Source organism: Methylosinus sp. R-45379 (assembly GCF_001644125.1).
GTDB lineage: Bacteria > Pseudomonadota > Alphaproteobacteria > Rhizobiales > Beijerinckiaceae > Methylosinus.
The window spans coordinates 1-82635 of the sequence record NZ_LUUM01000261.1 but is presented as its reverse complement, the minus strand read 5'-3'; the positions used below and the strand labels follow the sequence as shown (position 1 = coordinate 82635).

The following is an 82635-nucleotide window of genomic DNA, read 5'->3' as shown; positions in this document are numbered from 1 at the left end:
CCGTGAGCCTACAGGCTCGCATTACGATCGGAGAGCCGCGGCCGGCGCCCGGAGACTTGCTCCAGGCGCCGATTGCGTCAGAGGCCGAGAGCGGCCTTCAGCTCCTGGAGCTGACCGAGCTTTTCCGAGGCGAGGCGACGCGCCTCGTCGGATTTGGCGTCGGCCACATCCTCGCTGGCGTCCTTGATGTCGGCGTCGATCTTAGCGGCGTCGAGGTCAGCCACCGGAATGGCATATTCGGCCAGAATGGTGAAGCCGCCGAGCCCGACGTCGGCGAAGCCGCCGCGCACGAACAGCTTCTCTTTCTTGCCGGCCCCGTCGATCTCGACGACGCCGGGCTTCAGCACCGTCATCACCGGCGCATGGTCTTTGAGAACCGTGAACACGCCCTCGGCGCCGGGGGCGACGACGGCGTCCACCTCTCCCGAGAACAGAAGCTTCTCGGGAGAGACGAGTTCGAAGTGGAACGTGGCCATGAAGGGCTCCGTCGTCTATGCCGGATTTCGGGAAAGCGGGAACCGGCTTTCCAAGAAAATCCTGCAAAACCAAAAAGCTCTGGGCGGACAGGCGTCGGCGGGCCCGACGCGCGTCCGCTCAGCGATTAACGGATCAAGCCGCTTCCTTGGCGAGCTTGGCGGCCTTCTCGACCGCTTCCTCGATCGTGCCGACCATGTAGAAGGCGGCCTCCGGGAGGTGATCGTATTGGCCTTCGACGAGGCCCTTGAAGCCCTTGATCGTGTCGGCGAGCGCGACGAGCTTGCCCGGCGCGCCGGTGAACGCTTCGGCGACATGGAAAGGCTGCGACAGGAAGCGCTCGATCTTGCGGGCGCGCGCCACGGTCAGCTTGTCCTCTTCCGAGAGCTCGTCCATGCCCAGAATGGCGATGATGTCCTGCAGCGACTTATAGCGCTGCAGCGTCGACTGCACCTTGCGGGCGACTTCGTAATGCTCCTCGCCGACGATGGCCGCGGAGAGCATGCGCGAGGTCGAGTCGAGCGGGTCGACGGCCGGATAAATGCCCTTTTCCGCGATCGAGCGGTTGAGCACGGTCGTCGCGTCGAGATGGGCGAAGGAGGTGGCCGGCGCCGGGTCGGTCAGATCGTCGGCCGGCACGTAAATGGCCTGCACCGAGGTGATCGAGCCCTTGGTCGTCGTGGTGATGCGCTCCTGCAGCGCGCCCATGTCGGTGGCGAGCGTCGGCTGATAGCCCACCGCCGAGGGAATGCGGCCGAGCAGAGCCGACACTTCCGAGCCCGCCTGGGTGAAGCGGAAGATGTTGTCGACGAAGAAGAGCACGTCCTGGCCCTTGTCGCGGAAGTCCTCGGCGACGGTGAGGCCGGTCAGAGCGACGCGGGCGCGGGCTCCCGGAGGCTCGTTCATCTGGCCATAGACCAGCGCGGCCTTGGAGCCGACGGCGGAGCCGTTCTCGGGCTTCTTGTTGACGCCGCCCTCGATCATCTCGTGATAGAGGTCGTTGCCCTCGCGGGTGCGCTCGCCGACGCCGGCGAAGACGGAATAGCCGCCGTGCGCCTTGGCGATATTGTTGATGAGCTCCATGATGATGACGGTCTTGCCGACGCCCGCGCCGCCGAACAGTCCGACCTTGCCGCCCTTGGCGTAGGGCGCGAGCAGGTCGACGACCTTGATGCCCGTCTCGAGGATCTGCGCCTCGGTCGCCTGCTCGGCGTAGGACGGAGCCGGCTGGTGGATGGCGCGCTTGGTCGCCGTCACGATCGGGCCGGCCTCGTCGACCGGCTCGCCGATGACATTGATGATGCGGCCGAGCATCTCGTCGCCGACCGGCACGGAGATCGGGGCGCCCGTGTCGCTCACCGGCGTGCCGCGCACGAGGCCTTCCGTCGAGTCCATGGCGATGGTGCGCACGGAGTTCTCGCCGAGATGCTGCGCCACTTCGAGGACGAGGCGCGCGCCCTGATTGGTGGTCTCCAGCGCGTTCAGGATTTCCGGCAGGTGATCGTCGAACTTCACGTCGACGACAGCGCCGATCACCTGCGTGATGTGACCCGTGGTCGTGGGGGTAGCCATTGTCTCGTCCTCTCGACTGTTGTTCCGATCAGAGCGCCTCGGCGCCCGAGATGATCTCGATGAGTTCCTTGGTGATGATCGCCTGGCGGGAACGATTGTAGAGCGTCGTCTGCTTCTTGATCATGTCGCCGGCGTTGCGCGTGGCGTTATCCATCGCGCTCATGCGCGCGCCCTGCTCGGAAGCGGCGTTCTCGAGCAATGCGCGGAAAATCTGCACCGATATGTTGCGGGGCAGCAGCGTCGCCAGAATCTCGTCCTGGCCGGGCTCATATTCATAATTGGCCTGAGGGCCGGCCACGGCCGCCTCGTTCTCATTGGCGGAAATCTGCGCCGGAATGAGCTGCAGCGCTGTCGGAAACTGCTGAATCACAGATTTGAAGCGCGAGAAGAACAGCGTCGCCACATCGAACTCGCCGCTCTCGAACAGATCGATGACCTTGCGGCCGATCGCGTCGCCCTGCTCGAAGCCGAGCTGGCGCACGCCGCGCAGCTCGATGAGCTCGATGATGTTCTTCTCATAATTGCGGCGGAGCTGGTCGTAGCCCTTCTTGCCGACGCAGAGAATCTTGACCGTCTTGCCCTGGCCCTGCAGGCGCTGGATGTGCTCGCGGGCGAGGCGGACAATCGAGGAGTTGAATGCGCCGCAGAGGCCGCGCTCGGCGGTCGCCACGACGAGAAGATGCGTCTCGTCGCGGCCATTGCCGGCGAGCAGCACCGGCGCGCCGGAGGAGACGCCCCCGGCGAGATTGGCGAGCACTTTCTCGATGCGCTCGGCATAGGGCCGCGCCGCCTCGGCCGCCGCCTGGGCGCGGCGCAGCTTGGCCGCCGCGACCATTTGCATGGCCTTGGTGATCTTCTGCGTCGCCTTGACGGAAGATATGCGGTTTCGAAGATCCTTCAACGAAGGCATGAGGGAACCCGTCTCATTCTGACCAGGACCACGCCGCCGTCATCGCGAGGAGCGAAGCGACGAAGCGAGCCAGAGCCGCGATGCGGCCCCTGGATTGCTTCGCTTCGCTCGCAATGACGGAGGCATTGTCTCTAGTCCTCGAGGTTGCGCGCGTCAGGCGAAGGATTTCGAGAAGGCGCCGAGGACGCTCTTCAGCTCGGCGGCCGTCGCATCCGGCAGATCCTTGGTCGTGCGGATCGTCTCGAGGATGTTCGGATGCTGCGTGCGCAGCAGCGCCAGCAGTCCGTCCTCGAAAGCGCGCACGCGGCCGACCGGCAGCGGATCGAGATAGCCGTTGACGCCGGCGTAGATCACCACCGTCTGCTCTTCCATCTGCAGCGGCGAGAACTGCGGCTGCTTCAGCAGCTCGGTCAGGCGCGCGCCGCGATTGAGCAGACGCTGCGTCACCGCGTCCAGATCGGAGCCGAACTGAGCGAAGGCCGCCATCTCGCGATACTGAGCGAGCTCGCCCTTGATCTTGCCGGCGACCTTCTTCGTCGCTTTCGTCTGCGCCGAGGAGCCGACGCGCGACACCGAGAGGCCGACGTTCACCGCCGGGCGGACGCCCTGGTAGAAGAGGTCCGTCTCCAGGAAGATCTGACCGTCGGTGATGGAGATGACGTTCGTCGGAATATAGGCCGACACGTCATTGGCCTGCGTCTCGATGATCGGCAGAGCGGTCAGCGAGCCGGAGCCGCGCTCGTCATTGAGCTTGGCGGCGCGCTCGAGCAGACGGGAGTGGAGATAGAACACGTCGCCCGGATAGGCCTCGCGTCCCGGAGGACGGCGCAGCAGCAGCGACATCTGGCGATAGGCGACGGCCTGCTTGGAAAGGTCGTCATAAACGATCACGGCGTGCAGGCCGTTGTCGCGGAAATACTCGCCCATGGCGCAGCCGGCGAAGGGAGCCAGGAACTGCATCGGCGCCGGATCGGAGGCGGTGGCCGCCACGACGATCGAATAGTCGAGCGCGCCGCGCTCCTCCAGCACCTTCACGAATTGCGCGACGGTGGACCGCTTCTGACCCACCGCGACATAGACGCAGTAGAGCTTGGCCTTCTCGTCGTCGCCGTCGTTCAGCGACTTCTGGTTCAGGATGGTGTCGAGCGCCACGGCGGTCTTGCCGGTCTGGCGGTCGCCGATGATCAGCTCGCGCTGGCCGCGGCCGATCGGGATCAGCGCGTCGATGGCCTTGAGGCCGGTCGCCATCGGCTCATGCACCGACTTGCGCGGAATGATGCCGGGAGCCTTCACGTCGACGCGCGAGCGGCTCTCGTAGAAGATCGGGCCTTTGCCGTCGATCGGATTGCCGAGGGCGTCGACGACGCGGCCGAGCAGGCCCTTGCCGACCGGAACGTCGACGATGGTGCCGGTGCGCTTGACGGTCTGGCCTTCCTTGATGTCGCGGTCGGAGCCGAAGATCACGACGCCGACATTGTCGCTCTCGAGATTGAGCGCCATGCCGGTGATGCCGTTCTCGAACAGCACCGTCTCGCCGGCCTGGACATTGTCCAGACCATAAACGCGGGCGATGCCGTCGCCGACGGACAGAACCTGACCGACCTCTGCGACTTCGGCCTCATTGCCGAAATTGGCGATCTCATTCTTGAGGATCGCGGAAATCTCTGCGGCGCGGATAGCCATCAGCCGACCTCTTTCATGCGTGTTCGAATGGAATTGAGCTTGGTCTTCAGCGACGCATCGAGCATGCGCGAGCCGATTTTGACGACGAGACCCCCGATGATCGCCGGATCGACCTTCACCTCGAGGTCGATCGTCTTGCCGCTGGTGACGCCAGCGAGCGCATCGCGCAGCGCGCTCTCGTGATGAGAGGCGAGCGGCGCGGCCACCGTGACGTCGGCGCGCACAATGCCCTTGGCGGCGTCATGCAGCTTGCCATAGGCCTCGATGATGGCGGGGAGAACGAAGAGGCGACGTTTTGTCGCGACGAGCTTCACGAAATTGGCCGCGACGCCCGTGACGCCAGCGGCGTCGAGAATGGGAGAGAGAGCCTTGATCTGCGTTTCGGCAGAATAGATCGGGCTCTCGATCAGGCGCTCGAGATCCGCGCTCTCTTGGATCAGCGCGGCAAAGCCGCGCAGCGCCGTCGCGATCTCGTCCGTGGAGCCTTTCTCCACCGCGAGATCATAAAGGGCCGAGGCGTATCGCCCCGCTACTCCGGATAGATCGTCTCCGCCTGAAGCCACTTGCGTATCGCTCTCGGATCGCCGTTACTCGAGGCGCCTCGCGCGCAACGCAGGTCTGCGTGCGACGAAATCCGCAATGGCCTCGAACAACGTATTGTCGGGGGAAGGAGCCAAGGGCGACGCCCCAGCTCCAAGGCGATCGTCCCCTAACACAGCATATTTTGCGGCGCAACCCTGCGACGGCTGCGGAGAGGGCAGTTTCGACGATCGCACAAAAAAGCGCCACCCTCGCTTCGTCACGCGCGAACCCTCGGCTTGGCCTTTGATGGCGTTGAATTTTTTAGCGCTTCGCGAATTTTCGGCGCAGGCCGCCGCGCTGTCGCCGCTTGCGCCGCACGCAAGGCCATGGCACTGCGAAATCCTATCCACAGTCGGAGACGAAAGATGACGCGAGCGGTGGTGGGCATCATCGGAGGATCGGGCGTCTATCATCTGCCCGGCCTGCAGGATCTGCGCGAGGAGCGCGTGACGACGCCTTGGGGCGATCCGTCCGACGCGCTGCATTTCGGCCGCATCGGCGAGACGCAGGTCGTTTTCCTGCCGCGGCATGGTCGCGGTCATGTGTTCTCGCCCTCGGGCATAAATTATCGCGCCAATATTTTTGCGCTGAAGCAGGCGGGCGTCACCGATCTCGTGTCCGTCTCAGCCTGCGGCTCGTTCAAATCGGAGTTCTATCCAGGGCTCTTCGTGCTGCCGGATCAATTCGTCGATCGCACTTTCGGCCGGCAATCCTCCTTCTTCGGCAATGGTTGCGTCGCGCATGTGTCCATGGCGCATCCGGTGGCGCCCTTGCTGGCGAAGCGCATCGCCGCCGCGGCGAAAGCGGAAGGCATAGAGCACTCCGTCGGCGGAACCTATGTCTGCATGGAAGGTCCGCAATTTTCCTGTTACGCGGAATCGCTGACCTATAAGGCCGCGGGCTATGACGTCATCGGCATGACCGCAATGCCGGAGGCCAAGCTGGCGCGCGAGGCGGAGCTGTCTTACGCGACCATCGCAATGGTCACGGATTTCGATTGCTGGCATCCAGAGCACGACAATGTCGATGTCGCTGCGGTTATCGCAGTGGTGCGCGACAACGCCGACAAGGCGAGCCGTCTGCTCGCGCGACTGCTCACGGATTTCCCGCAAGAGCACGAGCCCTGCCCCATCGGCTCCGACCGCGCGCTCGACACCGCCATTCTGACAGCGCCCGAGGCGCGCGATCCGGCGCTGATGGAGAAGCTCGGCGTCATCGTCGCGCGGGCGAGCGGCGCGGTGGGGTGAAGACGACGTGCGCGGCCGCACAGACGCGAAGCGATCGATGATCCAAGCTTTGATTCGCGCCTTTTTTTGAAAGGCGGAGTCCCGCCATCCGCGCGGTGGCGCGACGCCGAACCAGGAGCGAGCTTTCGTGTCCATATCGTCGAACAAGATCGCCTTTTCCCTCGTCGCCTGCCTGCTGACGACCCCCGCTCTCGGCAAGGATGCAGCGGGCGGCAAGGATCATCCATTGGTCGGCCGCTACACGGGCGCGGAGATCACGAGATATGTCTCGGCGGAGTTCGACGAGCAGCGCTTCGTGCGGGCGCCGCTCGACATCAAGACCGACGGCGAAGCCTTCACCGAAGCGAATAGTTTCGCCGTCAGAGGCAAAGTCGCGCGCATCTGGTACGACGCGCCCAAGGAGCGCTCGTCGCTCGAGATCATCGCCAATTACGAAGAATCCCTGAAATCCAAAGGGTTCGAGATCGTCTACAGCTGCGCCGACGCCAGCTGCTTCAAAGGCCAGACGAGCGCCTACCGCTTCAATTTCGTCGGCGGCGACAGCGCCATCAACTACCGCTATGGCGACGGCGTGCGCTATCTGCTCGCCAAGGCGACGCGTCCCACCGGCGACGTCTATGCGGCGATCATCATCGGCGACAGCAAGAGCGGACCGCTGGTGCGCGTGATCGCCGTCGATATGAAGCCGATGCAGAGCGGCCAGATCGCCTTCATCGACGCCGACGCCATGGCGCGCGCGATAGCGAGCAATGGACGCGTCGCGCTCTACGGAATTCAATTCGATTTCGACGATGCGCAGATCAAGCCGGAATCACGCGCGACGCTCGACGAGATCGCCAAATTTCTGAAAGCGAATCCGTCCATTTCCGTCGTCGTGGCCGGCCACACCGACGGCAAGGGCCAGTTCGACTACAATGTGGATTTGTCGAAGCGGCGCGCCGCTGCGGTGGTCGCCGATCTCGCGCAGCGCTATGGCGTCGCGGCGCAGCGCCTCACGCCCTTCGGCGCCGGCATGGCGTCGCCGATCGCCGCCAATGACGACGAAGCCGGCCGCGCCAAAAATCGCCGCGTCGAGCTGGTCAAGCGCTGATCGAGGCGGCTCAATCCGCGCAGCTCTCCAGCCACACATCGGCGAAGCCGCGCCGCGCGCAGAGGCCGGCGAGATATTTCTCGATGCGGCGCACACGCTCGGCGTTGGCGGGCGTGCCCGGCGCGTAATCCTTCGGCTCATTGCCGGCGGCGACGAGGGCGAGAAACTCATCGTCGTCCAATTCCGCGAGCGGCTTGCCGAACCATTGCCGCGATGCGGAATCGAATCCGCTCACATCGATGAAGGCGGCGATCTGCGCGCTCTTGGAGGTCAGCGGGCCGACGGCGAATTGCGCGATCAGCGTCTGCCGAATCTTGCCGAAGCCCGGCTTGAAATCGGCGAAATAGAGCTTCTTCGTCACCGATTGCGCGAGCGTGTTGGCGTGCGGCGCGCTCCAATCGACGCCGCCATGCGTCCAGAAGCCGGGGTCCTGCACCGCGAGCAGTGTCTCTATGCGCTCGCGCGAGAAGCCGGGCGGCAATTTCGCGCCGTGATTCGTCTCCGCCTCATAGCGCGCGAACAGCGCCGGCGTGGCGACACGGGCGAGCGCGACGGAAACGGCCTCATAGCCGACGACGGCCGCGAAAGCCGCCCCGGCGAAGGCGGCCAGCGCCGAGCCGGCCGTCGCCGCCGCGAATGAGCGCGCCCGTAATTTCGCTTCCCGCATCAGAACAAACTCCCGCCGCAACTCCCCGCCGCGCCTCTCCTGACGAGGAGCTTTGCGAGGAAAAAGGGCGGCGGCGCGACATGGCCGTGGCCATCTCGCGGCCGCCGCCGACGCGAATGCGGCGGGACGAGCGGAGGATCACCCCCCGCAGCTCTCCAGCCACACATCGGAAAAGCCGCGCCGCTCGCAGAGGCCGGCGAGATATTTCTCGATGCGGCGCACACGCTCGGCGTTGGCTTGCGTGCCGGGCGCATAATCCTTCGGATTATTGTTGGTGGCGACGAGCGAGAGAAACTCGTCGTCGTCCAATTCCGCCAGCTTCTTGCCGAACCATTTTTGTGCGGCGGGCTCCAATCCGTTCACATCGATGAAAGCGGCGAGCTGCGCATTCTTGGAGGTCAGCGGCCCGACCGCGAATTGCGCGATCAGCGTCTGGCGGATTTTCGAGAAGCCCTTTTGGAAGTTCTCGAAATAGAGCCGCTTGACGACGGATTGCGTTACCGTCGTCGCGGTGAGCGGCGCGCTCCAATCGACGCCGCCATGGGTCCAGAAGCTCGGATCCTGCACGGCGAGCAGCGTCTCCACCCGCTCGCTCGAGAGCCCGGCGGGCAATGTGGCGCCATTGTCGGTCGCCGCCTCATAGCGTGCGAAAATCTCCGGCGTCGCGACGCGGGCGAGCGCGACAGAGACCGCCTCATAGCCGGCGAGGCCGAGAAGCGCCGCGACGGCGACCGCCACGACGACGAAGAAAGTTCTGCGTTTCCAATTCGCCATGTGAAGAAATCCTCTCGAAAACTTGAACCTGGCGATCGTTGCAGCGAAAAGGGGTATCGTCTCGGCGATCCCGCGGCCACAATGAGGCGGGGCGGCCGAGAGGCGCCTCGCGCCGAGCGAGATGCGTTTCGGCCGAGAATGAGCTAAGAACCGAAGAGCCGAACCCATTTCCGACGAGATCTCGCACATGACCCTCGCCTCCTCGATTCGCACGATTCCCGATTATCCCAAGCCCGGCATCATGTTCCGCGACATCACCACTCTGCTCGGCGACGCCAGAGCGTTTCGCCGCGCGGTGGACGAATTGGTGCAGCCCTGGGCCGGCACGAAGATCGACAAGGTGGCGGGCATGGAGGCGCGCGGCTTCATTCTGGGCGGCGCGGTGGCGCATCAATTGTCGGCCGGCTTCGTGCCCGTGCGTAAGAAGGGCAAGCTGCCGCACACCACCGTCTCCATCGCCTATTCGCTGGAATATGGCGTGGACGAGATGGAGGTGCATGAGGATGCGGTGGTGAAGGGCGAGCGCGTCATTCTCGTCGACGATCTCATCGCCACCGGCGGCACGGCGGAAGGCGCGGTGAAGCTGCTGCAGAAGATCGGCGCCGAGGTCATCGCCGCCTGCTTCGTCATCGATCTGCCCGAGCTCGGCGGCGCCAAGAAGATCGAATCGCTCGGCGTGCCGGTGCGTCGGCTCGTCACCTTCGAAGGGCATTGATTTACATGGCCGGGCGCGCTTTTGGCCGCGCCTCGGCCGTTCCTTCGCCAATATCGCGTTTCGTAATGTGTTTTTCACCGATTCCGTAACGACCCCATGCCGTCGAAACCGTCGCGTCCCTTTCTCCTCGCCACGGCGCTGGCTCTGAGCCTCGTCGAAATCGGCGTTTTCGTCGCCTTCGCCTCGCGTGGCCCGGCGCGGCCAGCAGAGACGCGCGACGCCGTCGCCGAAAGACGCGCCAATCCCTTCGGCGCGCTGGTGCAAAATCTGCGCGGCGCCATCATCGAGACCGCGCGGCTGGAAGAGCCGGCGCCGATCAAGGAGCCGCCGCCGGCGATCGCCGCGGCGCCGGATGCGCGGCCGCCCTCCTTCCTTGCGGCGCTGCCTCCTTTGCGGCCGTCGGAGCCGGAGCCGGTCCTCGCCCTGCCGCCCGTCGATGCGCCGCTTCCGCCGGCGCGGCCGCGCAATCTCGCCGCCGTCGAGCCCGTGACCGCAGCCGAGACGCACGCGGGGACGATCCCGCTGCCGCCGGTCGCCGTCTCGCCGCCGACACAGGCGCTCGCCCTCGCCGCCGCGCCGCCGGCCAATGAGCCGCCGCCGCTGATGAGCCGCGACGACGGCAACTTCCGCATGGGCTCTGCGGTCTATGTCCGCATCTTCAAAAAGGAAGGCGAGCTCGAGCTCTGGCGCCGGCAGAGCGGCCATTTCACGCTCTACCGGACCTATCCGATCTGCAAATGGTCCGGCCATCTCGGACCCAAGCTGAAATCCGGCGATTATCAATCGCCCGAGGGCTTCTACAGCGTCTCGGCGCGCCAGCTCAATCCGAACTCCCATTACCACCGCGCCTTCGACGTCGGCTTTCCCAACGCCTATGACAAGCAGAACGGCCGCACCGGCGGCGCGCTGATGGTCCATGGCGCCTGCAAATCGGTCGGCTGCTTCGCCATGACCGACAGAGTGATCGAGGAGATCTACGGCCTGGTGGAAGCCGCGCTGCGCGGCGGGCAGCACGAGGTGCCGGTCCACATCTTCCCATTCCGCATGACCGATGTGGCCCTGGCCAAGGAGACGCAGGGCGACTGGACCAATCTCTGGTCGGCGCCGCCGGAGCACCAGCAATGGAGCGGCTTCTGGCAGAATTTGAAAGAGGGGTACGACCTCTTCGAGCAGACCGGCGAGCCGCCGACCGCCTATGCCTGCGGATCGCGCTACGCCTTCGGCGCCGCCGGCGGCTCCTGCCGCCGCATCGCCGGTTGGTAATCAATCGAAAAAATCGAATGATTCGACAAGTTTAATGCGTTTGACCGAACGGTCTGCGGCTGCGATCTGAACCGAGCCCTGACAAAAAGGAGTTCGGTCCGATGGAAGCCATTTCGTCTCCGGCGCCCACTTTCCCGAAAGCGCCCCCCTTCCTCCGCGCCCCGGCGTTTCTCGCCATCCTCCCCGGCGTCGCCCTCACCGCGGCCATAGCGGCGGCGGCCTATGCGCTGCGACTGCTCCCCGCGGTCGGCGCGCTCAGCCCGATGATCCTCGCCATTCTGCTCGGCGTCGGCCTGCGCAATCTCTTCGGCGCGCCGGCCTTCGCCGCGCCGGGCGTCGTCTTCTCGCTGCGCAAGATCCTGCGCTTCGCCATAGCGCTGCTCGGCCTGCAATTATCGGCGGCGCAGATCATCGATGTCGGCTTCACGGGCCTCGCGATCATCGCCGCGACGCTCGTCGCCACTTTCTGCTTCACCACACGCCTCGGCCGCTGGCTGGGCGTCGAGCCCGAACTCGCCCGATTGATCGCCGCCGGCACGTCGATCTGCGGCGCCTCGGCTGTGGTGGCGGCCAACGCCATCACCCGCGCCCGCGACGAGGATGTCGCCTACGCCATCGCCTGCGTCACCGTCTTCGGCACGCTCGCAATGGTCTCCTATCCGGCGCTCGCCGATCTCGCGCGGCTCGGCCCACGCGCCTATGGCCTATGGGCCGGCGCCTCGATCCATGAGGTCGCGCAAGTGATCGCCGCGAGCTTTCAGCACGGCCGCGAAGCCGGCGATTTCGGCGCCGTCGCCAAATTGTCGCGCGTGATGCTGCTGGCGCCGACGCTGCTGACGCTGGCTTTCATGGCTGGGCGCGGCGCGCGCGGCGCGGAAAAGTTTTCGCCGCCCTTCCCCTGGTTCGTGATAGGCTTTCTCGCCCTCGTCGGCGTCTCCAGCATCGTCGCCATTCCGCCGGACGCCAAGGCCGCCATCGCGACGGCGACCACCGTGCTGCTGTCGATGGCGCTGGCCGCCATGGGGCTCGAGACCGATATCGCCGCGCTGCGCGCCAAGGGGCTCCGGCCTCTGGCGCTGGGCCTGGCGGCCTCGGTCTTCGTCTCCGGCTTCAGCCTCGCGCTCATCGAGGCGTTCTTTCGCTGAGGCGTCATGACGCTCGAGCAATTGCGCATTTTCGTCGCCGTCGCCGAGCGCGAGCATGTGACGCGAGGGGCGCGCGAGCTCAATCTCACCCAATCGGCGACGAGCGCGGCCATCGCCGCGCTCGAGGCGCGCTACGCGACGAAACTGTTCGATCGCGTCGGCCGTCGCATCGCGCTCACCGAGGCGGGGCGCCTGTTTCTCGTCGAGGCCAAGGCCGTGCTGGCGCGCGCCGCGGCGGCGGAGGCGGTTCTCTTCGATCTCGCCGGGCTCGAATGCGGGGCGCTGAGCCTCGCCGCGAGCCAGACGGTCGGCAATTATTGGCTGCCGCCGATCCTGCATCGCTATCGCGCGCTCTATCCGAAGATCGCGATAGAGCTGAAAATCTGCAACACGCTGACCGCCGCCGATATGGCGCGCGAGGGCATTGTGGATTTCGCCATCGTCGAAGGCGAAATCGACGACAAATCCCTCGCAGTGGAGCCGGTCGCCTGGGACGAGCTGAAGCTCGTCGCCTTCCCCGGCCATCCCTGGACCGCTGCGGCGCCGAAGCGCGTCGAAGATTATCGATCCGCGAGCTGGGTGCTGCGCGAAAAAGGCTCCGGCACGCGCGCCATTTTCGAGGCGGTTCTAAGCGAGAAGGGCGTCGACCCCGGCGAGCTGCGCATCGCGCTGGAACTGCCGACGCATGAGGCGGTCGCCGCGGCCGTGGCGGCGGGCGCCGGCGTCGCCATGCTGCCGAGCCTCGTCGCCGGGGCCTCGGCCGGGGCGCTGGCGGCGATCGACATCGCTCTGCCGAAGCGGCGCTTTCTCGCCCTGCGCCGTGAGGGCCGCCACATCACCCATGCGGCGCAGGCGTTTTTGGCGCTGCTGCGCTGAGAGGCGCGTCGGCGCGCCGATCGCCCGCCGACGCGCGGCCGCCGGACTCTTCCCGGCGCCCGGCGGTCAACGGAACAATTGCGACAATTGGTGCATCACAATGAGGAAGAAGGCGAGCACCCCGCCAATTCCCATCAAAGCTTTCACGACGCCCGCGCTGCTCGTCTGCATGGCTCCCGCTCCTTGTTCGGTTGCGACAAAAGCGAGGCTAGCGGAGCGAAAACGGCGTTAAACCGCCAAGATTCGCGCGCCGACGGGTCCAAAGATGCAAGGCGGCCCCGCGGCTTGACAGAGCGCGCGCGCTCGGAGGAAGCTGCCGGCGACCCTGAGAAAAGAGCAATAATGCCGAGTGGAGGGGTCCAATGTCGCGACCCTTCGCCTATAGCCTGTCGCGCGAGATCGATCCGCGCCGCGGCGCGCCCCTCTATCTGCAGATCGTCCATGCGCTCATTCACGATGTGAGGAGCGGACGGCTCGCGCCGGGGGCGGCGCTGCCCAGCAGCCGCGAGCTCGCCGAATCGCTCGGCGTCAATCGCAAGACCATCGTGCTCGCCTATGACGAGCTGGTCGCCCAGGGCTGGTTCGCCACCCATGGCACGCGCGGCACTTTCGTCTCCGCCGAGCTGCCCGAGACGCTGCCGGCGCCGCGCAAAGCCTCCGCCGATCCGCGCACGCCCGGCTTTCCCTTCCGCGCGACGCCCGACCCCGCTTTTGTGCCGGCCGGCGAGGGACTGGCCATAGACGACGGGCTTCCCGATGCGCGGCTCTTCTCGATCGACACTCTGCTCGGCGCCTATCGCGACGCCGGACGGCGCGCCGCGCGCTGCGGCGGGCTCGGCTATGGCGACCCGCGCGGAACAGGCGAGCTGCGCCGCGCCATAGCGGCGATGCTGGCCTCGCATCGCGGACTCATCGTGGACGCCGAGGATGTGTGCGTCACGCGCGGCAGCCAGATGGGCATTTTCCTCGCCGCGCGCATTCTCGTCGCGCCGGGCGACGTCGTGCTGGTGGAAGGCCTCGGCTATTCGGCGGCGCGCGCTGCCTTCGCCGCCGCCGGCGCCGAGGTGATCGGCGTCCGCCTGGACGAGGACGGCGTCGATGTGGAGGATGTCGAGCGCCTGTGCCGCGGGCGGCCGGTGCGCGCGATCTATGTGACGCCGCACCATCAGTTTCCGACCACTGTTCCGCTGACCCCGGAGCGGCGGCTGCGCCTGCTGGACCTTTCCGCCAAATATGAGTTCGCGATCATCGAGGACGATTACGATCACGAATATCATTTCGAGCGCCAGCCCCTGCTGCCCATGGCGAGCTATGCGCCCGGACGGGTGATCTATGTCGGCTCCATGTCCAAGCTGCTGCTGCCGGGATTGCGCATCGGCTATGTCGTCGCGCCGCCGCCGGTGGTGAAATCCATGGCCAACGCCGCCGCCGGCGTGGATCGCCAAGGCAATGCGCTGACCGAGCTCGCCGTGGCCGCTCTCGTCGATTCCGGCGAGCTGCGCCGCCATGTGCGCAAGGCGCGCCAGATCTATGCGCAGAGGCGCGACGCTTTCGGCGCATCCCTCGCCCGCGCCTTCGGCGACGCCATCCGCTTCCGCATCCCGGCCGGCGGCCTCGCCTTCTGGACGACGTTCCGCGACGAGGCGACGCTCGACGCGCTGGAGCGCGACGCCCCCGCCAATGGTCTGCGCTTCCTTCCCTCCAGCTGCTTCGCGGCGCCGCCGCAGCGCGGGCGCGGGCTGCGGCTTGGCTTCGGCAGCCTCGACGCCGGCGAGGCGGAGCGCGTCATCGGGCGGCTGCGCCGCGCCGCCGGCGCGCAAAGCTCGCTACCCTGCTGATCGTTCGGCCGATCTGGACGAAGCCGGCCGCTCGAGCCACATTGAGGATCTTCGAATGAGGAGACGCCCGATGGGAGCGACGCAGGAAAATAGCCGCGCGATCATCGCCGACGCCACGGGTCGCGACGCGCTGTGGGAGCATATCCTCCGCGAGGCCGAGGACATGCTGGCGCGCGAGCCGGCGATGGCGAGCCTGGCGCTGACCTTCGTTCTCAATCGCCGCTCCTTCGAGGATGCGGTCACGCGACGCTGCGCGGCGCGTCTCGGCGGCGCGGTGACGGAAGATCTGCTCTTCGACGCCTTCGCCCGCGCGCTGGACGCCGATCCTGCGATCGGCGAAGCCTTTCGCGCCGACATAAAGGCCGTCGTCGAGCGCGACGCCGCCTGCGGAAGGCTGATCGAGCCGCTGCTCTTCTTCAAAGGCTTTCACGCGATACAGACGCATCGGCTGGCGCATTGGCTGTGGACCAATGGCCAGACCGATCTCGCGCTCTATCTGCAGAGCCGCTCGTCGGACGCGTTCCAGACCGACATTCACCCCGCGGCGCGTTTCGGCCGCGGCATATTCCTCGATCACGCGACGGGACTCGTCGTCGGCGCGACGGCGGTGGTGGAGGACGATGTCTCCATTCTGCAGAGCGTGACGCTGGGCGGCACCGGCAAGGAGAGCGGCGACCGCCATCCCAAGGTGCGGCGCGGCGTGATGATCGCCGCCGGCGCGAAGATTCTCGGCAATATAGAAATCGGCGCCTGCTCGCGCGTCGCGGCCGGCTCTGTCGTTCTGCATCCCGTGCCGCGCAACGCCACTGTGGCGGGCGTTCCGGCCAAAGTGGTGGGAACGGCCGGCTGCGCCGAGCCGGCGCGCGACATGGATCAGTTCCTGAACGGCCTGTCGTACGATTCGTTCAGCTATTCCATTTGACGCCTCACTGCGGCGGCGTCTCTCGTCAAGGCGTCTCTTGTCACGGCGTCTCCTGGCCGACGCGCCCGGCGAGCTGCGCGAAGGAGAAGCTTTCTCCAGCGGCCGATTCGCGCAGAGCGAGACGCAGCAGCCGCGCGGGAAAGCAGATCGCCTCCACATTGGAGTCGCGCATGTCGCGCGGCCGCAGCGGATCATTGGCGAGCGAAAGCTCGACATCGACGAGCAGAGCGTCGATCTCCTCCTGTCCGAGCGCGCCCTTGTCGCGCAATGCGCCGAACAGCGCCGCCAGTATGGCGTAGACGCCCTCGAGCTGAAGATTGGCCGTGTTCATATGTCGCCTCCGGCGCCCCTTCAGCGTAACCGCCGGCGGGGGGATTCGATCCATCGGCGGAGAAATTCTTTGGGATGAGGGCGAGCACGCATGCCGCTTCCCTCGTCCTTCGAGACGCCCGCGCCGAAGTCGGGCTTGCCCGACTTCGGCTCTTTGAATTGTCGATCTCGGGCCAGCCCGAGATCGATGCGGGCTCCTCAGGATGAGGGAAGCTTCGGATGGCGCGATGAATTACGAGGCGCTCCAGCGCAGCACGGGCTTGCGCGCGGCGGCGGTTTCGTCGAGGCGGCGGCGCGGGGCGTAGCGCGGCGCCTCGGTAAAGCGACGCGTCTCGCCGCGTTTCGCGCTAGCGATGAGATCCCGCATCGTCACGACGAAGAGATCGAGAGAGCGTTTCGATTCCGATTCCGTCGGCTCGATCAGCATGGCGCCATGCACCACGAGCGGGAAATAAATCGTCATCGGATGATAGCCCTCGTCGATCATCGCCTTGGCGAAATCGAGCGTCGAGACGCCCGTCCCCTCGAGGAAGCTATCGTCGAATAAGACCTCATGCATGCAGAGGCGATCGCCGAAAGGCTGCGTCATCACATCGCGCAACGCTGTGCGCAGATAATTGGCCGAGAGCACGGCGTCGCGCGACGCCTGCGCGAGCCCATCCGCGCCATGCGACAAAATATAGGCGAGCGCGCGCACGAAAGTTCCGAACTGACCATGAAAAGCAGTGAGCCGGCCGAAGCTCTGCGCCCCATCGCCATGCTCGACGAGACGCAATGTCTCGCCTTCGCGCAGCAGGAACGGAACCGGCGCGAAAGGCGCGAGACGTTCGGAAAAGACGACCGGACCAGAGCCCGGCCCACCGCCGCCATGCGGCGTCGAGAAGGTCTTGTGCAGATTGAGATGCATGGCGTCGACGCCCATATCGCCGGGCCGCGCGACGCCGGCGATAGCGTTGAAATTGGCGCCGTCACAATAGAAATAACCGCCCGCCTCATGCACGCGCCGCGCAATGGCGACGATATTGCGCTCGAACAATCCGCACGTATTCGGATTGGTGAGCATGATGGCCGCGACATCGGGGCCGAGCGCTTTGGCGACCGCTTCCTCGCTCACCACGCCATCGGCGCCGGCATCGATCACGCGCGGCTGAAAGCCGAGCAGTGCGGCGCTCGCCGGATTTGTGCCATGCGCCGATTGCGGGATGAGAACCACCTTGCGCGTCTGCGCCTCGCCCCGCGCCGCGAGCGCCGACTCTATGGCCATGAGGCCGCAGAGCTCGCCATGCGCGCCGGCTTTCGGCGAGAGCGCTATGGCGCTCATGCCGGTGAGCGTCAGCAGCCAGCGCGACAGCTCCTCCATCAGCGCCAGCGCGCCCTGCGCCGTCGATTGCGGCTGCAGCGGATGCAGATCGGCGAAGCCCGCGAGCCGCGCGATCTTCTCATTGAGACGCGGATTATGCTTCATCGTGCAGGAGCCGAGCGGATAGAGGCCCGCGTCGATCGAATAATTCTTGCGCGACAGACGCACATAATGGCGCATCGCCTCCGGCTCCGAGAGGCCGGGCAGGCCGATCGGCCCTTTGCGCTCGAGCGCGCCGAGACGCGGCTCCAAATGCGCCGGCTCTTCTATATCGACGCCGCTCGTATCGGTGCGGCCGATCTCGAAGATCGGCGGCTCCTCCTGATCGAGCCCGCGATTTCCCGAGAAGGTCTCGAACGAAAAATCCTTCGGATGATCGAGCATCAGAGCGCTCCTCTCATTGCGGCGACGAAAGCCTCACGATCTTCCACCGTATCGACCTCTGTGCTGGCGACGATGAGGAGATCATCGAGCCCCGCATCTGGAAGCAGGCGCGAGACCGGAACGCCCGCAAGCACGCCCTGTTCCGCCATGGCTTCGACGAGACGCGCGGCGTCGCCCGGAACGCGCAGCGTGAATTCGTTGAAGAAGCTCTCATTGAGCGTCTCGACTCCGGCAACGCTCGCGAGCCGGTCGACGAGATCGACGGCGCTCGCATGATTTGCGCGCGCCAGACGACGCAGGCCCGCTTCGCCGAGCAGGCTCAAATGAATGCTGAAGGCGAGCGCGCAGAGATTGGAGTTGGTGCAGATGTTGGACGTCGCCTTGTCGCGACGAATGTGCTGCTCGCGCGCCGAGAGCGTCACGACATAGCCGCGGCGTCCGTCGGCGTCGACGGTCTCGCCGATGAGACGGCCGGGCGTCTGCCGCAGATGGGACTGCCGCGTCGCGAACAGGCCGAGATAAGGGCCGCCGAAGGAGAGCGGATTGCCGAGCGACTGGCCTTCGCCGACGGTGATATCGGCGCCCATCTCGCCGGGCGACTTCAGCAGGCCGAGCGAGACCGCCTCGGTGAAGACGGCGACGAGCAGCGCGCCATGCCGATGGCAGGCCTCGGCGATGGGCGCGAGATCGCGCAGATTGCCGAATACATCCGGCGTCTGCAGGATGACGCAGGAGACGCTGTCGTCGATCGCCGATGCAATGTCTTCCCGCGCCCGCACATCCGGCGCCAGCGCGACAATCTCATCGCCGGCGAAATGCGAGATCGTGCGCAGCACATCCGCATAATGCGGATGCAATCCGCCGGAGAGAATCGCCTTGCGCCGCTTGGTGATTCGATGCGCCATCAGCGCCGCCTCGGCGCAGGCGGTGGAGCCGTCATACATCGACGCATTGGCGATCTCCATGCCGGTGAGCATGGCGACCTGCGTCTGAAACTCGAAGAGATATTGCAACGTCCCTTGCGATATCTCCGGCTGATAGGGCGTGTAGCTGGTCAGAAATTCCGAGCGCTGGATCAGATGATCGACGCTCGCGGGAATATGATGGCGATAAGCGCCGGCGCCGATGAAGAAAGGCGCGCTCGCGGCCGAGAGATTGCGCTTCGCCATGGCGGAGAGCAGACGCTCCACCTCTATCTCCGATTTTGCGCGCGGGAGATCGAGCGGCGCTTCGAGCAGCAGCTCAGACGGCACATCGGCATAGAGCGCCGCGAAATCGGCGACGCCGATCGCCTCGCGCATTTGCGTGCGATCGACATCCGTCAAGGGCAGATAGCGCATGGCTCATCCCTCGCTTTCCAGAAAGGCGCGATAGGCGTCCTCGTCCATCAGATCTTCGAGCTCGGAGGCGTCGTCGACGCGCAAGGTCAGCAGCCAGCCTTCGCCGAGCGGCTCCTTATTGACGAGATCGGGCGACGATTCGAGGCGGTCATTGATCGCGACCACCTCGCCGGAAATCGGCGCATAGATTTCGCTCGCCGCCTTGACGCTTTCGATCGTCGCCAGCTGCTCGCCCTTGGCGACGCGCCGGCCCGGCGACGGCAGCTCGACAAAAACGATATCGCCGAGCTGCGACTGCGCGAAATCGGTGATTCCGACGATCGCGACATCATCCTCGACGCGCACGAAATCATGATCCTTGGTGTAACGCTCGCCGCTCATGATCTGTCCTTTCCGGCTGGGCCGCGGAAAAAGCGATGGGGAACGAAAGGCAGGGATGTGACCTCGACCGCGACAGGCTTGTCGCGAAGGCGGCTCTCCAGCGTGACGCCGGGCGTGGCGAAGCCGGATTCGACATAGCCCATGGCGATGGGACGCGAGAGCGTCGGCGAATAGCCGCCGGACGTGATTCGGCCGATGATTCGGCCATCCGGCGCCGCCAGCGCCGCGCCCTCGCGCAATGGCGCGCGGCCTGCCGGCAGCAGGCCGACGCGCAGACGCGCAGGGCCATGCTCCAGAGCGGCGCGGATGCGCTCATAGCCGGGGAAGCCGCCCTGCTCGCGGCGGCGCTTGCCGATCGACCAGGCGAGACCCGCCTCGACCGGATCGGTCGTCGCGTCGAGATCGTGGCCATAGAGGCAAAGGCCGGCCTCGAGCCGCAGCGAATCGCGGGCGGCGAGGCCGGCGGGCGCGACATCCGGATGCGCCAGCAGAGCCTCCGCCAGCGGCTCGGCGAGATGATTGGGAACAGAAATCTCGAAGCCGTCCTCGCCCGTGTAGCCGGAACGCGACACGAAAAGCCCGGCGCCGCGAAACTCGGCGGCGCGCCAGCCCATGAAGGGCATGCTCTCGAGGTCGAGCTCTTGCAGGACCGTCGCGAGCGCGGCGGCGGCGCGCGGTCCCTGCAGCGCGATCAGCGCGCGACCGGAGAGAACCGACAGGCCGAGCTGCGGCAACTGTTGGCGCAAAAGCGCGAAATCTTGCTGCTTGGCCGCGGCGTTGACGATGAGCAGCAACCGCTCGTCGCGCCCCGGCAGGCGGGTGATCATCAGATCGTCGAGAACCCCGCCATCCTCCGCGAGCAGCTGGCTATAGCGCGTGCGCTCGGTGTGAAGGTCCGCGATGGCGGCGGGGACCAGAGATTCGATCCGCTCCGCCGCTCCGCGGCCGCCGAGGATCGACTGGCCCATATGGGAGACATCGAAGAGGCTCGCCTTCTCGCGCGTGTGGGAATGCTCGGCGACGACGCCGGCCGGATAATGCAGCGGCAGCTCATAGCCGGCAAAAGGCGTCATTCGCGCGCCGAGAGCGCGATGCAGCGCATCGAGCGGCGTCTTCTCCGGCATCGTGGACGTGGGTGGGGCGTGGCTTTCGCTCAAAGGGCGCTCCGACAGTCGGCGTACGGCATTGGGCGGATTGCTCCGCCCGGCTCGCGCCCCCTCTGTCTGGAGACCTGAGAGATTTCCCTGCAGCGCAGGTTACGCCCTTCGGTGGGCGCGGATGGGCCGCGCCGCTTTCCAGAGTGTCTCTTTCCTCGCGGTCCTTTTGCCTGAGCGTTTCCGGGGCGGTTGCGCCTTCGGCTCCGGCGCGAACGCCGGCCTCTCCCGCGAAGATCGTCGAGACACTTCAAAAGATGAGATCGAAACGCGCGCTCGTCAAGCCTCGTCGGCGACGAGATCCTGCGTCGGACGGTCGCGCCCCGAGCGGGGCGGCCTTATTCTTCGCAGTCGGTGGACAGGACGACCTCGTCGGGCAATCCCACCATCACGCTTTTTTCCAAATTCACCCCGACGAGACGCGCCAAGGCGCCGTCTCCCTCGAGGATCACCACGGCTTCGCTCGGCATGTCCTTCAGCACTTCGATCAATTGCGCGACCGTCATCGAACATCCTCGCGTCTAGAGTCTTTCCACGTCTCAGCGGAACGGGAACAAGACTCTAGGCTCATGCTTCGAGGCGCATCGAACGCCGAACCGGCGTCTGCCTCGTCTGGAAATGCACACTTCGCCGACGCGCCGACGCGCGGCGCGTCGGTCGCGCTCAGCCGAATTTGAACAGCACGCCATAGCCGCCGCGCGGATAGTTCCACACGATATCGCCCTGCGGCTCGCAGAGAACACGACAAGTGCCGCATTCCAGACAACCGTCCGGCGTGATCTCGACCTGGCCCGAGGCGTTCTGCTCATAGCAGCCAGCCGGGCAGATCTTGGTCATCGCCACGAGATTCTTGGACGGCGTCGTGTGCGGTTGCACGACTATATGGGGTTTTCCTTGATCGACGAGATAGCGGTTCTGGAACAGCTTCTCCTCGACTCGCGCAGCTTGCGTCGACATCGCGATTCCTCCTCTCAGCGCCAGGCGCGCGCCAGACGCCATGCATCTCCGAACAGTCCCGTCAGCGAGCGCTTCTCACGGAAAGCACGGACTGACGCCTTTTCCTTCTCGATCTTCGGCGTGCCGTCGACGCGTAGGAAATTCTCCATCGCCTTCGACACGAGTGTCGGATAGGTGAGGAAGAAATTCTGCGCCTGCGTATGCAGCAACGCCGGCATGTCCTTGTATTTCTTCAGATCCTTCATGACGAAGCTGTCATCGAGGAATTTTTTGTAGAGCGCCAGATTCTGCTTCGTCATTGGATCGCGGCGGGACTTCACCTGGAAAATCGCCTCGCCCGCGAGCCTGCCGGACGTCATAGCAAGATTCGAGCCTTCTCTATGGATCGCATTGTTGAGCTGCGCGGCGTCGCCGACGACAACCCAACCATCGCCGAACAGCTCCGGAATCGTGTTGAAGCCGCCCTCGGGAATGAGATGCGCGGCATATTCCTTCACTTCCGAGCCCTCGAGCAGCGGCGCGATCGACGGATGCTTTTTGAAATTCTCCAGCATGCCGTAGGGCGTCTCCTGGTTTTCGGCGAAATCCGACACCAGGCAGCCAAACCCGACAGAAATGCTCTCTTTGTTCGTATAGACGAAGCCCATGCCGGTCATCCCCTTGGAGATGGTGCCGGCCGCCTCGATCACGACGCCTTCGTCGCCATGCAGATTGAAGCGGGCTTCGAGCGTCTCGCGCGGGAGAAAATGCATTTCTTTCACGGCGAGCGCGACATGCTCGGGCCGCGGCGTCGGCCGCAGACCAGCGCGCGCGCCGAGCAGGCCGTTGACGCCTTCCGCCAGCACGACGACATCGGCGAAGACCGTGCCGCCGGCGCGATCCGTGCGCACGCCGATCACCTTGCCATAAGCGTCGCTGACCAGCTCGGTGACGGTCGTCTCGCTGATGACGATCGCGCCCGCGCCCTGCACCTGCTTGTTGAACCAGCGATCGAACTGGGAGCGGATGATCGTGTAGCGGTTCGGCTTCTCTTCGTTGAAGTCATCCGAACGATATTGCATGCCCGTATGCGAGCGGTCGGTCATCATCCAGAACCGCTGCTCGATGAGATGCCGCTCAAGCGGCGCCTCCTCGCGGAAATCCGGAATGATCTTCTCCAGCATGTCGGCATAGAGAATGCCGCCCTGCACATTTTTGGAGCCGGCGTATTCGCCGCGCTCCAGCTGCAGGACGTTCAGACCGCGCGAGGCCATCGTATAGGCCGCAGCGTTGCCGGCCATGCCGGCCCCGATGACGATCGCGTCGAATTTCTCTTCGATCATGATGATCTCCTCGGGTTAGCCGGCGAGCCGGTCTGCGTTCTCGGGCGAGAGACGTTTGCGGAATGCTTCGGTCAGCGCCGGCAGCAGGCGAATGGCGTCGGTCACTATGCCGATATGCGCGAAGTCGAAGATGGGCGCATTCTTGTCGGTGTTGATCGCGACGATGCAATCGGCGCCTTCGACGCCGACGCGATGCTGGATCGCGCCGGAGATGCCGGCGGCGATATAGAGCTTGGGACGGATCGACTTGCCGGTCTGGCCGATCTGGCGATCGGAGCTGATCCAGCCCTTCTGCACCAGAGGACGCGAGCCGCCGAACTCGGCGCCGAGCACGGTCGCGAGATTGCGCACGAGCTGATAATTCTCCGCGCTCTGCAGGCCGAGCCCGCCGGCGACGACGACATCGGCAAAAGCGAGATTGCTCTTCGCCGACTCGCGGTCCGGAATGAACTTCAGCAGCTTGGTGATGATCGTGTCTTCGTCGAGATCGGCTTTGAACTCGATCACACGACCTGTGCGCGTCTCGTCGCGCACAGGAGTCGGCAGCTGACGCGGACGCACGGTCGCCATCTGCGGCCGATAGTTCAACGTATAGATCGTGCAGAGCAGCGAGCCGCCGAAGGTCGGCCGCGTCGCCGCCAGCGAACCATCGGCGTCGACCGCGAGCTCGGTGCAATCGGCGGTGAGGCCGGTGAGCAAGGTCGTCGCCACCGAGCCGGCGAGATCGCGGCCGAGCGTCGTCGCGCCCAGCAGCAGGATCTCGGGCTTATGCGTGTTGACGAGCTGCGTGACGGCCTTCGAGTAAGGCTCGTTGCGATAATCGCCGAGGATCGAATCCTCGACGAGATAGGCGAGATCGGCCCCGTAGAAGAAGGACTCGTTGACGGCCTTGCGCGTGGCGTCTCCCGGCGAGCCGAGCACGACGGCGGCGAGATCGACGTTCAGCTGATCCGCGAGCTTGCGGCCGGCGCCGAGCAGCTCCCAGGACACCGGATGCACCTCGCCGCGCTCCAGCTCGACGAACACCCAGACGTGCTTGTAGCCGCGGAAATGCTCCGGGAGCTCCTTTTTCGCGCTGGCGCGGCTCTGCTGCGGCGCGGCGGGGGCGGGCTTGTCGGACATTTTCGCTTCTCCTTTAGAACCCACTGGCCAGTTTCGTCATGTCGTCCTCGAGCGCAGGATGGCGCTTGAAGATCGCCTCGATCAGCACGTCGGCGGAATCGCCCGCGTTCTTTCCCGGCTCCACGAAGGCCGCGCGATCGGTCCGCACCGGCGGAGCGAAGACTTTCTTCACGATCGTCGGCGAGCCTTTCAGCCCGCATTTCGTGAGGTCTTCGATCTCCGCGTCTTTCGCGCTCCAGGTGATGATATCGGCGCGCGCCGCGCGCAGCGAATCCGAAATGGAGCCGCGACGCACCTCGTTCGTCCCCTCGAGCATGGCGATGAGGCAAGGCATTTTCGTCTTCAGAACCTGCGTGCCGCCTTCCGCGCGACGCTCGATCACGACCTCGCGCTTCTCCTCATCGGCTTCGACGATCTTGGAGACATAAGTCAACTGCAGAAGGCCGAGACGCTTCGCCACACCCGGACCGACCTGCGCCGTGTCGCCGTCGATCGTCTGCTTGCCGGTGAAGACGAGATCGAGAGCGCCCCAGGTCTTCTGAATCTTGTTGATCGCCTGAGCGAGCGCATAGGTCGTCGCCAGAGTGTCCGCGCCGGCGAAGAAACGATCGGTGAGCAGAATCGCGCGATCGGCGCCGATCGCCATCGTCTTGCGCAACGCATCGGCGGCCATGGGCGGACCCATGGTCAAGGTCGTGACCTCGCCGCCGAATTTGTCGCGCAGCTTCAGCGCTTCCTCTAGCGAGAAGAGGTCATAGGGATTGATGATCGTCGGCACGCCCTGCCGCATGATCGTGTTGGTGACGGGATGCACGCGGATCTGGGCGCTGTCGGGAACTTGCTTGATGCAGACAAGTATCTTCATGTGTCTCTTCCTCTCGCCATCCCGACTTGTGTTTCGATCTTCATCCGTTCGACGTCGTGACCGTTGTGAGCGGCACGAAGGGCTTCTTCGGCTCCTCTTTCGGCTTTACAGCGTCCTTGTGCACTTTGAAAAGCCGTTCTTCGATCGGAGACGATTTCGTGAAGTCCTGATACGCTTTCGCGAGAAATTCACGGCAGGCTTCGCGCACCTCGTCGTCGGACGCGCCCTCGGGCGCCGCCTTGTGAAGATACTCGCCCATGCGTCGCAGAATATGCAGACGCGAGTGCCGCACGATGTTGGGGTCGTATTCGACGCCGAGAAGGTCGAAGAATTCCTCGGCCGCCGACAATTTGCGCAGATCGTCCAATATGCTCATGGCTTGTTGTCTCCGACTTGCCGATGGGAGCCTTCGCTGACGCGCACTTGTAGATGTGCGAGCCGCGCTTCGAGAAAATCGATGCGGTCGATGAGCACGGAGATCGCGTCGCCGACCGGATCGGGAATGAGGTGATGCTCGAGATCGATGCGGCCATCGACCCCCGAGCGGCGCCGCTGCTCGCGCACCACGCGGCCGGGAATTCCGACCACAGTCATCTCTGGCGGAACATCCTCGATGACGACAGAATTGGCGCCGATGCGCGCGCGCGGGCCGACGCTGATCGGCCCTAATATCTTGGCGCCGGCGCCGATCAGCACGCCATCGCCGACTGTTGGATGGCGACGCCCCACGGACCAGGAGGTGCCGCCCAGAGTGACGCCGTGATACATGGTCACATCGTCGCCGATGGTCGCCGTCTCGCCGATGACGACGCCGGCGCCATGATCGATGAAGAAGCGTACGCCGATCGTCGCGCCGGGATGAATGTCGATATTGGTGACGAGACGGCCGAACCACGACAGCGCCCGCGCCGAGAACTTATGGCCGCCGCGCCACAGGCGATTGGCGATGCGATGCCATATCAGCGCATGCACGCCCGGATAGAGCAGAACCACCTCGAGCGTGCTACGCGCCGCCGGATCGCGCTGCGCGACGCAGCCGACATCCTCACGGATCAGCGCGAACAGGCCTTTGCTGGGCGCGACGCGCGGCGTGTCGACAATCGAAATGGGACTCATGACACGCCTCCGACATCATGCCGCGCCGCTATGGCCGCCTCCGCCTGCGCCCGATCGACGAGACGAATGAACTCTCCGCGATTGACTGGACCCTTCTGGTCCAGAGCGCGACGCTTGACATGATCGAGCAGGCGCGCGGCCGTCTCACGGTCGAGATCGACACCGATCTCGGCGCATTTCTTCTGAATCGCGCTCAAGCCCGAATGCTTGGCGATGATGATGCGGTGCCGCCGTCCGAGCCGCGCGGGATCGAGGCCCTGATAGGTGCGCACATCCTTCATCAGCGCCGCGACATGAATGCCGGATTCATGCGTGAATATGTCGGACCCGACCACCGCCTTGGCGCGGCCGATCTTGCGGCGCGCCGCCGCCGCCACGAGCCGCGCGACGCCTTGCAGACGCTTGAGATCGATATTGGTGCGCCCATGCGCGACATGGCCGAGCGCGAGCGCGACCTCCTCGAGCGCCGCATTGCCGGCGCGCTCGCCGAGACCGAGCATGGTGACGGAGGCATGCGTCGCGCCGCCGCGCACCGCTGCGAGCGTGTTGGCGGTGGCGAGGCCGACATCGTCATGGCCGTGAAACTCGATCGGCAGATCGGTCTCCTCGCGCACGCGCCGTATCGACTCATAGGTCGCGAAGGGATCGAGCGTCCCGAGCGTGTCGGCGAAGCGAAAACGCGTCGCGCCCGCCGCCGCGGCCGCCCGTGCGATGCGACCGATGTCGCGCGGGTCGGCGCGCGAGGAATCCTCGCCGCCGAGAGCCACGGTCAGCCCTTTCGAACGCGCATAGGCGACCACACGCTCCACCCGCGCCGCCGCGCCATCGACATCCGTCGACAGTTTCACGCCGATCTGCAATCGCGACATGGGCGACGACACGTTCACATGTGCGACATTCGCTGCGAGCGCGGCGTCGACGTCGCTCTCGCTCAGCCGACACCAGGCCATCACCCGACACGGCAGACCGTCCGTGGCGATCGCGGCGATCGACTCGATTTCGTCCCGGCCCATAGCCGGCGTCCCCGCCTCGATCTCATCGACGCCGAGGGCCGCAAGAGCGCGCGCGATCGCGAGCTTTTCCGCGGCGGTGAAGGCGACGCCCGGCGCCTGCTCACCGTCGCGAAGCGTCGTGTCATTGATGAAGATGCGGGGTTGATCGCCGTTCACGGGAGCCGCCTATCACGCAAAAACGGGCTTGGAGTCGTTGGTCTTCTTCTCCGCATCCGCCCAGAAAGGAGACATCTCGCGCAGCTTCTCGACAATCCCCGGCAGGGCTTCGACGACGCGATCGACATCCTCGGACACATTGTCCCGCGAGAAGGAGAAACGCACCGCGCCATGCAGCGCAGCCTCGGGAATCTCCATCGCCTTAAGCACATGGCTCGGCTCCATGGAGCCCGAGGTGCAGGCCGAGCCCGACGAAGCAGCGACGCCCCCGCGATTGAGATGCAGCAGGATCGCTTCGCTCTCGACATATTCGAAAGCGATATTGGTCGTGTTGGGCAGACGGTCATGGCGATCGCCATTGACGATGCAATTGGGAACGCGCTGCAGAACCGCTTTCTCCAGCCGATCGCGCAGCTCTTTCACGCGGCCCTGCTCCTCGGCCATGTGCTGGAGCGCGAGCTCCGCCGCCTTGCCGAGGCCGATGATCGCTGGCACATTCTCCGTGCCGCCGCGACGCGCTCGCTCTTGATGACCGCCGCGGATCAGCGGCTTGAAACGCGCGCCCTTCTTCACATAGAGCGCACCGATTCCCTTCGGACCGTGTAGCTTGTGGCCAGACAGCGACAACATGTCGATCGCGCTGTCCTTGAGCGAGATCGGGGTCTTGCCGACAGCTTGCACAGCGTCTGTATGGAACAGAGCGCCATGCTCCTTAGCTAGCTCGGCGAGGCCTTCGACCGGGAAAATCGTCCCGGTCTCATTATTCGCCCACATCAGAGACACGACGGCGACCTTGTCGGACAACGCGGCGCGATAGGCTTCGATATCGAGCTGGCCGGAACCGTCGACGCCGATGAAATGAACCTTGGCGCGGCCGGTTTTCTCGAGATGCTCGCAGAGCGACAGAATCGCGGGATGCTCGACCTTGGACGTCACGATCTCATTGCGATCCGGCAGCGCCTCGAGCGCCGATAGAATGGCTGCGTTGTCGCTCTCCGTGCCGCCCGAGGTGTAGATGATCTCGTGGTCATGCGTCGCGCCGAGCAGCTGCTGAAGCTGCTGCCGCGCGGCCTTCACCGCGGTCCCGACCTCCGCCCCGAAAGAGTGAGCCGAAGAGGCGTTGCCGAAATGCTCCGTGAAGAAGGGGAGCATCGCATCCACCACCGACGGATCGGTTCGGGTCGTCGCGTTATTGTCGAGATAAATCGCCTTCATGACGCACTCCTCAATGAGCGTTGCGACCGACCGGGATCACGCGAATCGGCACGCCCAATTTGGCCATGAGCCGCTCCTGAATTCCCGAGACAGTGACGCTCGCCATTTGACAGCCCACACATGCGCCGGTGAGACTGACCAGCACGTTGGAGCCGTCGACGTCGATCAGCTCACAGTCGCCGCCGTCCTTGCGCAGATAGACGCGGAGGTCTTCGATCGTTTCCTCGATCAGTCGAATCTTCTTCAGATTCGTCATACCGGCCGAAGGCGGCGGAAGCGGCGAGGCCGGGGAGAGCGGCGAAGATTCCGCAGCTGGCCGCACGATCGGCTTCGCAGGAGCCGGCGCTGTCGACGCGGCCCGCACGGCGGCGCTGAAAAGATTGAGCGAGCCCGGCCGCGGCGCGACAGGAGCCGGAGCCGGAGCGGCCGCCACCGTCTCTGGACGTGCGATTTCCGCCACCTGCGGAGCCGCTGAAGCGGCAGACGCAGCCGCAGCCTCGGTCGCTACCCGAAGCAAAATATCTTCGATCTGCTCATAGCAGGTCGTGCAGCCGGTGCCCGCCATGGTGAAGGCGCCGACCTGCTCGACCGTCGACAGACCATTGTCGCGGATCGCGCGCTCGATCGCCCTCGCATCGACGCCGTGACATTTGCAGACGAGCGCCGCCTCCTCGTGCTCCGGCCGCCAGACCTCGCCGCGAAAATTGGCGATCGCCGCTTGAAGCGCTTCATGCCCCATCACCGCGCAATGCATTTTCTCCGGCGGAAGCCCTCCGAGGAAATCCGCAATGTCGCGATTGGTGACCGCCCGCGCCTGCTCGAGCGTCTTGCCGATGACGAGCTCGGTCAGAGCCGAGGAGGAAGCGATCGAAGAGCCACAGCCATAAGTCTGGAATTTGGCTTCGAGAACGATCTCCGTCACAGGGTCGATATGGAGCATCAGCTTGAGCGCATCGCCGCAGGAAAGGGCGCCGACCTCGCCGATCGCATTGGCGCCGTCGAGAACGCCAGCGTTCTTAGGGTTGAAGAAATGCTCCTGGACCTTGTCGGAATATTCCCACATCGCCGCTCTCCCCCGAAGACGATCAACCGAACGACTTGCCGCAGGAACAGCTGGATTTGGCCTGGGGATTGTCGAAGGTGAAACCCGCGCCCTCGAGACCGCTGACGAAATCGACGCGCGTGCCGTCGAGATAAGCGAGCGAGCCCTCCTCCACGAAAACCTTCACGCCGTCGCGCTCGAAGACATGATCCGCGGGGTTGCTCTCATTGACGAGGCCCATCGTATACTGGAAACCCGCGCAGCCGCCCGCTTCGACCATGATGCGCAGACCCTCGACCTCCTGCCCGGCGCCCGAAATTGCCGAACGCACCGCGTTCAGCGCGTTGTCTGTGAGTTCGATCATTTGCTTAACCTCTTCCCGGAAAACTATCCGTCATAGAGGAAGCAACCGCTATGCCACACGGGTTTACCATCCTGAATCAGTCGATTCGCAGGGCTCGCGGCTGTTCGCATTCCCACAATGTCGGAGTTCCGACACGGATGGCGATTGTCCTTCGAAATGCACGAAATTCCGCGATTTCAGCGCCATTTGTCGCTGAAAAAGGGCGCCAAATCTCGAGATCGATCAGGAATTCGAGGGCTTGCCATGAGACAGGCGGGCTAAGGCGCTCTCGCCACTCTCGTCGCCGAAGCAGTCATGGAAATCGCTGCATTCCCGGCATGTCGGGGCCGCGCAAAGAACAAAGCCTTCCATCTCGCACAAGGAGCGATAAAAAAACTTTTTCCATTTCATATGATTGACATTACGCGATGCGAGGCTCGGAAAGCGCTCCTGCATCAAACGGCCGAGCTCGTCCCTCTTCGCGAGCCCGAGGTCCTGCCACAAATGCCGTGGGGACATAGACCGTTTTGTGAGGATCGAGGCGAGCCAGCCCGACTCCTCCGACGCGTCGCCGCGAAATCGCAACAATAATTGCCGAATTTGATCTTCTTCGTCATCCAGCTCGATCGTCTCGGGCTCCGCCGCTAAATCCAGCAGCAAACGTGCCTCGGGCGCCCAACGATCTATCAGCCGGCATATCTCCTCGCGCCCCAGCGCGAGAGACTGGGCGAGCCCACCGGGCCGCCCTGCCGCCTCGCTCAGACCCAGCGCCAACACGCAGCAGAACACATGGGCCGTAAACGGGTCGTCGCGTCCGAAATCACTCGGACGCGACCGCAAACGCACGTAAATGTCAGTCGAATCCAGACCGGGCTGCCCGAGCCTGCTCTCCGCGCGACGATCCTCGGAGAGAAAAGCCATCGGATCAGCCGGCCAGCTGGTCCACGGGGACGTGCGTCTGGCAGTCCTTCGGACACACCTTGGAACACGCTGAGCAGCCGATGCAATCCTGCTCCCTTTCGACCTTCATGATTTTCCGATTGAGCTCGCCGTCGAAATCATCGTCATCGTCACCGTCAGTGACGATTCCGAGGATGGTTCCCTCCGCATCGACGCCATAAAGCGCCATCACGTCCTGCGGGCAGACCTTGAAGCAACGTCCGCAGCCGATACAGGTCGCGGGGTTGATATCTGTCAGATAGGACGGCGTCCAATCGGCGCCGCCTCTCGTTTTGAACGCCCCCATCACGCCGTCTCCAATTCCTTGAGCTTCTGGCGCGCGGCCTCGAGAGCCGAATACGCCTCATAGGCCTCCTGCGCGACGGTGAGAATCGTGCCCCAATTGATCGGCAGCTCTTCCGAGAGGTCGTGCAGATTCATCTTCATATTTGTCGCTTTGGCAGAGAGCTTCTTGATCTCGGCCTTCAGCTCGTCGACGGAGCTCATTTTCCACTCTCCTTCGAAATCAGTAACGCGCGACTTCCGGAAACTTCTCGACCATCTCGACGCCGGAGTTGACGAGCTTGGTGCCTTCCTCAGACAGCTTGTCGAGATTGTCGAAGCCGAAACGATGAACGTCGCGCAGCTGCTTATTGACGACGATGAGGCGTCCAGCGATGAGAACCTGACGACCAAAGCCTTCGTGGCTCATCTTGATCATCGGCTGAACCATCACGCCAGTGGCGCGCTCGATCGACAGAGCGACCGCATTGTAGAAGAGCTCGACGCGCCAGAGGATCTCGGGATCCGGATCGCCGATCAGCGGGAGCGCCTTACGCGCTTCCTTGTCGACGATATACGGCTTGATGAGATCGAGGTCCTTCTTGTTCTCCCAAGTGCCGTGCGTGTCCTGCGCGCGCCACTGCTTGATGAGTTCCTTGACGAAGATGCTGTCAGCCGCATCACTCGCCGTAATCGTCTCCGTCTCAGCCATTTGCAGCCTCTTCCTCGAAATCGAAGGTACGTTCCTGGCCCTTCGTGATCACCTTGCGCAGCCACGGCGGCGGCGCGCCCTGCAGGACAACCTTCAGCTTCTCCAGCAGATCGACGATGTTCTCGGGCTGCGCCACCTTCATCGGGTGAATGCCGGACGCCACCACGCGCGCAGCGCCGGAGCCGCCGATCGCCGCAATGTAGAGAATCGCGCAATCCTTGATCGCCTCGAGCTTCGGCTGAAGCTTGTCTTCGTTTCCGTCTTCCTGCAGATCGCCCTGGAACTGGATCGTCTCGACCAAGCTATATCCATCGGCCGTCAGCTCGTAGATCGCGATATTCTTCGCCCAACCGAAATGGGCGTCGACGCGTTCGAGGTCTTGGGTGGCGAATGCGACTTTCATGCTGCCTCCTCGTGGTCAGGCCATCGCGGTTATTTGAACCAGCTCGGGAGCCGGCTCGCCCCCGAAATGCGTGACATTCTCATCTTCGCGGCGCCAAGTGTCCGGACCGGGCTCATGCGCCTGCGAAATGAACATATTGCCGATATTGAAGATCAGCGTCCGCGTCCCTCTATAGCCGACCGTCAGCTCGTGACCTGCGCCGAGACGATCGAAAGTCGGAAGGCCGAGTCGGAAGAGCGGCACGCCGAGACGTTCCGACGCCTGACGCCCATGCGAATGGGTCATTATCAAATCGGCGCCCTTCGAACGATTTTCCAAATCTTCGAGATCGCCGATCAGAACCTCATCGATCGCGAGCTTTTCGAGCACGGCCGAATGGGTCGTTGTCACCGCGGCCGTAACATTCGCGCCCATCTCGATCAGCCATGAACCGATCGCGAAGAGAAGATCCGGCTCGGCGCCGATGGTCACCTTCTTGGCGCCGAAATGGAAATGTCCGTCGAGCATGGCGTCGACGAGCTGCCCTCTCTGCCGCTTGAACTTCAACGGCACAGGACGGCCGCTGATGCGTGAGAGAAACTCGATAAGCTCATCATTGGGCGCGAGCCCGGTGAGGCGATCGAAGAGAACGAAGGGCACCCCGGCGCGCCGCTCCAATGTCGTCGCCGCCAAGCGCATCTGTTCTCCGACCGCGATCGTCCAAGCGGCGGAACCCATCTGCGCCATAGCGTCACGAGTCGTGCCGCCGAGCGTCGTCGGCGTGAAATCCTCGGGCAGATGCCCGTCGAGCGATCCCGAGAGATCGGGCAAGAAGGTCGGCTCGAGCCCGAAGCTTTCGATAATGTCTCGCAGCTCGTCGATATCGCCGGGCGTTAGATGGCACCCAGGCAACACATTCACCCTCTGCGGCGCACGCTGAATGGGAGTTGCATTCGCCGGCACGAAAGCCTCGATGAGCTTCGCGACCGTCTTGCCCCAACCATCCTGGAAAGCGTCCTTGAAGTCGGGAGTCGACACATAGACGATGCCCATGTGATCGAGCTCCGGATGACGCTGCCGGATGAGCTGAATGTAGCCGTCTACGTCGTCGCCTTTGGTCTCGGTCACGCCGGTCGAGCAAATCCCGATGATCTCGGGCTTGGCGCGTTTCGCGATATTGACGACCGCCTCCTCGACATTCTCCAAACCACCCAGCACCGTGGCGACTTCGCTCATCGCGGTCGTCTGAAGTGGAATGGCTTCACGAAAATGTCGAACAAACAGCACAAGCCCAAAAGATGTGCATCCCTGTGACCCATGCAGCAGCGGCATGCATCCCTGAACGCCCATGAAGGCGAGCGCGCCGCCGATCGGCTGGCTCATCTTCAACGGGTTGACCGCACAGGCCTTTTTGGAAACTTCGACTCTAGCCATCGGAGCGCCTCACGCCGCTTTCGATGCAGGAACCGCGCCACCGGCGTTGGCTGCCTCGATCATCTGTTCCATCGTGTCGCGGCAGCCGCCGCAACCCGTGCCTGCGTGGGTCGCCTCGGCCAGCGCATCGACAGTGGTCAACGAACCCGCCACGATCGCGTCCTCAAGGGCGCCGACATTCACATTGTGGCATTTGCAGACACGCTTCTCACGACGCACCTGCTCGGCCTTGACCGGATCAGCCGCGAGCTCGGCCGCTTCGGCGGCAATCGCGGCGTTCGCTCGCTCTTCCCAGGTCGTTTCCTGCCACGGCGGCGGACGACGAACCTGCTCCCATACGGGGTTGAACAGCGCCTTGTCGATCTCATGAACGAGCTCGACCATGCCCTCATAGCCGGCATAGGCGTGATGACGCTCCTGGTTGATATCGAGCCAGGGCATCTTGGCCTTGAGCGCGATGAACTGCGAGCGGCCGCCCGACAACATGATATCCGCCTGCGCGTCTTTGAGCATTTTATACATTTCGCGCGGCGTCATATCGTCGATCATATGGGCGTCCTGACCCATCAGCTCCTTGATGCGCTCCTTGTCCTCCTTGGTGGACTTCTTGACGCTGGTGCCGACGAGCTCCATGCCGGCTTCTTGCAGCGCGGCGACGACGGACCAGGATTTGACGCCGCCCGTGATGAGCAGAACCTTCTTGCCAGTGAGGCGCTCCTTATAGGGAGCGATGCGCGCCCAGGCGCGCGCTTCCTCGCGCTCGATGATTGCGTCGGTGCGATCCTTCAGCTCCGCCGGAGCGCCCCGCTCGACGAGAAGCCGCGCGATCTCACGAAGCGAATCGCTCATATCGCCGATGCCGTAGAACGACCCTTCGAAGAAGGGAATGTCGTAGCGCTCCTCCATCTTGCGAGCGACGTTGATCATGGCTTTCGAGCAAACCATCATCGACGCTTTGGCGCGATGGGAATAGGCGACCTCGTTATATTTGCCGTCGCCGGAAATGCAGGACAGGATGCGAATGCCGAGCTCGTCGAGCAGAGGCTTCACCTGCCACAACTCACCCGCCAGATTATATTCGCCAATGATGTTGATATCATAGGGCGTCGTATATTCCGGCTCCTGCGTCCCGATCACATGTTCGAGAATCGCCTCGCCCGCGAGCTTGTTGCCGAGATTCTTCGGCCCGACGAAGCCGGGCGAGTTCACGGGGATAACGGGCTTGTTGAATTTCTTCGCGGCAGCTTTGCAGACCGCATCGATATCGTCGCCGATCATCGCCGGAACGCAGGTCTGATAAACGAAGACCGCTGGCGGATCGTATTTGTCGATGATCTCTTTGATCGACTTGTAGAGGCGCTTCTCACCGCCGAAGACGACGTCGGTCTCGCCGATATCCGTCGTGAAGCCCGTGCGGTAGAGGCTGGAGCCAGATGTCTTGGCTCCGCGATTGTCCCAGGAGTTGCCTTCGCAGGCTATGGGACCGTGAACGAGATGGGCGACGTCGGTGATGGGCTGAAGAGCGATCTTGGCGCCATCGAAAGCGCATCCACCGGCTGCGGCGCCTGGCGCCAATTGCTTCGTGCAGCCTTTCTTTCGCTCTTTCTCGGATTTGCCCTTGTTCTTGTCGCAACCGGGCTCGTTGAAAACTTCTTGAACTTTTGCGGCCAGCGTGCTCATCCGCGCCTCCTGCAATGGCCATCGCCTCCCACTCGGCGCACTCATTGCGCTGGCGCGGCGATCAACCCGACGGATCAGGCTCTTGTTGTTCCGCCGGGTCGATTGCGACCCGGCGGAAGCTCGTGAAGGTCAGCGAATGATGTCGAAGCTGTAGTCCGACTTCGCGACGACGTTGGTGTTGCGGTCGATCTCGTCGAACACCTTGTCGAGCAGCCACACCAGGACGTTCAGGCCGCCCTGATAACCCCACACCGGATAGCGATGATAGTGGTGGCGATCGAAGACCGGGAAGCCAATGCGGATCAGCGGCGTGCCGGTGTCGCGCTCGAGATACTTGCCGTAGGTGTTGCCGATCAGGAAGTCGACCGGCTCCGTGAACAGCAGCGAACGCAAATGCCAGAGATCCTTGCCGGCATACGCAGTGCAGTTCTTGCCGAACGGCGAGCTGGCGAACAATTGCTTCATCTGCTCTTCCCAGAGCTTACCGCCATTGGAGGCGAGCACGGTGATCGGCTCGGCGCCGAGCTCCATCAGGAAGGCGGCCAGGCCATAGCAGAGGTCCGGATCGCCATAGATGGCGAAACGCTTGCCGTGCAGATGCGCGGAAGAGTCGGCGATCGCGTCGACGAGACGGCCACGCTCGCGAGTCAGCTCTTTCGAGATCGGCTTGCCGGTGACTTCCGAAACCTTCATCAGGAATTCGTCGGTCGCGCGGACACCCACCGGATGATGGAAGGAGTAGGTCTCCTGGCCGCTCGCGGCGATCAGCGGCAACGTCTTCTCGGTCGAGAAGTGCTGCATCGAGAAGGTCGCCTTCGCATGGATCGCGTTGGCCGCGTCCTCGAGCTTCGTCCCGCCGTCATACATGCGGAACTCGCCGTCGGTCGGCGTATCCCACACATCGCTCGGATCGCCGAGGATCGTATATTCGACGCCCATCGATTCGAAGATACGCTTCACTTCGCGGATATTGCCGACCACATAGCCGTCAAAGCCGCCGATGAAGTTGATCGAATTGTTCGGAACGCGCTCGAGCTTGGGAGCGGTGCCCGCCTTGCCGTTCCAGAAATGCTCGACGATGCCCTTCATCACATTGTCGTAGCCGGTGACGTGGCTGCCGACGAAGGCCGGGGTGTGAGCGAACGGAACGTCGTAATCGGCCGGGACCGAGCCCTTTTCCTTCGACGTCTTGATGAAGGCGTTCAGGTCGTCGCCGATGACTTCCGCCATGCAGGTGGTGGAGACGGAGATCATCTTCGGCTTATACATATTGTAGGTGTTGGCCAGGCCGTCGATCATGTTGTTGAGGCCGCCGAACACCGCCGCATCTTCCGTCATCGAGGAGGAGACGCAAGAGGTCGGCTCCTTGAAGTGACGCGAGAAGTGCGAACGATAATAGGCCACGCAGCCCTGCGAACCATGGACGAACGGGATCGTCTGCTCGAAACCGAGCGAGGCGAACACCGCGCCGAGCGGCTGGCAGGCCTTCGCCGGATTGACGGTCAGAGCTTCGCGAGCGAAGTTCTTTTCCTGATACTCTTTCGTCTTGGCCCACTCGCGGACGCGCTCGACTTCGGCGTCGGGGTGATGATTCTCGAACTCTTTCTTCTTCTTCTCGAACATCTCGAGGTATTCCGGCTGGCGGAATAGGTTGAAATGGTCGAGGACGTTATCTGCATTCTGTGGCATGTCGATTCCCCTCGTTGTCCGCGAGCGCCCGCCCTCTCGGACCGAGGCGGCGACCCGGCCTCGGTCTCTCCAACGCGAACGGGGGGATACCCCGTTCGCGAAGAGAGCGTTTGCAACTCAGTCGATCAAGCCGCCCAGGGCGCCTTGGCGAATTTCCAGACCGGCGAGTTGATCGCCATGTCCATGTCGCGAGCGAAGATCGCGAAGCCGTCATAGCCGTGATACGGGCCGGAGTAGTCCCAGCTGTGCATCTGACGGAAAGGAACGCCCATCTTCTGGAAGACGTACTTTTCCTTAATGCCAGAGCCGACCAGGTCGGGCTGGATCTTCTCGACGAACTTCTCGAACTCGTAGCCGGTCACGTCGTCATAGATCAGCGTGCCGTCCTTCACATAGTGAGTCGTGCGCTGATAGTCGTCGTTGTGGCCGAACTCATAGCCAGTGCCGACGATCTCCATGCCGAGATCCTCGTAGGCGCCGATCACGTGACGCGGGCGGAGACCGCCGACGAACAGCATGACTTTCTTGCCTTCGAGGCGCGGACGGTACTTGGCGATCACCGCGTCCATCAGCGGACGATATTTGGCGATGACGCGCTCAGCGCCTTCCTTGATCTTGTCGTCGAAGTGGCTGGCGATCTTGCGCAGCGACTCTTCGATCTTCGACGGACCAAAGAAGTTGTACTCGACCCACGGAACCCCGTACTTTTCTTCCATGTGACGGGAGATGTAGTTCATCGAGCGGTAGCAGTGCAGCACGTTGAGCTTCGCGCGAGGCGTCGCCTCGAGCTCGGCGATCGTGCCGTCACCCGACCACTGCGCAACGACGCGGAGGCCCATTTCCTCGAGCAGAATGCGCGAAGACCAGGCGTCGCCGCCGATGTTGTAGTCGCCGATGATCGCAACGTCATAAGGCGTCGATTCGAAGAGAGCGGGCTTGCCCTCCATCTTGTCGAACACCCAGTCGCGGATCGCATCGTTGGCCAGATGATGGCCGAGCGACTGCGACACGCCACGGAAGCCTTCGCAGCGAACCGGGACGATCGTATGGCCGTTGTACTCCTTGGTTTTCGCCTTGGAGACCGCCTCGATATCGTCGCCGATCAGGCCGATCGGGCACTCGGACTGAACGGAGATGCCCTTGTTGAGGGGGAACAGCTCCTGGATTTCGTCGATCAGCTTGGCGAGCTTCTTGTCGCCGCCGAACACGATGTCCTTTTCCTGGAAGTCCGAGGTGAACTGCATCGTGCCGAAGGTGTCGATGCCCGTCACGCCGATGTAGTAGTTACGACGAGACGCCCAGGAATACTGACCGCAGCCGACCGGGCCGTGGCTGATGTGGATCATGTCCTTGATCGGGCCCCACACGACGCCCTTCGAACCGGCGTAAGCGCAGCCACGGATCGTCATCACGCCGGGGATCGACTTGATGTTGGACTTCACGCCGCAATCCGGCTTGCCATCCTCGAACGTGCCGAGGTGCTTCGCGCGGCGCTTGGCGGTCTTTTCAGGATAAACTTCGAGAACCTCTTTGATCAGCGCTTTATTGCGCGCCTTGAGGTCTTCGATCGATTCGGGTTGAGCCAGGCTCATGACGCCATCCCTTTCCAGTTAACCGTGTCTGAAAGAACGGCCCGGCCCCGTATGAGGCCGGGCCTTGGACTTTCAGGCGAATTACGCGATCGCGGCCAGATCAGCCGCGGTCTTGCCGACCTGCGACTCGTCGACGGCCTTCATCACGCCATGCTCCATGAGGAGATCTTCGAGCTCGTCCATGGTGATCGGGGTCGGGATGATGCCATTGCCCTTGTTGGCATGGACCTTCTCGGCCAGCGAACGATAGTGACCGGCCTGCACGGAATCGGGCGCATACTCGATGACCGTCATGCGGCGCAGCTCGGCGTGCTGAACGATATTGTCGCGCGGCACGAAGTAGATCAGCTGAGTGCCGAGCTTCTTGGCCAGGGACTCGGCCAGCTCGTACTCCTTGTCGGTCTGGCGCTCGTTGCAGACCAGCCCGCCCAGGCGCACGCCGCCGGAGTTGGCATACTTCAGAATGCCCTTGGAGATGTTGTTGCCAGCATACATGGCCATCATCTCGCCGGACATGACGATGTAGATCTCCTGAGCCTTGTTCTCACGGATCGGCATCGCGAAGCCGCCGCAGACCACGTCGCCGAGCACGTCATAAGAAACGTAGTCGACGCCGTCGTAAGCGCCCTGCTCCTCGAGGAAGTTGATCGAGGTGATAACGCCACGGCCGGCGCAGCCAACTCCCGGCTCCGGACCACCGGACTCGACGCAACGGATGTCTTCGAAGCCGACCTTCATGACGTCTTCGAGCTCGAGATCCTCGACCGAACCGGCTTCGGCGGCCAGGGAAAGGATGGTGTCCTGAGCCTTGGCGTGCAGGATCAGACGGGTCGAGTCGGCCTTGGGATCGCAGCCGACGATCAGGATTTTCTTGCCCTGCTGGGCGAGAGCCGCGAGAGTGTTCTGGGAGGTCGTGGACTTGCCAATACCGCCCTTGCCGTAGAACGCGATCTGTCGAAGTTCTGACATTTCTGTCTCCTTAAGATACCGTTTCATTGCGATCGGCGCGCACGGTGCGCAGGCCGAAGTCGTCTTTACCGACCGAGCCCGGCGCCGGTTGCTTGATCGCCCCCTTTGTGATCGGGGCCGCCCAATCCGCAGCCACTCGCCTTGCGGGCCCTGTCTCGCAAGCAGCGTGCCAGCCCCTCGGAGGGGTCAATAGACGACAGTAAATCAAATAGTTAGCTTTGCGGGTCGGAGCGCCTGCGGGGGTGTGTCAAAGCCGACAGTGATGCTCGGAATCGGACGAAGGGCATTTAGGCGACAGGCTCGTTCGGAACTATTGTAAGAATCGGACAAGCGTCGTCGGGATTGTCGGCATTGGCACGGCATAGCGATTGCTTACAAAGCGGGCAGTCAAACTACGGAGCAGGCGAGATGCAAATCGGCGTCGAAACGTCCAGGGCGGTCGAAAACAAGCGCATTTTCGTCGTCGACGACGACGAGATCATTCGGGCGGCGCTTCAGTTCATGCTGCACGACGAATACGAGACCCATGAGGTCGGAAGCCTCGACGCCGCCTTCGACAAGGCCGCCTCGGCGAAGCCCGATCTTTTGATTTTGGCGGAAAATGTCGTGAAGGCGGCGGGCCTTCCTATGTTGAAGGAAATTCCGCAACGCATATCCGGCGTGAAGGTGCTGGTGATCGTCGACTCGCTTCAGAGCGGCTTCGGCAAAGAGAGCCAGGCCGCGGGCGCTCACGGCTATATCGTGAAGCCGCTGACCGTCGAGTTCGTGCGGCAGAAAGTGGACGTTCTTCTGGGCCGTCGCCAAGGAGTCGCCATTCCGTTGACTGTTCTCTGACATTCGACGAACGTATTCGAATGCGATCGAGGCCGGAGCCGCTTGCTCCGGCCTTTTTGTTTTGGGCGCGCCAATTTTGCGCGCCTCACAAACGAAAAGCGCCCGCGGAGACCGCGGGCGTTTTCGAACTCTCTTTACGTCGTCGTTAGAGCTGCGGCACGATAATCAAGCGCTCGACAGGATTTCCGTCGATGAAATGCGACTGAACGATTTCATCGATATCCGCCTCGGTCCGCGGCGCATACCAAACGCCTTGCGGATAGACGACCATCAGCGGGCCGGCGCGGCAGAAGCCGAGGCATCCCGTCGCCGTCATCGAGACATCGGGCAAAGGCTGAGCGCCGAGCTTGGCCTGCAGCCGATCCCACAACGGCTTCGCGCCGGAAGTGGTGCAGCTACCGCGGGGATGTCCCGGCGGACGTTGCTGAAAGCATGTGAACACATGGTATTTGAACACGACCGGAAGTTCTTCGAGCATTTTTCTGTCCTGGATTTGACTGATCTCCGACGACGCTGGCGCCGATCAAGCCGCTGCGTCGGCGGTCGAGACGACGACCGGCTGCCCGGTGAGGCTCGCGACGAATTCGGCGAGCGGCGTCTCGATGCGCGTGATGTTCTGCTCCGCGAGGAACTTCGCTTCGTTTTTCGTCAACGGGCCTTCGATCACAGCCCAATGCTGATCCGAAGAACGCTTCATGATCTGCCGAGCGAAATTGCGCTCGAGCTGCGTGGCGAAGCGACACCCGAGGAAGAGAAAGCTGCGACCCTTGCGGATCGATTGAACCGCTTCCGGGATCGGCGTCTGAATGTCGATCTCTGTCAGGACCTCGACATAGTCGGAGTCCGAGATGACGAAATTCGCAGCCGGTGTGACTGAGCCGATCGGCTGATAGAGCAGCGTCTCCCAAGACAACGTTTCTTCGGGAGCCTCCGCCGGAGCCTTCGCGCCAGACCCGTCTCGGACGAATTCCTTATTTGGCACGAGCGACAAGTCGGGTCGGAAATAATTCACCCAATAGCCGAAATGTTCGGCTTGCGACACGCCTTGCACAACGCCCCAGCTCTTGCGCACCGCGAGAGACTTCTGCGGAAGATCATCGTACCACGCATTGACGACCAGCGGCAGATGCGGCCGCTCGGCGATCCAATTGTGCAGGACGCTCGGATCGGGCGACACCTCGAAAGCTTTCTTCATCGCGGCGGAGATGGTTTTGCGATGCTTGAAATTCTCGATGTATTGCGCCGCAGCGGTCAGATTATTGCGGATTTTGTGCGGAACGGTCGCAGCCTTGGTCAGCTGCACGACCAGTTCTTCGGGGGAGGCGGGAACAGGGTTCCCGCCCGTCGCCAGCGTCAGCACGCCGGGTCCGAGATAGGGTATCACGAGGCCTCGCTCAAACCCCGTTTTGATTGCGCTCAGCACTTGTGTTTCTCCTCTCGTCGAACCCGGATTGCCTGTTCTGTCACTGAAGCGTGGCGCTCTTGGCGACGTCCAGCTTTTCCGGCGTCAGCTTGAAGGCGCCGCGACCGCCCGACAGCGCCATGTAGTCCATGGCGTATGCGTTCGTCAGCTTGGTGAACCACTCCTGGCTGGAAAGGCTCGCCGGACGCTCACCGATCTCTTGCACGGTGCCGTCATTGAAAAAGCGGACATGAATGATGACAGTTGCGTCGCTCATCTTGATTCCCCCTCCAGTTGTCAGCGGCCCGAGTCGAAGCCGAGCAGCTCGACCGTGACGTTCTCGGTTCCGAAATTGGCTTGGCAAGCGAGACGCGATTTCGAGCCCACGCCGACGATCGTGTCCAACTGCTCGTTTTCGGCGCGAGTTGTCTTCGACAGGCTCTTCTTTCCTTCCTGGACGAAAAGATGGCAGGTGCCACATTTGGCCTCGCCACCGCATTTGCTTTGGATCTTCTCTTCCGCTTTGAGAATCGCGTCCAGGAGTCTGCTGCCCGGCTCAACTTCGATGGTTTTGCCCGACGGCAGAATGGTCAGTACCGGCATGTCGTTCACTCCTCCTTGCCAAAGGTCCTCACGCCCTCTTTCCAGCAAGTTTCGAACCACTCTAAATTTCGTGCAGCTGCGCGCGCGACAGGACCCATCGCAGGCAAAAATGCGCAGCATTTTGGTGTGATGGGAGTTTTCGTTCGCGCGTTTCGGCCACTCTCGGCCACTCGCGCATCAGGTCTCGTCCGTTTCTGGACAATGACGTCACGGCAATGGACGCGCCGGCTCGAGGCCGGCGCGACTTTTACAGATAAATAGCGGCTCCTGCGCCGATATTGATCGAAGCGTCCTTCATCGTGCCGACGATGAAAGCGATCTGGCTTTCGGTCAGATGAGCGTGGAACGGCAGCGCGACGGCGCGATCCGCGACTTTCTCGGTCACGAAGAAATTGCCGCGCCGATAGCCAAGATCGAAATAGTAGCGTTGCAAATGCAGCGGATGCGAATAGGCCGCGGCGTCGATCTTCTCCGTCTGCAAATCTTCGATGATCTGATCGCGGCTGGAGCGCGAGAAACGCGTGCCGAGATGCACGACATAGAGGAACCAGTGAACCTCCTCGACGTCGGGCGCGATATAGGGATCTTTGATCCCTTCGAATGACTTCACATATTGGTAGAACCAGCGCTCGACCCTGGTGCGGCGCGCGAGCAGCAGCTCCAGGCGTCGAAACTGCGCGAGACCGAGCGCCGCGGTGATGTCGCTCATCGCCGCCTGCATCGGAGGATAGGCGCCGAGCACCACCGAGGACCGTTCCGCGATCCGCCGGCTGCGAAGATTACGGATCGCCGAGGCGCGATCGTCGTCATCGGTGACGATCATGCCTCCCTCGCCACAGGCGATGACGCCGGGCTGAGAAAAGTCGAACACCGAGCAATCGCCGAACGAGCCGACCAGCTTGCCCTTGTATATGGAGCCGATGGCCTCGGTCGAATCTTCGATGAGGATCAGCTTTTTCGCTTCGGCGAGCTGGCGAAACGGCTCCCAAGGCGCCGGATGTCCGTTGGAATTGCCGGCGACGATCGCCTTGGTCTTGTCGGTAATGACCGCTTCCGCCTTTTCAGGCGCCAAAGTGCCGGCCCAATAGTCGATGTCCGCGAACACCGGCCGCGCGCCCGAGAGCGCGATCGCATGCGTCGTCTCACGGAAAGAATGAGCGGAGGCGACAACCTCGTCGCCAGGGCCGATGCCATAGGCGCGCAAGGTCAGCAAAAGGCCGATCGTCCCACTGGACACGGCGATCGCATGCTTGCGGCCGAGATATGCGGCGAACTCCGCCTCGAATTCTTCGACTTTGGGTCCCGCGGAAAGTCGCGGGGAAGTGATCGTCTCGACGACCGCATCCAGATCACTCTGGGCGAGGTCCGGATCATTCATCGGCAGAAGGGACGTCTGCATGCTCGCTCACCTTTTCGGGGCAACCACCAATCCTGTGGCGACGGTCGGATCCGCTGTGATCTTGACGCAATGGTCGCGGGCGTCGATCAGGAACAAATCGCAGTTCTCATAGGTGCGAAACGGCGTCTCGTCCTGAATATCCGCCTTGTCGCATCTCATCGCCGTGAGGCCGGGTGCGACTTGTCTCAGAGCGGAAACGGCCGCCTGATCGGCGGCCGCCGTCGCGAGCGTCGCGTCGATCGCCTCGAGTTGCTCGGTCGCGATCGGCATTTTTCAGTCTCCACTTATTTTCTTGGCTTCGACCGTGATCGGAAGCGACGTTTCCGCCGCCATCTCCGGCAGCTGAAGCACCCAACCATTGGCGAGGGTCACTGTGCCGCCCCACAATTGAGGGCTCCCCTGTTCGACGATCGGCTCTTCGAGATCCTTCTTCGGCACATAGGCCGAAAGAATGCCGTCGGAGCCTCTGCGGATCATGACTTTCACACTGCGCCTCGCTGTTAGGTTGACCCTTGTCGTTTAGCAATGTTCATACCGCGAGTCGTGTGGAAAATCCGCGCGTCAAACGGGCTCGATCTCCTCTTCTAAGCAGCCGATCACCGTCTTCTCGCCGAACTCGACGATATAGACTGGCGTGTCGCTCTCGACATGCTGGCCGATCTGAACGATCTCGCCGGGGTCGCCCGCCTTGACGAGCAGCGCATCGGGCTCATGCCCCGGATGAGAGCCGTCGTTGAAGAGATCAACGGTGGCGCGCACCCGCATGCCCCAGTCATATTTGATCATTGAGCCGCCTCTTGGGTCGCGACCTCGACGGGCTCGAGCTCCTTTTTACGCATGCCGACCTTATAGCCAGTCTCCACGAACTCGACGCCGTAGATGTAGAATTGCTGCAAAAACGTGCCGATGCTCGAGACATAGCCGATCTCGCCTTTTTTTACGAGAATCTCGCCGACGTCCTTCCCCGGGAAGGTGCCGTCGTTTCGCACCACCTTCTTCGACTTGACCTTTTCGCCATAGTTGAAGGCGGGCGGATCGTTCAGCTCGACGGAGCCGTCGTCACGGTTGATGTTGCTCATATCCGTTCCTCGATGTGGCTGTGGTTGCGCTCCAAAACTTTCCGGCCGGACGGATCGGGCGTTTTGCCGAGCCGCGCTTCAGCGGTCTCGCGCACGATCGGGTCCTCGTCGGAGAGAAGCAGTCGAATGTCTGTGAGGGCTGCGCGTTGCGCCACCTCATAGCGCACGCGCCAGTCCGGATCGCTGATGAGATCCGGCAGCTGCGCGACGTCGAGTCGCTGCGCCGCCTCGAAGCGAACGGCCGCGTCCACGTCGGTCGTCATCCGCTTCAGCGCTTGCGGCGCGATGCGCTGCGCGACGACGCGTCGTACCTCGACCTCGTCGTCGTCGATCATCAGAACGAGCAAATCCGGCGAGATGCGACGCGCGACGACCTGGCGGACATAATAGTCGCGATCCTCGATCATCGGCAGCAGATCGACGGGGTCGAGCCGATGCGCCACTCTGATCCTCACCTCGCGATGCGGATCATTGCGAAGCTTGAGGAGATAGCGATCAGGAAGGCGCCGCGCGGCGCTCCAGCGAACGGTTTCTTCGGGATCGTCCAAAAGCGCCGGAAGGAGGAATATCTCGGCGGCTTTGGCGGCCCAGGCGCGCACTTCGAAATAGGGATGCGCGAGAAAATGACGCGCCAGCTCCGGATTCCAATCGAAGAAACGGTCGATCCGACGCGCATAGCGGTCGAAGACACAGGCCCGGAGCGGCTTGCAACGCTCCTCGGCCAAGAGCTCTTTATGGGGGCATGCCCCGCAATCGACGGGAACGCCTTGCCAGTCGATGGCCTCGTCGATCTCGTCAGTCGGCATCCTCGGCCTCCCGTTGCGCGAGAACGGTGAGCAGCAAGGTCGCGCCGACCTTATCGGTCGGGTCTAGCTCGAGCAGCTTTTGCGCCGCCTCTCGCCCCTCCTCATGCTCGCCCATGCGCATCTGCAGATACGCATAGCCTTTGAGCACGAACATGAAGAAGCGTGGCAGCACCGCCTCGTAATTGGCGAAGTCGGCGTCGCCTTTTCGGACCTCGCGCCAGTCGAGCGGCAGGGAATTATCGATCGCCGCCCTAGTGAGGCACGTCTTGGCGATCTCGAGCGTGTCCTCAAGACGGTTCTTGTAGAAGTAAAACCGGTAGAGTCCGATCAGCACCGCCACATGGGTCGGGGCCGCGCGACGCGCCTCGAACAAATGCTGTTCTGCGACATCGCCGAGATGGTAGGAAAGCGCCGCTTCGCGGAGATGACGCTCGGCTTCCGCCGGCAATCCGGCGCCGAAGACGGGAGAAGAAAGAATCTCGTCTCCCGTATCGAAGGCCTCGTTGCGTAGAGCGCCATCTCCGTTCAACATGAAGCGTTCCTATCCACTCACGCCACGGGAAGCTCCGGCAGCTCGACGACGGTCTGCGTCGTCGAGGAGCACCCACAGGCTTTCGCTTTGGGATCGATGAAGGAGAAGCCGGTGGAGGTGGCCGTCTCTTTGAAGTCGATCGTCACGCCATCGAGCAGCAGGCGGCTCTGCGCCGGCAGAAACAGCTTGAAGCTCGGGAAGTCGAACGCCTGCTCGCCCTCACGCGGAGCCGGCTGAACCGAGAATTCCGCGCTCATGCCCGAGCAGCCGCCCGGAGAGACGTGGAGGCTCAGACCGAAGCCCGGACCGCCGTCGAACGTGACGAGGCGGCGGATGAATTTTTCCGCGGCGGGAGTGAATTGAATATTCATGCCGCGCCCCCGGCCGCCTGATACCGCGGGAGCGAGTTGTCGATGACGCAGGTGTCATCGACCGGGCACACCGCGACGCACTGCGGCACATCGAAATAGCCGATGCACTCGGTGCACTTCTTGGGATTGATGACGAAGGTTCCGTTCTTCTCGGAGATCGCCACATTGGGGCATTCCGCCTCGCACGCCGAGCAGGACGTGCATTGCGAAGCAACGATCTTGTAGGTCATTTGCTTGCTCCTCCATCGAGCCGTCACTGAGCTGAAGAATCGCCGATTCTCTCGAGCTCTAATTCTCCGCGCATCCGCGGTCTTGACTGAAGCGCGGGCCGCTCGGCGGCTCGCGCTTCTTTAGTGGCGAATGCCGATCGCTTCCGTGTCAGGCCGTGATGAAGGCGCCCTGACGGAGAGTCGCGTCACCACGCTCCTTGTGCTCGATCTCGCCGGTCTTCACCTTGTCGAGATAGCGCTTGAAGTAGGTGATCGCCGACTGCTCGATGAACTCGAAGGCGAATTCATCGACCGGATCGATGCCGGCCTTGACCAGATCGTTCTTCGGGCAACCACCGATCTTCGCGACGAACACGGCCGTGCAATCGTTGATCGCGCGGATGATCGTGTCGAGGCTGTCCTCCTCGCCATAGCCGCCCTGGCAATACAGGTCGACACGACGATGACCGACGAACTTCGCGCCATGGGTGCTGAGCTCGTAGATCTGGAACTCCTTGGCGTGGCCAAAGTGCTCGTTGACGCGGCCAGAGCCCTTGGTCGCCACGGCGATCAGGATCTTGATGTCGACATTGTCCTCGCCGGCGAGCGTCGCCAGCTCGGCGTTCTTGGCGGCGGCGACCTTCAGACGCTCTTCCTCGACCTTCGTCTGATAAGCCTTGCGGCTCTCGAGATCATAGGTCACTTCCATGGCCATGATCTTGTCGGTCGTGAACTCAGCGCTGCGATCCTCGCCGAGCAGCCCGACCGCGTCGGCGCGGCACTGGCGGCAATGGCGCATCATGTTCATCTCGCCTTCACAGCTGTCCTGCAGCGCCTTCAGCTCTTGAGCCGTCGGGCCGCGCTGGCCGTTGAGGCCGAACACGGTGCCGTGCTCGGGGGAGGAGATGAGCGGCATGATGTTGTGCAGGAACGCCCCGCGCGACTTCACGGCCTTGTTCACCTCGACGAGATGCTTGTCGTTGATGCCCGGGATCATGACCGAGTTGACCTTGCACAGAATGCCGCGCTCGGTCAGCATCTCGAGGCCGCGCATCTGGTGCTGCGTCAGGATCTCGGCGGCCTCGCGGCCATAGATGCGCTTATGCTGCCAGTAGATCCAGGGATAGATCTGCGCGCCGACGTCCGGATCGACCATGTTGATGGTGATCGTGACGTGATCGACATTGTACTTGGCGATCGTATCGACATGCTCCGGCAGAGCCAGACCATTCGTCGACAGGCAGAGCTTGATGTCCGGCGCAGTCGCGGCGATCAGCTCGAAGGTCTTGAAGGTCTTCTCCGGATTGGCGAGCGGGTCGCCCGGGCCGGCGATGCCGAGAACGGTCATCTGCGGGATCGTCGACGCGACGGCCAGAACCTTCTTGGAGGCCTGCTCGGGCGTCAGCTTCTCGGAGACGACGCCGGGGCGCGACTCATTGGCGCAATCATATTTGCGATTGCAGTAGTTGCACTGGATGTTGCACGCCGGAGCGACAGCGACGTGCATGCGGGCGTAGTGGTGATGCGCCTCCTCGCTGTAGCAAGGATGGTTCTTGACCTTGTCCCAGATTTCCTGCGGCAGGTCGTTTTCACCAGCCGCCGTGCCGCAGCTCGCCTTGCCGCTGCCGCCCGAGGTGCCGCAGCCCTTATGCTCAGCGACCTTCTGCATCACGTCGTCGATCGATTCAGCCCCGCCGATGTCGACGGTTTCAGTAGATAGAGATTCCATGTTCGGTTCCTCACGATTTGAAGAGTTTCAAACCCTTGCGGAACGCAGTCGCGACATATCCGTCTGCCATTGCACCGGCGCTGTCGCGGAAGCGGTGTCCGGGCACGAGGTTCGCAACAAGCATGCCATGCTGATTTGATGACCTAAAGACCTGAAATTATGAGAAAACTGTCGTTTGTTTGGAACCTGTCCAAATACCGACACATGTCGGAAAGCGTCAGAACCAGCTGTCGCGAACGCGACACTTCGACGCAAAACCCGCGCGAGCCCAGGGAAACGGCGCAATATCGCTCTCTCCATGTGGCCTTGATCGCCCTCGTTTCGGGCGTTGCGCTCGGTCCCTCGATCGCGCGCGGCGCCCGGCGGCCTTTTATTGGCGCGAGATTTGCTCGCGGGCGCGTTATGAACGACCTCACCCGTGAAAACGATCTCGTCGACTTCGGCGAGCTTTCGCCCGCCGTCAATGAACTCTTGCAAAAAGGCGTCCTGGCCTATCGGAACGATCGAGCGCGCGCGGACGAATTGTTCCGTGAGGCGCTAGAGCTGTCTCCCCATGAGCTGCCGGCCTATTACTGCCTTTATAAGATTCATACTTATATGGGGAATCTGGAAGTCGCCTGGACCGTGGCCAATCAGGGCCTCGCCGAGGCGACGCGGCAAGCTGGCTGGGCGCTCGACCCGCATAGCTGGCCGCCGAAAGAAACGGCGCCGGGCACGGCCGAGCGCTTCGCATTGTACACTTTAAAGGCGTTGAGCTTCATTCAGCTGAAGCGGGGCAACAAGGCGGAAGCGATGGAAAACCTCGGGATTTTGCAGGTGCTGGACCCGCCGGGCCACGTCGGCTGGACGGTAATCTACGAGCTCGCGCAAGGGGTTGCGTGAAGCCGGGGTGGCGCGCCGCCGGGAGCGGAGCGAAGAATTGCCACGGCGACGGCATGTTAGTTGCTAAACATTCCAGGGTGAACTATCGAATTCCCGCGGAACGTCAGGCACGTCGATGGGATACGAAGCTGGAAGCAGCATGAACACGGCTCAGGCTCGCGCGTTCGACCCGAGCGAATCTGCTCTCGTCGGAATCTACGAAATTTCGAAATTACTGGCCTCGCCCAACCGGCTCGAGAAGACGCTGGCGGGCGTGCTGGCGCTGCTGTCGAGCTTTCTCGACATGCGGCACGGCCTCATCGCTCTGCTCGACACGCATGGCGACCCGGAAGTGGTCGTCGGCTCGGGATGGAGCGAAGGGAACGCCAAGAAGTTTTTCGAGCATCTTCCCGAGCGGGCGGTCGGCCAGATCGTCGCGACCAAGATGCCGCTGGTGGTCGAGAATGTCGCCGCCTCGCCTCTGTTCGAAGGCACGGATCTCTCCGAATGGGGTCCGACTGACGGACAGCCCTTCTCGCTGATCGGCGTGCCGATCAAGGAGGCGGACGCGGTGGTCGGCACATTGACGGTCGATCGCGTCTATAGCGATCGGTCTTCCGTTCGCTTCGACCACGACGTGCGATTCCTGACAATGATCGCCAATCTGGTCGGCCAGACCTTGCGGCTGCACAAGCTGATCGCGCGAGACCGCGAGCGGCTGATGCAGGAGAAGGCCAGGCTGGAGAAGGGCGATCGGCCGGCGGCGCATTCGGCGCATATAGAGGCGCGGCTGGACGGCATCAAAGGGATCGTCGGCGAGAGTCCGGCGGTGCGTGCGGTCGTCGACAAGATCCGCATCGTCGCCAAGGCCAAATCAACCGTGCTGCTGCGCGGCGAGTCGGGCACCGGCAAGGAGCTGTTCGCGGCCGCGCTCCACAATCTTTCGCCACGGCAGAGCAAGCCTTTCGTCAAGCTGAACTGCGCGGCCCTGCCCGAGAGCGTGCTAGAGTCCGAGCTGTTCGGCCATGAGCGCGGCGCCTTCACCGGCGCGGCGGCCCTGCGCAAAGGGCGTTTCGAGCTCGCGGACGGCGGCACGCTGTTCCTGGACGAGATCGGCGACATCACGCCCGCCTTCCAGGCCAAGCTGCTGCGCGTGCTGCAAGAGGGCGAGTTCGAGCGCGTCGGCGGCACCCGCACGATGAAGGTCGACGTGCGCTTCGTCTGCGCCACCAATCGCAATCTCGAGGAAGCGGTGCAGAAGGGCGAGTTCCGCGCGGATCTCTATTACCGCATCAGCGTCGTTCCGATCTTCCTGCCGCCGCTGCGCGACCGAAGAGGCGATCTGGCGCCGCTCGCCAATGAATTCCTGCGGCGCTTCAACAATGAGCAGAATGTCCATCTGAGCTTCTCCGATTCGGCGATGGAAGTGCTCAGCGAATGCAATTTCCCGGGCAATATTCGCGAGCTCGAGAATTGCGTTTATCGGACAGCGACTTTGGCGCGCAACGACTCGATCGTGGACAAAGACTTCTCTTGCCGCAATGACGGCTGCCTCTCCTCCGTTCTGTGGAACGGCTCGCGCGAGTCGACGATCGGCGGATTGCACCCGCCGAGCTTCACGCCTCTGCCGATCGTCTCCAAGCCGCAGGCGCCCCCGCCGCCGCCGGCGCGGCCTCCCGTGGCGCGACCGCCGGTCGTCGAAGAGCCCGCGCCTGTCGTCGCGGCGCAACCCGCGGCGGCGTGTCCAGGCGCAGAGAACTGTACGGTCATCGAGACGGATCATCGGTCCGATCGCGACAAGCTCATCGAGGCGATGGAACAGGCCGGATGGGTGAAAGCCAAAGCGGCTCGCCTGCTCGGGCTTACCCCCAGACAAATCGGCTATGCGCTGCAAAAATATGATATCCCTGTAAAGAAGTTTTGATTCCTGGAAAGAAGACGGCTCCACAATGGCCGCAGAACCGGAAAGAATAAGCGACGATCCGCTCGACTGGCGCGGTCGCCCCATCCGCTGCAGGGAATGCTCCCATGTGGCGCTCAATCTCGAGGGGCTCTGCCGCAAGGGATCCGCCTGTGTGCGCGATCGCCGGGCCAAGCGTGTCGATCTCTTCTTCCGCGGACATCCGCATCTCGCGGATTCCTACCTCGATCACGCCTATTTCGAGGTGCGCGCCCGTGCGGCGCGCTACGCCTCGGTGCTGCGTCTGCCGCCGCTGCTCGACGATCCAGAGCCGGAGGTGCGGGCCACGGTCGCATCGCGCCTGCCGGCGTCGCGCATCGCCCATCTCGCGCATGATCCAGAACCACGCGTGCGCATCGTGGCCGCCAATCGGCTCGAAGGCGCCGCGCTCGTCGCAATGTATTCGGACCCGGATTATCTGGTCCGCATCCATGTCGTGCGGCGCATCGCGCCGGATTTGCTGAGCATGGCCGTCCATGACGAGGACCCGGAGGTGCGCCGCTGGGTCGCGCGCCGCATTCCGTTGGAGCGGCTGCATCTTCTCGTGAAGGATCCGGAGCCGCTCGTGCGCCTCGTCGTCGCCGAGCGCCTGCCGGAAGATCGCCTCGCCGCCATGAGCAAGGACGAGGATTTGCGTATTCGCTTCACTGTCGCGGAACGCTGCTCAGCGGAACAGCTGCCCTCTTTCCTCGATGACGAGGACGAGCTGGTCCGCGCCTGCGCGCAAGCGCGGCTGGAAGGCAATTGATCATCACTGTCGATCAACGAACCAGGCAGGGCGTATTCTGACAATCATGTCGGAATACGCGCACGCTTTCTCTCGGCCCCGCCGGCGCCTCGCCAGACATAAAAAAGCAATCCAGAGCCGGTGCGGCCCCTGGATTGCGTGGTCGTGTGCGAGCGTAAGGTCGTGTCAGACCGGACGATTCTCGTTGCGGTTGCGCACCGGGCCCATGACTTCCAGGCCCTTCTCGAAGGTGATCTTCTCGAAAGTCTGATCGAAGGCTATGCCCGCGTTGGCCACGGCGTCGATCTTGCCACCGATCGACAGCTTCTTGAGATCGTTCTTCTCGATGTAGAACAGCTCGAGCAGCTCGTTATAGACCGTCGATTCGTCGATCGGCAGCACGTAGAAATTAATGCCGTCGATCTCGACCTGATATTTGCTGAGCAGGTCGATATTGTTGGCAAAGATGAAATATTTGCCATCCGGGGCGAGCAGCCCCTTCAGCACTTCGGCGACGTATCCGAGATGCTCGAAGGAGAGGAGCCACTGCGCGAAGAAGTCGAAGGTGGGCTTGCCGGCTTCCGCCACCGCAATGACCTGATCGGAGCAGAGCTCCGGCGGGCGCGCCTCATCGGCGAACTGTTGGGCGAATTTCAGGGCGAGCTTGCCGCGGAAGCCGAAGCGCCCGGCCTTCTCCGTCGGTCCCTTGTGAACCGGGCTGAGCAGCCGCTTCTGCTCGTCCAAAGTCGCAAACGCCGTTTCAGTGATGCTTGTCATGTTGATTATCCGGATCGTTACGTAGCCAATCCGCCAGTTTGGCGAAGTTCTGCTTCAGGGAGTCACGCAGTCTCACATCATCGACCACCTCATCGAGCGCGCCAGTCATGCAGGCCATCCACGCGTCGCGCTCGGCGGCTCCGATCGCGAAGCCCATGTGACGCATGCGCAGCCGGGGATGTCCCCGCTGTTCCGAATAGCTCTTCGGTCCGCCCAGCCATTCGGCCAGATAGAGCTTCAGAACCGCCTTTGTGGGGCCGAGATCGATCGCATGCATGGCGCGAATGCCCCGCGCCTGCGGCAGCTCGTCCATATTGCGGTAGAACGTCTCGACCAGACGGTCGACCGCCTCCTGGCCTCCGATGACGTCGAATGCGGTCTTTGTCGATTGCACGGCGTCCATTGTCATGCCTCGCGAGCTAGCAATTCATATGCCGAAGCATGGGCCTACCACAGGGCGCTCGGCGGCGCGACGCCCCTGCCCAAAACCGCGAATGCGCCGCCCGATTTCGGCCGCGTCACGAGAATAAAGAGGCACGGCAAGACGCAATTTTATGCATTTGCGCGGCCGGCGCCCGAATTCGGCGCTGCTCGCCCTTGACAGGGCCGGGGGCTGCTTCCTATGTCATCGCCAGCCTGCTGGCACTCACCCCTCATGAGTGCTAATAGGCATTTTATTCAATCTTTCGCCCGCGCGCTCCGGCCGGGCAGCAACGAAGGAAGACGACATGGCGTTCCGTCCCCTCCACGACCGCGTCGTGGTCAAGCGCCTCGAAGGCGAAGACAAGACCAAAGGCGGCATCATCATTCCGGACACCGCGAAAGAGAAGCCCGCCGAGGGCAAGATCATCGCCGTCGGCCCCGGCGCCCGCGACGAGAGCGGCAAGCTCGTCGCCCTCGACGTGAAGGAAGGCGACCGCGTGCTGTTCGGCAAATGGTCCGGCACCGAGGTCAAGATCGACGGCGAAGATCTCCTCATCATGAAGGAAAGCGACATTCTGGGCGTGATCGCCTGAGCCGCTAGACCCTCGCACCTTATTCTCTTCAACGGAGCCGAACGAAAATGGCAGCCAAGGACATTCGTTTTTCCTCCGACGCGCGCGACCGTATCCTGCGCGGCGTCGAAATCCTCGCCAATGCGGTGAAGGTCACTCTCGGCCCCAAGGGCCGCAACGTCGTCATCGAGAAGAGCTTCGGCGCTCCCCGCATCACCAAGGACGGCGTCACCGTCGCCAAGGAGATCGAGCTCGCCGACAAGTTCGAGAATCTCGGCGCGCAGCTCGTTCGTGAGGTCGCCTCCAAGCAGAACGACACCGCCGGCGACGGCACCACGACGGCGACCGTGCTCGCCGCCGCCATCGCCAGGGAAGGCGCCAAGGCCGTCGCGGCCGGCCTCAACCCGCAGGATCTCAAGCGCGGCATCGACCTCGCGGTCGAGGCGGTCGTCGCCGATCTGAAGAAGAACTCCAAGAAGGTCACCTCCAACGACGAGATCGCCCAGGTCGGCACCATCTCGGCCAATGGCGACAGCTTCATCGGCCAGGAGATCGCCAAGGCGGTGCAGAAGGTCGGCAATGAGGGCGTGATCACGGTGGAAGAGGCCAAGAGCCTCGACTCCGAGACCGTCATCGTCGAGGGCCTGCAGTTCGACCGCGGCTATCTCTCCCCCTACTTCATCACCAACGCCGAGCGTCTCGTCGCGGAGCTCGAGGACCCCTACATCCTCATCCACGAGAAGAAGCTGTCGAGCCTGCAGCCGCTGCTGCCGGTCCTCGAGGCCGTTGTGCAGACCGGCAAGCCGCTGCTCATCATCGCCGAGGACGTCGAGGGCGAGGCTCTGGCCACGCTCGTCGTCAACAAGCTGCGCGGCGGCCTGAAGATCGCGGCCGTGAAGGCTCCGGGCTTCGGCGATCGTCGCAAGGCTCAGCTCGAGGACATCGCCATCCTCACGGGCGGCCAGGTCGTCTCCGAGGATCTCGGCATCAAGCTCGAGAACGTCACGCTTCCGCTGCTCGGCAAGGCCAAGCGTATTCGCATCGACAAAGAGAATACGACGATCATCGACGGCGCCGGCGAGAAGAAGGACATCGAGGCTCGCGTCGCTCAGATCAAGGCTCAGGTCGAGGAAGTCACCTCGGACTATGACCGCGAGAAGCTCCAGGAGCGTCTCGCCAAGCTCGCGGGCGGCGTCGCGGTGATCCGCGTCGGCGGCGCGACCGAGGTCGAGGTGAAGGAGAAGAAGGACCGCGTCGACGACGCGCTGAACGCCACCCGCGCCGCGGTGCAGGAAGGCATCTCCCCCGGCGGCGGCGTCGCCCTGCTGCGCGCCATCGCCGCTCTCGCCGATGTCAAGGTCGCCAATTCCGACCAGCAGACCGGCATCGCGATCGTCCGCAAGGCGATCCAGGCTCCGGCTCGTCAGATCGTCGACAATGCCGGCGGCGACGGCGCGGTCGTGGTCGGCAAGCTGCTCGAGTCCACGGACTACAGCTTCGGCTATGACGCCCAGACCGGCGAATATGGCGATCTCGTCAAGCTCGGCATCATCGACCCGACCAAGGTCGTCCGCACCGCCCTGCAGGATGCTGCTTCCATCGCCGGCCTCATCGTCACCACCGAGGCGACGATCACCGAGCAGCCGAAGAAGGACGCCGGCCCGGCTCTGCCGCCTGGCGGCGGCATGGGCGGCATGGACTTCTGATCCTCGCTACCCTCGCAAGAGACAAAGAAGGCCCCGGAGAAATCCGGGGCCTTTTTTGATTCCCGCCCCCTCGACCTGTGTGCGGCGGCACAGCGGCAGGACCGAAAATCTTCATATTGGGCAATGTTCAAACGGTCGGACGCCGAAGGGCGCGACGCAAGGAACAAAGCAAAAGCGGCCTTCGGCCACAGCTCGAATGAAGAGGTCTCACAATGTTCAAGCGCATGATTTTGACCCTTGGTCTCGTCACCATCGCCGGCTCGGCGTCCGCTGCCGTTCAGCTGAACGGCTTAACGCTTAACGCGCTCAGCAAGAACGCGCTCACGCAGAACGCGCTCACGAAGAACGGGCTCACGGTAAATGGCCGCGACCTCAACGCCCTCGCGAAGAACGCGCTCGTCGATAATGGCGTGAAAGCCAACGGAGTGAGCTCGAATCCGTCCCGCCAGAATGGGCTGCGCGTCATCTCGATCGAGCTGCCGCAGGCGAAGTGATTTTTCGGCGAACCGACGAAAGAGGTCTTACGATGTTCAAGCGAGTCATTTTCACTCTCGGTCTTTTCGCTTTCAGCGGCTCCGCCATGGCGGCTGTGTGCACGAGCTGCGGTTACAACACCATCTCGACCAATGGAGTCTCGCTCAACGCGGTCGCCGCCACGGGCGGGAAGACCGCCGGCGCGAACGGCTGGCGCATCCTCTCGGTCGAGCTGCCGGCCGGCGCCTCGACCGCGAAATAATCTTCCGCGATCCTGGGACGGCCGGCTCGCGCCGGCCGCCGCCACCGCCGAGAAAGCAAAGAACCATGCACAGCAAGCTCTTCTCCCGGCTCTCGCTCGTCTGCGCCGCGCTTTCCCTCTGCGCGAGCGCGCGAGCCGCCGAATTGCAGTCGCTCGACGTCGTCGGCACGCATTTCAAGGCGACATTGTCGGACGAGCGCGTGCTCGACTCCGCGCAGTTGGTCGGCGCGACGCTGACCGTCGCCGGCGCCGCCGGAGGAACGAAGATTCGCATCGACGCGGTCGAGCCGGATCCCCTCCTCGCGGCGCATCCGGAAGCCGAGCGCGACGCGGTCCTGCTGCACAGCTTCTCCGTCCAAGGCGCCGACGGCGAATGGACAAATCTATGCGAGGCGGGTCCTGACGGACGCCGCCAGGGCTTTCCCATCGCCGGACGCGCCCGCGGCGACGGCACGATCGCGCCGGCCGAGCGGGGCGTCTTCGAGCTCACCTGCACCGGCGGCGCGCAGGGCAAATGCGTGCGCTTCGGCTATCATCCTTGGGAGACGCGCGCCGGCGGACCCTCGGCGCGGGCGCTCTACGACGCCTGCATACGTCTCGTGCGCGCCGATTATTCGGGCGACGGCAAGGGCACGACGCGCAACGGCCAGCCGATCGACATTTATGATTTCCTCGGCGTCCAATCGCCCGGCAATGATCCGGCGCATGACTTCGAAGCGGGCTTCTCGCCCGAGGGGGCCGTCTGCGTGCGCCATGTCCGCGTCAAGGAGAATACGAGCCTCGACGCGCTGGCGACGAGCAGCGCGCGGCTGAAAGGACGAACGGGGGACATCTGCACGGAAGAATTCGCCCGCGCCAATGGCGCGATCCTCTTCGTCCGCTCCCCGCCTTGAGTCGCCTTGCGGCGCGCTCGATCGGCGCTGGAGTTCGGAGCGAATTCCGATCGATCGAGCCGGGCCGCCGCTCGCGCCGACGCGGTCGCCGTCCCATCCGCTGCGCAGGCCGCGACCGCGACGATTGCGACATTGCAGGAAAGCGCGCGCTCGTCTAGCATGATTCTGCTTCGCCCCTCGACGGGCGAGGCGCAAGCGCAAGAGCACGAGGGGAGAGCAATGGCCGATCATCACGAGACTTCGTCAGACATTGCGGAGCATCTCGCCACCTATAACGGCTTTCTGACGCTGCTGAAGGTGGGAACGGCGGCCAGCGTCGTGACCCTGGCGCTGATGTATTTCTTCCTCGCGCGCTAAAGACCCGGCGCGTCGATCGCCGACGCGCCGCTCCACGGGTTCCCTCTACAGTTTCTGACCGAATGCGAACCGCGCGGCCATCCGGCCACGCGAAACCGATTCTCCGCAAAATGGAGTTTCGTCAATGCGCATTGCTGTTCAAGCCGAGACTGACAAGAACGAGACGCGCGTCGCTGCGACGCCGGAAACCGTCAAAAAGTTCAAGAACCTCGGCGCAGAAGTCGTGGTCCAATCGGGCGCCGGAGCCATATCCGGCTTTTCCGACGCCGATTACGCCGCCGCCGGCGCGGCCATAGCACCGAGCGCAGCCGCCGCCTCCGACAATGCCGAAGTGGTGCTGCGCGTGCGCCGACCGGCGCCGGGCGAGCTGTCCGGCATAGCGCGCGGCGCCGCAATCGTCGCCATCGCCGATCCTTTCGGACATGAGAAAGAGCTGGCCACGCTCGCGCAAACCGGCGCAACGCTCTTCGCCATGGAATTCATGCCGCGCATCACTCGCGCGCAGGTCATGGACGTCCTCTCCTCCCAGGCCAATATCGCTGGCTATCGCGCCGTCATCGACGCCGCGGCGGAATATAGCCGCGCCATTCCGATGATGATGACGGCGGCAGGCACGGTCCCGGCCGCCAAAATTTTCATCATGGGCGTCGGCGTCGCCGGCCTGCAGGCGATCGCAACGGCGCGCCGGCTCGGCGGCATCGTCTCGGCCACCGATGTGCGGCCCGCCACCAAGGAGCAGGTGGAATCGCTCGGCGCGAAATTCATCGCGGTCGAGAATGACGAATTCCGCCAGGCCGAGACCTCCGGCGGCTACGCCAAGGAAATGTCGCAGGAATACCAAGCCGCGCAGGCGGAGCTGGTCGCGGCGCATATCGCCAAGCAAGACATTGTGATCACGACGGCGCTGATCCCCGGCCGGCCGGCTCCGAGACTCATTTCGGCGGCGGCGGCGCGATCGATGCGCGCGGGCTCGGTCATCATTGATCTCGCGGCCGAGCGTGGCGGCAATTGCGAGCTGACCAAGCCCGGCGAAACGATCATCGACAATGGCGTGAAGATCGTCGGCGCGGTCAATCTCGCCGGCCGCCTGCCAGCGACGGCCTCCAGCCTCTACGCAAAAAACCTGCTCGCCTTCGTCGAGACTCTCATCTCCAAAGAGACGAAGACTCTGGCCATCGATTGGAACGACGAATTGGTGAAGGCGACGGCCCTCACCCGCGACGGCGCCGTCATCGATTCGCGATTTGCGGCTTGATCACGCCGGCCCCGCGAGGGCCGAGCGAAGAAAGGGCGTTGGCACATGGCATCCGACACGACACAGCAAATGCTCGAAACGGCCCGCCGCGCAGCCGAAGCGACGCGGCAGCTCGCCGATCAGGCGCAATCCTATTCCGACCAGCTGGCGCAAGTGGCGGCGGCGGCCTCCTCGCACGGCCTCACAGGCGGCGTCGATCCGGTCGTCTTCCGCCTCGCGATTTTCGCGCTGGCGGTTTTCGTCGGCTATTATGTCGTCTGGTCGGTGACGCCCGCGCTGCACACGCCGCTGATGTCCGTCACCAACGCCGTCTCCTCGGTCATCGTGGTCGGCGCGCTGCTCGCAGTCGGCGTCGACCCAAAGGCCGACGCCAACGACGGCGCGTGGTGGGCGCAATGGTTCGGCTTCGTCGCGCTCGGCCTCGTCAGCGTGAATATTTTCGGCGGCTTCATGGTCACCGAACGTATGCTGTCGATGTACAAGAAGAAGGGCTGAGCCATGAGCGGCAATCTCGCGGTCCTTCTCTATCTCGCCGCCGGAATTTTGTTCATTCTGGCGCTGCGCGGCCTGTCCTCGCCGGCGACGTCGCGACAGGGCAATCTCTACGGCATGATTGGCATGGGCGTCGCCGTGGCGACGACGCTGCTGCTGCGCGCGCCGAGCTTCAGCGGATTTCTATTGATGGTGTCGGGCGTCGCCATCGGCGGCGGAATCGGGGCGTGGCAGGCGCGCACCGTGCTGATGACGGAAATGCCGCAGCTCGTCGCCTTGTTCCATTCCTTCGTCGGCCTCGCCGCGGTTCTGGTGGCGGGCGCGGCGTTCAATGCGCCGCAGGCTTTCGGCATAGGCGCGCCCGGCCACATCGAAGGGGGAAGCCTCTTCGAAATGTCGCTCGGCGCGGCGATCGGCGCGATCACATTCTCCGGCTCGATCATCGCTTATATGAAGCTCGCCGAAAAGATGAGCGGCAAGCCGTTCCTGCTCGCCGAGCGTCACACGATCAATATTCTGCTCGGGCTGGCGCTGCTCGGCTTCATCGTCCTGTTCGCGACGACGGAGAGCGGCTTCTGGCTGTTTCTCATCATTCTCGTCGCTTTCGTGCTCGGCGTGACGCTCATCATCCCCATCGGCGGCGCCGACATGCCGGTCGTCGTGTCCATGCTCAATTCCTATTCGGGATGGGCGGCGGCGGGCATCGGCTTCACGCTCGGCAATCTCGCGCTCATCATCACCGGCGCGCTGGTCGGCTCCTCGGGAGCCATCCTCTCCTACATAATGTGCAAGGGGATGAACCGCTCCTTCGTCTCCGTCATTCTCGGCGGCTTCGGCGGCGAGACGGTGGCGGCGACAGGCGCGGTGGAGAAGCGCCCGGTCAAGCAGGGCTCGGCGGAGGACGCCGCTTACATCATGCAGAACGCCGGCAAGATCATCATCGTGCCGGGCTATGGCATGGCGGTGGCGCAGGCGCAGCATGCGCTGCGCGAGATGGCGGACCTTTTGAAAAAGGAAGGCGTCGAGGTGAAATACGCCATTCATCCCGTCGCCGGCCGCATGCCCGGCCATATGAATGTGCTGCTGGCCGAGGCCAATGTTCCTTACGACGAGGTCTTCGAGCTCGAGGACATAAATTCGGAATTCGCCCAGGCCGATGTCGCCTTCGTCATCGGCGCCAATGACGTGACCAATCCTTCCGCCAAGACCGATCCGCAATCGCCGATCTATGGCATGCCGATCCTCGATGTCGAGAAGGCGAAGACGGTTCTGTTTTTAAAGCGTGGCATGGGCTCCGGCTATGCCGGCGTCGAGAATGAGCTGTTCTTCCGGCCCAATACGATGATGCTGTTCGGCGACGCGAAGAAGACCGTGGAGCAGATCGTCAAGGCGCTGGCGCATTGATCGAAGGCAGCGGAAGCGCCCCCTCCCTCACCCTCCCCCGCTGATGCGGGAGAGGGAAACGGCAAGCATTTCGCGAAATCTCGATGAAACGCGCAATCTGCCCCCTCTCCCGCGAAACGGGGGAGGGTTGGGGAGGGGGCGCTCAGCGCCGCGCGGCCTGACTGGCTATGCGCAACAGCGCGCGTCCCGCTTCCATCTCCGCCAGAGCGGCATTGGCGCGGGCGCGATGATTGGCGTCGCGCAAGGCCGGCAGCAGCGCCGCCACTTTCGCCGCGGACCAGATGCGCAAATGCTGCTCGAGCTGCGGCCGCTGCGAAAAGCCGAAACCGCTGCGCATCAAAATCGTGATCCCGAAATCCGGCCGCCCCTCGCGATCCACGGTGAGCCGCGCGCGATGCAGCGCCATCGCGTAACGCAGCGCGCCATTCAATAGCTGCCCGGCGTCGCCGCCGCCGGCGACCGCTCTGTCGAAGGCTTCGCCAGCGGCGTCGGCCTGCCCCGAGAAAGCGTCCAGCACCAAGCGATCGGAGGCGATATTGGAGGCGTGCGCGACAATATCCTCGACATCGCCGGCCTCGATCGCGCTCGCGCCATGCTTATAGAGCATCAGCTTGGCGAGCTCGGAACGGCTCATGCGGCGATCCTCGCCGAGCGCCGCCTGCAGCAGCAGCCGCGCTTCCGACGTGATGGAAAAGCCCGCCTCGCGCAGGCTGTTGTCGATCAGCGCATGCAGATCCTGCTCATCGTCTGGATTGCATTCGACAGCGGCGGCGATTTTGGACGGCTCGATCAGCTTGCGCAGCGGCGCATCGCGCTTCAGCGCGCCGGCGGTGAGCACGACGGCGCAATCCACAGGCGGCGCGGCGAGCAATTGCTCGAGCGGCGAGAGAATGGATTTGCCGCCCGTCTCGACGATGATCGCGCGCCTGCCGCCGAACAGCGGAATCGTATTGGCTTCGTCGAGCAACGACAGCGGATCGGCCGCGACTGCGTCGCCGCTCATCTCCACGCATTGGAACGGATCATGCCGATCGTCGACGCGCTGCGCGACAATGGCGAGCGCGCGCTCGCGCACGAGGCCGGCGTCGGCGCCGTGGAGCAGGAACATGAAGATATTGGCCGGCGGCGCCTTCACGAAGCGCTCGGCGTCGCGGGTCTTGATGGCGGTCATGGGCGCTCGGGTAACGGCGAGTAGCGAGTAGCTCTACTCGCTATTCTCTCTCACTTCGCCAAAGCCGTCGACACCCGCGTGCGGATCATATCGGAGATGACCTTGGCGTCGCGAATCTCGCCGTCGCGCGCGGCGCGCACATTGGCGAGACGATTGCTGAAACGGTCGTAGCTGGCGACGCCGAAAGCGACGCCTTTGGTGATGACCTGCTCGTCGGCGATATTGATCAGCCTATATTCGGCGTCGACGATCACCGTCGCCGATGTCGCGCGGCCGGTGACCGTATCGAGGATCGGCGTCTGCACGCGCTCCTTCAGCTCGACCTTGAGCCGATAGCGCGGCGGAACCTCCGAGCCCGTGCCGTTCAAGGCGAAGATCAGCTCGTTGCGGACGTAATGCCCGACGCGGTCGGGAATGGGATCGACCGCGACCGCCTGCAGCTCCGCCGTGAGCGGGGCGTCGGTTCCGATGGGGCCATAGAGCGGCTGCACCGTGCAGGCCGAGAGCGCCAGAGCGGCAAAGACAGCCGGGCCACCGCTGGAAAGGGCGCGCCACACCCTCCCCTTCAGGGGGAGGGTCGGACCGCGAAGCGGTCTGGGGTGGGGTCGCTCCCGAGACTCGGGCGTCACCCCCTCCCGCTCGCCTGCGGCGATCGACCTCCCCCCTCCAGGGGGAGGTGGAAACGCCTCTTCACCCGAGGCCCCGGACAGGAGAGCACGTCGCCGTTCAAACGACCACATTGACGATCCTCTTGGGAACGAGAATGAATTTCTTCAACGGCTTGCCTTCCATGGCGCGCAGCACGGCCTCCTGCGTCAACGCCTCCTCGCGGATCGTCGCCTCATCGGCGTCATGGGCCACGAGAATCTCCGCGCGCTTCTTGCCGTTCACCTGCACCGGCAAGCTTATCATGTCCTGCGCGACGAGAGTAGGATCGGCCTCAGGCCAGGGCGCCAGCGAGACGATCTCGGAATGGCCGAGATCGCTCCAGCATTCTTCCGCCACATGCGGCGTCATCGGCGCGATCAGCTGCACGAACACATCCGCCGCCTCGCGGAAGGCGAAGGCGAGATCGGCGGAGACCGGAACCGTCTCCACCTTGTCGAGCGCCGCGGTCAGCTCATTGGCGTATTCGCGAATGCGGGCGATCGCCGTGTTGAAGCGCAGACGCTCGATATTGTCGCCGACGGCGGCGATGGTGCGATGCGTCGCCTTGCGCACATCGAGCGCCGCCGCGCCAAATTCGGCCGGCGCGCTGGCGCCGACGGGCGCTGCGGCATTGGCCAGCTCGCCAGCGAGGCGATAAACGCGCTGCACGAAGCGCCAGGCGCCCTGCACGCCCTCCTCCGTCCATACGACATCGCGGTCGGGCGGCGAATCGGAGAGCACGAAGAGCCGCGCGGTGTCGGCGCCATAGCTGGCGATAATGTCGTCTGGGTCGACCGTATTGCGCTTCGACTTGGACATTTTCTCGATCGCGCCGATCGCGACCTCCTCGCCCCCCTCGATGAGGAAGGCGCGACGGCCCTTGTCGCCGGTCTCGAAACGCAGCTCGCTGGGCGCGACCCATTTGCCGGAGGCGGCGCGATAGGTCTCATGCACCACCATGCCCTGGGTGAAGAGGCCGGCGAAGGGCTCGGCGACGCCGCCATGGCCGGTGTCGCGAATGGCGCGCGAGAAGAAGCGCGAATAGAGCAGATGCAGAATCGCGTGCTCAATGCCGCCGATATATTGATCCACCGGCAGCCAGCGTGAGAGCTGCTCCGGCGCGGCGGGCGCCGACTCATTGTGCGGATCGGTGAAGCGCGCGTAATACCAGGACGAATCGACGAAAGTGTCCATCGTGTCGGTTTCGCGCCGCGCGGCGGCTCCGCATTTCGGACAGGCGACATTCTTCCATGTCGGATGATGGTCGAGCGGATTGCCCGGCTTGTCGAAGGTCACATCCTCCGGCAGCTTCACGGGAAGATCGGCGTCCGGCACGGGCACGACGCCGCAATCCGGGCAATGGATAATGGGGATCGGACAGCCCCAATAGCGCTGCCGCGAAATGCCCCAATCGCGCAGCTTGTAATTGATCTTGCGCTCGCCCTGCGGACGGCCGTGCAGCTGCGCGGTCTCGAGGCGCTTGGCGACCTCCTCCTTCGCCTCTGCGACGGTGAGCCCGTCGAGGAAGCGCGAATTGACGAGCCGCCCCTCGCCGTCGAAAGCCGTCTCACTGACGATGAGAGTCGCAGGATCGACGCCCTCCGGGCAGACGACCGGCGTCGCGCCGAGGCCGTAAGCATTGGCGAAATCGAGATCGCGCTGGTCATGCGCCGGGCAACCGAAGATCGCGCCCGTGCCGTAATCCATCAGGATGAAATTGGCGACATAGACGGGCAGCACCCAAGAGGGATCGAAGGGATGCACGACGCGCAGGCCCGTGTCATAGCCCTTCTTCTCGGCGGTCTCGATCGCCGCCACCGACGTGCCGATATGGCGGCACTCTTCCGCAAAGGCGGCGAGCGCCGGGTCGCTGGAAGCCGCGGCGCGGGCAACCGGATGGTCCGGCGCCAGCGCGACGAATTTCGCGCCGAACAAAGTGTCCGGCCGCGTGGTGAAGACCTCGATCTCGCCTGTCGGATCGCCGGCGATGGCGAAGCGCGCCAGCAGCCCTTCCGAGCGGCCGATCCAATTGCGCTGCATCAGCCGCACCTTCTCCGGCCAGCGATCGAGCGTGTCCAACGAGGTGAGAAGATCGTCGGCGTATTTGCCGATGCGCAGGAACCATTGCGTCAGCTCGCGCTGCTCCACCAGCGCGCCAGAGCGCCAGCCACGGCCCTCCACCACCTGCTCATTGGCGAGCACCGTATGGTCGACCGGATCCCAATTCACCTTGGACTGCTTGCGATCGACGAGGCCGCCGGCGAGGAAATCCAGGAACAGCTTCTGCTGATGCTTGTAATAGGCCGGATCGCAAGTGGCGATCTCGCGCGACCAGTCGAGCGACAGCCCCATGGATTTGAGCTGCGTCCGCATCGAGGCGATATTGGCGTAGGTCCAGGTCGCCGGATGCGAGCCGCTCTGCTGGGCGGCGTTCTCCGCCGGCAGGCCGAAAGCGTCCCAACCCATGGGATGCAGCACGTCGAAGCCCATGGCGCGCTTATAGCGGGCGATGACGTCGCCCATGGAGTAGTTGCGCACATGGCCGACATGAATGCGCCCCGACGGATAGGGGAACATTTCGAGCACGTAATATTTCGGCTTCGCCGCATCCCCGGAGGTGAAAACCTGCCGCTCGTCCCAAATCTTTCGCCATTTGGGCTCGGCCGCGGCGAAGTCGTAGCGTTCTGGTCTCATGGGTCCGAGCGGTCCTGATCGAATTGTGGAGTTTCGCCTGTAATGCCGGGCGGGGCGGGGCTTGTCAAAGGCGCCTCTCGCCGGGAAGCAGGGCGCGTGCTATATCCGGGCCATGTCGGCGCAAGTGCTCTTCAACCCCCTCGCCTATATCGACCGTCTCACCCGCGGCGGCTTCTCGCCCGAGCAGGCGCGCGCCTCCGCCGAGGCGTTGGAGACGGCTTTCTCCGAGAGCGTGGCCACAAAGGCGGACGTCGGGGATGTTCGGCACGACATGGAATTGCTGAAGCGCGACCTCGCCGAGGTGGAAGGACGGCTAAAGCTGGAAATCTCTCAGTCCAAGACGGATATTCTCCGGTGGGTGTTCGGCTTCAATCTGGTTCTCATCGGCGCTATTTTCACTATTTTGAAATTCGTCCGCTGAGGCCGAAACTCCCATGACCGTCGTCGATCGGCTGAACGCCGCCAAGGACGCCATCTCCACTCGCGCCCGCGATTGCGGCCGCGATCCGGCCGAGATCACCCTCGTCTGCGTCACCAAGACCTTTCCGGCCGAGGCGGCGGTTCCGCTGCTCGAGGCCGGGCATCGCGTCTATGGGGAGAACAAAGTGCAGGAGGCGCGCGCCAAATGGGGCGAGCTGCGCCAGCGCTTTTCCGGCGTCGAGCTGCATCTCATCGGCCCGCTGCAATCCAATAAGACGCGCGAGGCGGTCGAGACCTTCGACGTCATTGAAAGCGTCGACCGCCCCAAGATCGCCGAGGCCCTCGCCGAGGAGATGCGCCGCCAGGGGAAGCGCTTGCGCCTTCTCGTGCAGGTCAACACGGGGGCGGAGCCGCAAAAGGCCGGCGTCCTGCCGCAGGAGGCCGACGCCTTCATCGCGGAGTGCCGCGAGAAGCATGGGCTGGAGATCGCCGGGCTGATGTGCGTTCCGCCGGTCGGCGAGCAGGCCTCGCCGCACTTCGCCCTGCTCGCCGAGATCGCCGCCCGCAACGGGCTGAAAGAGCTTTCCATGGGCATGAGCTCGGATTACGAGCTCGCCATTCAGCTCGGCGCCACGCATGTCCGCATCGGCTCGGCCATTATGGGCGAGCGCGACTATTCGAAGCCTTAATCGACGACAATGCGGACGCCGGCGGCGAGACGCGGCAGCAGCCGCGCCATGTCGCGCGCCCGCAGCGCCACGCAGCCCGCGGTCGGCCCCAGCGTCTGCGTCGCTATATGGAAGAAAATGGCGCTGCCGCGCCCCAGCACGCGCGGGCGGATGTTGTAGTCGAGCACGCCGACGACATCATAGAGCCGATCCGCCCGCCAGAGCCGCTCATGGCCGAGCGGCGTTTTCCCATGCAACGGCCGGTTATAGAGAAAGGACCGCGCGTCGTCGCACCAGAGATCGTCCGGGCGGACGAAGCGCGCCGCGACGGCGCGAGGCGCCGCGACCCGGCCGCGCCGCAGATAGACAGAGAGCAGCGTGAAGCTCCCGGCCGGCGTCGCGCCATCGCCCTCGCGCTTGCGGCGCGTGATACCAGAGCGGCCGAGCGCGCAGGCAAGGACGAGATCGCCGGCGATCAGCCGACCCTCATGCGGACGGCCGCCGATCCGCCGCGCCACCTTCAGCGTCGACACGCCGCCGTAATGGCGGGAAGACCCCTGCGTCATGAACCTTCTCCGTCGCCGCGCGCCTTGAAAGGCGCTCGTCCTTGGCCGATCATGGGCGCGAGAGCCCAGTCCCGGAAGCGCCAATGACGGAAGCGTCGACGCCGCGCAAGCGCAACATATTGCTCCTCGCCGGCGCGGGATTGCGCGCATCCCTCACGGAGCAGCTCGCCCGCTATCCAGAATTCGCGGTCGCGCCCGCCGCCTCCGCGCAGGAGGCGACGCGCCTCTTGGCCGAGGGCGGCTGCGACATAGTGCTCGCCGAGGCAGAGAGCGGCGAGGCCTTCGCTCGCTCGGCGAGCGAGCGCTTCCGTGGTCCGGTGCTTCTCATCGGCGCGCCGAGCATCCCCGACGCCTGCGACTATATCGCGCGGCCGTTTCGTTTCGCCCATCTTCTCGCGCGGCTGCGGGCGACGGACGAGCGCGAGCCGCCCATTGTCGCGATCGGCGACTTCCGCTACCGGCCCGGCGCCTTCGAGCTGACCGACGCCGCGCAAAGGCGCCTGCCGCTCACCGAGAAGGAGGCCGAGATATTGACGCGCCTCGCCGCGGCGCGCGGCGCGGTAGTGACGAAAGACATGTTGCTGCGCGAGGTTTGGGGCTATCATCCGACGGTGACGACGCGCACGCTGGAGACTCATGTCAGCCGGCTGCGCCGCAAGATCGAAACCGACCCCGCCGAGGCCCGCCTTCTTCTCACCGAAAAGAACGGCTATCGGCTGGTCTTCTCCCCCGCGCGCTGACCGCGCGGCGAGACGCCCCGAGGAAAGCAGCCGGGACATGGCTCTCGACGACGATATCGCCAATCTGAGGCGCATTCCTCTGTTCGAGGATTTCGAGGTCGAGGCGCTGCGCCTTCTGACCTTCAGCGCCGAGACGAAATTGCTGCGCGCCGGCGACGCGCTGTTCCGCCGCGGCGAGCCTTCCGACGGCGGCTATATTCTGACCAATGGCTCCATCGCGCTCGAGAAGCACGATGACGGACGCCCCGCCGCTAAAGTGCTGCGGCCCTTCGCGCTGATCGGCGAGACAGCGCTGATCACCGAGACGACGCGCCCGGTCACGGCCATAGCGCGCGAGCCGGCGACCATCCTCAAGATCACCCGCGCGCTCTTCCTGCGCATATTGGAGGAGTTCCCCACCACGGCGACGCGCGTGCGCGCCCGCGTCGCCACGCGCCTGACGCAGCTGGCGCAGGAGCTGAAATTCGAGGCTTGAGCCGGCCGCTGCGAAAAAAATCTGTCTCGTGTGTCGTCGTAAGGAGGAGAAAATGCAAAATCCGTTGAAATCCGGCGTTTTCGCCGCGATCGGCGTGACGATCTCCCTCGTTCTGCTGTCTCCGGCCGATGCGCTCGCCGGCGTCACCAGCGTCGCGAGCAAATCGGTCGTCTCGCCGCCGTCCGCAGTCGAGGCGGCGCATTACAGCAGCCGCCAGCATCGTCACTATGTGCGCTACGCGAATCATCGTCGGCCGATTCGCCGGCACCATGCGCTGCGCTACTACCGCTATGGCTATGATCCCGCGGCCGCGGTGATCACCTCGGCGGCCGCCGGCGTCATCGCCGCCGGAGCCTATTCGCCCTACTACGCCTATCCCTACGGCGGCTATGGCTATGGCTATCGCTATCCCTCTTACGGCTATGGATGGGGCGGCGGGCCGGTCGTCTATGGCGGCGGCTGGGGCTATCGCCCTCGTTACGGCGGCTGGGGCGGCGGCGTCCATCATGTCGGCGGATGGGGCGGCGGATGGGGCCATGGCGGCTTCCACCACGGCGGATTCGGTCATGGCGGCTTCGGTCATGGCGGATGGGGCGGCGGCGGCTTCCATCATGGCGGCTTCGGCGGGGGCTTCCATGGCGGCGGCTTCCATCATCGCTGACCGGCGCCGCTGACGGCGAGGCGGCGACGCCTCGCCTTTTCGTTCGTTTTGTCGCACTCCCGCGGCAGGCTCCCTCGCTATTCTCGAAAGCGATTCGGCGAGGCCCGCGCCCGCCGGGGAAAAGCGAAACGAAACGAAACGAAAGAGAGAGAAATGGCGTCAGACCAGGAGAGCGACGCGCCCATCGCCGGACGCTTCGCCGAGCACGAGGCCCGCGCCGCCGTCCTCGCCGAGCTGCATGCGCGGCCTTTCCTGCCGATCACGCTGCCGCAGCGCGTCTATCATTTCGCCTTCGCCACCAATGAGGAGGAGGCGCGCGCCGATCGCGCGGCCCTCGCCGATCTCTGCCGCGCCCATATGCTGGTTCCGCGCCCCGGAGACGCCAAATTCCAGCGCCTCTCGATCGGCGACTGGCGGCTGCGCTGGGAGCAGCATACGGAATTCACCACATACACTTGGTCGACAGACAAGGACTCCGGCGAGCCCTTCACCCATCCCGATCCGCTCGGGACCGGGGAAATCGCCTTTCGCGCGCCGGGCCGGCTGATCGTCGCCACCCATCTCTGCGCGCTCGAGAGCGGCCATTCGCACGAGCCCTATGTGGGGCTGTTCAACTCGCAGAGCCTCTGCGTGATCCGCGCCGCCAAGGGCGCGGCCCATGTGATGACCGATTTCGCGGTCGATCCTTTCGGCTTCACGCGACTTTTGGTGAAGGAGAGCGCCATTGGCGCGCTGGAGACGGGACGGCTGATCCAGCGCGTGCTGGAGATAGAGACCTATCGGACGATGGCGCTGCTCGGCCTGCCGGAGGCGCGCAGCGCCGGGCCGGAGCTGCGCGCCATGGAGCGCGAGATCTCCGACATCACCCAGGCGCTGAGCCAGACGCAGGACATGCGCACCAGCCGCGAGCTGCTGAAGCGGCTGAGCGATCTTCTGGCGCAGAGCGAGGCGCTATCGACGCGCACGGCCTTTCGCTTCGGCGCGAGCCGCGCCTATCACGCCATCGTCAAGAACCGCCTCAACCTCCTGCAGGAGGCGAAGGAGAGCCAATATACGACCATATCGGCCTTCTTCAGTGCGCGGCTCGATCCGGCGATCGAGACCTGCAACGCTTTCGAGACGAGGCAGGCGCGCCTCGCCCGCCAGGTGGAGCGCGCCACCGATCTGATGCGCACCGGCATCACCTTCGAGATGGAGCAGCAGAATCGCGATCTGCTCGACGATATGAACCGCCGAGCGCGCTTGCAGATGCGCCTGCAAAAGCTGGTCGGCGGCCTCTCCATCGCGGCGCTCAGCTATTATGTCGCCGGCCTCTCGCTCTATTTCTTCAAGGGCATGAAGGACGCCGGCGCCCTGCCCTTCGGCTTCACCGGCGAGGAAGCGGCGGCCGCCGCCATGCCCTTCGTCATTTTCGGCGCCTGGGCCTTCTGGCAGCGCGTGAAGCGCCTCTCCGCCAAGGCGCAGGAAGAAGAGAAGGTGAGCTGACGCGCGTCAACGCTTCGGCCATTCCCAGCGCGGCCGGAAGGCCTCGCCGGCGAGGCGCGTCTCGCCGAAATCCTTGGTCAGCTCGATCGCGCGCGAGTCCGGCTCGCTTACGAGCAGATCGGCCAGCTCGCGGCAATGCGTCACCACGACGATTTGCGATCGCTGCGCCGCGGCGGCGATGAGCCGCGCCAGGGCGGGAATGAGATCGGGATGCAGGCTCGCCTCGGGCTCGTCCAGCGCCAGCAACTCGGGCGGGCGGGGCGTCAGCAGCGCCGCCACCAGCATCAGATAGCGCAAGGTTCCGTCCGAAAGCTCCGCCGCTTTCAACGGCCGCAGCAGCCCGTGCTGGCGCATGGCGAGCTCGAACCAGCCGTCGCGCGTCTCGATTTCTATGGCGGCGCCGGGAAAAGCGTCGTCCACGGCCCGCGCGAGCCCCGCCTCATCGCCGATTTCGAGAATGGTCTGCAACGCTGCGGCGATGTCCGCCCCATCGTCGGCGAGGATGGGCGTATGCGTGCCGACCTGCGGCCTTCGGCAGGGCGCCTCCACATCGGTCCGCAGGCAATCATAGAAGCGCCAGGACTGGAGCTTTCGGCGCACGGCGATCATCTCCGGCGCGGCGCGCGGATCGGAGAATTCGGTCATCATGCTCTCGAAATCCGCGATCGGCGTCGGAATCACACGCCAGGCGCCGCTGTCGTCCACGGCGCGCAGGCCCGGCCCATGGCGATCGACCAGCAGGGCGGAAGGGCGGAACAAAGGCCCGGACCAGACGCATTCGCGCTTGATCGCCGGATCGAGCAGAAAGGCCGATGTGCTGAGGCCGGGCGGCGGGAAGCCGAGATCGACGGCGTAGGAGAGATCGGCGGCGCCGAAGCCGAGCCGCAAATGCACCGACCTCTTGCGCACCAGCCCTTGCACCGGATGGCTGCCGGCGCGCACCGCCCGACCGATCTGCTCCGGCCCGGCCCAGAGGGTGGACTGAATGCCGCCCTCCCGCGCCAGAGAACTCACCAGCCGGCCGCGGGCTGTGTCGGCGAGAAGGCGCAAAGCACGGTAGAGGCTGGACTTTCCGCTACCGTTGGCGCCCGTCACGACATTGAGCCGCGCGAGCGGGAGGATCAGCTCCCTCAGCGAGCGATAGCCGGAGACCGCGAGGATCTCGAGCATTGCGCGATCCTCACGTCAGCCGCTCGTCAGAGCGAGCGGGTGAAGCGCAGCACGCCGCCCTTGGCGCCCTTGAGAATGAGGTCGGAGCCCTGCAGGTCCCAGAAGGGGCCGGACAGCATCACCTGCCAGAAGTCACGCTCGATCGCCTGCAGCGCCGGATCGCATTTGGCGTCGGCGACGGCGGGCATGGCCTTGGGGCCGAGCCGATTGCCGCCGACGACAAAGACGCCCGACCAGGATTTGCAGCCCGAAAAACCCGTGCCGCGCATCGTCGTGTCGATGCGAATCCAAATGTCGGCAGGCGGAGCCTTGCCGTTTATGTCCTTGAGATTGAAAATATAATTATGCGGGAACGGCTTGTAGTTCGGCGGCGGCTCCTGCGCCGTCGCCTCCTGCTGATCCTTCTCCTTTTGCGCCGGCTTGCCCTTGGCCAGCGCGGGGCCGCAGGCGGCGAGGCCGACCAGAAGCACGGTCAGAAATCGTCTCATCCTTCGATCCTTGTTGAGAGCGACTCTCGAGCGAATCGCATCAGGAGAATGGCGCGCGTCTTGTGGTTTTTTTCCGAACGGAAAAGCGCCGGAAAAACTCCGACGCGCGCAGGCGAGAAGCGGAAACGCGCCCTCACAACATGCTGGGCAGAACGCGATCCGGCGGGCGGTGCCCGTCCATGAAAGTCTTGATGTTGATGATGACTTTCTCGCCCATGTCGACGCGGCCCTCATTAGTGGCCGAGCCCATATGCGGCAGCAGCGTGACCTTGCCGGCCTTGGCGAGCTTGACGAGCTTCGGCGAGACGGCCGGCTCATGCTCGAAGACGTCGAGGCCGGCGCCGGAAATCTCATCCGCCTCCAGCATGCGGATCAGCGCATTCTCGTCCACGATCTCGCCGCGGGCGGTGTTCACGATGATGGCGTGCGGGCGCAGCTGCTTCAGCCGCCGGGCCGAGAGCAGATGATAGGTCGCCGGCGTATGCGGGCAGTGGATCGACAGAATGTCGATGCGCGCCAGCATCTGGTCCAGCGATTCCCAATAGGTCGCCTCGAGCTGATCCTCGATCTCGACCGGCAGGCGGCGGCGATTGTGATAATGGATGGAGAGGCCGAAAGCGCTGGCGCGGCGGGCCAGCGCCTGGCCGATGCGGCCCATGCCGACAATGCCGAGGCGCTTGCCGGTGATGCGATGGCCGAGCATCCAAGTGGGCGACCAGCCGCCCCAGGAGCCGTCCGGAATCGTGCGGGCGCCCTCGACGAGGCGGCGCGCCACGGCCAGGATGAGGCCCATTGTGAGATCGGCCGTGTCCTCGGTGAGGACGCCGGGCGTGTTGGTGACGGTGATGGAGCGGCGCAGCGCCGAGGCGACGTCTATGTGGTCGACGCCATTGCCGAAATTGGCGATGAGCTTCAACTGGTCGCCGGCCTGGCCGATGAGGCCGGAATCGATGCGGTCGGTGATCGTCGGCACCAGCACATCCGCCGTGCGGACGGCCTCGACGAGCTCCTCATGGGTCGCCGGCCGGTCGCTCACATTGAGGCGCGTGTCGAAAAGCTCGCACATGCGGGTTTCGATCACCTCGGGGAGCCGACGTGTCACCACGACGAGCGGCTTCTTTTTCGCCATCTTCCCCTTCGTCCTCCCGCCTCGCGCGACTAAGCTCTCCGGCGCGCCCGAAGGCACGTTCCGCCGGATCGAGCCTTCGGAGCGGTTTCGACGTCTCTTCAACCAGGTCTTAACGACGATGGATGAAAAGAGCCTTTCGCCGCCCGCGCCCCTTTCCCATCGGACTTCCTAGCAGATGGCGGGACAAAGACAAGACGAGGCGTCGTTCGCAACTGCGAAGGGCGCGCTCCGGGAGAAGAGTAGAAATGGACGCAAAGCCCCTTTTGAGCCGACGCGCGGCCGCCGCGATCCGCCTCGCCGTCGATCTGCTCGCCGTCTTGACGCTGCTCGCCATCGCGCCGGCGAGCGCCGACGCGCAGCAGCAGGTCGGCTCGGCGTCCGGCCTGCCGCTGCCGCGTTATGTCAGCCTCAAATCGGACCGCGTCAATCTGCACGAGGGGCCAAGCAAGGAGCATCCGACGCTCTGGGTCTTCGAGCGCGCCGGCCTGCCGGTTGAAATCACCGCCGAATTCGAGACCTGGCGAAAAATTCGCGATTCGGAGGGAACCGAGGGCTGGGTGCTGCATTCGCTGCTCTCCGGCCGCCGCACCGCCCTCGTCGCACCCTGGAAGAAAGAGCCGGTCCTCGCCTACGCCAGCGATCATGCGACGGCGGTGGCGAAACTCTCGCCCGGCGTCGTCGCCAGCCTGCGCCGCTGCGACGGAGTCTGGTGCCGCGTCTCGGGCGACGGTTTCGACGCCTATGTGAAGCAAGAGGGCCTTTGGGGCGTCTATCCGGGGGAGAAGGTCGAGTGAGGCTTGTCGCTCCGATCAGGCCGACTCGGATGGGCGATTTCTACCTCCCCCACGAGGGGCGCACATCCTCCTCGCCACCGCGACGTCATGGCCGGGCTTGTCCCGGCCATCCACGCCGTCACGTCGAGGCGTCTTAGAAGCTTGGTGTGACGCCGAAGCTCCGGCGGCGCCCGACGTGGGATGAAATCCGTCGAGGGCGGGCCGCTTTCCTTTGGTTTCTCAGCTGATTGGCGTGGATGGCCGGGACGAGCCCGGCCATGACGGCCGCAGCGTCTCGCGATGTGCGAATCCGACCGTCAGCCCTCGTCCTTGCACAGGCGGACCACCACATCGACGCGGGCGATTCTCATGCCCGGCGGCGGCGCCGGCAGGCTGGCGACGTCGACATGGGCGCCGGGGATATCGACGAGCCCCTCGCCCTCGACCAGGAAATGATGATGCTCCGACACATTGGTGTCGAAATAGACGCGCGCGCCGTCCACCGCGATCTCGCGCAGCAGGCCGACATCGGTGAATTGATGCAGCGTGTTGTAGACGGTGGCGAGCGAGACCGGCAGATCGGCGGCCAGCGCCTCCTCGAAGAGCTTCTCGGCCGTCACATGGCGATCGCCCTTGCCGAACAGCAGCCCGCCCAGCGCCACGCGCTGACGCGTCGGCCGCATGCCGGCCGCCATCAAGCGGCTGCGCAGCCGCCGCATGGCGTCGCTCGGCGCCCGCTCGGAGGTTTCGATCGTGAATTGCTCGACCGTCATTCGCCCGTGCTTCCCGCCCCGCATCTTGTCTCTTTCGTTACAATAGGGAAGCTCGGCGGCAGAGACAATCTTTTCCTCCGCGGGCCGCTGTGGACCGATGAAAGCGCTCTTGAAAGCGCTCTTGGAGCCGCGCGCCCCCTTTGACCCGGCCGGCGCCTATGTTAACGAATGCGGCTTCCGGCCCACGACGCGGCCGGAAATCGTCACGTCAGAGACGCAAGAAGGAACATCATGAGCGAACGGCGCTCGTCTTTCGGATATGAGGATCTGCTCGCCTGCGCGCGGGAAGAGCTTTTCGGCCCGGGCAACGCCCAGCTTCCGCTGCCGCCCATGCTCATGTTCGACCGAATCACGGAAATTTTCGAAGAGGGCGGCGCCCATGGCAAAGGCTATGTGCGCGCCGAGCTCGACATCAATCCGAGCCTCTGGTTCTTCGACTGCCATTTCAAGGGCAATCCGGTGATGCCGGGGTGCCTCGGAGTCGATTCGCTGTGGCAGCTCACCGGCTTTTTTCTGGGCTGGCTGGATCTGCCCGGCCGCGGCATGGCGCTCGGCGTCGGCGAGGTGAAGTTCAGCGGCCAGGTGCGGCCGCACAATAAGCTCGTCCGCTACGGCGTCGATTTCAAGCGCGTGTTCAAATCCAAGCTCGTCCTCGGCATAGCCGACGGCTGGGTGGAGGTGGACGGCGAACGTATTTACGAAGCGAAAGACCTGAAGGTCGGTCTCGCCAAGCCCGAAGCCGCGTGACGGCCTGACGGAACGCCGATCGAGGGCGCGCGAGACAATCGCCAAATCCAGACGGGACAGACTAAAGAGCCCGCCGGCGCGAGGGAGTTCGGACATGAGAAGAGTGGTCGTGACCGGCATGGGCGTCGTTTCGTCCATCGGCAACAATACGCAGGAAGTCGTCGCCTCTCTGCATGAGGCGAAGTCGGGCATCGTCAAGGCGGACAAATATGCCGAGCTCGGCTTCCGCTGCCAGGTGCATGGCGCGCCGACTCTCGACCCGTCGACGATCCTCGACCGCCGCGCCATGCGCTTCCACGCCATGGGCACGGCCTGGAATCATGTCGCCATGGATCAGGCGATTCTCGACTCCGGCCTCGCGCCGGACGAAATCTCCAATGAGCGCACCGGCATCATCATGGGCTCGGGCGGTCCTTCGACCAAAGTGGTCGTCGAATCGGCCGATATCGCCCGCACCAAGGGGCCGAAGAAGGTCGGCCCCTTCGCCGTGCCCAAGGCCATGTCCTCCACCGCCTCGGCGACGCTCGCTACCTGGTTCAAGATCAAAGGCGTGAACTATTCCATCTCCTCGGCCTGCGCGACGTCGAATCATTGCGTCGGCAACGCCTATGAGATGATCCAATGGGGCAAGCAGGACATTATGTTCGCCGGCGGCTGCGAGGAGCTGGAATGGGAGCTCTCCGTTCTGTTCGACGCCATGGGCGCAATGTCCTCCTCCTATAACGACCGCCCGGCCACCGCCTCGCGCGCCTATGACAAGAATCGCGACGGCTTCGTCATCGCCGGCGGCGCCGGCGTGCTGGTCCTGGAGGAATATGAGCGGGCCAAGGCGCGCGGCGCGAAAATCTACGCCGAGATCGCCGGCTATGGCGCGACCTCGGACGGCCATGACATGGTCGCCCCTTCCGGCGAAGGCGCGATGCGTTGCATGCGCCAGGCGCTCGCTGGCGTGAAGACGCCGATCGACTACATCAATCCGCACGCCACCTCGACGCCCGTCGGCGATCAGAAAGAGATCGAGGCGATCCGCGAGATCTTCGGCCGCGGCGACAAATGCCCGCCGATCTCGGCGACGAAATCGCTGACCGGCCATTCGCTCGGCGCGACCGGCGTGCAGGAGGCGATCTATTCGCTGCTGATGATGCAGAACGGCTTTATCTGCGAGAGCGCCAATATCGAGGAGCTCGATCCCGAATTCGCCGATATGCCGATCCTGCGCCAGCGGCGCGACAATGTCGCTCTGCGCGCCGTGCTCTCCAACTCCTTCGGTTTCGGCGGCACCAATGCGTCGCTGGTGTTCAAGCACCCCGACGCCTGACGAGAATAGGACCAATCAAAGATGACGGTTTCAACGGGCCTCATGCAGGGCAAACGCGGCCTTGTCATGGGAGTCGCGAATGATCATTCCATCGCCTATGGCATAGCGCGAGCGCTGGCGCGGCACGGCGCCTCGCTCGCCTTCACCTATCAGGGCGAGGCGCTCGGCAAGCGCGTCCGCCCGATCGCCGAGGAGCTCGGCTCCAATCTGGTGATCCCCTGCGATGTGGAAGATATCGCGTCCCTCGATTCCGTCTTCGCGCGGCTGCAGGAGGAATGGGGCGAGCTGGATTTTCTGGTCCATTCGCTCGCCTATTCCGACAAGAGCGAGCTGAAAGGCCTCTACGCGGACACATCGCGCGAGAATTTCATCCGCACCATGGTCATCTCCTGCTTCTCCTTCACCGAGGCGGCGAAACGCGCCGCGGCGATGATGAAGAATGGCGGGACCATGCTGACCGTCTCCTTCGGCGGCGGCACGCATGTGATGCCCAATTATAACGTCATGGGCGTCGCCAAGGCGGCGCTCGATTCCTCCGTGCGCTATCTCGCGGCCGATTATGGCGCGCGCGGCATTCGCGTGAACGCCATCTCGCCCGGCCCTGTCCGCACCATGGCCGGCGCCGGCATCACCGGCGCGCGCGCGATGGGCGCCTTCCAAAAGGCGCATGCGCCTTTGCGCCGCATGATCACGCTGGACGAGATCGGCGGCTCGGCGCTCTATTTCCTGTCGGAGCTGTCGGGCGGCGTGACCGGCGAGATTCACGTCGTCGACGCCGGCTACAACATCATGCTGCAGCCGCGCCCCGAAGATTTGAACGGCGGCGCCGCATCGGCGGATTAGGCTCGCGCCCTTCGCTCGCCTTGACGCTGGCGGCGATCACCGAGAGCCGCGCCAGCTCGACCAGCGTGCCGATATTGGCCTTGGCCATGATATTGGCGCGGTGCAGCTCCACCGCGCGCAATTCGAGGCCGAGCCCTTCCGCTATGTCGCGGCTCGGCCGGCCTTTGGCGACGCCGGCCAGCACGCGCCGCTCATCCTCGCTCAGCCCGCCGAATCGCGCGAGCGCGGCGCGAGTCTCGGCGTCGATGTCGCCCTCGCCGCGCCGCGCCGCCAGCGCGCGCCGCACGGAGGCGAGCAGCGCCTCGTCGTCGAAGGGCTTTTCCAAAAGATCGCTGGCGCCGGCCGCCATCGCCTCCACCGCGAGAGAAGCCCCGGCGCAAGCGGTGATGATGACGACGGGAGGCGTCGCCCCGGAGGCGCGCAGGCGCCGCGTCAGCTCGACGCCGGACATATCCGGCAGCCGCATATCGGCGACGATGCAGCCCGTTGTCTTCGGCCCCGCCTCGGCGAGACATTCCTCCGCCGCGCGATAGGCGCGCGAGCGAAAGCCTCGCGAGCGGAACATCAGCGTCAGCGCGTCGCGGATCGCCGGATCATCGTCCACGAGGTGCACGAGCGGCGCTGGTCTCATAGGCTGGCCCTTTCCGCGAGAGGAAGTGTGAAGCTGAAAATCGCGCCGCCGCGCGGATTGGGCTCGGCCCAAATGCGTCCGCCATGCGCCTCGACAATCGAACGGGAAATCGAAAGCCCTATGCCCATTCCGCTCGCCTTGCTGCTGCGGAAGGGCTGAAACAGCGCGCCGGCGCCGTCCTTCAGACCATGGCCAGTGTCGGCCACATCGAGCCGCGCATAGCCGTCGGCGGCGGAGGTGGAGAGCGACAGCTCGCGCCGCGGCGCGCCCTCCATCGCCTCGACGGCGTTGCGCATGAGATTGACGATGACCTGCTGGATCTGCACGCGATCGGCGAGAACCTCGTCATTCTCGGCCTTGGCGGCGACGCTGATCTGCGCGCCGACCTGGCGAGCGCTGGCGACGCCCAGCGATTTCGCCTCCTCGACCAGAGCGCTGAGGCTCTGAACCGTCTTCACCGATTCGCCGCGGGTGACGAACTCGCGCAAGCGGCGCACGATATCGCCGGCGCGCATCGCCTGCGCCCCGGCCTTGTCGAGAATATCCTCGACCTCGCCGCTCTGCTTGGGCTTACGCTGCAACAGCCAGCGCGCGGTGCGGACATAAGTGGCGATGGCGGAAAAGGGCTGGTTGATCTCATGCGCCAGCGCGGCGGCCAGTTCGCCCATTGCGGCGAGCCGCCCGGCATAGGCGAGCTCCGAGCGCAGCTCGCAGAGCAGCGCCTCGGCGGCGCGCTCCTCGGTGAGATCGCGAATCACGGCGATGCGTTGGCGAACGGGGCCGCGCGTCTCATTGACGGCGAGCGAGATCGGGAAGGTCGAGCCGTCGTCGCGGCGAGCGAGGCCGTCCGACCGCCGTTCCCCCGCCGCGATACGGCTCTGAGGCAGCAGAAGCGCGGCCTCCCGGCCGAGCAGCGCCTCGGCGGAGCAGCGAAACAGCGCGCCCGCGGCGCCATTGACGCCGACCACCACGCCCTTGTCGTCGATCGACAAGACAGCGTCCGACAGACATGCGAGGACGGCCTCCAGCCGCGCCGCCTCGGCATGGCGCAAATCGTCCCCGCCCCCCGCGGCGCGGCGCGAAGGCCGCGTCGACGCAGAAGTCTCTCGGAGCTCGGCGTGCGAATCGCTCGACGATCGGTCCATCGGCGAGATCCCTCGAAACCTATTCGCTCTCGAAAAAGCCAGCGCGCCGCCAAACCATCGCCACGGTCGCCGCCCCGGAGTATTCTCCTCTCCTAGCGGGTTTCAATTCCGCAATCACGCGCAATACACAGAATTCAGATGTGAATTGCTCCGCTTGTGCTTTCTTTCCACCCGCCGAGTAGAAAAAATGGCGCCTCGCTACGTATTTTCCATAGCCCCTGGCGCCTCCTTTCTCGGCGCCTTCACGCGAGCGCTGCTGGATGGCGCGATCATCCCCGGCCTCTCACGCGAGAGCGGGCCGCTGGCTCTGGCCGCCACCACGATCTATGTGCCGACTCAGCGCGCCGCGCGAGCTTTGGCGGCGCAGTTCTCCACCGCGATCGAGGCGCCGGCGGCGCTGCTGCCGCGCATATTGCCGCTCGGCGATCTCGACGAGCAGGAGGCCTCGGCGCTGTTCCACGCCGATCTCGATTCGGGCGAGGACGCGCAGGAGCTGGCGCTGGCGCCGGCGATAGAGGAGCTGGACCGCAGGCTGATCCTCGCCGAGCTTGTGCTGCAATGGGCGCGCGCGCTGCGCCACGCCATCGTCTCCATCGACCCGACCGGCGCGGTCGAGCACGACCCGCGCGAAATGCTGCTGATCGCCCCCTCGCCCACCAGCGCCTATGCGCTCTCGGGCGAGTTGGCGCGGCTGATCGACGAATTCGCGATCGAGAAGCTCAGCGCCGGCGCGCTCGCCGGTCTCGCGGAGGAGGCCTATGACCGCTTCTTCGCGATCACCGCCAATTTTCTGAAAATCGCGCTCGAGGATTGGCCGAACATGCTCGCCGCCCGCGGCCTCATCGACCGCGCCGCGCGGCAGACGGCTCTGATCGAGGCGCAGATCGCGCATCTCGAGCGCGGCGGCGCGCGCGGCCCGGTGATCGCGCTCGGCTCCACCGGCGCGCATCCGGCGACGGCGCGCCTTTTGGCGGCGATCGCGCGAATGGAGCGCGGCGCGGTGATTCTGCCCGGCCTCGATCTCGAGCTGGACGAAGCCGCCTGGCGCCGCGTCGGCGACGATGGCGAGAACGAGCGCGACGAGCCGAGCTTCACCCATCCGCAGACTTTGCTGAAGCGTCTCCTCTCCACTCTGGGCGTCACGCGCGAGGAGGTCCGCCCCCTCGGCTCCGCTCCGCCCGTGCTGCGAGCGCGGACGCGGCTGCTGGCCGAGGCGCTGCGCCCCGCCGATTGCACCGATTATTGGCGCGAGTTCCGCGCCGCTGCGGCCGAGGGCTTCCCGAATGCGCTCGCCGGCGTCTCCTTCGTCGAGGCGGCGGACGAGCGCGAGGAGGCGCTGGCCCTCGCCCTTTCCATGCGCGAGGCGCTGGAGACGCCGGGCCGCACGGCGGCGCTGATCACGCCCGACCGCGACATCGCCCGCCGCGTCTGCGCCGAACTCGCGCGCTGGGGCGTGGAGGTCGACGATTCGGCCGGCCGCCCGCTCGGCGCGACGCCGATCGGCACGCTGGCGCGGCTCGTCGCCGCCACCGCGGAGGACGGCGCCTCGGCCATAGACGCCGCCGCTCTGCTCGCCCATCCGCTGACGCGCCTCGGCCTCGAGCGCGCGGAGATCGAGCGCCTCGCTCCGCTGGTCGAAATCGCCGTGCTGCGCAATGTCGAGAGCGGCGGCTCCTTCGCCGCAATGGCCGCGCCGGCGCGCCGGCTCGCCGAAGAGACGCACGCCCATCCGGCGCTGAAGCGCATTTGCGAGGAGGATTGGCGCGCGATCGAAGATCTGCTCGCCCGCCTCGACGAAGCGCTTTCACCCCTCGCCGCGCTCACGCCGGAGGCGCGCCTCGGCGAGCGGGCGCGCGCCCATGCGCTGGCGCTGGAGAAAATCGCCGGCGAGGAGCCCGCGGGCGAGGGCGTCGAGCAATTGCTGCAGCTCTTCGACGCGCTGGAAGCTTCGGACAGCGCGCTCGTCTTCGACGCCGCCGGCTACGCCTCCTTCTTCGATCGCCTCGCCTTCGAGGCGAGCGCGCCCAGCCCGCGCCGGGCGCATCCGCGCCTCAAAATTCTCGGCCTGCTGGAAGCGCGCCTGCTCGACGCCGATCTCGTCCTGCTCGCCGGCCTCGACGAGACGATCTGGCCGCCGCAGGCCGAATCCGGCGCCTTTCTCAATCGCGCCATGCGCCGGCAATTGGGCCTCTCGCCGCCGGAGCGCCGCATCGGCCAGACCGCGCATGATTTCGCCATGGCCTTCGGCGCCCCGGAGGTCGTCGTGAGCCGCGCGAAAAAGCGCGACGGCGCGCCGACCGTGGTGTCGCGCCTCATCGCGCGATTGGCGGCGCTTTCTGGCGAGGCCTTTGCCGCCTGCAAGGCGCGCGGCGATGAAAAATGCGCGCTCGCCGCCGCACTGGATCGCCCGCAAGAGATTCGCGCCATCTCGCGCCCGCTGCCGCGCCCGCCCGTGGAGCTGCGGCCGACGCGGCTCAGCGTCACGCGCGTCGAAAAATTGCGCCGCGATCCCTATTCCGTCTTCGCCGAATATATTCTGCGCCTGCCGCCCTTGCCGCCGCTCGGCGCGCCCAAGGGCGCCCGCGAGATCGGCGTCGCCGTTCATGCGGCGCTGGCGAAATTCCAGGAGGCGCATCCCAAAGGCCCGCTGCCCGAGGATGCGCGCGCGCTTCTCGTCGATATCGCGCGCGCGGAGCTGGGCGAGTTCCTGGACGATCCGTCCTTCCTCGCCTTCGATTGGCCGCGCATAGAGGCCGGCCTCGATCATGCGCTCGCTTTCGAGCGTGAACGCCGCGAGCAGGCGCGCGAGATTTTCATCGAGAAAGGCGCGGCCTGGCGGCTGACGCTCGCCGATGGCAGCGTCTTCACCCTCTCCTGCGTCGCCGATCGCATAGAGGTGGATGCGAGCGGCGAAGCTTTCGTCTTCGATTACAAGACCGGCAATCCGCCGACCGCCTCACAAGTCGGCGCGGGCTTCTCGCCGCAGCTGACATTGGAGGCGGCGATGATCGAGGCCGGCGCCTTCGAATCCATCGGCGCGCCGCGCGTCGCAGGCGCCGCCTATGTGCGGCTCGGCGGCAAGACCGGCGGCGAGACGCAATGGCTGAAATTCAAGGACAAGAGCTTTGGCGACGTCGTCGCCGAGCATCGCGCCAATCTCTTCGTGCTGCTGAATCAGTTTCGTCTCGCCGACACGCCCTATCCCTCGCGGCCATGGGTGGAGTTCGCCTCGCGCTACAGCGATTATGATCATCTCGCGCGCGTGAAGGAATGGTCGCGCGAGGGCGGCGGCGGCGAGGAGTGACGCTTCGCCGCGAAGCTGCGAAGCGTTCACCATGTTCCTCGAGGCTTCGGCAAGGAATCGGCGGCCCATTTTCGCCGCTCCCGATTCGGACGGGGTTTGTGCGCGTCTCGTGCCGCAATTCC

General features: G+C 64.4%; 90 protein-coding genes, 1 pseudogene and 1 riboswitch. Of the genes and pseudogenes, 32 read left to right on the top strand and 59 right to left on the bottom strand.

Annotated elements, in window-relative coordinates:
* Window positions 1-77 precede the first annotated feature (77 nt).
* From A1351_RS15270 to A1351_RS15250, 5 genes and pseudogenes are all read right to left on the bottom strand, one after another.
* Entirely contained in the window at window positions 78-476 is a 399-nt protein-coding gene (locus A1351_RS15270; RefSeq protein ID WP_024881097.1) for a F0F1 ATP synthase subunit epsilon, read from the bottom strand.
* 133 nt (window positions 477-609) lie between these two features.
* Window positions 610-2025, bottom strand: a pseudogene (gene atpD, locus A1351_RS15265) (F0F1 ATP synthase subunit beta); the annotation flags it as partial.
* 49 nt (window positions 2026-2074) lie between these two features.
* On the bottom strand, window positions 2075-2956 hold the full coding sequence (locus A1351_RS15260; RefSeq protein ID WP_024881099.1) for a F0F1 ATP synthase subunit gamma: 882 nt from the start codon (window positions 2954-2956) through the stop codon (window positions 2075-2077).
* A 153-nt stretch (window positions 2957-3109) separates the two neighbouring features.
* A complete protein-coding gene (gene atpA / locus A1351_RS15255; protein WP_024881100.1) occupies window positions 3110-4639 on the bottom strand; it encodes a F0F1 ATP synthase subunit alpha in 1530 nt (509 codons plus the stop codon).
* The gene (locus A1351_RS15250; RefSeq protein ID WP_026599423.1) at window positions 4639-5202 is read right to left on the bottom strand and encodes a F0F1 ATP synthase subunit delta; all 564 of its coding nucleotides are present in this window, start codon (window positions 5200-5202) and stop codon (window positions 4639-4641) included. Before A1351_RS15250 ends, atpA begins: the two co-directional genes overlap by 1 nt.
* A 384-nt stretch (window positions 5203-5586) precedes the next feature.
* Between A1351_RS15250 and A1351_RS15245 the strand changes: the two genes are divergently transcribed.
* Complete coding sequence (locus A1351_RS15245; RefSeq protein WP_064033391.1) at window positions 5587-6468, top strand: S-methyl-5'-thioadenosine phosphorylase; 882 nt, start codon at window positions 5587-5589, stop codon at window positions 6466-6468.
* A 127-nt stretch (window positions 6469-6595) separates the two neighbouring features.
* Complete coding sequence (locus tag A1351_RS15240) at window positions 6596-7558, top strand: OmpA family protein (protein ID WP_083967345.1); 963 nt, start codon at window positions 6596-6598, stop codon at window positions 7556-7558.
* Window positions 7559-7568: 10 nt separating this feature from the next.
* Here A1351_RS15240 and A1351_RS15235 read toward each other — a convergent pair whose 3' ends face one another.
* Together A1351_RS15235 and A1351_RS15230 are read right to left on the bottom strand one after the other, a co-directional pair.
* Window positions 7569-8225: a transglycosylase domain-containing protein gene (locus A1351_RS15235; protein WP_024881104.1), complete on the bottom strand. Its 657-nt coding sequence runs from the start codon at window positions 8223-8225 to the stop codon at window positions 7569-7571.
* Window positions 8226-8363: 138 nt separating this feature from the next.
* The gene (locus A1351_RS15230; RefSeq protein WP_083967344.1) at window positions 8364-8999 is read right to left on the bottom strand and encodes a transglycosylase domain-containing protein; all 636 of its coding nucleotides are present in this window, start codon (window positions 8997-8999) and stop codon (window positions 8364-8366) included.
* Between the two features lie 187 nt (window positions 9000-9186).
* On the opposite strand from A1351_RS15230, the gene A1351_RS15225 reads away from it, so the two are divergent.
* The 6 genes from A1351_RS15225 to cysE (A1351_RS15200) all read left to right on the top strand — a co-directional run bounded on the left by A1351_RS15225 (window position 9187) and on the right by cysE (A1351_RS15200) (window position 15758).
* Window positions 9187-9714, top strand: a complete 528-nt coding sequence (locus tag A1351_RS15225; protein WP_024881106.1) for an adenine phosphoribosyltransferase — start codon at window positions 9187-9189, stop codon at window positions 9712-9714.
* A gap of 96 nt (window positions 9715-9810) precedes the next feature.
* Entirely contained in the window at window positions 9811-10977 is a 1167-nt protein-coding gene (locus A1351_RS15220; protein WP_064033390.1) for a murein L,D-transpeptidase family protein, read from the top strand.
* A gap of 101 nt (window positions 10978-11078) precedes the next feature.
* Window positions 11079-12122 (top strand): YeiH family protein, encoded by a 1044-nt coding sequence (locus A1351_RS15215; protein ID WP_198162431.1) that lies wholly within the window; start codon window positions 11079-11081, stop codon window positions 12120-12122.
* A gap of 6 nt (window positions 12123-12128) precedes the next feature.
* On the top strand, window positions 12129-12998 hold the full coding sequence (locus tag A1351_RS15210; protein WP_064033389.1) for a LysR family transcriptional regulator: 870 nt from the start codon (window positions 12129-12131) through the stop codon (window positions 12996-12998).
* A 362-nt stretch (window positions 12999-13360) separates the two neighbouring features.
* A complete protein-coding gene (locus tag A1351_RS15205; RefSeq protein ID WP_064033388.1) occupies window positions 13361-14836 on the top strand; it encodes a PLP-dependent aminotransferase family protein in 1476 nt (491 codons plus the stop codon).
* 70 nt (window positions 14837-14906) lie between these two features.
* Entirely contained in the window at window positions 14907-15758 is an 852-nt protein-coding gene (gene cysE, locus A1351_RS15200) for a serine O-acetyltransferase (RefSeq protein WP_064033387.1), read from the top strand.
* 40 nt (window positions 15759-15798) lie between these two features.
* Here cysE (A1351_RS15200) and A1351_RS15195 read toward each other — a convergent pair whose 3' ends face one another.
* The 26 genes from A1351_RS15195 to nifH all read right to left on the bottom strand — a co-directional run bounded on the left by A1351_RS15195 (window position 15799) and on the right by nifH (window position 39537).
* Window positions 15799-16089, bottom strand: coding sequence for a hypothetical protein (locus tag A1351_RS15195; RefSeq protein ID WP_026599429.1), 291 nt, complete (start codon window positions 16087-16089; stop codon window positions 15799-15801).
* A 231-nt stretch (window positions 16090-16320) separates the two neighbouring features.
* Entirely contained in the window at window positions 16321-17832 is a 1512-nt protein-coding gene (gcvPB, locus tag A1351_RS15190; protein ID WP_064033386.1) for an aminomethyl-transferring glycine dehydrogenase subunit GcvPB, read from the bottom strand.
* On the bottom strand, window positions 17832-19172 hold the full coding sequence (gene gcvPA / locus A1351_RS15185; RefSeq protein ID WP_024881113.1) for an aminomethyl-transferring glycine dehydrogenase subunit GcvPA: 1341 nt from the start codon (window positions 19170-19172) through the stop codon (window positions 17832-17834). The genes gcvPB and gcvPA overlap by 1 nt, the downstream gene beginning before the upstream one ends.
* 3 nt (window positions 19173-19175) lie before the next feature.
* Window positions 19176-19553: a glycine cleavage system protein GcvH gene (gcvH, locus tag A1351_RS15180; RefSeq protein WP_024881114.1), complete on the bottom strand. Its 378-nt coding sequence runs from the start codon at window positions 19551-19553 to the stop codon at window positions 19176-19178.
* Window positions 19550-20677 carry a glycine cleavage system aminomethyltransferase GcvT gene (gene gcvT, locus A1351_RS15175; RefSeq protein WP_026599430.1) on the bottom strand — a complete coding sequence of 376 codons (1128 nt, stop codon included), beginning with the start codon at window positions 20675-20677 and terminating at the stop codon, window positions 19550-19552. The genes gcvH and gcvT overlap by 4 nt, the downstream gene beginning before the upstream one ends.
* 181 nt (window positions 20678-20858) lie before the next feature.
* Window positions 20859-20948, bottom strand: a riboswitch (glycine riboswitch).
* A gap of 97 nt (window positions 20949-21045) precedes the next feature.
* Complete coding sequence (locus A1351_RS25420) at window positions 21046-21213, bottom strand: hypothetical protein (RefSeq protein WP_166671825.1); 168 nt, start codon at window positions 21211-21213, stop codon at window positions 21046-21048.
* Window positions 21214-21370: 157 nt separating this feature from the next.
* Window positions 21371-21664, bottom strand: coding sequence for a ferredoxin family protein (locus A1351_RS15170; protein WP_024881116.1), 294 nt, complete (start codon window positions 21662-21664; stop codon window positions 21371-21373).
* A gap of 14 nt (window positions 21665-21678) precedes the next feature.
* Window positions 21679-22986 (bottom strand): FAD-dependent oxidoreductase, encoded by a 1308-nt coding sequence (locus tag A1351_RS15165; protein ID WP_018267938.1) that lies wholly within the window; start codon window positions 22984-22986, stop codon window positions 21679-21681.
* A gap of 15 nt (window positions 22987-23001) precedes the next feature.
* Window positions 23002-24108, bottom strand: a complete 1107-nt coding sequence (locus A1351_RS15160) for an electron transfer flavoprotein subunit alpha/FixB family protein (RefSeq protein ID WP_024881117.1) — start codon at window positions 24106-24108, stop codon at window positions 23002-23004.
* Window positions 24109-24121: 13 nt separating this feature from the next.
* Entirely contained in the window at window positions 24122-24973 is an 852-nt protein-coding gene (locus A1351_RS15155) for an electron transfer flavoprotein subunit beta/FixA family protein (RefSeq protein ID WP_024881118.1), read from the bottom strand.
* A 40-nt stretch (window positions 24974-25013) separates the two neighbouring features.
* Window positions 25014-25349 carry a nitrogenase stabilizing/protective protein NifW gene (gene nifW / locus A1351_RS15150; protein WP_018267935.1) on the bottom strand — a complete coding sequence of 112 codons (336 nt, stop codon included), beginning with the start codon at window positions 25347-25349 and terminating at the stop codon, window positions 25014-25016.
* Complete coding sequence (cysE, locus tag A1351_RS15145; RefSeq protein ID WP_024881119.1) at window positions 25346-26089, bottom strand: serine O-acetyltransferase; 744 nt, start codon at window positions 26087-26089, stop codon at window positions 25346-25348. The genes nifW and cysE (A1351_RS15145) overlap by 4 nt, the downstream gene beginning before the upstream one ends.
* The gene (nifV, locus tag A1351_RS15140) at window positions 26086-27258 is read right to left on the bottom strand and encodes a homocitrate synthase (protein WP_064033385.1); all 1173 of its coding nucleotides are present in this window, start codon (window positions 27256-27258) and stop codon (window positions 26086-26088) included. Before nifV ends, cysE (A1351_RS15145) begins: the two co-directional genes overlap by 4 nt.
* A gap of 12 nt (window positions 27259-27270) precedes the next feature.
* Window positions 27271-28473 carry a cysteine desulfurase NifS gene (gene nifS / locus A1351_RS15135; protein WP_024881121.1) on the bottom strand — a complete coding sequence of 401 codons (1203 nt, stop codon included), beginning with the start codon at window positions 28471-28473 and terminating at the stop codon, window positions 27271-27273.
* Between the two features lie 10 nt (window positions 28474-28483).
* Window positions 28484-29536, bottom strand: a complete 1053-nt coding sequence (nifU, locus tag A1351_RS15130) for a Fe-S cluster assembly protein NifU (RefSeq protein WP_024881122.1) — start codon at window positions 29534-29536, stop codon at window positions 28484-28486.
* Window positions 29537-29558: 22 nt separating this feature from the next.
* Window positions 29559-29879, bottom strand: coding sequence for an iron-sulfur cluster assembly accessory protein (locus A1351_RS15125; RefSeq protein WP_024881123.1), 321 nt, complete (start codon window positions 29877-29879; stop codon window positions 29559-29561).
* 222 nt (window positions 29880-30101) lie between these two features.
* Window positions 30102-30779 (bottom strand): nitrogen fixation protein NifQ, encoded by a 678-nt coding sequence (locus A1351_RS15120; RefSeq protein ID WP_064033384.1) that lies wholly within the window; start codon window positions 30777-30779, stop codon window positions 30102-30104.
* Window positions 30780-30783: 4 nt separating this feature from the next.
* Window positions 30784-31104 (bottom strand): ferredoxin III, nif-specific, encoded by a 321-nt coding sequence (fdxB, locus tag A1351_RS15115; protein ID WP_083967343.1) that lies wholly within the window; start codon window positions 31102-31104, stop codon window positions 30784-30786.
* Window positions 31104-31304, bottom strand: coding sequence for a CCE_0567 family metalloprotein (locus A1351_RS15110; protein ID WP_024881126.1), 201 nt, complete (start codon window positions 31302-31304; stop codon window positions 31104-31106). The genes fdxB and A1351_RS15110 overlap by 1 nt, the downstream gene beginning before the upstream one ends.
* Before the next feature lie 19 nt (window positions 31305-31323).
* Entirely contained in the window at window positions 31324-31791 is a 468-nt protein-coding gene (locus A1351_RS15105) for a NifX-associated nitrogen fixation protein (RefSeq protein ID WP_024881127.1), read from the bottom strand.
* The gene (gene nifX / locus A1351_RS15100; RefSeq protein ID WP_024881128.1) at window positions 31784-32194 is read right to left on the bottom strand and encodes a nitrogen fixation protein NifX; all 411 of its coding nucleotides are present in this window, start codon (window positions 32192-32194) and stop codon (window positions 31784-31786) included. Before nifX ends, A1351_RS15105 begins: the two co-directional genes overlap by 8 nt.
* Window positions 32195-32209: 15 nt before the next feature.
* Entirely contained in the window at window positions 32210-33607 is a 1398-nt protein-coding gene (gene nifN / locus A1351_RS15095; RefSeq protein ID WP_064033383.1) for a nitrogenase iron-molybdenum cofactor biosynthesis protein NifN, read from the bottom strand.
* Window positions 33608-33616: 9 nt separating this feature from the next.
* A complete protein-coding gene (nifE, locus tag A1351_RS15090) occupies window positions 33617-35287 on the bottom strand; it encodes a nitrogenase iron-molybdenum cofactor biosynthesis protein NifE (protein WP_064033392.1) in 1671 nt (556 codons plus the stop codon).
* Between the two features lie 129 nt (window positions 35288-35416).
* Entirely contained in the window at window positions 35417-36976 is a 1560-nt protein-coding gene (gene nifK / locus A1351_RS15085; RefSeq protein WP_024881131.1) for a nitrogenase molybdenum-iron protein subunit beta, read from the bottom strand.
* Window positions 36977-37101: 125 nt separating this feature from the next.
* A complete protein-coding gene (nifD, locus tag A1351_RS15080) occupies window positions 37102-38568 on the bottom strand; it encodes a nitrogenase molybdenum-iron protein alpha chain (protein WP_024881132.1) in 1467 nt (488 codons plus the stop codon).
* A gap of 81 nt (window positions 38569-38649) precedes the next feature.
* Window positions 38650-39537 carry a nitrogenase iron protein gene (gene nifH / locus A1351_RS15075; RefSeq protein WP_024881133.1) on the bottom strand — a complete coding sequence of 296 codons (888 nt, stop codon included), beginning with the start codon at window positions 39535-39537 and terminating at the stop codon, window positions 38650-38652.
* Window positions 39538-39945: 408 nt separating this feature from the next.
* Here nifH and A1351_RS15070 point away from each other — a divergent pair, with 408 nt between their 5' ends.
* On the top strand, window positions 39946-40371 hold the full coding sequence (locus A1351_RS15070) for a response regulator (RefSeq protein WP_024881134.1): 426 nt from the start codon (window positions 39946-39948) through the stop codon (window positions 40369-40371).
* A 145-nt stretch (window positions 40372-40516) separates the two neighbouring features.
* Here A1351_RS15070 and A1351_RS15065 read toward each other — a convergent pair whose 3' ends face one another.
* The 14 genes from A1351_RS15065 to nifB form a co-directional block, all read right to left on the bottom strand.
* Window positions 40517-40849, bottom strand: coding sequence for a ferredoxin (locus A1351_RS15065; RefSeq protein WP_024881135.1), 333 nt, complete (start codon window positions 40847-40849; stop codon window positions 40517-40519).
* Between the two features lie 45 nt (window positions 40850-40894).
* Window positions 40895-41755, bottom strand: a complete 861-nt coding sequence (locus A1351_RS15060; RefSeq protein ID WP_245267395.1) for an SIR2 family protein — start codon at window positions 41753-41755, stop codon at window positions 40895-40897.
* Window positions 41756-41834: 79 nt separating this feature from the next.
* Window positions 41835-42050: a hypothetical protein gene (locus A1351_RS15055; RefSeq protein ID WP_024881137.1), complete on the bottom strand. Its 216-nt coding sequence runs from the start codon at window positions 42048-42050 to the stop codon at window positions 41835-41837.
* Between the two features lie 20 nt (window positions 42051-42070).
* Complete coding sequence (locus A1351_RS15050; protein ID WP_024881138.1) at window positions 42071-42376, bottom strand: 2Fe-2S iron-sulfur cluster-binding protein; 306 nt, start codon at window positions 42374-42376, stop codon at window positions 42071-42073.
* Between the two features lie 247 nt (window positions 42377-42623).
* Window positions 42624-43775 (bottom strand): DegT/DnrJ/EryC1/StrS aminotransferase family protein, encoded by a 1152-nt coding sequence (locus tag A1351_RS15045; RefSeq protein ID WP_024881139.1) that lies wholly within the window; start codon window positions 43773-43775, stop codon window positions 42624-42626.
* 6 nt (window positions 43776-43781) lie between these two features.
* Window positions 43782-44045: a hypothetical protein gene (locus A1351_RS15040; protein ID WP_024881140.1), complete on the bottom strand. Its 264-nt coding sequence runs from the start codon at window positions 44043-44045 to the stop codon at window positions 43782-43784.
* A gap of 3 nt (window positions 44046-44048) precedes the next feature.
* Window positions 44049-44261, bottom strand: a complete 213-nt coding sequence (gene nifT, locus A1351_RS15035) for a putative nitrogen fixation protein NifT (RefSeq protein WP_036292550.1) — start codon at window positions 44259-44261, stop codon at window positions 44049-44051.
* A gap of 75 nt (window positions 44262-44336) precedes the next feature.
* A complete protein-coding gene (locus A1351_RS15030; RefSeq protein WP_024881142.1) occupies window positions 44337-44561 on the bottom strand; it encodes a nitrogen fixation protein NifZ in 225 nt (74 codons plus the stop codon).
* Complete coding sequence (locus tag A1351_RS15025; RefSeq protein ID WP_024881143.1) at window positions 44558-44854, bottom strand: nitrogen fixation protein NifZ; 297 nt, start codon at window positions 44852-44854, stop codon at window positions 44558-44560. The genes A1351_RS15030 and A1351_RS15025 overlap by 4 nt, the downstream gene beginning before the upstream one ends.
* Window positions 44851-45660 (bottom strand): 4Fe4S-binding leucine-rich repeat protein, encoded by an 810-nt coding sequence (locus A1351_RS15020; protein WP_024881144.1) that lies wholly within the window; start codon window positions 45658-45660, stop codon window positions 44851-44853. Before A1351_RS15020 ends, A1351_RS15025 begins: the two co-directional genes overlap by 4 nt.
* Window positions 45650-46192 carry a hypothetical protein gene (locus A1351_RS15015; RefSeq protein ID WP_024881145.1) on the bottom strand — a complete coding sequence of 181 codons (543 nt, stop codon included), beginning with the start codon at window positions 46190-46192 and terminating at the stop codon, window positions 45650-45652. The genes A1351_RS15020 and A1351_RS15015 overlap by 11 nt, the downstream gene beginning before the upstream one ends.
* A 17-nt stretch (window positions 46193-46209) precedes the next feature.
* Window positions 46210-46563: an iron-sulfur cluster assembly accessory protein gene (locus A1351_RS15010; RefSeq protein WP_024881146.1), complete on the bottom strand. Its 354-nt coding sequence runs from the start codon at window positions 46561-46563 to the stop codon at window positions 46210-46212.
* A complete protein-coding gene (locus tag A1351_RS15005; protein WP_018267906.1) occupies window positions 46560-46793 on the bottom strand; it encodes a 4Fe-4S dicluster domain-containing protein in 234 nt (77 codons plus the stop codon). Before A1351_RS15005 ends, A1351_RS15010 begins: the two co-directional genes overlap by 4 nt.
* 148 nt (window positions 46794-46941) lie before the next feature.
* The gene (nifB, locus tag A1351_RS15000; protein ID WP_024881147.1) at window positions 46942-48501 is read right to left on the bottom strand and encodes a nitrogenase cofactor biosynthesis protein NifB; all 1560 of its coding nucleotides are present in this window, start codon (window positions 48499-48501) and stop codon (window positions 46942-46944) included.
* Window positions 48502-48903: 402 nt separating this feature from the next.
* Between nifB and A1351_RS14995 the strand changes: the two genes are divergently transcribed.
* The 3 genes from A1351_RS14995 to A1351_RS14985 all read left to right on the top strand — a co-directional run bounded on the left by A1351_RS14995 (window position 48904) and on the right by A1351_RS14985 (window position 52070).
* Window positions 48904-49383 carry a hypothetical protein gene (locus tag A1351_RS14995; RefSeq protein ID WP_024881148.1) on the top strand — a complete coding sequence of 160 codons (480 nt, stop codon included), beginning with the start codon at window positions 48904-48906 and terminating at the stop codon, window positions 49381-49383.
* 139 nt (window positions 49384-49522) lie between these two features.
* Window positions 49523-51286: a nif-specific transcriptional activator NifA gene (gene nifA / locus A1351_RS14990; protein ID WP_026599439.1), complete on the top strand. Its 1764-nt coding sequence runs from the start codon at window positions 49523-49525 to the stop codon at window positions 51284-51286.
* Window positions 51287-51311: 25 nt separating this feature from the next.
* Window positions 51312-52070, top strand: a complete 759-nt coding sequence (locus A1351_RS14985) for a 4Fe4S-binding leucine-rich repeat protein (RefSeq protein ID WP_026599440.1) — start codon at window positions 51312-51314, stop codon at window positions 52068-52070.
* Window positions 52071-52235: 165 nt separating this feature from the next.
* On the opposite strand, the gene A1351_RS14980 is transcribed toward A1351_RS14985, so the two are convergent.
* Window positions 52236-52826, bottom strand: coding sequence for a hypothetical protein (locus tag A1351_RS14980; RefSeq protein ID WP_024881151.1), 591 nt, complete (start codon window positions 52824-52826; stop codon window positions 52236-52238).
* Entirely contained in the window at window positions 52810-53229 is a 420-nt protein-coding gene (locus tag A1351_RS14975) for a group II truncated hemoglobin (protein ID WP_036308997.1), read from the bottom strand. Before A1351_RS14975 ends, A1351_RS14980 begins: the two co-directional genes overlap by 17 nt.
* Window positions 53230-53554: 325 nt before the next feature.
* Here A1351_RS14975 and groES point away from each other — a divergent pair, with 325 nt between their 5' ends.
* The 9 genes from groES to A1351_RS14925 all read left to right on the top strand — a co-directional run bounded on the left by groES (window position 53555) and on the right by A1351_RS14925 (window position 60664).
* The gene (gene groES / locus A1351_RS14965; RefSeq protein ID WP_018267899.1) at window positions 53555-53842 is read left to right on the top strand and encodes a co-chaperone GroES; all 288 of its coding nucleotides are present in this window, start codon (window positions 53555-53557) and stop codon (window positions 53840-53842) included.
* Window positions 53843-53889: 47 nt separating this feature from the next.
* The gene (gene groL / locus A1351_RS14960; protein WP_024881153.1) at window positions 53890-55527 is read left to right on the top strand and encodes a chaperonin GroEL; all 1638 of its coding nucleotides are present in this window, start codon (window positions 53890-53892) and stop codon (window positions 55525-55527) included.
* A gap of 212 nt (window positions 55528-55739) precedes the next feature.
* Window positions 55740-56021, top strand: a complete 282-nt coding sequence (locus tag A1351_RS14955; protein WP_024881154.1) for a hypothetical protein — start codon at window positions 55740-55742, stop codon at window positions 56019-56021.
* A 32-nt stretch (window positions 56022-56053) separates the two neighbouring features.
* Complete coding sequence (locus tag A1351_RS14950) at window positions 56054-56263, top strand: hypothetical protein (RefSeq protein ID WP_024881155.1); 210 nt, start codon at window positions 56054-56056, stop codon at window positions 56261-56263.
* Window positions 56264-56328: 65 nt separating this feature from the next.
* Entirely contained in the window at window positions 56329-57156 is an 828-nt protein-coding gene (locus A1351_RS14945; protein ID WP_024881156.1) for an ADYC domain-containing protein, read from the top strand.
* A 159-nt stretch (window positions 57157-57315) separates the two neighbouring features.
* A complete protein-coding gene (locus A1351_RS14940; protein WP_245267397.1) occupies window positions 57316-57513 on the top strand; it encodes an aa3-type cytochrome c oxidase subunit IV in 198 nt (65 codons plus the stop codon).
* A 124-nt stretch (window positions 57514-57637) separates the two neighbouring features.
* Entirely contained in the window at window positions 57638-58768 is a 1131-nt protein-coding gene (locus A1351_RS14935) for a Re/Si-specific NAD(P)(+) transhydrogenase subunit alpha (RefSeq protein WP_064033381.1), read from the top strand.
* A 45-nt stretch (window positions 58769-58813) separates the two neighbouring features.
* Window positions 58814-59263, top strand: coding sequence for an NAD(P) transhydrogenase subunit alpha (locus A1351_RS14930; RefSeq protein ID WP_064033380.1), 450 nt, complete (start codon window positions 58814-58816; stop codon window positions 59261-59263).
* A 3-nt stretch (window positions 59264-59266) separates the two neighbouring features.
* Window positions 59267-60664 (top strand): NAD(P)(+) transhydrogenase (Re/Si-specific) subunit beta, encoded by a 1398-nt coding sequence (locus tag A1351_RS14925; protein WP_024881160.1) that lies wholly within the window; start codon window positions 59267-59269, stop codon window positions 60662-60664.
* A 142-nt stretch (window positions 60665-60806) separates the two neighbouring features.
* Here A1351_RS14925 and holA read toward each other — a convergent pair whose 3' ends face one another.
* From holA to leuS, 3 genes are all read right to left on the bottom strand, one after another.
* Complete coding sequence (holA, locus tag A1351_RS14920) at window positions 60807-61835, bottom strand: DNA polymerase III subunit delta (RefSeq protein ID WP_064033379.1); 1029 nt, start codon at window positions 61833-61835, stop codon at window positions 60807-60809.
* Between the two features lie 50 nt (window positions 61836-61885).
* Window positions 61886-62392: an LPS assembly lipoprotein LptE gene (locus A1351_RS14915; protein WP_024881162.1), complete on the bottom strand. Its 507-nt coding sequence runs from the start codon at window positions 62390-62392 to the stop codon at window positions 61886-61888.
* 169 nt (window positions 62393-62561) lie between these two features.
* A complete protein-coding gene (leuS, locus tag A1351_RS14910) occupies window positions 62562-65177 on the bottom strand; it encodes a leucine--tRNA ligase (RefSeq protein WP_024881163.1) in 2616 nt (871 codons plus the stop codon).
* A gap of 61 nt (window positions 65178-65238) precedes the next feature.
* Between leuS and A1351_RS14905 the strand changes: the two genes are divergently transcribed.
* Window positions 65239-65598 (top strand): hypothetical protein, encoded by a 360-nt coding sequence (locus tag A1351_RS14905; RefSeq protein WP_036309001.1) that lies wholly within the window; start codon window positions 65239-65241, stop codon window positions 65596-65598.
* Window positions 65599-65611: 13 nt separating this feature from the next.
* A complete protein-coding gene (locus tag A1351_RS14900) occupies window positions 65612-66286 on the top strand; it encodes a YggS family pyridoxal phosphate-dependent enzyme (RefSeq protein ID WP_024881165.1) in 675 nt (224 codons plus the stop codon).
* Here the strand turns inward: A1351_RS14900 and A1351_RS14895 are convergent.
* Complete coding sequence (locus A1351_RS14895; protein WP_064033378.1) at window positions 66283-66831, bottom strand: L,D-transpeptidase; 549 nt, start codon at window positions 66829-66831, stop codon at window positions 66283-66285. The genes A1351_RS14900 and A1351_RS14895 overlap by 4 nt on opposite strands.
* Before the next feature lie 83 nt (window positions 66832-66914).
* Here A1351_RS14895 and A1351_RS14890 point away from each other — a divergent pair, with 83 nt between their 5' ends.
* The 4 genes from A1351_RS14890 to A1351_RS14875 all read left to right on the top strand — a co-directional run bounded on the left by A1351_RS14890 (window position 66915) and on the right by A1351_RS14875 (window position 70192).
* The gene (locus A1351_RS14890; protein ID WP_064033377.1) at window positions 66915-67571 is read left to right on the top strand and encodes a response regulator transcription factor; all 657 of its coding nucleotides are present in this window, start codon (window positions 66915-66917) and stop codon (window positions 67569-67571) included.
* 37 nt (window positions 67572-67608) lie between these two features.
* Window positions 67609-68046, top strand: coding sequence for a cyclic nucleotide-binding domain-containing protein (locus A1351_RS14885; RefSeq protein ID WP_026599448.1), 438 nt, complete (start codon window positions 67609-67611; stop codon window positions 68044-68046).
* 52 nt (window positions 68047-68098) lie between these two features.
* Entirely contained in the window at window positions 68099-68707 is a 609-nt protein-coding gene (locus tag A1351_RS25415; RefSeq protein ID WP_064033376.1) for a hypothetical protein, read from the top strand.
* 153 nt (window positions 68708-68860) lie between these two features.
* The gene (locus A1351_RS14875; RefSeq protein ID WP_064033375.1) at window positions 68861-70192 is read left to right on the top strand and encodes a DUF3422 family protein; all 1332 of its coding nucleotides are present in this window, start codon (window positions 68861-68863) and stop codon (window positions 70190-70192) included.
* Between the two features lie 6 nt (window positions 70193-70198).
* Here the strand turns inward: A1351_RS14875 and A1351_RS14870 are convergent, their stop codons facing one another.
* From A1351_RS14870 to A1351_RS14860, 3 genes are all read right to left on the bottom strand, one after another.
* Window positions 70199-71362, bottom strand: coding sequence for an AAA family ATPase (locus tag A1351_RS14870; RefSeq protein ID WP_064033374.1), 1164 nt, complete (start codon window positions 71360-71362; stop codon window positions 70199-70201).
* 26 nt (window positions 71363-71388) lie between these two features.
* Window positions 71389-71850: an META domain-containing protein gene (locus A1351_RS14865; protein ID WP_024881172.1), complete on the bottom strand. Its 462-nt coding sequence runs from the start codon at window positions 71848-71850 to the stop codon at window positions 71389-71391.
* 133 nt (window positions 71851-71983) lie between these two features.
* Window positions 71984-72979 (bottom strand): D-glycerate dehydrogenase, encoded by a 996-nt coding sequence (locus tag A1351_RS14860; protein ID WP_024881173.1) that lies wholly within the window; start codon window positions 72977-72979, stop codon window positions 71984-71986.
* Between the two features lie 245 nt (window positions 72980-73224).
* On the opposite strand from A1351_RS14860, the gene A1351_RS14855 reads away from it, so the two are divergent.
* Window positions 73225-73773 carry an SH3 domain-containing protein gene (locus A1351_RS14855; RefSeq protein WP_064033373.1) on the top strand — a complete coding sequence of 183 codons (549 nt, stop codon included), beginning with the start codon at window positions 73225-73227 and terminating at the stop codon, window positions 73771-73773.
* A 296-nt stretch (window positions 73774-74069) separates the two neighbouring features.
* Here the strand turns inward: A1351_RS14855 and irrA are convergent, their stop codons facing one another.
* Window positions 74070-74471 (bottom strand): iron response transcriptional regulator IrrA, encoded by a 402-nt coding sequence (irrA, locus tag A1351_RS14850; RefSeq protein WP_051592680.1) that lies wholly within the window; start codon window positions 74469-74471, stop codon window positions 74070-74072.
* 285 nt (window positions 74472-74756) lie between these two features.
* On the opposite strand from irrA, the gene fabA reads away from it, so the two are divergent.
* The 3 genes from fabA to fabI all read left to right on the top strand — a co-directional run bounded on the left by fabA (window position 74757) and on the right by fabI (window position 77433).
* The gene (fabA, locus tag A1351_RS14845; protein WP_018267877.1) at window positions 74757-75272 is read left to right on the top strand and encodes a 3-hydroxyacyl-[acyl-carrier-protein] dehydratase FabA; all 516 of its coding nucleotides are present in this window, start codon (window positions 74757-74759) and stop codon (window positions 75270-75272) included.
* A 94-nt stretch (window positions 75273-75366) separates the two neighbouring features.
* Window positions 75367-76590 carry a beta-ketoacyl-ACP synthase I gene (fabB, locus tag A1351_RS14840; protein WP_024881177.1) on the top strand — a complete coding sequence of 408 codons (1224 nt, stop codon included), beginning with the start codon at window positions 75367-75369 and terminating at the stop codon, window positions 76588-76590.
* A gap of 21 nt (window positions 76591-76611) precedes the next feature.
* Window positions 76612-77433 (top strand): enoyl-ACP reductase FabI, encoded by an 822-nt coding sequence (gene fabI, locus A1351_RS14835; protein ID WP_024881178.1) that lies wholly within the window; start codon window positions 76612-76614, stop codon window positions 77431-77433.
* On the opposite strand, the gene A1351_RS14830 is transcribed toward fabI, so the two are convergent.
* Together A1351_RS14830 and A1351_RS14825 are read right to left on the bottom strand one after the other, a co-directional pair.
* Complete coding sequence (locus tag A1351_RS14830) at window positions 77378-78064, bottom strand: response regulator transcription factor (RefSeq protein ID WP_024881179.1); 687 nt, start codon at window positions 78062-78064, stop codon at window positions 77378-77380. The two genes, fabI and A1351_RS14830, sit on opposite strands and share 56 nt — an antisense overlap.
* On the bottom strand, window positions 78061-79116 hold the full coding sequence (locus tag A1351_RS14825) for a sensor histidine kinase (protein ID WP_245291659.1): 1056 nt from the start codon (window positions 79114-79116) through the stop codon (window positions 78061-78063). The genes A1351_RS14830 and A1351_RS14825 overlap by 4 nt, the downstream gene beginning before the upstream one ends.
* A 280-nt stretch (window positions 79117-79396) precedes the next feature.
* Here A1351_RS14825 and addB point away from each other — a divergent pair, with 280 nt between their 5' ends.
* Window positions 79397-82513, top strand: coding sequence for a double-strand break repair protein AddB (addB, locus tag A1351_RS14820; RefSeq protein ID WP_064033371.1), 3117 nt, complete (start codon window positions 79397-79399; stop codon window positions 82511-82513).
* Window positions 82514-82635: the final 122 nt, after the last annotated feature.

Bases quoted from the DNA above. Each gene is read 5' to 3' on its own strand.
- A1351_RS15015 (WP_024881145.1), bottom strand. From the start codon at position 46,192: ATGTTGAACGGAGATGGCGCTCTACGCAACGAGGCCTTCGATACGGGA.
- A1351_RS15120 (WP_064033384.1), bottom strand. From the start codon at position 30,779: ATGGCTTTTCTCTCCGAGGATCGTCGCGCGGAGAGCAGGCTCGGGCAG.
- gcvH (WP_024881114.1), bottom strand. From the start codon at position 19,553: ATGAGCGGCGAGCGTTACACCAAGGATCATGATTTCGTGCGCGTCGAG.
- A1351_RS15020 (WP_024881144.1), bottom strand. From the start codon at position 45,660: ATGCCGACTGACGAGATCGACGAGGCCATCGACTGGCAAGGCGTTCCC.
- A1351_RS14830 (WP_024881179.1), bottom strand. From the start codon at position 78,064: ATGAGACCAGCGCCGCTCGTGCACCTCGTGGACGATGATCCGGCGATC.
- fabI (WP_024881178.1), top strand. From the start codon at position 76,612: ATGACGGTTTCAACGGGCCTCATGCAGGGCAAACGCGGCCTTGTCATG.
- A1351_RS14890 (WP_064033377.1), top strand. From the start codon at position 66,915: ATGACGGAAGCGTCGACGCCGCGCAAGCGCAACATATTGCTCCTCGCC.
- A1351_RS15215 (WP_198162431.1), top strand. From the start codon at position 11,079: ATGGAAGCCATTTCGTCTCCGGCGCCCACTTTCCCGAAAGCGCCCCCC.
- atpA (WP_024881100.1), bottom strand. From the start codon at position 4,639: ATGGCTATCCGCGCCGCAGAGATTTCCGCGATCCTCAAGAATGAGATC.
- A1351_RS14940 (WP_245267397.1), top strand. From the start codon at position 57,316: ATGATTCTGCTTCGCCCCTCGACGGGCGAGGCGCAAGCGCAAGAGCAC.
- nifS (WP_024881121.1), bottom strand. From the start codon at position 28,473: ATGAAGGCGATTTATCTCGACAATAACGCGACGACCCGAACCGATCCG.
- A1351_RS14925 (WP_024881160.1), top strand. From the start codon at position 59,267: ATGAGCGGCAATCTCGCGGTCCTTCTCTATCTCGCCGCCGGAATTTTG.
- A1351_RS14995 (WP_024881148.1), top strand. From the start codon at position 48,904: ATGAACGACCTCACCCGTGAAAACGATCTCGTCGACTTCGGCGAGCTT.
- A1351_RS15210 (WP_064033389.1), top strand. From the start codon at position 12,129: ATGACGCTCGAGCAATTGCGCATTTTCGTCGCCGTCGCCGAGCGCGAG.
- A1351_RS15195 (WP_026599429.1), bottom strand. From the start codon at position 16,089: ATGAACACGGCCAATCTTCAGCTCGAGGGCGTCTACGCCATACTGGCG.
- A1351_RS15260 (WP_024881099.1), bottom strand. From the start codon at position 2,956: ATGCCTTCGTTGAAGGATCTTCGAAACCGCATATCTTCCGTCAAGGCG.
- A1351_RS14985 (WP_026599440.1), top strand. From the start codon at position 51,312: ATGGCCGCAGAACCGGAAAGAATAAGCGACGATCCGCTCGACTGGCGC.
- A1351_RS14865 (WP_024881172.1), bottom strand. From the start codon at position 71,850: ATGAGACGATTTCTGACCGTGCTTCTGGTCGGCCTCGCCGCCTGCGGC.
- A1351_RS15235 (WP_024881104.1), bottom strand. From the start codon at position 8,225: ATGCGGGAAGCGAAATTACGGGCGCGCTCATTCGCGGCGGCGACGGCC.
- nifW (WP_018267935.1), bottom strand. From the start codon at position 25,349: ATGAGCATATTGGACGATCTGCGCAAATTGTCGGCGGCCGAGGAATTC.
- A1351_RS15005 (WP_018267906.1), bottom strand. From the start codon at position 46,793: ATGACCTACAAGATCGTTGCTTCGCAATGCACGTCCTGCTCGGCGTGC.
- A1351_RS15105 (WP_024881127.1), bottom strand. From the start codon at position 31,791: ATGGCTGAGACGGAGACGATTACGGCGAGTGATGCGGCTGACAGCATC.
- A1351_RS15065 (WP_024881135.1), bottom strand. From the start codon at position 40,849: ATGCTCGAAGAACTTCCGGTCGTGTTCAAATACCATGTGTTCACATGC.
- A1351_RS15165 (WP_018267938.1), bottom strand. From the start codon at position 22,986: ATGATCGAAGAGAAATTCGACGCGATCGTCATCGGGGCCGGCATGGCC.
- A1351_RS15030 (WP_024881142.1), bottom strand. From the start codon at position 44,561: ATGATCAAATATGACTGGGGCATGCGGGTGCGCGCCACCGTTGATCTC.
- fdxB (WP_083967343.1), bottom strand. From the start codon at position 31,104: ATGGGGGCGTTCAAAACGAGAGGCGGCGCCGATTGGACGCCGTCCTAT.
- A1351_RS15270 (WP_024881097.1), bottom strand. From the start codon at position 476: ATGGCCACGTTCCACTTCGAACTCGTCTCTCCCGAGAAGCTTCTGTTC.
- nifE (WP_064033392.1), bottom strand. From the start codon at position 35,287: ATGAGCACGCTGGCCGCAAAAGTTCAAGAAGTTTTCAACGAGCCCGGT.
- A1351_RS15155 (WP_024881118.1), bottom strand. From the start codon at position 24,973: ATGAAGATACTTGTCTGCATCAAGCAAGTTCCCGACAGCGCCCAGATC.
- A1351_RS15160 (WP_024881117.1), bottom strand. From the start codon at position 24,108: ATGTCCGACAAGCCCGCCCCCGCCGCGCCGCAGCAGAGCCGCGCCAGC.
- A1351_RS14955 (WP_024881154.1), top strand. From the start codon at position 55,740: ATGTTCAAGCGCATGATTTTGACCCTTGGTCTCGTCACCATCGCCGGC.
- A1351_RS15225 (WP_024881106.1), top strand. From the start codon at position 9,187: ATGACCCTCGCCTCCTCGATTCGCACGATTCCCGATTATCCCAAGCCC.
- A1351_RS15245 (WP_064033391.1), top strand. From the start codon at position 5,587: ATGACGCGAGCGGTGGTGGGCATCATCGGAGGATCGGGCGTCTATCAT.
- A1351_RS15170 (WP_024881116.1), bottom strand. From the start codon at position 21,664: ATGTCGACGCAAGCTGCGCGAGTCGAGGAGAAGCTGTTCCAGAACCGC.
- holA (WP_064033379.1), bottom strand. From the start codon at position 61,835: ATGACCGCCATCAAGACCCGCGACGCCGAGCGCTTCGTGAAGGCGCCG.
- A1351_RS14870 (WP_064033374.1), bottom strand. From the start codon at position 71,362: ATGCTCGAGATCCTCGCGGTCTCCGGCTATCGCTCGCTGAGGGAGCTG.
- groES (WP_018267899.1), top strand. From the start codon at position 53,555: ATGGCGTTCCGTCCCCTCCACGACCGCGTCGTGGTCAAGCGCCTCGAA.
- A1351_RS14900 (WP_024881165.1), top strand. From the start codon at position 65,612: ATGACCGTCGTCGATCGGCTGAACGCCGCCAAGGACGCCATCTCCACT.
- A1351_RS14935 (WP_064033381.1), top strand. From the start codon at position 57,638: ATGCGCATTGCTGTTCAAGCCGAGACTGACAAGAACGAGACGCGCGTC.
- A1351_RS15125 (WP_024881123.1), bottom strand. From the start codon at position 29,879: ATGATCGAACTCACAGACAACGCGCTGAACGCGGTGCGTTCGGCAATT.
- A1351_RS15025 (WP_024881143.1), bottom strand. From the start codon at position 44,854: ATGAGCAACATCAACCGTGACGACGGCTCCGTCGAGCTGAACGATCCG.
- A1351_RS14975 (WP_036308997.1), bottom strand. From the start codon at position 53,229: ATGGACGCCGTGCAATCGACAAAGACCGCATTCGACGTCATCGGAGGC.
- cysE (WP_064033387.1), top strand. From the start codon at position 14,907: ATGGGAGCGACGCAGGAAAATAGCCGCGCGATCATCGCCGACGCCACG.
- A1351_RS25420 (WP_166671825.1), bottom strand. From the start codon at position 21,213: ATGACGGTCGCGCAATTGATCGAAGTGCTGAAGGACATGCCGAGCGAA.
- A1351_RS25415 (WP_064033376.1), top strand. From the start codon at position 68,099: ATGCAAAATCCGTTGAAATCCGGCGTTTTCGCCGCGATCGGCGTGACG.
- A1351_RS14950 (WP_024881155.1), top strand. From the start codon at position 56,054: ATGTTCAAGCGAGTCATTTTCACTCTCGGTCTTTTCGCTTTCAGCGGC.
- A1351_RS15070 (WP_024881134.1), top strand. From the start codon at position 39,946: ATGCAAATCGGCGTCGAAACGTCCAGGGCGGTCGAAAACAAGCGCATT.
- nifN (WP_064033383.1), bottom strand. From the start codon at position 33,607: ATGGCTAGAGTCGAAGTTTCCAAAAAGGCCTGTGCGGTCAACCCGTTG.
- nifU (WP_024881122.1), bottom strand. From the start codon at position 29,536: ATGTGGGAATATTCCGACAAGGTCCAGGAGCATTTCTTCAACCCTAAG.
- A1351_RS14860 (WP_024881173.1), bottom strand. From the start codon at position 72,979: ATGGCGAAAAAGAAGCCGCTCGTCGTGGTGACACGTCGGCTCCCCGAG.
- A1351_RS14895 (WP_064033378.1), bottom strand. From the start codon at position 66,831: ATGACGCAGGGGTCTTCCCGCCATTACGGCGGCGTGTCGACGCTGAAG.
- A1351_RS15230 (WP_083967344.1), bottom strand. From the start codon at position 8,999: ATGGCGAATTGGAAACGCAGAACTTTCTTCGTCGTCGTGGCGGTCGCC.
- A1351_RS15010 (WP_024881146.1), bottom strand. From the start codon at position 46,563: ATGAATATTCAATTCACTCCCGCCGCGGAAAAATTCATCCGCCGCCTC.
- irrA (WP_051592680.1), bottom strand. From the start codon at position 74,471: ATGCGGCGGCTGCGCAGCCGCTTGATGGCGGCCGGCATGCGGCCGACG.
- A1351_RS15045 (WP_024881139.1), bottom strand. From the start codon at position 43,775: ATGCAGACGTCCCTTCTGCCGATGAATGATCCGGACCTCGCCCAGAGT.
- nifK (WP_024881131.1), bottom strand. From the start codon at position 36,976: ATGCCACAGAATGCAGATAACGTCCTCGACCATTTCAACCTATTCCGC.
- A1351_RS14885 (WP_026599448.1), top strand. From the start codon at position 67,609: ATGGCTCTCGACGACGATATCGCCAATCTGAGGCGCATTCCTCTGTTC.
- A1351_RS14930 (WP_064033380.1), top strand. From the start codon at position 58,814: ATGGCATCCGACACGACACAGCAAATGCTCGAAACGGCCCGCCGCGCA.
- A1351_RS14855 (WP_064033373.1), top strand. From the start codon at position 73,225: ATGGACGCAAAGCCCCTTTTGAGCCGACGCGCGGCCGCCGCGATCCGC.
- A1351_RS15110 (WP_024881126.1), bottom strand. From the start codon at position 31,304: ATGAGCTCCGTCGACGAGCTGAAGGCCGAGATCAAGAAGCTCTCTGCC.
- A1351_RS14875 (WP_064033375.1), top strand. From the start codon at position 68,861: ATGGCGTCAGACCAGGAGAGCGACGCGCCCATCGCCGGACGCTTCGCC.
- cysE (WP_024881119.1), bottom strand. From the start codon at position 26,089: ATGAGTCCCATTTCGATTGTCGACACGCCGCGCGTCGCGCCCAGCAAA.
- gcvPB (WP_064033386.1), bottom strand. From the start codon at position 17,832: ATGCTCGATCATCCGAAGGATTTTTCGTTCGAGACCTTCTCGGGAAAT.
- A1351_RS15055 (WP_024881137.1), bottom strand. From the start codon at position 42,050: ATGAGCGACGCAACTGTCATCATTCATGTCCGCTTTTTCAATGACGGC.
- nifX (WP_024881128.1), bottom strand. From the start codon at position 32,194: ATGAAAGTCGCATTCGCCACCCAAGACCTCGAACGCGTCGACGCCCAT.
- A1351_RS14945 (WP_024881156.1), top strand. From the start codon at position 56,329: ATGCACAGCAAGCTCTTCTCCCGGCTCTCGCTCGTCTGCGCCGCGCTT.
- A1351_RS15220 (WP_064033390.1), top strand. From the start codon at position 9,811: ATGCCGTCGAAACCGTCGCGTCCCTTTCTCCTCGCCACGGCGCTGGCT.
- nifD (WP_024881132.1), bottom strand. From the start codon at position 38,568: ATGAGCCTGGCTCAACCCGAATCGATCGAAGACCTCAAGGCGCGCAAT.
- addB (WP_064033371.1), top strand. From the start codon at position 79,397: ATGGCGCCTCGCTACGTATTTTCCATAGCCCCTGGCGCCTCCTTTCTC.
- leuS (WP_024881163.1), bottom strand. From the start codon at position 65,177: ATGAGACCAGAACGCTACGACTTCGCCGCGGCCGAGCCCAAATGGCGA.
- nifH (WP_024881133.1), bottom strand. From the start codon at position 39,537: ATGTCAGAACTTCGACAGATCGCGTTCTACGGCAAGGGCGGTATTGGC.
- gcvPA (WP_024881113.1), bottom strand. From the start codon at position 19,172: ATGCGCTATCTGCCCTTGACGGATGTCGATCGCACGCAAATGCGCGAG.
- gcvT (WP_026599430.1), bottom strand. From the start codon at position 20,677: ATGCCGGAGAAGACGCCGCTCGATGCGCTGCATCGCGCTCTCGGCGCG.
- fabA (WP_018267877.1), top strand. From the start codon at position 74,757: ATGAGCGAACGGCGCTCGTCTTTCGGATATGAGGATCTGCTCGCCTGC.
- nifA (WP_026599439.1), top strand. From the start codon at position 49,523: ATGAACACGGCTCAGGCTCGCGCGTTCGACCCGAGCGAATCTGCTCTC.
- A1351_RS15205 (WP_064033388.1), top strand. From the start codon at position 13,361: ATGTCGCGACCCTTCGCCTATAGCCTGTCGCGCGAGATCGATCCGCGC.
- A1351_RS14980 (WP_024881151.1), bottom strand. From the start codon at position 52,826: ATGACAAGCATCACTGAAACGGCGTTTGCGACTTTGGACGAGCAGAAG.
- nifB (WP_024881147.1), bottom strand. From the start codon at position 48,501: ATGGAATCTCTATCTACTGAAACCGTCGACATCGGCGGGGCTGAATCG.
- A1351_RS15050 (WP_024881138.1), bottom strand. From the start codon at position 42,376: ATGCCGGTACTGACCATTCTGCCGTCGGGCAAAACCATCGAAGTTGAG.
- groL (WP_024881153.1), top strand. From the start codon at position 53,890: ATGGCAGCCAAGGACATTCGTTTTTCCTCCGACGCGCGCGACCGTATC.
- fabB (WP_024881177.1), top strand. From the start codon at position 75,367: ATGAGAAGAGTGGTCGTGACCGGCATGGGCGTCGTTTCGTCCATCGGC.
- A1351_RS15040 (WP_024881140.1), bottom strand. From the start codon at position 44,045: ATGCCGATCGCGACCGAGCAACTCGAGGCGATCGACGCGACGCTCGCG.